Raw genomic sequence first — 115,343 nt, 5'->3', positions numbered from 1 at the left:
GTTGAAAAACCCATATACAGGTATTCTGTCCATCTTCTCCACCATCATCAAAAATGGGAATAACATCAATATCTTTGAGGACGGAAATGAATCAAGGGACTTTGTGTTCATTGATGATGTTGTCGATGCAACCATTTTGGGAATTGAAAAAGACGAGGCAAACTTTGAAAGCTTCAATGTCGGAACAGGTGTCTGCACAGATGTTCTAACCGTTGCCAATACATTAAAGGAAAAATACGGGTCCGATACTGAGATTGTCATCAGCGGCAACTACCGCTTAGGCGATATTCGCCATAACTACGCAGATCTGACAAAAATCCATGACAAGCTTGGATTTACTCCAAAGGTCAGCTTTGAAGAAGGAATCAGCAAGTTTGTCGATTGGGTGAATCAGCAGGAGGTTGTCGAGGATCAGTATCAAAAATCCATCGAAGAAATGAAGAAAAAGGGATTATATAAATAATGGAAGATAAGTTAAAACACAAGAAAATTTTGTTTTTATGTCCTTTATTTTTTAATTACCATAAAAAAATAATAAGAGCGATGGAATCAATGGGTGCGGAAGTCGACTTTTTCGATGAGCGCCCATCCAACACAGTAATGTCTAAAGCACTGTTACGAATTAATCGTAATTTTGTGAAAGGGCAAGTTAAAAAGTATTATGAAGAAATTACGCAAAAAATAAGCACTAAGACATACGATTGTATTTTTATTTGCCAAGCAGAAGCAACGCCGATTTGGTTTCTAAAGGAACTTAGAAGACTCAATCCCGCTGCGCGTATGGTGTTGATGCTTTGGGACTCTGTTGCCAATAAGGTCAACACTCTCGAAAAGCTGGAATTCTTTGATGAAGTTTTTTCGTTTGATAAAAAGGATTGTGACAGGTTGGGTCTAACGTTTAGACCTTTGTTCTACGATGTTGAATATGAACAGATTGCAAAGGAAACCACACCCCTTATTTACGATTTGTTCTTTGTCGGAACAGTTCACAGTGACCGCTATCGGATTTTAAAAGAAGTAAAAAAACAGTTTGAACAGAATGGGCATAAGGTTTTTTACTTCATGTATTTGCCCAGTAAGTTGATGTACTACCAACGCAAGCTTATGACTAATGATTTTGCCGGCAGTGATATTAGTGAATTTTCTTTTATTGGGATGCCGAGCGAAAAGCTGACCGAGAAGTTGAAGCAGTCAAGAGCTGTCGTTGATATTCAACATCCAAATCAAACAGGTCTGACGATGAGAACTATTGAAATGCTTGGGGCAAATAAAAAGCTGATTACAACTAATAAAGATATCCGACATTATGATTTTTACCATCCAAACAATATTGTTATTGTCGACAGAGAACATATTGAGGTCCCGCCTGAATTTATGTCGACGCCTTATGTACCGGTTGATAAAACAATCCGAAACCGTTATTCAATTGCCTACTTTGTTCTAGAGGTACTGGGTGTAACCGGCGAAAAAAAACATCATTATTATGTAGGAACAAATAGTGAGGGAAAACAATGAAGGTTTCAGTAGCAATGGCCACTTATAACGGAGAGAAATATCTGAAACAGCAAATCGACAGCATCCTTTCACAATTGGATAAAGATGATGAGCTGATTATTTCAGATGATCATTCAAAGGATCAAACCATCTCTATTATCGAGAATTATATGAATGAAGATCCGCGGGTCAAGCTGTATATGAACAATGAATCAGGAGTGACCTCCAATTTTGAGAATGCCATCAAGCACACAAAAAATGATATTATATTTTTAAGTGACCAGGACGATGTATGGAAGCCGGAAAAAGTTGATACGGTTAAATCCTACTATGAGAAAAATCCTAAGGTCCAAATGATTATGTCCGATATTACTGTTGTTGACAATCAGCTTAACCCGACCATCGAGTCCTTCTATGAATTTAGAGGAAGCCGTGCAGGTGTCATTAAAAATATTATTAAAAACAGCTATATTGGCTGCGCCATGTCATTTCGGAAAGAATTAAAGCCGAGAATCCTGCCGATTCCAAGGAATGTCCCGATGCATGATATGTGGATTGGGTTGGTGGCGGATATGAATCACGTTGCTCTTCTTATCCCCGAAAAATTGATTTATTACCGAAGGCATGATGCAACTGTAACAACTGTCGAAAATAATTCTACTCTGAAGCAAAAGCTTCTCTGGAGATTCACCATTTCGAACTTGCTCATAAAGTCCTTTTTAAAACATAAATAGTCATTAAAAAAGTGTGTTTGCTAATTAGATAAACACACTTTTTTTTGAGTTAGTAGATACAATTAGATTATTGTCAGATTTTGTACTTTTTTAGTCGAATATTGTTATTTCCAGTTGAACTTATAAAACTAGAATATTATAATTTGGTTTATGATTGCTATTGAAATTTACTACCTGTAAAGAGGGGATCTATATAAATGGAGAGATCGGTTAGGAAAAAAGATAAGAAGAAAAAGAAATGGCTTCGATATACGTTATATTCGCTCTTGATTCTATTAATTGGCGGAAGTGTATATTTCTACAACGTTTATACTGATGTTGCCCGTGCGGTTAATAAGATGAATAAACCAATTTCTAGAGAGATTTCCAAAAAACGTGTTGAACAAGTTGAATTTCACAAAAAGGATCCCATTTCAATTTTAATGGTCGGAGTCGATGAGCGTAAAGGAGATAGTGGCAGGACAGATTCTATGGTAGTTTTAACGGTTAACCCTGAAAATAAAACTACTAAAATTTTAAGTATTTCACGTGACACTCGTACTAAAATTATGGACCCTGAAAAGACAGGTAGGGTTGTTCGTGTCGATAAAATTAACCATGCATACGCCTATGGTGGAATTGAAATGAGTATTGAAACGGTAGAACACTTTTTAAACATTCCAATTGATTATTATGTTCAAGTAAACATGGAGAGTTTTAAGGATATAGTTGATGCCGTTGGCGGGATTGATGTAGATAACAAATATGCTTTCGAACTTGATGGAGTATATCTTAAAAAAGGTCCACAGCACTTAAACGGTGAAAAGGCGTTGCAATATGCCCGAATGCGTAAAGCTGACCCGCGTGGTGACTTAGGACGTCAAGAAAGACAGCGCGAAGTTATTTCAAAAATTATTGATAAAGGAAAATCAATTTCAACTTTAACAAATTACGATGATATCCTAGGTGCTCTGGAAAACAATATTAAAACTAATTTAACTCTAAACGATATTATTGGAATACAATCTGCGTATAAACCGGCGGCAGAAACCATTGAAAAGCTTGAAATTCCTGGTGAAGGTAAAATGATAAACGGCGGCTGGTATTTCCTTGTAAGCGATGGAAATAGACAAGGTCTTTCGGACCAATTACGTGAACAACTGGGACTTACTCCCGAACCTGTTGAAAAGTATAATATGCTTCCGGATACAAATACAAATAATACTAAAAGTGGCCAAAATTTGGAAAGCAAACAGTAAAAGATACTATATTTGCCTTTACTAGCCTTACTGGTAAAGGCTTTTTTGTGAGTAACATAGTTATATAAATATCATTATAGGAAAATATAAGATACAAAATTCAACAAGATAATGCTATAATTTTCTTTGTGTGTAAAAAAGCTTTATTGCTGGGATTTAGAGTATAAGAAAAAAATACTTAGCAATGGAAAAGGTGGATGCTTAGTGTTTTTAAAAGGAAAAAACATAGAACAATACATCACAACTAGAAAAAACAATTTAGATTTTATCCGTTTTATAGCAGCAACCTTAGTTTTATTCTCGCATTCATATCCTTTAACGTTAGGGAACAATGGTTCTGAACCATTTGCAATTCTTACCAAGGGACAAATGACATTTGGAGAATTTGCTGTCAGTATTTTTTTTGTTATCAGTGGATTTCTCATTACACAAAGCTTTGAACGTTCAAAGAGCCCAATTTCGTACTTTAAAGCAAGATTTTTGAGGATTTTCCCCGGACTCATTTTTGTTGTGTTTTTATCCATTTTTTTATTGGGTCCCATTTTTACAGATTTAAGCTTTAAGGACTACTTTACAGCACGTGATACTTATGAATATATAAGCACTATTAGTTTGTATTGGATTCAGTATGATCTGCCAGGTGTTTTTCAAACAAATATATGGCCTACAGCTATAAATGGTTCGTTATGGACCCTATGGTATGAATTTTTCTTTTACATTGTTGTCGCTATTCTTGGAGTAACCAGGCTTCTTAATAAAAGGATTGTATTATTTGTATTTATTCTTAACGCCGGCCTTCATTTCTTTAATAAAGACGATTTATATTATGATTTATTTCGTTATTTTAGTTCGGGGATGCTTTTTTATCTATTCAGAAAACAGATTAAGTTAAACGGAACTATAGCTATTTTGTCGTTTATAATACTACTATTGGCACCTAGCTTCGGTTATTTTGAATCCGCATTTTCCATTTTTGGTGCTTATCTTATTTTCTATTTAGGCTATGAAGCAAAGCTAGGGATGCACAATTTTAGTAAATATGGCGATTTTTCATATGGTATTTATATTTATGCATTTCCAATTCAACAAATAATGGTTCATCTTTTTAATAATAAGCTATCACCTTTGCAGGACTTCTTTCTATCTCTTCCGTTTACATTGATATTTGCATTTATTTCATGGCATCTAATTGAGAAAAATGCGCTTAAATTGAAGAACTTCTCACTAAACACAGAAAAAAAGTCTTTGATTAAAATCAGATATCATTCAAATAATAAAAACATATAAATTCGGTTGGTGGAATTGATATTTAAGAAAAGGATATTACTCCGAGTAAGTTATAGGAGAGGGTTACTTTCATGAACAAGTTTGAAAAAATATTATTAACTGTTTTTTTTGTTGAACTATTCGTAGGCGGTGGGGGCAGGTTAATTGACTTTGGGGTTATATCTATCCGCCAGCTTTTATTTATACTTCTCATAGGGACGTATATGGTCCGGGTTATAAAGGATAAAGCCATTTTTAATAAAAAAAAGAATACATTTTTCAGGTTAAATCCTGTTACCATTGGGGTTTATGTTTTAATTTTCTGGTTTTTAGTTAGTTCAGTAATTGGTTTTATTAATGGGCATTCGCTTGGAGTAATTGTAACTGACTTTTTTAGGGTTTCGTTTTTTGCTGTTTATTTTCCTTTGGCATACTATATTTCAAAAGAGAGATTTACTATACAGCGAATCATTAAAATTCTAAAATACAGTGCAATAGTTGTTGCTATTTTTACTATTACGGTTTCGTTGTTAGGAAAAACTGTATTTAGTAATAATTTTGCTCCATTTTATAATTTCATGAACACTATCATGAACGATGATTTATTTTTTAGACCTAGCAACAGTGTATTTTATAAAAGTCACTTCTTTGTTTTGATTGGTTTAATTGTATCTTTAAATGATCTTTTAAGTAAAAAATACGGCAAATTGGAAATAGCTGTTGTTATAATTGGATCAGTTTCTATTCTCTGGTCTGAAACTAGAGGTTTTTTGTTGGCTTTTATGGTAAGCTTGTTGACAATTATAGTTTTGGACGTAAAGGTTATAGTAGATCCATTCAAAGGGATATCGAGTAAATTTAAAAAATTAATCCAATCCAAACAATTTATGAAGAAATTCACTATTTCTTTACTGGTAATAATCGCGGTTCCGTTCCTTTATAAATATATGACGCTTGAACGTTTTGAACAAACTGCTGCAGTTGAAGAAGTGCATCCATCCACTGAATTAAATAAAAAACCTAAGGCTAAAAAAGTTCAAACTGAAGTTAATGATGTAAGTGTCAATATGCGTATGGACATTCTTAATAGCTCAAAGGAGATATTAAAAGATCCAAAAAACCTCATTATTGGAGCTGGTTATGGAACTGAAATTGCTGGGAGAATCGCTATTGAAATAAGTTTTATTGATATACTTGTTGAACAAGGCTTAATTGGATTAGCCATATGGGGGTTTTTATTCCTAATCGTTTACTACAACTATTATTGGGCCTATAAGAACGGACAAAAATTGTCAACTTTAGACATTTCTTTATTGGCTGCATTTATGGGGGTTTTACTTCTAACGAATATCAATCCATTTATCAATAACCCTATCGGTATTAGCTTTTTCATAGTACTGCTCGTGGTTTCTCAAAACAAGAAGGAATTAAAACAAAATGAGGAATTAGTATGAAGTTTACGATTGTTCTTGTCTTGTATAAGAAAACACCGGAAGAAAGTAAAACTTTCCTTACATTGAAACAAACCTTATTTTCCAACAAAAATGGATTCAATCAATTTGAGCTAATTTTGTATGACAACAGTCCGGAAAAACAAGAATTTAATCCCCTCAAGTATGAAGGGGTACATATGTCATATGTTCATGACTCACGAAATTTAGGAATTGTACCTGCTTATAATCATGCTTGGAAAATTGCGAACGAAAATGGAAGCAAGTGGATTCTCCTCCTGGATCATGATACGGAGTTAAGCCAAGAGTATATGAATGAGGTAATGAACCTGGCGGATTTTTCAGAGGAGATTGTAGCAGTTGTACCAAAGATTATGAATGAAAATACAATGATCTCTCCTGTATATAGTAATTCGCTTCGTCCTTTGCTAGGGGATCGCCCAGAGAGAGGGATTCAAGAAAATCCAGTAATGGCCATTAATTCTGGTGCTCTAATTCGAATCGATTTTTTAAATGAAATCGGCGGATTTAATGAGGAATTTCCTTTAGACTACCTAGATCATTGGCTTTTCTTTGAGATTTATGCAAAAGGAAAAAAGGTGTGGGTTCTCGATTCAGTTCTCGAACATGAATTATCTGTAATGGACTATAGTAGGGTCTCACTGAAACGTTACCAAAGTATTTTGCAATCCGAACTGAATTTCTACAGAAATTACAAAACTGCATTATTACCTTCTTTTCGGATTCAGCTCCTTAAAAGATTCTTAAAGCAGGCTTTGACTGTAAAAAATAAGCAGATTGCTTTGCATACATTACGACAGTTCTTTTCAATGTCAAAATCGTAAAAAGATTAGAATTGGAGATATCTTTGGCATAGGAAGATATCCTTTTTCTATGTAAAGATTTATATGAGACAGGAGTAACATAAACAAAGGAATTTTTGGGAATATTTTAAGAAAACATATACGGTAAAATATAATTATTTTATTTTTTCTATAACCTTCATTATAATGGGGTAGGTAGATTTGTCGAAAAATCAGGTTCTTAACAAGTAAAAAGAGGAGTTGTCTTTAATGAAAGGAATTATTCTGGCCGGTGGCAGCGGCACTAGGTTATATCCGTTAACAAAGGTTGTTTCTAAACAACTATTACCGGTCTATGATAAACCAATGGTATATTATCCACTATCTGTTTTAATGTTAGCAGGTATTAAAGATATTTTAATTATCTCCACCCCTGAAGATACAGGGAGATTTGAACAAATCTTAGGTGATGGATCAGATTTAGGATTAAACCTTACATATAAAATCCAGCCTCATCCAGGCGGATTAGCCCAAGCGTTTATTTTAGGAGATGAATTTATTGGCGATGATAACGTGGCGTTAGTGCTTGGCGATAACATTTTTTATGGCCACGGCCTAACGAATTTATTACGTAAAGCCGCTGAAAGAGAAACCGGTGCAACTGTGTTTGGCTATTATGTAAATGATCCGGAGCGCTTTGGAGTCGTTGAATTTGATGACCATGGCAAAGCTGTTTCCATCGAAGAAAAGCCCGAAGTGCCAAAATCCAATTATGCAGTAACAGGGCTTTATTTTTATGATAATCGTGTTGTACAAATTGCAAAAAGTATCCAGCCATCTCCTCGAGGCGAGTTGGAAATCACTGATATCAATAAAGCATATCTAGAAATGGGAGAATTAAATGTTGAACTGTTAGGTCGCGGATATGCGTGGTTAGATACAGGTACACATGCATCTTTGTTAGAAGCATCACAATTTATTGAAACAGTCGAAAAGAGACAGTCCTTAAAAATTGCTTGTCTTGAAGAGATTGCTTATAAAATGGGTTACATTTCAAGGGAAAAGCTTTTGGAGCTTGCGGAGCCATTAAAGAAAAACCAGTATGGCCAATATTTAATAAAAATAGCTAACCAAAGAATTTAAAAGCTAATGAGTGAGGTAAAAAAAATGAATATTATTGAGACAAAATTGCCTGACGTTAAAATTTTGGAACCTAAGGTTTTTGGAGACCATCGCGGTTATTTTATGGAGAGTTATAATAAAGAAATTTTTGAGAAATTGGGCCTTTATTACGACTTTGTTCAGGATAACCAATCTTTATCTGCACCGGTTGGAACATTAAGAGGATTACATTTCCAGCTCAACCCGAAGGCCCAAACGAAAGTTGTTCGTTGTATAACAGGTGCAATTTATGACGTAGCAGTAGATATTCGCAAAGGCTCCCCGACATTTGGACAATGGGTCGGTGTAATCCTAAGCGAGCATAATAAGCGGCAACTTGTAGTACCAAAAGGCTTTGCCCACGGTTTTTGCACTTTGGTACCTGACACCACAGTTGCATATAAGGTGGATGAAAATTATTCACCAGAGCACGACGGGGGGATTCTTTGGAATGATCCGGAATTAGGAATTGACTGGCCGACAAACAATCCAATTCTTTCAGAAAAAGATACAAAACACCCAAGATTGAGTGAAGCGACACATCTTAATTTCGTTTATGAAAAATAGGAGGTAAAACATGAAACTATTAGTAACAGGCGGCGCCGGTTTTATAGGAAGCAACTTTGTCCGCTATATGGTCAATAAATATCCAGAGTACACTATTGTGAACTTAGATGTATTAACTTATGCAGGTAACCTAGAGAACTTAAAAGACATTGAGAACAAGCCAAATTATAAGTTTGTCCGCGGAGATATCGCAGACCGCGACTTTATTCAAGGACTATTCCAAGAAGAAAAGTTCGATTATGTCCTGAACTTTGCAGCTGAATCCCATGTTGACAGAAGCATTACTGACCCTGGAATTTTTGTCCAAACAAATATCCAAGGAACTCTAGCTTTACTCGATGCTTCGAAAACCTTTGGTGTAAAGAAATATCTTCAAGTTTCTACAGACGAAGTATATGGTACTCTAGGAGAGACAGGATACTTTACAGAAGAAACACCTTTAGCAGCCAATAGTCCATATAGTGCAAGTAAAGCTGGTGCAGACTTGCTTGTTCGTGCGTACAATGAGACCTTTGGTCTTCCGACAAATATTACACGCTGTTCTAATAACTATGGGCCTTACCATTTCCCTGAGAAACTGATTCCTTTAATGATAATTAATGCTTTGAATGATAAGGAACTGCCAGTTTATGGAGATGGATTAAATGTTCGCGACTGGCTGCATGTGGAGGACCATTGCCAAGCCATTGATTTAGTACTGCATAAGGGCCGTGTGGGCGAAGTATACAATGTTGGCGGCAATAATGAACGCACAAACATTGATATTGTAAAAACAATCCTTAAGCATTTAGGAAAGCCTGAATCATTAATCAAATTTGTAAAAGACCGACCAGGCCACGATCGCCGCTATGCGATTGACGCGACGAAGTTGCGCACGGAACTCGGCTGGTCTCCAAAATACAATTTTGACACAGGAATTGAACAAACTATTAATTGGTATCTAAATAATAAGGAATGGTGGGAAAACATCATTTCTGGCGAATATCAGGAATATTTCAAATCCCAATATGGCGACAGACTGGGAGTAGAATAATGAAGGTTGTTGTAACAGGTGCAGCTGGTCAATTAGGCCAAGATGTTATTTTGGAATTGGAACGAAACAACCATCAACCTATTGGCGCTGACCGCCAAACGTTAGATATAAGCAATGAAGCAGCAGTGCAAGCATTTATTCAGGAAGTGAGCCCTGATGTCATTCTCCATTGTGCAGCCTATACAAATGTGGATGCCGCAGAACAGGATGAAGAGACTGCCTATAAGGTTAATGGCTTGGGAGCTAAATATCTTGCTCAGGCAGCTAAGCAAATTGGCGCGAAGATGATGTATATCAGTACGGACTATGTATTCGATGGAACAGCTGAGGAGCCATATGAGGTTGGCCATCCTACAAAACCACTAGGGGCATATGGGCGTACAAAATTAGCTGGTGAAGTTTTTGTTCAAGAAAATCTAGAGGAATTCTTCATAGTTCGAACAGCATGGGTTTTTGGTAAACATGGCAACAATTTTGTCAAAACAATGATTCGACTAGGGAAGGAACGCGGCGAAGTGGGCGTTGTTTCAGATCAAGTGGGTTCCCCAACCTATACAGTCGACCTTGCCAAGTTCATGGTCGAGCTTATGGAAACGGACAAATACGGAATTTACCATGCTACGAACAGTGGAATTTGTTCATGGTACGAATTTGCTATTGAAATTTTTAATCAAGCGGAGATGGATGTAACAGTTCTCCCGTTAACGACTGAGCAGTTCCCGCGGCCAGCCGCAAGGCCGAAGTATTCAGTGCTTAGTAAGAAGAGGATTGAAGAGGAAGGGCTGACGCCGCTCCAAAGCTGGAAGGATGCTTTGGCAGCTTATCTAGAGGAACTAAAAGATTAATCATATAGAGAAAGGGATACGTTAATTGGTCATCTTTGACTTTAATGTATCCCTTTTTTATGTTATTTTATTAAAGGTTAGGTTTTTTCAAAAATAATTGAAACCTTATTCACAAAGTATCGTCTGAAATATTGGATACGATATTTACATAAGAATTTTTTCCTTTTGTGTAAATCTTGTACATATAGCAAATTAATAGTTTCATTGAGAGTAAGTCTATGCTATAATCCATTAGGAGTATTTTATCGAAATTTGGCTTTTTTATACATTTTATATCTATAAAACTCAAATCTGGTTATAAAATAAGCACGGAGGGTCTTTATGTTATATGTAACTTTATTTATATGTTTTTGTGCTTCGATCTTCCTTACACCATTAGTAAAAAAATTAGCCTTTAAAATTGGTGCAACCGATAAGCCAAATCAAAGGAAAGTTCATCAGAAAATCATGCCGCGTTTAGGTGGGCTGGCTATATATATTAGTTTCTTAATAGGAATATTCGTTATTCAACCAAATGAAAGTTTCAATTTACATCTCATAAATCCAAATGGACATGTCCATTTGGCGTTAATACTTGGAAGTTTAATTATTATCCTTACCGGTGCAATTGATGATGTGAAAGAAATCTCACCAAAGGTAAAGCTGTTAGGACAAATCCTTGCGTCTCTCGTTATCATAATTTATGGAAACATAAAAGTTGAATTCATTAACTTACCATTTGGCGGAGGACAGTTGGATTTTGGAATATTTAGTATTCCATTTACAATGGTTTGGATTGTAGGTATTACTAATGCAATAAATTTAATCGACGGGTTAGATGGTTTGGCAGGAGGGGTATCTTCAATTGCCTTATTTTCCATCGCAGGAATAGCCTATATTACTGGGAACCCTTATGTTACAATTGTGGCATTAATAGCGGCTGTATCTACACTTGGTTTCCTTGTATATAATTTTCATCCAGCTAAGATTTTTATGGGTGACACCGGCGCATTGTTTTTAGGATTTTTAATTAGTGTTCTTTCGTTATTAGGATTAAAAAGTATTACGGTTATGTCCCTCGTTATTCCGGTCATAATATTGGGTGTTCCAGTTTCTGATACATTCTTTGCCATTATCCGCAGGCTTGTGAACAAGCAGCCATTATCGGCACCGGATAAGTCACACCTGCATCATTGCTTGTTAAAAGCAGGTTATTCACATCGGCAAACGGTTTTAATGATATATGCAATGAGTGCGGTTTTTGGACTAGCAGGGTTTATCTTTTCCCAAGCAACAATCCGTGGGTCAGTCATTATTCTTCTCACAATATTGATTATAATCGAAATATTTGTTGAGAAAATAGGACTTATCAGAGAAGACTACAAACCATTGTTAAACCTGATTCGAGGTTTTAGACAAGTAAATTTGCGAAATAAGTAAAGAATGCGCGGGCTTTCAAAATTTGTAAGCCCGCTTTTTTGCTGTTTGAATTTTGCACGATTTTCCTTTTTTTTGCAAAACCTTTAGTGTTTCGAATCCTCTTTAATGGACAAACTTATTCTTAAGGAGGATTTAATATGCTTCTTCTCACTATGATATTATGTTTTGTAGCTTCTGTTGTAATTACACCACTTGTAAAAAAACTAGCCATTCTAATTGGGGCAACTGACAGGCCAAATCAACGCAAGGTTCATCAATCAATCATGCCGAGGCTTGGTGGCTTAGCAATCTTTATCAGTTTTATGTTGGGTATTTTTCTTTTGCGTCCTGACAATCCATCCTTGTTTCCAATATTGATTGGTTGTCTTATCATAATCGTGACCGGCCTTTTGGATGACCTTCTGGAGCTTTCGGCAAAATACAAACTTTTGGGTCAATTGGCTGCTGCGGTTGTTGTTGTTTTTTGGGGAAACCTGCAGGTCGTCTTTATTAATTTGCCGTTCGGGGCTCAGCTTCAATTTGGTTTATTAAGTATCCCCTTTACAATTATTTGGATTGTAGGAATTACTAATTCGATTAATTTAATTGACGGGCTGGACGGTCTTGCTGCAGGGGTATCTTCCATAGCGTTAATTACAATTTCCGGGATGGCTGTTATACAAGGACATATATTTGTTGCAATAGTTGGTTTAATTGTCCTTGCCAGTACATTAGGTTTTTTGATATACAACTTCCATCCTGCCAGTATTTTTATGGGAGACACTGGGGCACTATTTTTAGGATATATTATTTCGGTGCTTTCGCTAATGGGTTTTAAAAATGTAACCTTCATTTCATTTATAATTCCAGTCATTGTTCTAGCCGTACCAATTTCAGATACTTTTTTTGCAATTTTGCGTAGAATTATTCATAAAAAACCTTTAGGTGCACCTGACAAACAGCACCTACACCATTGTATGCTGCGCATAGGTTACTCTCATCGTCAGGCGGTATTACTTATTTACGCGATGTCAGCATTTTTTGGTTTGATGGCTGTTATTTATTCACAGGCTAGGATTGGTGGAGCTTTGTTTTTAATTTTGTTAATAATTTTGTTTATTGAGATAACTGCGGAAAAAATCGGTTTAGTTGGAAGAGATTATCGTCCTATTTTGAAAATTTTACAAACACTGAGGGCGGGATCAGCCAAAGGAAGATCATGATTCCTTTTAGTAAATAGTATATGGTTTTTTAGGGAGAATTTTTATAGTTCTCTCTTTTTAATTTATTTTTGACCTCAATAACAGGGCATTTCAAATTAACAAGGAGTTTTTTGGAAAAAAATCACTTTGAAAAATATTTGATTATTAACTAAAATAATATTTAATGCGTTTTCCGGAGGAGTTTATTCGGTATAATTTTATGTTTATTATTTGGGGGGGTACCAATGACTTTTAATGAAGTAATGGCATTAATTATGCCTTCAATAATAGGATTACTATTCTATTCCAAACTTACATTAAAAAAAGTAACTTTTTTTGACGGGTTGTGTAATACTGTTTTATTTATCCTAATCACAAACTGTATATGTTATGCATTCTTAATATACTTGAGAAAAACAGTGTCTTTTATTTACACAGACAGTTTTACAGTGAAATATAGTATCATGGCTACCTTTATAGCAATAGTAATTGCAATAATTTATCGGTTTTTAGAATTAAATTTCAGTATCGGTCTTAGAGTGGTGACATTAAAAGATGAAGAAGAATAAGACTATTATTAATATCTTTTCAATATTGTTATTGCTTATAACCTCAATAATTATTTCAGCATCTATACATATAAAGTTAAATTTTGCGAATCAAAATGCGGACGAAATGGTTTATTATCTTTTTAATGGACTAAATGGTACATCCACCGATGTTATTATACACGCCATAGTATTAAGTTTTGTGCCATTTTTATTATTATTTCTCTTTTTACTAATTCCCTTTATCCGCTTAAAAAAAAGGAAATATATTATTGATGTTAAAATTAAAAATAAGAAGTACTGTTTTACAATTTTGCCAAACAAGTTTTTATATAAATACAGAATCATCTATTCTTCCGCAGTGCTATTGGCTTCATTAGTTCTTAGTTATAATATGTTAGGTTTGAACGAATACATCAAAAGTATAACAAATTACTCATCAATAATTGATGATAATTATGTTAATCCCGCCGACGTTTCTATTACATTTCCTAATGAGAAAAGAAACTTAATTATTTTATATTTGGAATCAACTGAAAACACATTTATTGATAAGGAAAATGGTGGAGGTTGGGGATATTCTGTTATTCCAGAGCTAGCAAGTATTGCAAAGGAAAATATTAATTTCTCTAATTCTGATAAAATCGGTGGTGCCCTGTTTGCTCCTGGCACCCAATGGACTGTAGCAGGACTTGTTTCAACTACCTCAGGTATTCCGCTGAAAATTCCTATTGATGGAAATGAGTATACTTCTTCTAATAACTTTTTAGGGGGAGCTTATACATTGGGGGATCTATTGCATAAAGAAGGATATAATCTAGAGGCTATGTTTGGTTCGGAAGCTACTTTTGGAGGACGTAGTAATTATTATTTAAGACATGGAAATTACAAGATATTTGACCTTAAGACTGCAATCAATGAGGGGAAAATGTCCGAAGATGAAAAAGTTTGGTGGGGGTTTGATGATACCCATCTATTTGATTGGGCTAAGGAGGAAATAACCAATTTAGCGAATTCGGATAAACCTTTTAGCTTTTCCTTCCTAACTGCTAATACACATTTTACAGATGGGTATATGGAGAGTGCAGCTGAGGATTTATACAAAAGTCAATATGAAAATGTCTTTGCGTATTCTTCTAAACAAGTAAATGATTTTGTAGAGTGGTTAAAACAACAGGATTTTTATGAAAATTCAACTCTAGTAATAATGGGAGACCATCACAGTATGCAAGATCCTAAATACTTCGAATCCCATATGTATAAGGGCTATGAAAGAACCATTTATAATGCAATTATAAATTCCGCTATTGAGCCAATAAATTCGAAAAACAGATTATTTTCATCCATGGATATGTATCCAACAATTTTAGCGAGTATTGGTGTTAAAATCGAAGGAGACCGGTTAGGAATCGGAACAAATCTATTTTCAAATAGGAAAACATTAGCGGAAGAACAAGGAATATTAAACTTAAATGATGAGTTAGCTAAAAACTCAAAATTCTATAATGACAAAATCTTGAAGGATGATTACTTGGAATTATTAAAGGCTAAAAAGTAAAAACAGTCATTCTGTAAGTACCTTTTCTTTTATTTAATCATAAATAAATTAATCCTGGATAAAAATACTGTAAATTTTAGGTTAAAATAAAAAAATTAAAGGGGTCTCGAATGGGACCCCTTTAATTTTTCTATTCTGTTTTTTGGCCTAAAGGCCAAACCAAATATTTTTTTCCCAATTGCCTCCCGCCAAATGTCCTACTATAATTCAAAGAAAGAACATCCTGAATTACCTAATAAAATCTTGTTCCAAATAGACCGTTTCGCCCTTGCCCAGCATACATTGTCCATTGGTCAGTTCCACCATCCAGTCCATAAAGATTTGAACCTTATCTTCCTCGACATAGACATCAATTTGGACGTTATCTAAATAGAGAATATCTTTAATTTTGTGCTCGGAAGAACGCAGTTCTCTTTCAATTTTCCCAAGCCAGGTGTAGTCGATTTTCACCTGCATAATTTGAACTAGCCGTCTTTCGACAACACCGACTGCATCTAGACCATCAGAAGTAGCTTTTCCGTATGCGCGAATCAGGCCGCCTGCACCGAGCTTGATCCCGCCAAAATAGCGGGTAACTACGACAACCGTGTCCTTCAGCTGTCTCTTTTTCAAAACTTCAAGGATAGGGACGCCGGCCGTGCCGCTTGGCTCGCCGTCATCGTTCGCTTTTTGGATTTGGTCATGCTCGCCAATTAGGTAAGCTGAGCAGTTATGAGTGGCGTTCCAATGTTTTTTCTTGATCCCCTGTATAAAGTCTTGGGCATCTTGTTCGGATTCCACTCTTTTCAGTTGGGCAATAAAACGGGACTTTTGGATATTTATTTCATGTTCTCCATACTCTTTTACAGTTAAGTAACGAGGCAGCATGTTAAACTCCTTTCTTTAGCAAAAACGTCACACTAATGTAATATAATATTTTTTAAAAAAATTAATGTAATATACCTATAATATGGGTGTAAAGTTCGAATGATATAATAAATACAGCTTTATAGTACCTTGTAATAGGCTAAAGGTAGTAGTCTAATATAGTAATTATACTACTTTTTTACAAAAGTCACGTAAGCAATAATTATAGCTTAGCAAAGTATTTCAAAAAATGGTAAAGTATGTTAAAGGCCTAAGGGAAAAAAAGCCCCGGAGGAATCTGAAATGAATTTAAAGCAATTAGATTTGAAATCGATTGATGACATTCGTGAAGCGATGATTGAAGCTGTTACCTGCAGCAAAAGTGATATCTTCCGCATCAGCGAGCAATGCCGTACTGATTTTGACAGCATCACCAATGAGCTGGCGAACATTAAGGAAGTGATGGCTAAGCTTATTGAGGAAGGAAATCAGCTGGAGGCGCAGGTTACTGCCGCGAGGCACAGACTTTCAGAAGTAAGCATGAACATGAAAACCTTCTCGGAGGAGGAGGTACGTGACGCCTACGAAAAGGCGCATCAGCTGCAAATGGATCTCTCCATCAATTGGCAATACCGAAAGCAGCTTCTTGAAAAAAGAGAAGAACTCGAACACAGGCTTGTTGGTATAAATGATACGATTGAACGTGCAGAGCAGCTGATTTCGCAAATCTGCGTGGTCATGAATTACCTGCAGAGCGACTTAAAACAGTTTGGCGAAGCGTTTGAAAATGCCAAAGCGAAGCAGGATTTGGGCTTGAAAATTATTGAGGCCCAGGAGGAAGAGCGCAAGCGTCTTTCAAGAGAAATTCACGACGGTCCGGCGCAAATGCTGGCAAATGTCATCATGCGTTCTGATATTGTGGATCGTGTTTTTCGTGAGAAAGGTCCTGATGATGCATTCGCAGAGATTCAGAGCTTTAAGAAAATGGTTCGCTCAGCACTTTATGAGGTCCGCCGGATTATTTACGACCTGCGTCCGATGGCATTGGATGATTTGGGGCTCGTTCCGACCCTCAGAAAGTATTTGCAGACCATTGAAGAATATCATAATCATTCAAAAATTGAATTTGTGAAAATAGGAAATGAGAAGAGACTTCCGACGAAATATGAGGTTGCCCTCTTCCGGCTTATTCAGGAATCGGTGCAAAACGCGCTCAAGCATGCCAATGCCTGCTCCATAAAAGTTCAATTGGAAATGACGGACACCAGTGTGAAAGTGTTAATAAAGGACAACGGCGTCGGTTTCGATACGAACCAAAAGAAGCCGGGTTCCTTCGGCATGATGGGCATGAGAGAAAGGGTCGACCTGCTTGAAGGCGATTTGACGGTTGATTCGAAAATCGGCAAGGGCACCGCTGTTTCCATCCATGTGCCGTTAATGAACTAAGCTTAGATTATAAAACGAAAGTAACATTCTCTGATGGGGAATTTTTGAAAACTAGGAGGCGTTACACATGAATACAAAAATTATTATTATTGACGATCACCAGCTTTTTAGAGAAGGTGTTAAAAGAATACTAGAATTTGAGAAATCGTTCCAGGTTGTGGCAGAAGGCGATGACGGCACCGAGGCATTAACGCTTGTTGAAGAGCACCGTCCTGATGTTGTCATTATGGACATCAATATGCCACAAATGAATGGTGTCGAGGCAACTCGCGAGCTAGTCGCTAAATATCCGGATACAAAGATCATCATCCTTTCTATTCATGATGATGAGAATTATGTCACTCACGCACTGCAGACAGGTGCCTGTGGCTATCTGTTAAAAGAAATGGATGCCGATGCGTTGATTGAAGCAGTCCGTGTCGTGGCAGACGGAGGTTCTTACCTGCATCCAAAGGTGACTCATAATTTAGTCAATGAATATCGCAAACTAGCAGCAGGTGTGACCCGTGGAGGTTCTTACGTGCAGACGATTGAAATCCGCCGTCCGCTTCATTTATTGACACGCCGTGAGTGCGAGGTACTGCAAATGCTGGCCGATGGAAAAAGCAACCGCGGTATCGGCGAAGCGCTTTACATCAGTGAAAAGACCGTTAAGAACCATGTATCTAATATCTTGCAAAAAATGAATGTTAATGACCGTACTCAGGCTGTTGTTGTGGCGATTAAGAATGGCTGGGTAGAAGTTAGGTAGTTATTTTTCTGAAAAACTAATTTTATGTTATGATGGGAGAGCACGCGTAATGCGTGTTCTTTTTCTTCTTTGGAGAAAGTTGTTTTGATAAAATAATGAGCAGTATTATTGTAAAAAAATAAGGATGGTAAACATACATATGAAAACGGCAATTGTCACAGACAGTACGGCATACATTCCAAAGAAATTACTAGATAAATGGAATATACATATGATCCCGTTGAATGTCATTTTCGGCAATGAAGTCTACCGGGAAGAAGTCGATATTCACTGTCAACAGTTTTTCGAAGAGGTAAAGACAAAGGACCTGCCGACGACATCCCAACCGCCGATCGGCCAATTTGTGGAGTTGTTTGAACGGTTTGCGGCGGAGGGTTACGATGCGGTTATCAGTATCCATTTATCGAGCGGCATCAGTGGCACATATCAGGGCTCGGTAACGGCTGGAACGATGGTCGAGGGTATCAAAGTATTTTCCTTTGATTCGGAAATTAGCTGCATGGTTCAAGGGTTTTATGCATTAGAAGCTGCGGAATGGGCATCTAGGGGAATGGATCCCGAGCGGATTATGGCGCGATTAGAAGAACTGAAGCGCACAGCACGCGCTTATTTCATGGTTGACGACCTGTCGCATCTCCAGCGTGGCGGCCGGTTATCAGGAGCAGCTGCTTTAATCGGCAGCTTGCTGCAGGTTAAACCTCTATTGCATTTTGTGGACAAGGTAATCGTCCCTTTTGAAAAAATTCGCACCCGCAAAAAAGCGATGAAACGAATTGCAGATTTGCTTGGTGAGGATGCAATGGGCGGCGGCCGCTACCAGGCTGTAGTGATCCATGCCAATCGCGAGGAGGAAGCACTAGAGTGGAAGAAGGAGCTTGAGTCTCTCTATCCGAACGTCGACTTTACCATCGGCTACTTCGGGGCTGTTATTGGTACCCATCTTGGGGAAGGTGCTATGGGTATGGGGTGGATGAAGAAATAGGTTTTTGAAGGTACTGGCCATTCCGGGTTGCTGGGATGGTTTTTTTTATTTGCTGGGGGTTACTATGTAGTAAATAGGTTTGGCGAATAAGTTATATAAATTGGCGAATAGTCACCTAATTTCAGCGAATAACTAACCTTGTCGGCGAAATAACCTTCTAAGTTTGGCGAATATCTGTTCAAAACGGGCGAATAACGTAATGGCCAGCTAAAAATAGCTAGCAAACCGGAGACTGGGCCAGCGTGTCGAGAAAAAAGGTAATCAAAGGGATTGGCGAATAAGTCAACGGAACCAGTGAATAACTTAAAAGAATCGGTTAAAACCAATATAGTTGGGCGAATATTGCCTAATAAATGGCGAAAAACTAACCTATTTCGGCGAATACCCCAGCTTAGGAGGTCGCACCTTATAAATCTATCAAACCGTCATTAGCTAAAATTCGACAACTTTAAACAGTAGTTGTAAAATGTAGTTGTATTTTTTAATAAAGGAGCGATGATTCCATTGTTAATGAGAGACTTGCCCGTCCCCCTGAGACTGGTTTTAACCCAAGTCCTGGTTTACCGTATTTTAATCGGCCATCCTAAACAACCGGAAATCGAAAAAGACCTCGCGAAAAGAAAAGCTGGCTTTCGAGGTGAACTAGCCTTAAGAAATTTTGTAAAACAACTCCCCCAAGAAAAATATGTTATCTTCCACGACCTTCAACTCGAATACAACGGATTTCATTTCCAAATTGACACACTTCTCATCTCAAGAAACGGCATTCTCATTATTGAAGCGAAAAATATAGCTGGAACATTGATATTCGACAATCAATTTAACCAATTAATTCGGGTTAAACCGGATGGTACTGAAGAGATTTTTGAAGATCCTCGTGTTCAGGCTGAAAGGCTGCGTATATTATTAGGAAGATTGTTGGCGAAATACGGAATGAATTTTCTGCCTATCGACCAGCTTGTTTTTTTCAGCAGCACAAAGACCTTTTTAAAAAGCAACAGCAATGATCCAAACGCATTTAAAAAGGTATGCAAATCAAGGGATATATTTAAAAAAATTGAAACCTTTGAAAATACATATAACCAGCCAAGAGTGGATGAAGAGACTATCTATAAAATTGCAAATTTCTTATTAAGTCATCACACTCCGCAAAAAATCAATATCTTAAAAGAATATGGTTTGACGAGAAATGACATCCGGTCAGGAGTCCGATGCCCCGATTGCCTTCATATCCCGATGGTGTACGAACGTAGAAGCTGGATTTGCCCAATCTGCCTTTACACCTCAAAAGATGCCTTTATTGATGCCATCAGAGACTACTTTCTTCTAATAAATTCATCAATTACCAATGCAGAGTGCCGCAGCTTTCTTCATCTGCCGACAGTCCATACAGCCCAAAAAAAGCTTCGTCTTTTGAAATTACCCTATGAAGGAGAGAAGAGGGGGCGTATTTATTTCCCACTTCTGGAATGGGAGCCTCAAAATATTATGGCTACTTTAGAAAATGAACAAAAATATGCGAATTTTTTGATAAAAAGTTAAAAGAAGGTGCCCCCCATGCGTTTTCAAATAAAGGATGAAAAACTCATCCCGCAAAAATTTCCCGCAGAAGATTCCTATCGAATCACACAAATCCCAGAAATCCCGCAGCCGTCATTAAACCCTGACTTTCCATACAGCTGCGAACTTCAACAGCTTCTCACCGGCAAGCAGCTCCTCCTTGAAGATATCCCACTCCCACTAAACGAAATTCAATCGCACTATGAAAATGGCTATGTTACATATCGTAAAGGAATTGACTATATCGGGAAAAAGCCAGTGTGTATGCGATGCGGTAACAAGGATCAACGGATGTTCGCCGGCTTCTCTTGCTCTCGGTGCGGTGAAAACTGCCTTTATTGCCGCCACTGTATCATGATGGGAAGAATCAGTGAATGCACTCCATTAATTGGCTGGAATGGTCTAGTGCCTGAAACCGACCTTCCACAAAAAATTATGACCTGGAATGGTATTCTTTCAGAAGGGCAGCGGCTGGCTTCTGACAAGGTAGTAGAGGCTATCCGGCAAAAAAAGGAGTGGCTTGTTTGGGCCGTTTGCGGGGCCGGGAAAACCGAGGTGTTGTTTGCAGGAATTGAAGCTGCGCTCTCTGTCCAAAAAAGAATCTGCATCGCCACACCGAGAACAGACGTAGTTCTTGAACTGACGCCAAGGCTAGAGGCAGCATTTCCCGATATCAAAGTTGCTTCCCTTTACGGCGGCAGCAAAGACCGCCATCTTTATGCCCCTTTAACCATCGCCACTACACACCAGCTTCTCCGCTTTTATCAAGCGTTTGATGCGCTGATATTGGACGAGGTTGACGCCTTCCCTTACACGGTCGAGGAATCGCTCCAGCATGCAGCGGTTCAGGCCCGGAAACCGTCTTCCGCGATGATTTACCTAACTGCTACCCCTAATCAAAAATGGCAAAGAGAATGCCGCACTGGCAAACGGTCGTTTATTACCATTCCGGCCCGGTTCCATCGCAATCCTCTGCCTGTTCCTGAATTTGCATGGTGCGGCAACTGGCAAAAGCAGCTCCAAAAAGGCAGGCTTCCTGCCAATGTTCTTCGGTGGAGCAAAGACAGGCTCGAGAGCGGCAAACAGGCACTTGTTTTCTTCCCTCATATAAAATTAATGGAAAAAGCACTCCCATTACTGCGCAAGCTCGATTCCAGAATCGAGGCCGTTCAAGCGGAAGACCCTGAACGTAAGGAAAAGGTGCAAAGGATGCGGGCCAAAGAAATCCCACTGCTGCTAACGACCACCATCCTTGAGCGGGGCGTTACTTTTCCCAATATTGATGTTGCTGTTGTGGGTGCCGAGGATTTGATTTTTACCGAAAGTGCACTTGTGCAAATCGCCGGCAGAGCAGGACGAAGCAAGGATTACCCGGATGGAGTGGTGACTTTTTTTCATTATGGAAAAACAGAGGAGATGCTGAAGGCTAGAAAGCAGATTGTCACGATGAACCGAGAGGGGGTGAAGCGGGGGCTGATTGACGTGTAATCGAACTTTCAAAGAAAGGGATAGAACAAATGAATTTTCTCAGTCAAAATCGATGTCTTATCTGCCAGGAAATAATATATCCGGATATACGATGGGGAGCTATTTTTTCAAAAGAAAAAGAGCACCGTGTATGCACAGATTGTGATGCGAAGTTTGAAAAAATAGAAGGAGATATCTGCCGGATGTGCAGCAGACCGTTCCGGCTGTTGGACGAGCAATTTCGCGACGGCGAATTATGCCATGATTGTACACGCTGGGAAGAGGATCCTGACTGGCAAGGATTCCTTCAAAAGAATACTTCAATTTTTCTTTATAATGACTTTTTAAAGGAAGTTATGGCCAAATATAAATTTCGCGGGGACTATGTACTAGCAAAAGTGTTTGCAGATTACTTCAAGGAGGTTATAAAAGGGTGGGAAGCTGATTTATTTGTGCCGATCCCGTTAAGCGAAGAAAGGCTTTACGAACGGGGCTTCAATCAGGCAGCCTCAATTTTGGAAGAATCAGGAATAATGCCAACTGATATACTTTCGCGGATCCACACCGAAAAGCAGTCTAAAAAATCCAGGTCGGAGCGAATCCATCTCCCCCAAGTATTTCAAATCGACGCCCAAACCAACCTCTATGGAAAAAAGGTCATCCTTATCGACGACATCTACACCACCGGCTCTACCCTAAGGCACGCTGCAAAACTCCTTAAACAAGCAGGCGCTGACGCAGTCTGGTCAATAACAATAGCTAGATAGGAGTAATGGTGTCAGGCACCGCTCGTGAACACTGTCCACCTCAGCCAGACAACTAGGGCAATCCTCTATCGTTTCAAATCAATTTCCCATATTCCCTAAACATATTAGTGGCAAATTGTCCCAATGAATATTAAAATAAAGATGAACAACCATTCATAATAGTAAATTTCCCCACATAAGTCAAAGGCTGTTTAAAACATTGTCACTATTTTCCCATTGTTTTTGTCAATAAATCGACAAACAATTTATATTGATTCAGCAGGATAATCATAGGGTAAAATAGAAATGTAATACATAGCCTTAAAATAAAGGAGGACTCCACACATGAACTATAACGTACGTGGTGAAAACATTGAGGTAACTCCAGCAATCAGAGAGTATGTAGAAAAGAAAATCTCAAAATTGGAGCGTTATTTTACAGAAGCACCTGATGCAAAAGTTAACGTGAATCTTAGATTCAATCCAGATAAAACTTCCAAGGTCGAGGTAACAATTCCACTTCCAAATTTAGTACTGCGTGCCGAAGAAACAAACCAGGATATGTATGCTGGGATTGACCTGATCACTGACAAGCTAGAGCGTCAAATCAGAAAGCACAAAACAAAGGTGAACCGCAAGTTCCGTGAAAAAGGAAATGTTGATTTCCAATTCACAACTACGAATACTTCAGATGTCCATGACGATGAGGAGCTGGAATTAGTTCGTACGAAACGCTTCGACCTTAAGCCAATGGACAGCGAAGAAGCAATCCTGCAGATGAATATGTTAGGCCATAACTTCTACGTGTTCACAAATTCCGACACTAACCGTACAAACGTTGTATACAAGCGTAAAGATGGCCGTTACGGTTTAATCGAAGCACATTAATAAACTATCAAAACGCTGCTGGGGCGCCTATCCCCTGGCAGCGTTTTTTAATGGGTGATGCACGGGGATGATGCACGGGGACGGTTCTTTTGCATCACTATGAAAATATTACGGTACCCTAAATTCAGAATCTTCTTTATAATGGAAGTAATATACAAATGAAAGAGGGGTTCTCAAATGAATTTTGATTATCAGTACAATCCGTATCCATCCCACCGAACGACCGTTTTTGCACAGCGAGGAATGGTGGCCACCTCCCAGCCGCTCGCCGCTCAAGCAGGTCTTGATATCCTAAAAAAAGGCGGTAACGCCATCGATGCCGCGATTGCAACGGCAGCGGCATTAACGGTCCTTGAACCAACCTCTAACGGCATCGGCAGTGACGCCTTTGCACTCGTTTGGACGAAGGGCAAGCTTCATGGACTGAATGCCAGCGGCCCGGCCCCAAAATCGCTGACTATTGATGCAGTTAAGGCGCGCGGCTATGATAAAATGCCGGAACATGGTCTTATCCCGGTAACAGTTCCAGGCGCACCTTCAGCATGGGCAGAGCTCTCCCAAAAATTTGGCCGCCTCCCGCTAAAAGAGGTACTCCAGCCTGCCATTGACTATGCCGAAAACGGCTATCCATTGACGCCTGTTCTTGCGAAAAACTGGGGACGCGCCTACCAGCATTACAAACAAACGCTCACCAGCGAAGAATTCCAGCCTTGGTTTGAAACATTTGCCCCTAATGGGTGCGCGCCAAAGGCAGGCGAAATCTGGCGTTCTCCGGACCACGCAGAAACGTTGCGCTCCATCGCGAATACGAATGCTGAAAGCTTTTATCGTGGGCAAATCGCCGACCAAATAGCAGCCTTTTCCGAGCGCTACAATGGATTTATTTCAAAAAAGGACTTGGAATCGTACAGGGCCGAGTGGGTTGAGCCGATTAAGCTGAACTACCGCGGCTACGATGTGTGGGAGATTCCGCCGAACGGACAGGGGCTAGTGGCGCTGCTCGCATTGAATATCGTCAAGAGCTTTGAACTTACTGAAAAGGAAACCATCGATACATATCACAAGCAAATCGAGGCTATGAAGCTTGCCTACACCGACGGCAAGGCCTATATCACTGATCCAACTTTTATGAAAATGAAGATAGCTGATGTTCTTTGCGACGAGTATGGTGATACGAGACGCCGGGAAATCACTGACGAAGCGCTCCAGCCGCTTCCGTATGAGCTGCCGCGTGGAGGAACAGTCTACCTCGCTGCCGCCGATGGTGAAGGGAACATGGTGTCATACATTCAGAGCAACTATATGGGCTTCGGCTCAGGTATTGTGGTGCCAGGCACCGGGGTATCGCTGCAGAACCGTGGTCACGATTTCTCATTGGACCCTTCGCATGCCAATGCACTAAGACCGGGCTCCAAAACGTACCACACCATAATCCCAGGTTTCTTGACAAAAGGAGATCTGCCAGTTGGGCCATTCGGCGTAATGGGCGGATATATGCAGCCACAAGGCCATATGCAGGTCATCATGAATACGGTTGACTTTGGTTTGAACCCGCAGGCTGCGCTGGACGCTCCTAGGTGGCAGTGGATTGAAGGGAAGAAAATTCAAGTCGAGCCGCATTTTCCGAACCACATTGCTCAGGCCTTGGCCCGGAAAGGACATCAGATTGAGGTTGCCCTTGACACAGGCTCGTTTGGTCGTGGGCAGATCATCTGGCGTGACCCGGATACTGGCGTTTTGATCGGCGGCACTGAACCACGGACAGACGGGGGCGTTGCGGCTTGGTGATTCAAGGACTGCGGAAGCTCGGACATGGTCTTAAAAAACTCCGTTCGGCGGATAAACCTTAAAATTCGGCGGATAACAATTCTAATTAGGCGGATATTTCCGAGATTCGGCGGATAAAACAGCATACTCGGCGGATATCCGCTCTAAATCAGCGGATTACTTCAAAAGGAGAGGCAAATCAAATGACATTTTCAATCGTCGGTTATGACCCAGTGGAAAAAGAATGGGGTATTGCCGTTCAATCCAAATTTTTAGGCGTAGGAGCGGTAGTTCCGTGGGCCAAAGCGGGAATCGGGGCGGTTGCAACCCAATCCTATGCCAATACGGCTTACGGTCCAAGGGCTCTTGAACTGATGGCACAAGGAAAGTCAGCACAAGAAACACTTGAAGTCATCCTTGCCGATGATCCTGACAAAGAAATGCGCCAGGTGGGACTCATTGATGCAAATGGCAATGCCGCAACATTTACCGGAAGCGCCTGCTATAACTGGGCCGGTGGCGTCACAGGACCACACTTTGCTGCGCAGGGAAACATTTTAGTGGATGAAAAAACAGTCCAGGCGATGACTGAAATTTTTCAAAAAGCGGAGGGAACATTGGCTGAAAGGCTTCTTGCTTCCTTAGATGCCGGGCAGGAAGCGGGCGGTGACAGCCGCGGCAAACAATCTGCCGCCCTTTATGTCGTGAAAGAAAAAGGCGGCTACGGCGGCTATAACGACCGGTACATCGACCTTCGCGTGGACGACCATCCTGACCCAATCAAGGAGTTAATCAGAATATATCAGCTTCAGCAGCTCTATTTTTCGCCATCTAAGCCTGAAAAAATAGCATCAGTTGAAGGAGAAGTTAAAACAGAGGTAACACAACATTTAAAACGTTTAGGGTACCTTCCGGGCGCTGACAGCAGTGATGATAAAATCTATCAGGCGCTCACCACTTTTATTCATACGGAAAACTTCGAAATGAGAGAACAAAAGAGGGGCTGGATTGACCTAGAAGTCCTTGAATTTATGAAGAATAACAAGAAATAAACATTGCCCTCCACTTACTGGAGGGTTCTTTTATTGGGGGTATTTTCCATTTGCTCAAATCATCTAGTTAATTTTCACTATCATCATAGTGTTTTTTCTCAAAATCTATTGAAAATATGGTAAAAATCTATTAAATTGGAAAAGTATACAATATAGGTCTTTTGGAGGAAGAGGATGGGCAAAGCATTTTTAAAGGTTGCATCTATTTATTTTACAATTGGGGTTTTAGCAGGAATCACGATGGGAATTATCCATGACTTCCGTCTGGCATCAGTACATGCTCACATTAACCTGCTTGGATGGGTGTCGATGGCGATATTCGGACTTATTTATCATTTTTATCCGCAAGCAGCCAACACGAAGCTGGCAAAAACACATTTTTGGTTCCATAATATCGGTTTGCCGGTGATGATGGTCGGAATTGCAACACAGGTTTTAACTGGAAGTATGGCGGCCCTGCCGGTAGCGGTTATCGGCTCCATTGTTGTGGTTGTAGGCGTTATTTGTTTCACAATAAACCTTTTCAAACATGTTGGAAAAGGTACAAACGTACAATCTGGTAATAAATTTTCAGTTTAATAGGACTTTCTTAGACGGCTATCTTATATTTTGATGGTCGTCTTTTTGTAATGAGTAGGTAAATATAACCTTTTACAAAAAACTTTTAATAACACCTACAAAAAAGAAAAAGACCTGACGTAAAGTTTAGTAGAACTTCACAAGGAGGCAATAAAAGACATGAAAAACAAGAAACTGACAAACATAGTAACTAGCGGTGTACTGGCATCTTCACTTATTTTTTCAGTAGGAGCAGGGGCGGCCTTTGCTACTGGTAATGACACAGCGGAGGATTCTGCAGTAACAGGTACGACTACAGAACAGGTTACAGATCAAACAGCAACGACTACTGAAAACGCAACTGAGGAAACCACTACTGAACAAGAAAGTAATGCAACAGAAACAACAACTTCCGAAGAAGCTGAAACTCCATCAGACGAAGCAACAGTAGAAGACACTGATGCTGACGAAACTGTGGCGGCCGATGATGAAGCAACTACAGAGGACCAAGCAAAAACAGAAGATGTTGAAAAAGCTGAAGCGCCATCATTGGTACCTGGAGATTTCTTTTATTTTGTAAAAACCATCACTGAAAAAATCCGCCTTGCATTTACTTTTGACGATTATAAAGAAGCACAGCTATTGGCTCAATTTGCTGCAGAACGTATTGCTGAAGCAAACGCGTTGATTGCAGATGGTAAAACGGACGAAGCGGAGCAGCTACTTAAGGACGCTCTTGCAACACAAGAGAAGGCAGCGGAGCAGCTTACAGCTTCTGAAGAAGGCACTGACACAGATGCCGCTGATGTGGAAAAGGCAGACGACACTCAAACTGCTGATGTTGAAAAAACTGACGATACACAAACCACTGCTGAAGGTACTGTTGAAGGCAAGTTAGCTAACAACATCGATGCGCTACTGGGTGCCCTTAGCCATGTGAAAAATCCGACTGCCCAACAGGCTTTAATGAAAAACATTCAAAAATCATTTGCAAAACTTGACAAGAAGTTTGCCAAGCTTGAAGAGAAAGATGCTGATTTTGCTGAACAAGTGAAGCAGATTGAAGAAAAAGTTTCCGACGATCAAACAGCAACCGTGAAAAAACATGGTAAAGCGCTAGGAAAGCAAAAGAAACAAGAGACCGAAACAGCAGTTGAAGAAACTACGCAAACTACAGACGAAGCAGCAACTGTAACAGAAGAAAGCAGCCAAGGCGAGGATACTGCAGTTCAAACTGAATCTGCTAATAAAGGGGCAGAGCACCAAGCTGCAGCTCAAGCAAAAGCTGCTGAAAAGCAAGCTCAAGCCGCTGCAAAAGCTGCTGAAAAACAAGCTGCAGCAGCACAAAGAGCTCAAGAAAAACAAGCCCAAGCAGCCCAAAAGCATGGTGAGGCCGCTAATAAAGCTGAACAAGCACATGGGAACGGAAATCATTAATTCTAATAAATTTTAAAATTTGGAATGGCCTCGGTTAAACCGGGATCATAGACACTGAGTCAGGGTGGTACGCTCTGGCTCTTTTTTGTCATGATATTATGTTGTGAGATCCGCAGATTTTGTAGGAGGAAGATAGGAAAAAGAACATGGATCCGAATTATACCAATTAATGTGGTGAGACCTCTGGTTTGTGTCATGAATGTTTAAAACGATGTTGTGAACCTTCGAAACTTTGTCGTAAACCCCCTAATTTATGTAGTGAGGATTAATTCGAATGCTACAAAACCAAAAAAAGAGCCAGCAATCCAATTGCCGACTCCATCTCATATCCAAATATTATATCCCTGCCCCATGGCAATTCTTATACTTCTTCCCGCTTCCGCAAGGACATGGGTCATTCCGTCCAACATTCTCTTTATTTACCTTCGGCTTCTTCTTCACAGCCTCGCCGTCTTCCTTTGGGTTTACGGCATGGCCCTGGGCGACCTCTTGGCGCTCAAGGTTATTGCGAATTTCCGCTTTCATGATGTACATGGCCGCTTCATCCTCAATTGACTCCACCATTGCCTCGAACATTGCAAGGCCTTCATGCTGGTATTCGCGTAAAGGATCCGTTTGTCCGTAAGCCCGCAGGTGAATCCCTTGGCGAAGCTGGTCCATCGCATCGATGTGGTCAATCCATTTTGAATCGACAGCACGCAATGTAACAACCTTTTCAAACTCGCGCATTTGCTCAGGTGACAGAAGCTCTTCTTTTTCCTCGTAGTGCTCTTTACACTTAGAAAAAATAAACTCGGTCATCTCTTCCTGGTCCTTGCCGCGCAAGTCTTCAACCGTCACAGCGCCTTCCCCAAGCAAGTTTGCATGGGCAAAGTCGACAATCCCTTTAAGATTCCATTCTTCTTCATCCATATGTCCAGGCGCATTGACCTCAACATGGCGCTGAATGGAGCGCAAAATCATATTCTGGACAATTTCACGTAAATTCTCGGATTCGAGTACCTCATCACGCTGCGTATAAATAATCTCGCGCTGCTGACGAAGCACATCATCATATTGCAATAGCTGTTTCCGGGCATCAAAGTTGTTGCCCTCTACGCGTTTCTGCGCACTTTCCACAGCCCGAGATACCATTTTACTTTGAATTGGCTGGGTATCATCCATGCCAAGTTTTTGCATCATTGCTTTCATGTTGTCAGAACCGAAGCGGCGCATCAATTCATCTTCCATGGATAAGTAGAACTGAGTGATACCAGGGTCCCCTTGACGTCCGGAACGACCGCGCAGCTGGTTATCAATACGTCGGCTCTCGTGACGCTCGGTACCAATTACTGCAAGTCCGCCCAGCTCTTTAACACCTTCGCCAAGTTTAATATCGGTACCACGTCCGGCCATGTTCGTCGCAATCGTGACCGCTCCTGCCTGACCCGCTTCTAAGATAATTTCCGCTTCACGTGCATGGTTTTTCGCGTTCAAGACATTATGGCGAACACCCTTTTTCAAAAGCAACCGGGAAATCAGTTCAGATGTTTCAATTGCGACCGTACCCACAAGTACAGGCTGTCCTTTTTGATGGCGCTCGGCGATATCCTCGACAACAGCATTGAACTTGCCTGCCATTGATGCGTAGATTAAATCGGCACGGTCATCTCGGGCAATTGGACGATTCGTCGGAATGACGATAACGTTCATATTGTAAATGTTGCGGAATTCTTCTTCTTCTGTTTTCGCTGTACCAGTCATCCCAGATAGTTTTTCATACATGCGGAAGTAGTTCTGGAACGTAATGGTTGCCATCGTCATGCTTTCGTTTTGGATCTCGACGCCTTCCTTTGCTTCGATTGCCTGGTGTAAGCCTTCGCTATAGCGGCGGCCTTTCATCAAACGGCCGGTAAACTGGTCAACGATGACAATTTCGCCGTCCTGAACGACATAATCAACATCGAGGTGCATCGTCACAATCGCTTTCAGCGCCTGGTTGATATGGTGGTTCAAGGTCACATGTGACATATCAAACAGGTTGTCAATGCCAAAAGCCTTCTCTGCCTTGCTAATGCCTTCTTCCGTCAGCATAACCGCTTTAGTTTTTTCATCGTACGTATAATCATGGTCTCTTCTCAGCGTACGGACAAACGCATTTGCCTGCATATAGAGAACCGTGGACTTCTGGGCAGACCCAGAAATAATTAATGGTGTCCGCGCTTCGTCAATTAAAATTGAGTCAACCTCGTCGATTACTGCAAAAAAGAGTGGTCGCTGTACCTTTTGTTCCTTATAAAGGACCATATTATCACGCAGGTAGTCGAAACCGAACTCGTTATTCGTACCATACGTAATATCGCAGGAATAGGCAGCTTGTTTTTCATCCTTATCCATGCTGTTTAAGTTCAAACCGACGGTCAGCCCCAAAAATTCATACAGCTGTCCCATTTCGGTGGCGTCACGGCTTGCCAGGTATTCGTTGACCGTGACAACATGAACGCCTTTTCCGGACAAAGCATTCAAGTAAACGGGCATTGTCGCCGTTAATGTTTTACCTTCACCGGTCTTCATCTCGGAAATATTACCCTCGTGGAGAGAAATACCACCCATCAGCTGAACATGGTATGGATAAAGGCCAAGCACGCGGCGGGCACCCTCACGGACAACCGCAAACGCCTCAACCAATAGGTCATCAAGCGTTTCGCCCTTTTGGTAGCGGGCCTTGAACTCTTCCGTTTTTTCACGCAGCTGCTCATCGGTCAATCGTTCGGTTTCCGAGGCAAGCGCATCAACTTTTACAGCCAGCTTGTCCAGCCGTTTCAACTCACGTTTATTTAGGTCAAACACTTTATTTAAAATCCCCATATTTGATGAAACGCTCCTTTTATCTGAGACTCAAAAGCATTTTTAGAAAAAATGAATCCAATAAAAATCTCTAATTTTCCTATTTAATCTTACCATTTCCACTATGCAGGTGACAACAATGGAAGAAACACAGCAAAAATTCCCGGATATACGTCCCATTATCCACTTCAATTATGGCAAATCTGTGAAAAATGTATAGAACTTATCGGTTGCCTTTAAGAGTCTATGATTGTTTGTATATTTTTAAATATTAATGTATAAAAATAAGTTCTAATGCAGTTTTTCACTCTGTGTATATTGTTAACTAAACCTCTATATTACAACGTTTATATGTTGTTTATTGAGCTAATTGTATCAATTCTGTGAATGTAAAAATATTCACAAATTGTACATTGGATTCTCCTTTTTAATGTAAGATACTACCTTTAGAGAGGTAGCAATGGAAAATAAATAGAGAACCAATCAAATATGGGAAGGGTGAGGAAAATGGCCTTTTGGGGGAAAAAGAAAAAAGAAACCGATCCCGATGCAAGAGAAGATAGAAAAAAGGTGGGCCTATTTCGCAGACTTTGGCAAAAAGTCAGAAACATAGATTGGAAGGATCCGGTCACAAGATGGAAAGTCATGTTCATTTCACTAATAGGGTTGATTGTAATTGGAGGCGGTAGCTATGGTGCACTGGCCATCACCAACTCGCCGGCGTTCTGCTCAAGCTGTCACGAAATGGCACCAGAATACTCAACCTTTACGGCCAGTGCTCACAATAATATCACGTGTGTCCAGTGCCATATCAAGCCGGGCACCATCAACATGCTGACTCACAAGGTTAAGTCGTTGAAAGAAGTTTACTATCACGTTACCGGGGTGCCGGAACAAATTGTCCAAACAGAAGATGAGGTTGTTTCGAACGAGAATTGTATGCAATGTCACTCCAAGAACCGCCTTGTCACCGCTTCAGGTGACCTAAAGGTTAATCACAAAGGGCATATTGAAGAAGGCATTCCATGTATCTCCTGCCATGCCGGTGTCGTTCACGCCAAGATGGCAGCCCGCGGCATCAATACGGACGAGGTTCGTGGCAATTTTACGAAAGAAACCGCTGAAAAGATTATGGAAAAGAAATATCTGCGCCCGAATATGGGTACTTGTATCGACTGCCATGACAAAGTAAACAACGGAGAAAAGCCTTGGAAAGATGTAGCCTACCTTGTTCCGCCAAATCCGGAGGAAGTAGAGAAGAAGATTGATGAAACTAAAAAAGAATCAGTCGGTGAAACTGCGAAGGAAACAACAGCAAAACCTGCAGAAGGAACTTCCGGAAGCGGAACGGCTGAAGAATTAGCAAAGGCCCATGAAGAAAAAACGCAGGAGCTAATTTTACAAGCAATCGGTAAGCAGCAAAAGGACGTTAAAATCTCAATGTCCTGTGAAACCTGTCATAAAAAATTAAACATTCCTAAAACGCATAAAGCAGTTGATTGGAATCAGAACCACGGTACGACAGCCATTCAAAAGCTGGATCAATGTATGAACTGCCACCAGGATTCCAAGTGGATAAGAGAAATTCCGAAGGAAGACATCATTTCCTTGCTCAAAATGGGCAATGAAAAGGTTAAATACACACCAAACGTAACACTTGCAAAAGATCAGGCCCGGACCAATAAATTCTGCGCCGCTTGTCACGCCGACCGTCCTGAAGGTCACGGTGAAAGCGATCAGTGGCTGACCGCTCACGCTGACAAAGCAAAAGCAGCAGATCAAAAAGCAGAATGCTTTGTCTGTCATGATCGTGAAAAACCGGCAGCCGACTCAACTAGTGCTAAGGCACCGACAGATGTTTATTGTCAATACTGCCACAGAACAGGGTTTAAAGATGAAGTTAAAAATTAATCAATCAAAAATGGAGGGACGCATTATGGATGATGAAGAAAAAGAAACACGAACGGCCCCTCCCCGTTTTCGCTATAGAGGATTTAAATTTCTGACGCTGGCATTGTTCTTCCTGGCCCTGTTCGTCTTTCTCGGATTTTCAGGGCTGGAGGCGTCCTCTGGCTCAAAGTTTTGCGCTTCCTGTCATGAGATGAAACCAGAATATTATACCTGGAAAGCCTCCACGCACAGCGAAGTGGAATGTGCCAATTGCCATATTGGGTCAGGGGTCGAAAATGTAGCGAAGGATAAAGCCGAGGGGCTATTAAAGGTTTATAAGAAAGAAGCAAATACGTATACTGCGCCAATTCAGATGCCAAAAGAGATTCCAAATTCAGCCTGCGAGTCATGCCATAATATGAAAACCCGTGAGGTAACCAGCTCAGGGGATATCATAATCCCGCACGATAAACACCTTGCGAAGGATATCAAGTGTACCCAGTGTCACAGCGGAGTGGCTCACGGAAAAATTGCGGAACGGAATGTGACGTTTAAATCTGATTACTCAAAGTGGGATACAGCACTAGGCAAACAGATGATGAGTGATGTGAAGTTTACCAGGACGAAGATGGAAACGTGTATGGAATGTCATGAGCTTCGTAACGTCTCCAATGCATGTGAGACATGCCATAATACTGGAATGGAGCCTAAATCGCACAAGAAGGCTGATTTCAAAACAAAAAATCATGGCACTTTAGCAAAAGAGGATATTAAAAGCTGCAATAAATGCCATGGACTTATGTCCGAAACAGAAGTAGAAGGCATAAAAGAGGAGCCGGCTTCACAGCAATTTTTAAGTAATGGAGCGACCAAATCAAAACAAGTGTCGGCTCAGGACTATGCAAAAGAAAACACATTTTGCCAAAACTGCCATACGACGAAACCAGAAACTCACGTAAAAGGATTCGTCAATATACATGGTGCAACAGCAAAAGATAGCAAGGAAAAATGTCTTGCCTGCCACGATTACCAAAAAACAGGTTTCAATGCTAGTAAGACTATTGCATGCAGCAGCTGTCATCCGGCCATGCATGATGGGAAAAACTATAAGGAACGCCATCCAATTGACATTACAGGGGTTACAGCACCGACTGAACAGTGCTATACCTGTCACAACAAGCCGAAATGTACATCTTGCCATAAAGAATAATAGTAATTAACCAGATTAGGAGGGCGAACATGGAAGCGAAATTACAGCCTAATGCCCAGGAACCTACGAGGAGTACCCAAAAAGAAAAAAAAATAAAAACCGACCGTTTTAAATGGTGGCAATCCCTTATTCTCCTTGTGGGAACCTTGGCAATATGTTTATCTGCAGGCTATTACATTAGTGAAAGATATTTGTGGAACCAGAAGGATGACGAAATTGCCAAACAATTGACCTATAATAAAACGCTTGTAGAGCAAAAACCAAATGATCCGAGCCTAAGGGTTCAGCTTGGCTATACCTACTTCTTAAAGGGTGAAAATGACAACGCCATTAAGGAATATAAAACAGCAAAAAACCTAGACAAAAATTTTTATGCGGCTTACCTAAACTTAGCCATTGTATATGACCAAGAGAATAGAACCGATGACGCATTGCAAATGGCCACCAAAGCTGCGAAGCTGGCACCGCAGGACTATAAAAGTCTTTTACTAAAAGCTAGAAGCTATAGAAAGCTAAAAATGTATAAAGAAGCAACAGCTGCATTGGAACAAGCAAATCGTTTCAAACCGGGCAATACAGATGTTATTTATGAGACTGGCTTAGTAGCGGAAGACCAAGGAAAGCTAAAAGAGGCAGAGGACATCTACAAAGAATCACTTTCTTACGACCCTACCTTTAAACCGGCAATCAAAGCATTGGATCGCATAAAGTCTAAAAACAAATAATGAAGGAGATGGAAATGCCATGAAAAAGAAGACCACCTATATATGGATGGGATCCATAGTGGCACTTAGCATCGTGCTGTTTGCAGTCATCTACTTTTTCCATCTTCAGGATGACGCAATAAAAGTAGCAGATAATTTGAAGACTGGCGGGGAACCAACCTTAAGTTACTATATTCAAGGAGATTTGAATGATCCTCTTGAGAAACCGATGGATGTAACAAAAGTTGGAGAATTCGTTTATGTGACCGACACAAATCACAAACAGGTTCAAGTTTTTGATAGGTCTGGCACACCAGTTTTTAAATTCGGCAAAGAGGGCACTGATAAAGGACAATTTGAATTTCCTTACGGCATTGCCGGGGATAAGGATGGAAACATCTATGTAGCAGACCTATACAATGCCAACATATCCATCTTTAATGAAAAGGGAAAATTCATCAAATACTTTGAAGTGGCCGATAAAGCAGATCAATTAAAAGGTCCAGGAGGTTTACGGATATATAACAATCAGCTTTATGTAACTGATATTCCAAATAATAGAGTGGTAGTTTTTGATTTACAAGGCAAAAAAACGCTTGAGATCACTACTGCAACAGGAAAAGAAGACCTTCTCAATGCGCCGAATGCAGTGACCGTTGACGATGACAAGAATATCTATGTCTCCGATACAGGAAAGCAACGACTGGTTGTCTATGATAAAACAGGAAAATATAAGCGCACTATCAATGGCTCAGCAGACAATAAAGGCAACTCCAAGTTTGTTAATCCACGAGGAATTGGGGTAGCATCAAACGGTACGCTGTTAATGGTTGACAACATGACCCATTATGTTTATGGCTTTGACAAGGATGGAAAGCAAATTTTCCAATTTGGCGGAATCGGAAGTGACAAAAACCAATTTTACCTTCCTAACGGATTATTCGTTGATGACAAAGGTGAAGTGTTAATTACGGATACAGTAAACGCTAGGGTAGGCTTTTATTACTAATATACTTATTGCATTTAAGGAGGTGATGCCTTAATAGAAGAAAAGATGAGGTTTTCAGATTAATAGAGAGAGAAAAGAGAAAAGAGCAAGAAAACAGGGAGGTTTTCTGGAATGAGTAAGTTTAAACTCAGCTTCTCACTAGTCTTAACGATTATTCTAGTGGGAATACTTAGCACTTCTGTATTTGCTAGAGGCGCCTTTTGGGGCAGCTTATCTGGCGATAACAGCGGATGGTCATTTAAATTTATCAACACTAGCGATGAAGCTAAAGATTTCACTGTAAAAGTTTATTCAAACGAAGATGGTTATACCGATACGTTGTATACATCTCCTGAAAAAACAGCAGTAGCTCCTCACCCAGAACCAACTGGGGCTGCGAGCGAATATGTAACAATTACTGTTACACCGGATAATGTTAATTTCCAACTTGGTGTCATATACAAATTTGTCCTTGTTGATGTAACAGGTGACACTGAACTAGCAACTGAAACAAAATACGGTGTTACAACTGTAAATGATACTAATAAGAAATTGTATAACGTAGCTGATGACCCTGGAATGGTAGACGTTGACGGTTCGGGACTTGTAAACGCCAACCATACCGGCGTACCTGGAGCTGCCAGCAAAGGCGGCAATAAGCACGGTTTCTACCAAAACAACACAAACTCTTGCGCGGCCTGTCACCAAACTCACACTGCTGCTCAAGGAGAAGCTTTATTGTTTAAAGATGGCGTATACAGCACATGTTCAGCTTGTCATGATGGTACAACAGGTGCATATAATGCATTTGCAACATCGACAGCAGAAACTACAAAAGAAATCGCAGGTACTTTTAACATTAAAACCGATTCCGCACACAACGGTTCACTTCACCAATCTGACGGCTCAATTACTGTAAGTGCTGCTCCTGGTGGAGGCAAATCACAAGCAGTATGGGGTGGAGAATTTAACTGTGCAAGCTGCCACGCACCGCACGGAGCAGGTTCGACAATGGAAAACAACTTAAACATGGACCCACTAGGCTGGGGCGGAGTTGAATACAAAGCATTACCAACTGATGTAACACTTGACAATGCAACTGATGCTCAAAAAGATTCTTTAAACGGTAAATTATTCAAGGATCTTACTATCATCGATTTAGATTCCAATCCAGCTGGATTAGCTTCATTCATTAAGCCATATGTTGTTGCTAAGAAAACTATAACAGCTGCTGACCTTTCTACAGATAAAACAAAAGAAGGTTACATGTATTCTCGTGCAGGTGTTCAGGTAGGTCAAAAGGTTATCCAAACATACAGATGGAGTGGCAAAGCTTATGTTAAAGACTTCTCTCTATGGTTAAGAGGTTCCAGCCGCGAAGCTGCTAATACAGTCTTAACTGGTGCTCCTGCTACTGGTCTTACAATTGTTTGGAGAGATGGTTTTGCATTTGGTGCTACCACATCTGTTGATACAGTTACTAAGGCACAAATCTCTTTAGGTATTGATGTTGAAACTACTACTAATATTAGATCATTATTTGATAGTGGTTTTGCAAATTACATTTATGACAGTGGTACAGAAATGAGCAAATACTGTGCATCTTGTCACACTGACTATTTGTCTAACGTACGTACTAACTTAACTGGTACTTATACTCAAGCACATCGCCATACAACTGGTAAGGACAATTTAACTTGCGTACGCTGTCACTACGGTCACGGTACTGATGCTACAATCATGAAAGATTCCAACGATGAATCTTACTTTGAAGGCGATCATGAAGGACAGTTGGATTATTATGTAGATCCGAACCCATCTTCTGCATTAAAACGTTATACTGGTATGTCAGTATGTTACGCTTGTCACGGTTCTGGCGGTCAGTTCATCAACAACCCTGCCAACGAAGCAATTGATGGACCTACTAATGCTGTTTATGGTAGCCATGCAGTTGTTGATGTAAACGGAGTTCAATATGACGATGGTGAAGCTCCATTAAAACCAGGCCAACCAGGTACTAGAGAATAAAAAAAGCCAACAAATAGCGCCACTACTTGTTAGCTTTTGACAAAGTATATTTTAATTCTCACAAAGAGCAGGGCAGCAATTTCTGTTGCCTTGCTTTAATTTTATTATCCTATATCGGACACAAAATTGTCAAACTTTTCGACAAAATATCGTCAATAAATTGCTTCATTTCTGCCCCAATTTCCACCTATCTTCACTGCTATAATAGATGTGTAATCCCTGTAATAACTCTACACCCTACATAAAATACATAAATCCATAATAAGCGAGATGATATCTGGTGAAAGTCTTCCCCTTGTATAATAAATCCTATATTTATATTTTCATGATAGTTCTGCTTTTGGGAACTACGATTCTATCGTTTCCGTCGATTGATGCATACTCTGCCAGTGATCCTGCCATAACAATTGAATCCCCTGTCTCGAATGAGGAACTTTCTACTCAAAATGTTGTGATTTTAGGCTCATATACTTCTGAGTTTCCAAAGTCCGAATTGTCATTTACGGCTTCCGAGGATGGAGTCGAAATTGCAGATTCCAATTGGCAGATTGATGAAACAAATCACAAATGGATTTTTTCAACATCCGCCTTATCAGAAGGAGCTCATGCTATTACTATTAAATTGGAAGAATCATCATCAACATCCAATCCTGCAACGGCATCTATCGCTTTTACAATAAAAATACCAACCGTAATTGTAAAACCTGCTATTTCCATAACAACACCATCAACATCTGAAATTTTTGATTCAACAAATATTCTAATCTCAGGAACCTACACTGCTGATGAACCAAAAACAAACTTGATGTTTACTCTGTTAGAAAACGGAAATAAGATTTCCGATTCGTCCGCCAATGCAGGCGATTGGACGATTGATGAATCCAGTTCGCCGAAACAGTGGACTTTTTCTACAAAGACATTGCTGGAAGGTAATCATACCGTATCGGTGGAAATTACCGATAAAGTAACAGGTGAAATTGCTAGTGCAACAACGTCCTTTATCCTGGCTTTAACTAGACCATACATTGGCGATGCAAAAATTATCTTCCCAGACAATTCGGAAAAAAAGTCCGAAGATTTAACCAGCGTTCCGCTTAATGCGAAAATCAAGATAACTGTTGTTGACGACCAAAGAATGGATCAGCTTAAAAGCAAAATTGACACTGGCAGCTATAACCCTATCAAAATAATATGGGGATCGGGTTCTATTAAAGGAACGACTCAAATCGGTGAGCCAGTTTTAAAAAATAATAAATATTATTACGATATCACCTTTACTCCTGCTGCTGGTGAATTAAAAATAAACAGGACATATCTAGTGTACCTAGATTCCGAACTTGTTGATGATTTGGAAAATCCGGTATTTACGAAGTTTTTTAAAATTACAACCAAGACAAATGCCGATTGGGATGATATTGACAAGCAGAATCACACATCGTCCAATCCTCATGGACATTACAAGTTGAATACAAATATGTGTGCATCTTGTCACAGTACACATACGGATTCACCATATGATAAGTTGGATGGTAAAAGTGAAATGGCTCCTTCCCGAGAAGGTGGTTCCTATCTTATTGATTTTAATGAAAATTCAAATGGAAAAGATTCACAAAACTACTGTATGGCCTGTCATGACGGTACTACGAATGCACCGCTAATTGACGGAATAACAAGTAAGTACCATCATGATAATCCGGTTGAGTATTCATCAACTGGAAAGGACAATTTAAAGGAAGCAACATCATGCACCAGCTGTCATAACCCTCATGCGGAATGGTCAGAGGAAAACCCGAATTTGCTAAAAGACCATTATGTCTATAAACATAATTCGGAAGATCAAGAGAAAATGGGAGCCACCCCATTAACGGTGGACAGTTTGGATACATCTTGTGAAACTTGTCATGATAATACGATAAATTTTGCTGGAATACCTGCGGATAAAGGAATGTATGAGCTATTAAAATATAACAAGTCTTTAACTGCATTAGGCACTGAAACAACTAAATTTAATCAACCTACAGATCTTGATGTTCCTAACAAAACGATTTCAGATTATTCCTTATGCCTAAGGTGCCATAATCTTGATAAGAAAAAACAAAATAAGGTTAGTTCAGATATTGAATCCTTTTATCTTGATGCCAATTCTGGCCATAATTTTAGCCTTCCGGTGAATGCAACTACTCAAAGAGATGGCAGCCAATTAAATGGCCCAATCCCATGTGCGGAATGCCATGTAACACATGGATCGAACAATCTGTATAATTTGCGGGAAATATTGGGTAATAATCCAACGGTAACTGATAAATATGAAACTTCAGGGACGAAATGGAATACGGTAGATGAACGGGAGTTCTGTACCAAATGCCATAATGGGTCAACTGAAATTTACGGTATAAAGGGCAATGCGATTTATGATGATGCAGGTCAGGCCATCAATTCAATCGTTGGCCATAATAAAAATGATATTGATCAGGCATGTTCTAAATGCCATAGCACCAATAATTCATTTATCGAGGCCGCCCATGCACCTAAGAAGAAGCCGTAAAAAAACGAGAGGGAAAATTCCTCTCGTTTTTGTGCGTTTGGGAAAGAAAATAATATTAGCATCTTTAAAATGGGTATAAATACCCATAAAAGATAATTACATAAGTAAAAAGGCTCAATATCGATATTTTGGCAGGATTATATTTACATTGAGACTCCTCATTACCGTGTGTTTTTCTGTTTTTAAATTCTTTGTATTATCCAAAATTAGTGAATTAGATCTACTAATTTTAGATCTTTTTTAATCAATAAAACAAAAGGGGGGATAGGATGGAAAATGCCATTTGTTTTAAAGAAAAGTAAATAGAGAAGAGAGACAAAACATGTCTCACAAAATGGGGGAGTTTTAAGATGAGTCGTAAATCGGTTGGTATCAGCGTGGTGTTTATTGCTGCTATATTGATGCTAAGCACATTTTATGTTTCCGCTTTAAGTAACAATTTTTCGAATTACAAGCCTTCCAGTAATGGTACGACTACCGTTTCAAATCCGGATATATCTACCTATGTAAAAAGTGCAAATGATTTGGATGATCAAAGCTTGAGCATGAAAATAAACGGCACTCAGGTAAATGCCCAATTTTCGTACAAAGTCGAACGCAAGGAAGGGACCATCTTCTATAAAGCATCCGATTTAAAGGATGGAACCAACACGGTAGAAGTCAGCATTAATGACAATGCAGGGAACACTCTTAATGATTCCTGGTCCTTTATCGTAAAGGAAGCGCCTAAGTTCAGTAATATCAGTCCTGCAGATAAAAGTGAACAGGCTAGTTTGAGTCAATTATCTGCAACAATAAAGGACAATACAGCAGTTGATTGGAGTTCTGTAAAGCTCAAATTAAATAATAGTTATGTGAGCACTGCTTCCATAAATATTAACCCCGAAACTGGTACTGTAACATATAATAGAAATTTTGCCAGTGGCAGTTACACTGCGGCTCTGGAAGCAAAAGATATTAACGGTAATTTAAGCACGAAAACATGGAGTTTTATTGTTGATAACACAGCACCAGTTCTTGATTATTTTAGCGGCTTAACCAATGGGGCCACCCTTACTAACAGCACCTTGAATATATCAGCGAGATTAAAGGATTTAACGGAAATTAAGGATAATGTGAGTTTAACGTTGGATGGAATGCCGGTAAGTTTTGACTTTAAATATGAAGGATATCAGGATTATCGTGATTATGTTGTTACATCCAAGAAAACAGCTTATATTACGTATACCGGAACAATCCGTAATGGTGAACATACTCTGTCATTATATACTGAAGATAAATGGGGCAACAGCATGACCCGAAACTGGAAGTTTACCGTTGCAGTCAAACCTGTAGTTTCAGATGCAACACCTTTTAAATACGGAGTAGATAATTTAAAGCCTGCTATTTCTGCGGTAGTAACATCACCAAACGGGTCTGTTAATGCCGATTCAATCGTAGTGAAATTGGACGGACAACCTCTGGACTTCCAATATGATGCAGTTTCTGGCTTAGTAAGTTACACTCCTTCCGAAAACTTGGAGAATGAAGCATATCATACTGTTTACGTTTCAGCGACTGACCTTTCCGGTATATCTATCACAAAAGAGTGGAAATTCTATACCAATACCTACCCAGATATGAAGGATTCAAATATTTCCAACTGTACTACCTGTCATCCGGCGAATAGCTTTGCGGGAAGCAACGGAGACTTGGAAAATGTTCATATCAAAAAGCTATATTTTAATGGAACACATTCAAACAATCGTTGTGATAACTGTCACAATTATATATCCGTCCCGTCTAACTGCAGTCAGTGCCATGAAGACCCTGATGGGACATTTGCTTACGCGCCACACGGATCTTCACCATCGATCAAATATCAGCCAACCAATGTTGATCCTACAATGCCGTTAAGGGTAACGGAGAATCGTGAAATGAATGACTGTATCCTTTGCCACCAGCCAGGATCACAGGTCAAAGGCTATACAGGGTATCAGTCTACACCAACTAGACTTTTGAACAATCACGATATTCCGGAACTTCATAAGGCAAATAATGAACCAGATTGTACAGGATGTCACGCTAAATCACTAACACATGAACATGCCCGTGATGGCAGACAAGATGCAAATGGCAACCCAATCACTTGCAATACTTGTCACCAAAGTACGAATCCAGCAGTTGTGCAAGCGATTAAAGATAAAAATACATCTTGTACATCCTGCCACTCTAGGGATACTGTCCATAAGGACATCCATTCGAAGTGTGCAAACTGTCACTCGAAGGGCAGCTATGAAGATTCACATGCGAATTAATTCACAATCGCAAAAATAGATAAAGGAGCTTCCCAGAAAGTCATATTATTTGGCTTTCTGGTAGCCCCTTTTTAGAATTCCTTTGATTTTGACTTCTTTATCATATCTTTTTCAACCAACCCTTCAGTCCATCAACCTTCCCCCACAAATGCGAATGCATCGCAGCATATACAATCGCTTCGTTCTCATCCCCGAAACCGTAATATTCAGGAATTTGATTTGGCAGCTTCTTTTTGTCAGATAGGTAATATAAAACAAACCTATTACTGTTTTTTGCCTGCTTCACCAACGCTTTTGCCTTGATGGTAAAGCCATTCACGAGCAGTTCAAGTAAAAGCTTATTGTAGGCGGTTTCTGTTGTTTCCTCATCAAATTTTCCCAACAATTCCTCGGCTTTTTCAAATACTTCTTTTTCCATGTAAGCCAAAAACAAGGAAGTGCGAACACCCTGATTATCCATTGGGTTCAACCTGAGCAGTTCCTCATAATGCTCAATTGCCTCTTCGATTTTCCCTAACAAAAAGATTGTCTCCGCATAATTAAACTTTGCCCGCATGTACGGTCTTGTTTCAATCAGCCCCCAAAAGTAACCTTCGTTTTCTTTAAAAAACTCTTTGCCGAGATGTTTTTCGCCAACCTGTATGCCATGCCAATACAATCCCGCGGATTCTTCCGGTTCTTGTGCGATATCACCAAGTAAAACAAAAGCATCAACACAATAAGGATTGATATTGATTGCTTCTTGAATGAGGTGGAGAACTTTAACCCCATCTGCACGCAAGGCCTCAAAAACTAATTCCTGAGCACGGTCTTCATTTCGTCTTGAAACCTTCTTGGGCAATTTATCAGGAATATTTATCGTAAAGGTGGAAGCTTTACTTGGGTTTCCTCTACGCCCCTTTTCATCTTTTCCTTTCGGAAACTCAATGACCTCCGCCTCTTCAAACTTTGGTTCCTCGTCACCCCCGTACACAATATTCATCATTTCGCTTATTTCTTGGCTTAGGACATTTTCCATGTCCGATAAGATGGTGGAAATGGACCTCGCGGACACACTGTATATCTGCCCAAGATCCTTTTGTGTGAATACTTTTTCCAACATCGGCATCATTTTTTGCATTAAATAATGCAGCCCGGCGGCATATAGATTCGGGTTCTGAATCCGCTTTTTTCGCTTCTGGCAATAACTAAACCAAAGCACAATCCCTGCGTCCACAACTGGCGCAGGCGTGTCGAAAGCTTCTGCTTGTGCTTTGAAAAGGTCGGCAACTTCCTTGTAAACCGGGGCGGGCCATTCGATGTCATCCGTTTCGATAAGGCCGCCAACCATCGGCAGTTCACTCAAAACTTCAATAAAAAAATCATCCAAATACTGTTGTGGGGACGGATAGTCGGCGGCGATACTGCTATCCTCAATATAAGAAAAAGCAACCTCAGGTTTTAAATCCGGCAAATCAAATGGCGCTGGGAAAAACGTAAAGTTTTGTCCAAATGGTACCAACATACCCAAAAAGAGAGTGCCTTCCTCAAAGTCAGCCGGCGTACCTGTAATAATTGTCTCAAGCTCTTCCCCCGTAAAGCCATCCTCCACTGTCAGCTTGTTGTTTTCAACTTTTAAGACTTTCCCGGCAATCGTTCGACCATTCGTCCATGTTTGAAAAATTTGCTTCAGCTTCGGCCGTTTAATTTTTCCAGCCTCGGCCGCAATAAATTTCTCAATAACTTTTTTTCCGTCATCCAATTCTTCAAAAAGGGAAAACCAGATGGCATGAACCACTTCATAGAATTCCCGTTCTTCTTCATCCTCTAGCTCGAGGCTGCTATACTCCATGAACATTTCAAAATCATCTTCGATTTCCGCGCCAAAATAATTGAACGCAAAATGAATCATTTGCTTCTGCAGCTCGTCGGCTTCACTTTCAAGTAAATGGGTGATGGACACAGCTTCACTTGCCCCGCAGCACTTTTTATACTTTTTTCCGCTCCCGCAAGGACATGGTTCATTCCGGCTTGGTTTCTCCATCTCGCTTTACACCTCTTTTTTCTCTATAAATTCTATATTAACCTGTGCTGCAAATAGCTCCATTAGCCGAAATGCTTGAAAAGATTCGATACTTGGAATCTCTACATAACGGTCTATATTTTCCTCATCATCCCAGTCTATTCCTTCTTCGCCGGTTATGAGTGGGTCTCCGTCATAGGCAACTTGTTTCGTCTCTAAATCCAGGTAAGACTGTCGGATATTGTTCGTTAAATATGTATCAATTAGTTCATCCAATAAATTCATATTTTACACCTGCTCATATTTAATAGTACCATTTTCGACAGATTCATATAGGAAAATACGAAGGTTTTAGGGGATAATTTCTTGATTATCGCTAAAAATGACCAAAAAAACAAATCACACCTTTTTTTGAACTTTTCCCACTTCTCAAGTTATAATGAACAAGGACTTACAAGCATTTAAGGAATACACTATAATAAGCGTTATAACTTTTTAGAGGTGACGAAAATGGAATTAGCGGAAATTCGCAATGAACTTGAAATTACGGCTAAGAAATTAGCGGACTTTAGGGGGTCTCTTTGACCTTGAAAACAAGGAAGCCAGGATTGCAGAGCTAGAGGACGAAATGCTCCACCCCGATTTCTGGAATGATCAAGAAAAGGCCCAGAAAGTAATCAGCGAGGCCAATGGATTGAAGGACCAGGTTCATGAGTTTTATGAACTGCACGAATCATTTGAGAACCTGGAAGTGACCTATGAGCTGGTGAAAGAAGAAAGCGATGTCGAGTTGCAGACCGAACTGGAAGAAGAGCTTCAGCAGTTGACAGACCGGTTAGGTCAATTTGAATTGCAGCTTCTTTTAAGTGAAGAGTACGATAAAAATAATGCCATCCTTGAGCTTCACCCGGGTGCCGGTGGAACAGAGTCACAGGACTGGGGCTCCATGCTGCTAAGAATGTACACAAGGTGGGCCGAGAAAAAGGGCTTTAAGGTAGAAACCCTTGATTATCTTCCGGGTGATGAAGCAGGCATCAAAAGCGTGACCCTCGCTATTAAAGGGCACAATGCCTATGGTTACCTGAAGGCAGAAAAAGGAGTTCACCGCTTGGTAAGGATTTCGCCGTTTGATTCATCAGGCCGGCGGCATACATCTTTTGCATCCTGTGAAGTAATGCCGGAACTAAACAATGATATCGAGGTTGAAATTAGGACGGAGGATTTACGGGTAGATACGTACCGTTCCAGTGGCGCCGGCGGACAGCACGTTAACAAAACAGAATCAGCCATCCGAATTACCCATCTCCCGACCGGCATTGTGGTAAGCTGCCAAACCGAGCGGTCGCAGATTCAAAACCGTGAGCATGCCATGAACATGTTAAGATCTAAACTTTACCAGCGAGAAATTGAAGAGAAGGAAAAGGCGTTGTTGGAAATTCGCGGCGAGCAAAAGGAAATCGGCTGGGGAAGCCAAATTCGCTCTTACGTCTTCCATCCGTATTCCATGGTAAAGGACCATCGTACTAATGCCGAAACTGGTAACGTTCAGGCTGTCATGGATGGAGAATTGGATCAATTTATTAATGCTTACTTACGTTCACGTATTTCATAATAGGAAATAATAATTTTTAAAGCCTTTGTCGACTTAGTTGGCAAAGGCTTTAATTTTGGAAAAATATTTGCGGATCATGGTGGATATAATGAAGATTAATGAGCGGTCTGATTGATTTATGATTATTTCGTAGAGGTTATTTTTTAGAGCCAGAAATTAATTCAAACATTTTATCATGGCTTTCCAGTTTATCTTCGATACGTCGGAAATGGCTTCTAAATTCCGAAGCGTTGTTTTTTACTGTTTCTTCTAGAGATTGAATCCGATCTTCAATTCTGTCAAAACGAGAGTTCATGAGGCTGAATTGCTGGTTTACTTGATCAAATTGCTGGTCTATTTTGGCAAACCGCTGGTCTATTTTGGCAAATTGCTGATTCATCTGGTCCATCATTTGTTTTATTAATTGTTCCATCGTGTTCACCTCCTCATTTAAAAATGATAACATAATTTGCCCCCAGCATTCGACAAGTACTTAACTCATTTGGGAAATTAGACTCAAAAATTCTTATCTCTAATGAATTCGACGTAAGAAGCAAATGCTAAATAAAAATTTATCCCTTTATCGCGTTAACCTAATGCCATTTACACCATATTTTTCCCATGCTATACTCTCAATCGGAATTTAATAAGAGAGGTATCATTTCATGAATATATTGAGCAATTTAACAAACACTTATCCAAAAACTAGAATCGCCGCCGACTACCTTTTTGTTCTGGTCGGTGCAGCCATTATTGCGATTACGTTCAACGTTTTTCTCTTGCCAAACCAAATTGCCTCGGGCGGGGTCAGCGGCATCAGCACTATTTTAAAATCTGTGCTCGGCCTTGAGCCCGCCTACGTCCAATGGGCTTTCAATATTCCATTGTTTATCGCTGGAGTTATGTTGCTTGGAAAACAATTTGGCGTCAAAACACTAGCTGGAACTGTTTTTCTACCATTTGTAGTTTTTTTAACAAAAGGTTGGGAACCGTGGACTCATGATGCATTGCTTGGTGCCTTGTTCGGCGGGATTGGCGTTGGTTTTGGTCTTGGGATTGTCTTTAGAGGAAATGCATCGACTGGCGGAACAGACCTTGCCGCACAGATCATTAATAAATACACGGGTTTTACTCTAGGTAGATGTGTCGTTATGATTGACGGCCTCATCGTTCTCACAGCGGCCATCGTTTTTGATATTGAAAAAGCCTTATATGCCTTAATCGGACTGTATGTAACCAGCAAAACCATTGATTTGGTTCAGGTCGGTTTTGGCCGGTCAAAGATGGCGATGATAATTACAAATAAGCAAGAAGAAGTTCGTACAGGAATTTTGCATAAAATAGACCGTGGTGTGACAAAACTATCAGCATACGGTGGTTTCACCGAGCATGAACGCCCAGTTTTGATGTGTGTGGTGGATCAAACGGAGTTCACAAAATTGAAACAATTGGTCAAAACCCTTGACCCGTCTGCATTTATCGTGGTTATGGATGCTTCAGAGGTGTTAGGGGAGGGTTTCAAACGCCCATAACATTGGTATAATTAATCAGTGATGGGATTATTTACATTAGGGGGAGTAACAATGAAGAAAAAGTTGCTAACGTTGTTATTAGGAACATCATTAGTAATGGGACTCGCTGCTTGTGGCGGCGGCGGGGACAAGGACACTGGCGGCGGTGGTAAAGACACTGCAACCGGTGATGAAGCTGCTAAAATCTTTGATCAAAAATGCTCTAGCTGCCATGGGGGAGACCTTAAAGGCGGAGTAGGACCTAACCTAACAAAGGTTGGCTCTAAGTACTCCAAGGATGAAATCCTAGATATCATTCATAATGGCCGCGGCGGAATGCCTGCAGGCGTCATTACTGGTGATGATGCTGACAAAGTGGCTGAATGGCTATCTGCGAAAAAGTAAATAAACCTATGAAACGCTCTGTTCCTTAACAGGGCGTTTTAATTTTTTTACCCCTGGAAATTTTCTAAATATAACCACCTTTTCCAGATTCCCCTTCCCCCTAATGCTTGGACATTCAAATTATGTATGTTATCCTAATATGGTCCGTAAAGGAAATTCGACAAAAGAACATGTATTTACTAAAAATATTGTTATATGAAAAAAACATGTCTCTTTTTGTTGTTTTGAAAAGAAACTGTAATATAAATACTACTTTTTTTGACAAATTATGATGTTATAATATTATCATGCAGAAATATGCATATAGTTGTAGTTATTTTGGCCGTATTGTCGAAATTTGTAAAACAAACTTAAAACAATAGGTGATTTTATATGATAGAAATGCAGGAAGTATACAAAAAATATCCGAATGGTGTTTCTGCTATCAATGGGATTGACGTCCGGATTAATCAAGGTGAATTTGTTTATGTCGTCGGGCCAAGTGGTGCCGGCAAATCTACATTTATTAAAATGATGTACCGCGAAGAAATTCCAACCTCTGGAACAATCACGATCAATGGAGCGAATCTTGCGAAGTTAAAGATGAGCAAAGTTCCGTTATTCCGTCGTAACCTTGGCGTCGTCTTCCAGGACTTTAAACTACTCCCAAGTCTAACAGTCTATGAAAATGTGGCATTCGCTTTAGAGGTTATTGAGGCGCAGCCAAAGGTAATCAAGAAGCGTGTCATGGAAGTTATGGACCTTGTTGGCTTGAAGCATAAAATTAAAATGCTTCCTTCCGAGCTTTCCGGCGGTGAGCAGCAACGTATTTCGATTGCCCGCTCCATTGTTAACTCACCAAGACTCGTTATTGCCGATGAGCCGACAGGGAACCTTGACCCTGATACATCATGGGAGATCATGAAGATTTTTGAAGAAATCAATAATCGCGGCACAACTGTCGTGATGGCAACCCACAACAAAGAGATTGTTAATACTTTAAAGCATCGCGTCATCGCCATTGAAGGCGGAAGAATTGCGCGTGATGAACAAAGAGGTGAATACGGTTATGAAAATTAGAACAATTGGCCGTCACGCCCGGGAAAGCTTAAAAAGTATTAAAAGAAACGGCTGGATGACATTTGCGTCAGTGGGTGCCGTTACCGTTACCCTTATCTTAGTCGGTGTCTTTTTTGTGATTATGATGAATTTAAATAAAGTGGCCGATACGATTGAAGAGGACGTGCAAATCCGCGTTCATATCGATGTTGCTGCTAACAAACAGGATCAGGATGCCTTGAAGGCACAGATTCAGGCCATTCCTGAGGTGAAAAGTGTCAAATTTTCTCCTAAGGAACAAGAATTGAAAGATTTAGTTCAGAGCATGGGTGAAGAAGGGAAAGCCTTTAAGCTTTTTGAACAGGATAACCCTTTAAATGACGTGTTTATTGTAAAAACAAAAAATCCAACCGACACGATGAAGGCGGCGAAAAAAGTGGAAAAGCTCCATTATGTCGCCAAGGTCAAATACGGTCAGGACAAGGTTGAAAAACTATTTAAGTTCATTAAAGCCAGCCGAAATGTCGGAGTTGTGTTAATCCTAGGCTTGTTCTTTACGGCGATCTTCCTTATTTCCAATACGATCAAAATTACGATTATTGCGAGAAGAAGAGAAATTAAGATTATGAGGCTGGTAGGAGCAACAAACTCCTTTATTCGCTGGCCGTTCTTCCTCGAAGGGTTATGGCTTGGAATTATCGGTTCAATCTTGCCGATCATCTTAATCGGCATCGCTTATTACCGAGCCTACGATTATATTAGCCCTAAGCTGGTTGGGACATTTATCAAAATCCTTCCGTTTGATCCATTCTTCTACCAAGTTGCCGGTATCCTCCTATTAATGGGTGCTTTTATCGGAGTTTGGGGCAGTGTCATGTCGGTAAGGAAATTTTTAAAAGTTTAATAAGATCAGGAGGGAACCGTATATTGTTCCTTCCTGATTTTGTGTGTTTAATAGAATCATTTGAAAAATAGGGACGATTAACCGATGAGCGAGAGAAACGAGGGAGAAATCGGAATGAAGAAGACGATAATTACGCTGACCGCTGCTGCCACCGTCGGACTTGGGACTGTCCTTGGAGGCTTGCCGCTGACAACAGAAGCAGCCTCTATTTCCAGTCTGAAGGGTGAGCAGAATAAGATCCACAGCCAGCGGTCCGAACTTAAATCAGGAATTAACGATGCGAATGCAAAAATTAATGATCTGCAAAATCAAGAAAACAATGTTCACAATGAAATTAGCCGTCTTGAAGCTGCTATGAACGACACAACGAGTAAAATCAATCAAAAAAATGCAAAGATTGACGAAACAAAGGCTGAAGTCGCCAAGTTTCAGGAAGATATAAAGGCCTTGCAGGAACGGATTGAAAAACGTAATGTCCTTTTGAAGGACCGGGTCCGCAGTTATCAGGCAAATGGAACTGTCATAAATTATCTGGATGTTTTGCTGGGGTCGCAGAGTTTTAGTGACTTTATCGACCGGGCAAGCGCGGTAGCCACATTCATGCAGGCAGACCAGGATATTTTAAAGCAACACGAGGCTGACAAAGCTGAAGTGGAAGAAAAGCAGAAAAAAGTAGAATCTGATCTTGCTAGTTTAGAAACGATGGTCGCTGATTTGAAAAAGATGAACGAGCAATTAAGCGCACAACGTGCTGAAAAAGATAATTTATTGGCTGCAATAGCTGACGAAAAAGCAGAAGCACAGGAATATGTAGTGGACATGCAGGAGCAGGAGCAAATTCTTGCTGCTCAGGAGGCTGCAATTCAAAGATCCATTAAATCCCAGGAAGCTGCCGCCGCCGCTGCAGCAGCAGCTGCGGCAGCGGCTAAGACGTCCGGCAATGGCAGTAGTACTACTGCAGCACCACCAGTTTCAGGAGGCAGCTTTACAAGGCCGGCTGCGGGTGTCATTACTTCGGGATTCGGCGGAAGGGGCGGCAGCTTCCACTACGGCGTCGACATTGCCAAGGCGGGCTCTGTGCCGATTGTAGCCGCTGCCGATGGGGAAGTGTATGTATCCCATTTCTCAAGCAGTTATGGTAACGTCGTTTACATTTTGCATAATATCAATGGTCAGTATTATACAACCGTTTATGCGCATATGAGCACGAGAATGGTTGGCGAAGGCACTACCGTGACGAAGGGCCAGCAAATCGGACTTATGGGTAATACCGGCGACTCCCACGGCCAGCACTTGCACTTCGAGCTATACAGAGGCAAATGGCAATATCACGCGGCCATCAATCCGGTGGGAATTGTGCCGTTGTAAACATAATAACTTAAACAGGCGGGGCAGAGGCTCCGCCTGTTTTTTTCCTAATGGGACGTATAAATTCAACTTTGCCTCGTGAACCATCCTAACGGACTCGCCAAACGGCGAGTTTTCATTTATCCTCTCTGCCACTCATAACTCGTCCATTCCTTACATATATCTTAATAATCGGGCAGGAATTCGGAGCCTTTTTAGAAAATAGATTATTAGGCGTACTATATGAGGAGGACCTTTGAATGAATCGAAAATGGATAGCCTTGATGATGGCAGGGTCGCTGATAACAGGGGCAGGTGGCACATATGCGAGTATGCAGTTTTTAGAGAAAAAGGATGCATCCTCCCAGCTAGAACAGGCATTGATCCCGCAAAACAAGCCTAAAGCTGCCGATGTCCAGACGGCGGCATCCGAAACGGAAGCCAAGGATTTGAAAAAGGTGGAGAAGGCTTATGAACTAATCCTAGACAACTATGTCGAAAAAGTAGACCAAGATAAGCTGGTCGAGGGCGCCATCCAAGGGATGCTTTCGGTATTAAAGGATCCATATTCTGTTTATATGGATAAGGATACAGCCAAGCAATTTACACAAACCTTGGAATCCTCCTTCGAAGGAATTGGTGCCGAAGTGGGAATGGTCGACGGCAAAATTGTCATTGTCTCGCCTTTTAAAAATTCACCTGCTGAAAAAGCAGGAATCAAGCCGAATGATCAAATTTTAAAGGTGGACGGGGACTCTGTTGAAGGACTCGACCTGAATAAAGCGACGCTCAAAATTCGCGGCAAAAAGGGGACAACCGTCACTTTGGAGATTGGCAGAAAAGGCCTCAAGGAACCATTGACAGTAAAAGTAAAGCGCGATGAAATTCCGCTTGAGACTGTCCATTCTTCCGTCAAAAAGCAGGACGGCAAAAAAGTCGGCTACATCGAGATTACTTCTTTTTCCGATCAAACAGATGAAGATTTTAAAAAGAGCTTAAAAGAGTTAGAAGATGACAAAATTAAAGGACTCGTGCTAGATGTGCGCGGCAACCCAGGCGGACTCCTCGAGAGTGTTGACGAGATTTTAAAAGAGTTTATTCCAAACGATAAGCCGTACGTTCAAATTCAGGAGAGAAACGGCGATAAGAGGCGCTTTTTTTCATCGATAACCGAGAAAAAGCCGTATCCGGTAGTCGTTCTTACAAACAAAGGCAGTGCTTCAGCCTCGGAAATTTTAGCTGGAGCGTTAAAGGAAGCGGCCGGCTACCCGATTGTCGGCGAGAAAACATTCGGCAAGGGAACTGTTCAGCAGGCGATGCCGATGGAGGACGGCAGCAACATCAAGCTGACATTATATAAATGGCTGACTCCGGATGGAAATTGGATTCATAAGAAGGGAATCAAGCCAGATGTGGCCGTTAAGCAGCCGGTTATCTTCTCTACTCATCCGCTTCAGATTGAAAAGCCGCTTGTTAAGGACATGAACAATGAACAGGTGAAGAACGCTCAGGAAATTCTTGACGGATTGGGGCTTGCTCCAGGGCGGACTGATGGTTATTTCAGTGAGGAAACTGCAGCAGCCGTGAAAGGCTTCCAGCAAAATCACGACCTTCCTGCAACTGGGAAAATTGATGCGAAAACGGCCTCCAAACTAGAGGAAGCCGCGATGAAAGAAATGAAAAAAGAGAAAAACGACCTGCAGCTGCAAGCGGCGTTGAGACTGGCGGCGAAATAGGGTATCTTTTTAGAGCAGAGCAGCGGCCCTTGATCTTGATCGGGGGCTGCTGCTTTTTTGTGCTCCTGAATCTGGTGTTTGGCGGATAACATTCGTATTTTGGCGGATAGCTCTATCAGGTTGGCGGATATATGGTCAGATTCGGCGGATAATAACTTCACAAGATTGGCTGATATCCAGTCAGATTCGGCGGATAACCGCAATCAGACAAAAAACCTGACCGCTCCAAAATAACTATTTTAAAAGTTTCTATAATCTAGCAATATGTTTTATGGTTTTAATTTGGTAAAATAAAACTTAGAGACTTTTAAATTCCATTACTAGAAACTTTGATAGAGGCAGGTGACAGGATTTGGTACAAATATGGCTTGTGGAACTTCTCAAAGGGACAGGCAAGTTATTTCTTCATCCTGTTTTATACTATCTCGTTTTCCTTGCAGGAATCTTGGGTGTGATGAGGGTAAAACGTGAACGGAAAAATTTCCATGTTCGGGCGGAGGATGCCTATTTTGAGCTGCGGCAGCTGTTTCCTCTCGGGCTTATCATCGGTCTTATTCTGTCGGTCATTGTAGTCGCCGTGGGAATCACTGTGCCCTTTGCGGCAATCCTGCTAATCGCGGGGACGACCCTTTTGTGGTCATTGACCACCAATGTCCGCTGGATGTCACCGGCTTACACGGTCGGGGCTGCATTCTTTGCGGTTATCCTGTTTGCACAAAACAATTGGTCGATTCCGTTTTTTTCAAAAGCCTTTAACCAGATTAGTGACAGGATTTATCCATCCATCGTGGTCATTTTGGGTTTCCTCATAATCGCTGAAGGGATCCTTATTTTAAAAAATGGTACCAAGGGGACTTCACCAAAGCTGGTTAAGAGCAAACGCGGCCAAAGCATTGGTGCCCATGAGGTGAAGCGCCTCTGGATGCTTCCCATGCTTATGCTGGTACCAGGAAATGCGTTAAAACTGCCATTCGATTGGTGGCCGGTATTCCATTTGGGTGTTACAGACTATTCTCTTATTCTAGTACCCTTCGCCATCAGCTTTCATCAGCAAATCAAAGGGATGCTTCCAAGCGAAGCCGTTAAAAAGCATGGCCGTCAAGTCATTACGCTTGGTGTGTTGATTACCTTGCTTTCAGTCGCGGGCTATTGGTATCCGCTCAGCTCGATTGTGACGGTCGGACTTGCCGTCATCGGCCGGGAAGCTATATCATTATTCGCTTACTTAAAGGATGACAACAAACCAGTTTATTTTTCGAAAAAAAATAACGGCTTGATGATCATTGGCATCATTCCGCAATCGCCGGCAGATAAAATGGGTCTCAAGGTCGGGGAAACCATTGCGAAAGTGAACGGAATGCAAATTCGTGATGAGTCAACATTTTATGAGGCGCTCCAAAAGAATCGTGCCCATTGCAAGCTTGACGTTCTCGATACAAACGGCGAGATCCGCTTCGTCCAGCGCGCCCTTTTCGAGGGTGAACACCATGAACTCGGAATCCTTTTTGTACAGGAACAACGGAAATATGGGAAAAAGACAGGGTAATGCTATAAAAATGGAGAAAGCCGAGGGAAACTGAATCCCTCGGCTTTCCTTTTTCTACAAGGTACGGTACTTTTTCAACGCAAAGATATTTAGCACGATAAAGATGGCGGCAAAGATGACAAGTGCTGTGAGGTCTCCCGAAATATCACCGAGTCCGGCGCCTTTATACATAACACTTTTCAAGGCATCGCCGGCATAATACATTGGCATGACTTTGGCGATGGCCTGCAGCCAATTGGCCATTCCCTCAAGCGGGAAAATTCCGGCAAAAAACACTTGTGGGACGACGGCGATCGGGATAAATTGCATCATTTGAAACTCAGAAGAGGCAAAGGATGATAATAAAATCCCTAAGGAAAGTGCCACCAGCGCTAACAGTAAATTAATCAAAATCACATGAAAGATGGAACCGACCAGGACGATATCGAGAACATTTATAGAGTATAGGACAACAATAATGGTTTGAATGACGGCAAAAATCCCATAGCCAACCAGGTAGGCCGTAACTATTTCTGCACGGCGGATCGGTGTCGACATCAGCCGCTCCAGCGTTCCTGTTGTACGTTCGCGCAGCAAGCCGATCCCGGAAATAATAAAAACAAAAAAGAATACAAAGAAGCCAACCAGAATCGGACTCAGGACATCAAAAAAGACTGTGTCCGTATCTCCATAGACATATTTAGTTTCCATCTTTTGTCCCACTATACCCGCCAATGCCGGGTTCTGCTGAATGAGTTTTGCCTGAACAAGCGATGCGGCTGCTTGGTTGACCTTCATTTGCAAGGCCTTTGCCTTGGATGGGTCATCGTTCTGCAGTGTTAATTTCATTTTTCCATTTTCCTGTTCGAGCAGACCGTCAAGGTTATCGTCCGTAATGGTGTTTTTGGCGGCTTTATCATATTCCTTTACGGTAATGTCCGCCTTTTTGAGGACTGTAACAAGACTCTCATCAATGTTGACCACACCTAATTTCGGATCAACCGTATTGCCGTTAAATAAAAAGAACATTAGGGTCAGTATTAGTAACGGGGCGACAAACATTAACCCCAGCGTCCGTTTATCACGGAGCAGCTGCTGGGCAATTCTTTTAATCAGGGCTGTAATCCTCATGACTGCTTCACCCCCGCTTTTAAAAATACTTCATCAAACCGTTCTACTTGGTATTTCTCCTTTAATTCTGCCGGCGTGCCACTTGTTAAAATTCGACCATCGCGAACCATCGCAACATAATCGCATCTTTCCGCTTCATCCATCACATGGGTGGTCACGATAATGGTTTTTCCCTCAGCGTTTTTCAACCGCAGCAGCTCATTCCAGATTGATAGTTTTAACTCTGGGTCAATCCCAACAGTCGGCTCGTCGAGGATTAAAATTTTCGGATCCTGAATCAAGGCAATCGCGAGCGACAATCGCCGCTTCATTCCCCCGGAATAAGCGGACACCCGTTTTTTTAGGTCGTCCGTCAAGTTGACCAACCCGGAAGCGTAAGCAATCCGATTTTTCTGTTCATCTTTTTTTAATTTGTAGAGCGATGCGAAAAATTTCAAATTCTCTTCTCCAGTAAGCTCGGCATATAGGGCATCAGATTGGGCCATGTAGCCAATTTCCTGGAGGATGTCGAGATTCGGCATTTTTGTGTTCAAAACCTGGATTTCACCGTTATCGGCTTTTTCCATCCCGACAATCATTTTGACAAGTGTGGTTTTCCCTGCTCCCGATGGCCCGATGAGTCCGTATAATTGCCCTTTTTCAATTGAAAGGTCTACATTCTGGAGAACTGCTTTTTTGCTAAAGCTTTTACTGACGTTTTCAACTTTTATGGCTGGATTCATCTTAATGATCCCCCCTTAATCAACACATTGTTGAGTTTCTATATATCCATATTAAAATGCCGACAGGGCAATTACAATGAACAATATGAGGCAAAGTGTTGATTGTTATAGAAATAGCCCGTAAAACCACGCGGGCTTGCCCCGTGGAGTGAGTCAGTTTTTGATTCCGGCCACATGCCCTGGACCTAATAAAATCATTTTAGCGGCAATTAAGGCCATTTCCTCCGGGGGCTTTTTCATCCCCGTTTCCAGCCAGTGCTGAATCAGCCCTAGTTGGGCGGAACTGACAAAGGCGATGAAGTATTCCGCAGGAACAAGCATATCTTCCGAATTAAGTTTTGAAGCGATATTTTGAAAAAATTGCTGTTTGATTAATTCCTTCAGTTTAACTTGAAAAGAGGCATCCCCTTTTGGACCCAAAACTACCCTCATAAATTGGGCATTCTCCTGAAAATATTCAAATAACTTCAGAATGACAGGAAATGGCTCATCCTGGCTCGTAGAGTGAAGTGCATCTTTTGGATTGATTCCGCTTGCGTTATCTTCTATTTCTTTTAGAATTTCTTCTTCACTTTGCTCCAGCAAGTCGTATTTATCCCGGTAATGCAGGTAAAAAGTACCGCGGTTGATTTGTGCCTTTTCAGTTAAATCCCTGACTGTGACGCCTTCGAACCCTTTTTCCTCCATTAACTCTGTCAAGGCACCACGAATTAGCATTTTCGTTCGGGCAGCTCGTTTATCATGTGTTTGGTTAGCCATTTTAAGTGCCTCCAAAAAATATTTATTATCTAAATTAAATATATATAATGGTGTGGATATTAATCAACACAATGTTGATTAATTGAAAAATGGTTAAAAGATTTTTGTGTTAGAAAGTAAAGTATCAAAATTGGAAAGTAATTTGTCAAACCAGGAAAGTAAACATGCAGTTTGGGAAAGTAAAACTTCTTTTCTGGAAAGTAATCGACAAAATGATGAAAGTATTTCCAAAAAACAGGGAATAAAATTGAATTTCCGAATATTTAGGCGGGATTCTGCTAACCCTAAACGATGGATTTTCTAATTTAAAGAGGTGATTGCGATGCTAATTAGCATATTAAATGGTATCAATGCGCAAAATGTCCTTTTTGAAGAAGCTGCCTCCATCGTTTTTTATTTTACGATCTACTCCTTTTTCGGCTGGGTGCTTGAAAACAGCTATAACTTCTTTACAAAAGGGACTTTTATTAAAGCCAATTTTTTGTACGGGCCGTTTAAACCGATGTATGGCTTTACGCCTGTACTGCTAGTTTTGCTAACTAAACCGGAATCCCATTGGGTGCTCGTGCTGCTGCTATGTTTCACGATTCCCACCGTGGTGGAATATATAAGCGGTACCCTGCTGCAGAAATTTTTCAGACAGCAGTGGTGGGATTATTCCGGCACGCCCATGCAGCTGCACGGTCATATTTGTCTACCATTTTCCCTTTGCTGGGGCGTGCTCTCGCTCGTGTGTCTAAAATGGATTCATCCTGCTGTTATCAAAATGTATGAGTCTTCAGAAACGCTATGGAACTGGACATGGCCTGCCCTCATGTTATACTTCATTGCTGATTTAGCACTGACAGTACGGAAGTACATACGGGGGCCTGAAACTATTAGCAATCTTGACACTGTGGAATAGCGGGTACCGTTCCCTGACATCCTTAACAGTATTGAATAACTCCAGTCGGTAGCCGGACTTCATAAGTCACACTTGCATCGTGCGCTGCAGAAATTTTTCAGACAGCAGTGGTGGGATTATTCCGGCACGCCCATGCAGCTGCACGGTCATATTTGTCTACCATTTTCCCTTTGCTGGGGCGTGCTCTCGCTCGTGTGTCTAAAATGGATTCATCCTGCTGTTATCAAAATGTATGAGTCTTCAGAAACGCTATGGAACTGGACATGGCCTGCCCTCATGTTATACTTCATTGCTGATTTAGCACTGACAGTACGGAAGTACATACGGGGGCCTGAAACTATTAGCAATCTTGACACTGTGGAATAGCGGGTACCGTTCCCTGACATCCTTAACAGTATTGAATAACTCCAGTCGGTAGCCGGACTTCATAAGTCACACTTGCATCGTGCAAATGCTCCTTTTTTCGCAGGAAGAAGGAGTTTTTTTCATGAGTGTATAATTTTGTTTATATAGATTTTTATGATGGCTGGTGCATATGTTAAGAAATAGAAGCGGGATCGGAGAGTGGAAAAATTATGAGACTGGAAGGAAAGGAGATTTATCTTCGCTTTTTGGAGGAAAAGGATGCGAAAGCGATGACGCAGCTTACGATTAAAAACCGCGAGTTTTTTCAAGAAACTTCACCTAAGCGAAGTGAGCACTTTTACTCCTTTGAGCACCAATTGAGGTCGATACGGTTTGTCATCCAGTGCCGGGAACTAGAAACGCAGTATTCGTTTGGGATCTTCTTAAAAAAAACGAATGAGTTAATTGGCGATATCGAATTATTCGATATCGTTAAAGATTCATTTCAAAGCTGTTATGTCGGTTACAGCCTTGACCGTCAATACAACGGTAAAGGATATATGACGGAAGCAGTGAAGCTGGTAGTAAATTATGCTTTCAAGGAACTCGGACTCCATCGGATTGCCGCAGGCGTCATGCCTTCCAATATTGGCTCCATCCGCGTTCTTGAAAAAGCAGGTTTTGAAAAGGAAGGCATTGCGCGGAAAAATATTAAGATTAATGGGAATTGGGAAGACCATCTTCAGATGTCGATTTTAAATGAAATAGAGTAGAAGAGAAGAATCAGACGCTTCTCTTCTTCTGTTTTTATATAAAAAACCATTTTGGAGTAAATTAACAATAATTATTGGACAATGGGAGAGTGATTCCTATTTATAAAAAACAGGAACGGATGCTAGTTTGGCTCGCCTTTACGGTAGCAGCCATTATGGCACTATCCATCATCGGACGGATTTTTTCAGGATAATGAAAACCGGATGGAATGGAGAACATAAGGACGTTTCGAAAAAATTCCATACCACCAAAGGATGAAACATACATAACATTTTCTTAGAAAGGTGGTCCAGTGAGGAAAATGGTTAACCAAGAAGCGGTTTTTTTCAGCCGGGTTCTAACCGAGCTGACTCTATCCTTCCATATCATATACGCAACGATTGGCGTCGGGGTACCACTGATGATTATGATTGCCAAATGGGTGGGAATCAAGAAACAGGATGAACACTACATTTTATTAGCAAGAAGGTGGACAAGGGGCTTTGTTATCACGGTGGCGGTGGGTGTCGTGACCGGAACAGCGATTGGTCTGCAGCTGTCGCTTCTCTGGCCGAATTTCATGGAGTTGGCCGGAAATGTCATAGCCCTGCCGCTGTTCATGGAAACGTTCGCCTTTTTCTTTGAAGCCATTTTTCTGGGAATCTACATTTACACCTGGGACCGCTTCAAAAATCAGAAGAAGCACCTTCTTCTATTAATTCCTGTAGCATTGGGTGCCTCCTTTTCAGCCATATTTATTACCATCGTCAACGCCTTTATGAACGCGCCGCAAGGCTTTGACATTGTAAAAGGGCAGCTGGTGAATGTTAGCCCTCTGGTTGCGATGTTCAATCCGGCAATGCCGACAAAGGTGGCCCATGTCTTGTCGACGGCCTATATGACCTCCGCGTTTGTCCTGGCCTCAATCGGGGCTTACCGCCTTCTCATAAAGGGCTCCAAGCATGTGTATCACAAAAAGGCTCTTTTCTTAACGATGAAGCTAGGCTTGATCTTTTCCGTGGCCACCGCAGTAATCGGCGATTTTTCCGGAAAATACTTGGCTGAATACCAGCCGGAAAAATTAGCGGCGGCGGAGTGGCATTTTGAAACAGAAAAAGGCGCACCGCTTTATCTGTACGGTGTTCTTGATAATGGGGAAGTGAAATATGCTTTAAAAATTCCATTTGGTCTTAGTATTTTGGCACACAGCAATCCAAAAGCAGAAGTAATCGGGCTCGACCGTTTCCCTGATAATGAAGAACCTCCTCTCTATATTCATTATTTATTCGACCTAATGGTCACGCTAGGAATGGGCTTGACGTTCCTTGCCTTTGTTTATGTCCTTGGCGTACATCGGAAATGGCCGCTTATTTTTAAAAAATGGTTTGGCTGGCTTCTGGTGCTTAGCGGACCATTGGCGGTAATTGCTATTGAAGCAGGCTGGTGGATGACCGAAGTAGGCCGGCAACCCTGGATTCTTCTCGGAATCATGCGAACAAGTGAGGCAGCCACGGGCAGCGGTCAGGTCGACACAATGTTAATGCTGTTTTCGCTGCTTTATCTGATCCTTGGGATTGGCAGCATATTAGTCTTGATTCGGATGTTCCGCAAAAATCCAGTTGAACAGGAACTGGCGGACCGTGACGCAGAAAAGGCAGGTGACCTAAAATGACGCTCGAAATACTTGGAATAACGGTTCTAGGCGTATTTTTGTTTGGCTATATCATCGTTGCCTCCATTGATTTTGGCGCCGGGTTCTTCAATGCCTTTAGTGTCGTCACGGGAAAAGAACACATTTTAACCAGAGTAATTCAACGTTACCTTTCTCCTGTATGGGAAGTGACCAATGTGTTTTTAGTGTTTTTCTTTGTTGGGATGGTCGGCTTTTTTCCAAAAACAGCTTATTACTACGGGTCGACGCTGCTTGTTCCGGCGAGCATTGCGACGATACTCCTGGCGATACGTGGCGCCTATTATGCTTTTACAATCTATGGAGGCCTGAAGTACAGACGATACACCATCCTGTACGGATTGACTGGATTATTTATTCCTGCTTCCTTGTCCATCGTGCTGGTTATTTCCGAGGGCGGTTTTGTCACAATAAGAAACGGCGGACCAGAGCTCGACTACTGGGTGTTATTTACCAGCCCATTATCGTGGAGCATTGTCGTGTTAAGTTTGACGTCGGTTTTATATATATCTGCCGTCTTTTTGACCTGGTATGCTCAAAAGGCGAAGGATTATAATGCAGCAAATCTGCTTCGAAAATATGCCCTTGCTTGGGCGGGACCGGCGATTATTACCGCATCCGGTATCATTGTGGAGATGAGGACGCATAATCCCGAACACTATGAGCGTCTCCTTAATTTATGGTGGCTGTTCGGGTTATCAGTTTTGTTTTTTGCTGGGACCGTGTATTTGCTTTGGAGAAGGATTGCCTACGGTTTCGCCTTTGTGCTATTGGCTGGGCAGTTTACGGCCGCCTTCCTCGCATACGGAATATCGCACTATCCTTACCTGTTGTACCCGTACCTTACGATTTATGACGGCTTTACAAATAAAGCAATGGCCACTGCGTTGGTGACAGCCTTTATTGCCGGGCTCTGTTTGCTTATTCCATCCCTTTACCTGCTGCTCAAGCTGTTTTTGTTCAACAAGGATTATGTGCAAGGGAACCGCAATGATCATGTATAGTGGGGGGGCTTCTATTTGGAAAAATTCTTAATGTTTTACGCGCCGTTTATTGTAATATTTCTTTCTGTGGCTGCCGCGTTCTGGGCTGCCGGTAAAGATGACGCGGTTAAAAAATAAATTTCATTGCCTGTGAATTATGATAAAATGAACAAAAACATCCATTTATAGGGAATGAGATTAGATGAAAATAGATGAAGTGGATCGAAAAATTCTTGCCATCCTGGCTGAGAACGGCCGAGCGTCCTATGCTGATATTGGCAAGGAACTGAATTTGTCGCGGGTGGCGGTCCGCGAACGGGTTAATCGCATGGAAGAGTCTGGCATTATTGAAAAATTCAGCGTGGTTATTAATTCTGAAGCGGTCGGGAAAAAAGTATCTGCTTTTTTTGAGGTTGACTGCGAGCCGGCGTATCTCGTTTCGGTGGCGGAAAACCTCGCCAACAACCCGAATGTGGCAAGCTGCTATCAGATGACAGGCCCGAGTACGCTGCATATGCACGTTCTCGTTGAGGATTTTGCTTCGCTTGAAAAATTTATCAACCAAGAGCTTTACGCGGTGGAAGGCATCACCCGGGTCGAAAGCCAGATTATGCTGCGCCGCTTCAAAAGCCGTACCGGATTAAAGCTATAATCCTTGGAGGTCATCCTTCATGGATTATTTTTTTGGGGAAAATAATAGACAGTATTATAAATGTGCGTTAAAATGATGAAAAATCTAAATTATTACAATTGTTAATAATATTCATCTTTTTGGTTAACAAACGAAATGATATGGCATATATCTTTTAACATGTAGTTTCGAGTGAAAAGGAATTGATGAGAATGAAACAATATCTAGATTTGTTTGTGGCTTTTTTTAGGTCAGGAATGCTTGGGTTTGGCGGCGGCCCCTCTGCGATTCCGCTTGTCCATAAAGAAGTCGTGGGAACTTTTAAATGGATGAATGATGAAGAGTTTGGTGACACTTTGGCCCTTGCGAACGCCCTTCCCGGTCCGATCAACACGAAAATGGCAGGATATATCGGTTATCGAGTGGCAGGAATCCTTGGGCTTTTCACAGCGATCCTTTCCTCGATTCTTCCGACCATCGCCTTAATGATTATCTTGCTGACGTCGTTGTCTGCCTTTAAAGACCAGCCGTGGGTACAGGGAATGACGAAAGCGGTCGTTCCGGTTGTGGGTGTTATGCTCGCTGTCCTGACCTGGCAATTTTTCCAAAACGGCCAGAAGGGGATGGGCTGGAAAGGGAATTTGGCAATGGTAGCAGTGAGTTTTGTTATTATGGAAATTCTCGGGATTCACCCGGGAGTCCTTATTGCCGGCCTGCTGGCTTGTGCGTTATTTGGCCGCGAGAAAAAGGCGGAAACCGAAGCTGTTGAAAAAGAGAGGAAAACGATATGATGCTTCAGTGGAAAATCTTTTTGGCGTTCTTTATCCCGGGCATTCTTGGCTATGGCGGCGGCCCTTCATCCATTCCGCTGATTGAAAACGAAGTGGTGGACCATTACGGCTGGCTGACGGTGCAGGAATTCAGCGAAGTGCTGGCGCTCGGAAACTCGCTGCCCGGCCCAATTGCGACAAAGATGGCGGGGTACATCGGCTACCAGCAAGGCGGTATTCTTGGAGCAATCGTTGCCGTGTTCGCCACAGTTGCACCATCACTGATCCTGATGATTTCGCTGCTAGGTTTGTTGTATAAATTTAAAGATTCCCCGAAAGTGAAGAAAATGACTCTATACGTAAGGCCAGCAATCGCCGTTATGCTTGGGGTCATGGCTTATAACTTCTTTTCAGGCTCTTATTTTAATATCGGCATTTGGCAAACCTTGTTTCTGGTCATTGCCAGCTATGTACTGATGGAAAAATTAAAAATCCACCCCGCATTTGTGATTATGGGGGCACTTGGTTATGGAGCGGTGTTTTTGAGTTGAATATACCTATTTAAGGAGAGTCCTTTTTGGGCTCTTTTTTTGTTTTAGTGATTGGTGTTGCGGTTATCCGCCAAACTTCGCAGGTTATCCGCCGAACTCAGGATAGAATCCGCCAAATTTGGGTGAAAATCCGCCGAACTCTTGAAAGTATCCGCGGAAATCCGAAAGTAATCCGCCAAACATCTTTTAAGAGCAATAATTTCATCGGAAAAGGTCATTAATTTGCTAAAATAAAGGTATCTAAGACTAGCTTGCAGAAATTTAAGTTTAATAAAAAATAGGAGAAATAACGTGATCAAGACATTAATCGAAATTTTACTTGTTTCAACAAGGTTGGGATTAACTTCATTCGGTGGTCCAATCGCGCATTTGGGGTATTTTCATGAAGAATATGTCCGGCGCCGGAAATGGCTTGATGAAAAGAGTTATGCAGATCTGGTAGCATTGTGCCAATTTCTGCCCGGTCCCGCCAGCAGCCAGGTGGGGATTGGTGTTGGCGTCATGCGAGGCGGCGTATTAGGTGGAATCTTGGCTTTCATCGGATTTACCGCTCCATCGGCTGTTGCCCTAATTCTTTTGGCTCTTTTTCTAAAAGGAATGGAAATAAATGATGCCGGCTGGATCCATGGGTTAAAAATTGTGGCTGTTGCAGTCGTTGCCCAAGCCATACTAGGAATGGCACAAAAACTGACGCCGAATAAACCGACAAAGGCCATCGCGCTTGCGGCAATTGTAACAGTATTACTGTGGCAAACTGCTTATTCGCAGATAGCTATTATATTGCTATCTGCGGTAGTAGGGCTGTTGATTTTTAAAAATCATGAAAATGACCTGGAAGCAGCGAATGCCCAGTTTCCTATATCACGGAGTTTTGCGATGATCTGTCTAGCTATTTTTTTCGGCTTGTTGATTGTTCTTCCGCTGCTAAGGGGAGTAGTCTCTTCCAGTGGGCTTGCTTTGTTCGACAGCTTTTATCGTTCAGGGGCGCTTGTATTTGGCGGCGGTCATGTCGTTCTGCCATTGCTGGAACGCGAATTCGTTCCGACCGAGTGGCTGTCAAAAGAGGAATTTCTGGCAGGTTACGGAGCAGCACAAGCGGTACCGGGCCCACTGTTCACCTTTGCAGCTTATATTGGTGCGGTTATCAATGGATGGAAGGGAGGAGTCGTTGCAACAATAGCGATTTTCTTGCCGGCTTTTCTGCTCGTTTTCGGAACGCTGCCGTTTTGGAACAGCCTAAGGCGGAGCCCGCGTATCAAAGGAGCGTTAACTGGAGTTAATGCCGCAGTCGTCGGAATACTGATTGCCGCCTTTTATACTCCGATCTGGACAAGTTCGATTCATGCCCCTCAGGATTTTGCCTTTGCTGCCGTGTTATTTTCGATGTTGGCTTATTGGAAACTACCGCCTTGGATTGTGGTGGTGGCGGGAATAGTAGTCGGTTCTATCATATAAGAAGTCGTTCTGCGGGCAGAGCGGCTTTTTTATTATTTTTTAAGGCTCTTTTCCAAAAAATTCTTTACTTTGCATATTTCAGAAAATAGCGAGGGAGAAGCATCTTCATCTAGGATGGGAATCGCAAATAAAACAGGGGATTTCGCAAATAAAGGGGGCAGGACCGCAAATAAATTTATTAAATCTACAAATAAAAAATAGGGGTCAATCCATCTTATTTAGAATCGCAAATAAAACAGAGGATTTCGCAAATAAAAGGGGGGGGGACCGCAAATAAATTTATTAAATTCGCAAATAAAAAATGGGGGTCGTCACTTCCTTTTTAGAATCGCAAATAAAAGAGAGGATTTCGCAAATAAAGGGGGCGGGACCGCAAATAAATTTATTAAATCCACAAATAAAAAATGGGGGTCGTCACTTCTTTTTTAGAATCGCAAATAAAAACAGGGGATTCCGCAAATAAAAGGCCGGTATTCACAAATAATTCCTTTAAATCTGCAAATAAAACTCGAAGACTCAACGCTTTTTATTTAGAAACATAATGAAAAAGCTTCAAAAAGCAGAAAACTAACATTCAAATTACCATTTGAATAAAAATGTTTGACATTCAAACCTGTATTTGAATATGATATATTCAAACGAATATTTGAATGAAGAAGGTGTTACTATGAAGGAACGCGATGTTTGCGAGATTAATTGTGTGGATAGTGAAAAAACGGCACGAGTTCAGCAGCAGCTTGAGAACAGCTCGCATATCCTAGAAGTCACCAAGCTTTTTAAGGCATTGTCGGATGAAACACGGATGAAAATTGCCTATGCGCTTACGCTCGAAGACGAGCTTTGTGTTTGTGATGTCGCCCATATCGTCGGAGCGACGACGGCAACGGCATCGCACCATTTGCGTCATTTAAAAAGCCTTGGCCTCGCCAAATACCGCAAAGAGGGCAAGTTAGTTTATTATTCCCTTGATGATGATCATGTAAAACAATTAATTCATATTGCCTTTGAGCACCAGGTAGAGGTGATGGACCGTGGGTGAAGCGCTTGAAAAACAAGTTTACCGCGTTCAGGGTTTTTCCTGAACGAGCTGTGCCGCCAAGTTCGAAAAGAACGTGAAACACCTGGAGGGTGTTGTTGATGCACAGGTCAATTTCGGAGCTGCGAAGCTCACTGTCTATGGAAATGCCAGTTTGGAAGAACTACATGAAGCTGGCGAGTTTGAAAAATTAACCATCTACCCGGAAAAAGAAAAGCGGGCACCTGCACCAAAGGAACCGTTTTGGAAGCGGTATTCGCTGCTGGGCCTGTCCTTATTGTTCCTGATTGCCGGGTACCTTTTTACAACTAACCTTTTGTTTGCCGCAGCCATTCTACTGGGAGGGTTCCCTCTTTTTAAAACAGGCTTGAAAAACCTAACCCGCCTCGAGTTTGATATGAAAACGCTGATGACGATTGCGATTATCGGGGCTGCCATCATCGGCGAATGGAGTGAAGGGGCTGTCGTCGTCATTCTGTTTGCCATCAGCGAGGTGCTCGAGGGATACTCTATGGATAAAGCGCGGGCTTCGATTCGTTCGCTGATGGAGATAGCGCCGGCAGAAGCTGTGGTTGTCCGAAACGGCCGGGAATTGACGTTAAAAGCCGAGGACATTGAAATCGGCGACATCATGCTCGTCAAGCCCGGGCAAAGGATTGCCATGGATGGAGTAATTGTTGAAGGGGCGTCCTCCGTAAATCAAGCAGCTATTACAGGAGAGTCGGTCCCAGTTGAAAAGTCCGTCAATGACGAAGTGTTCGCAGGAACGCTTAATGAAGAAGGCTTTTTAAAAATAAAGGTCACCAAACTGAGCGAGGACACGACCATAGCAAAAATTATTCATTTAGTGGAGGAAGCGCAGGCGGAAAAGGCGCCGTCTCAAGCATTTGTCGACCGTTTTGCGAAATACTACACGCCGGTCATTATGGCGGTTGCAGCACTGGTTGCGGTGATGCCGCCGCTAATATTCGGAGCCAGCTGGCAGGAGTGGATTTACCAAGGGCTCGCCGTACTGGTAGTCGGCTGCCCGTGTGCGCTGGTGATTTCTACTCCAGTTGCAATCGTAACGGCCATCGGAAATGCCGCCCGAAACGGGGTCCTTATCAAAGGTGGCAGCTTTTTAGAAGAGACAGGTGCCTTAAGGGCAATTGCCTTTGATAAAACAGGTACATTGACAAGAGGGGTTCCGGTAGTAACCGATTTTATTAATTTTAGCGGGGACGATAACCTCCTTGAAAAAGTCGCTGCACTTGAGAGCAAGTCCCAGCACCCGCTCGCAGGAGCGATTATAAAAAAAGCGGTACACACCGAATACGTGGTCGAAAACTTCTACTCGATTACTGGAAAGGGTATTAAGGGTTTAGTGGGCGGCACGGAATATCTGGTCGGAAACGCAAAGCTTTTTACGGAAATTCCCGCGGAGATTCAAAGCCACATTACCTTTTTGCAAAACCAGGGTAAGACAGTAATGATCGTCGGTGCGGAAAAAGGTATTCTTGCTTTGATTGCCGTTGCTGACGAGGTCCGCGACCGCAGCCGCGGTGTCATTGAGCGTCTTCATCAGCTGGGGATTAATAAGACTGTTATGCTAACCGGTGATAACCGAGCGACGGCCGAGTCGATTGGCCAGCATGCTGGGGTTAGCAGCATTGAAGCTGAACTTTTGCCAGAGGATAAATTAGCTTTTATAAAAAAATTGAAATCGCAATTTGGAAGAGTGGCGATGGTTGGTGATGGTATCAACGACGCCCCAGCCCTAGCTGCTGCGACCGTTGGAATCGCGATGGGCGGAGTCGGAACGGACACGGCGCTGGAAACAGCCGACATCGCTCTAATGAATGATGATTTGAACAAGCTGCCGTTTACGATAAAGCTTAGCCGGAAAACATTGCGGATTATTAAACAAAATATTACTCTGTCTATAGTGGTAAAGTTTTTGGCTCTGCTGCTTGTCGTACCCGGCTGGTTGACCCTCTGGATTGCCATCTTCGCCGACATGGGCATGACCTTGATTGTCACATTAAATGGATTGCGTCTCTTGCGGGTTAAAGATTAAACAAGAGGGGGCCTGTGGGATACGATGATATATTCTAGTATGTATCGAAAAATCAAGATCAGAAAAAACTAACCGTAATCGTAATATTTTCGTTTTAGAAAAAGAGAAATCGCAGGCCCGTATCAAAAAGGCTAATGGGGGGATAAACATGGGTCACCATCATCATCACCATCATGGACACGGTCATGGCCACTCACATGGTCATTCACATACAAGCAATAAAAAAGCGTTATTAAGCTCATTTATTTTAATAGCGGCCTTCATGGTCGTGGAAGTTATCGGCGGGCTTTTAACCAACAGCCTGGCACTGCTTTCTGACGCGGGGCATATGCTCAGCGACGCCGCTGCACTAGGGTTGAGCTTTTATGCAATTAAGCTTGGGGAAAAGGCAGTTTCTCAGGAAAAAACGTATGGCTATAAACGATTTGAAATTATTGCGGCTGCGTTAAATGGCTTAACATTGATTCTAATTTCGATTTATATTTTTTATGAAGCCTTCCATCGTTTTTTCAATCCGCCGGAGATTCAAAGCACAGGGATGCTGATCATTTCCGTTACAGGTCTAATCGTGAACATTATTGCTGCCTGGATTTTAATGAAAGGTGACAAGGATGAAAATTTGAACGTCCGCAGCGCCTTCCTCCACGTTCTTGGTGATATGCTAGGATCTGTTGGGGCCATTATCGCGGCATTGCTCATCATGTTCCTCGGCTGGGGAATCGCCGACCCGATTGCCAGCGTTATTGTTGCTGTACTGATTCTAATCAGCGGGTTTCGGGTCACGAAGGATTCTTTTCATATTTTAATGGAAGGGGCGCCAACACAAATTGATATTAATCAGGTGAAGGAGGCGCTAGGGAAAATTCCGCGTGTTAAAGAAGTCCATGACCTTCATATTTGGACCATTACCTCCGGGTACCCGGTGTTGAGCTGCCATGTCACCATTTATGATGACGGGGTTCATGATGAAATTCTTGCCCAATCGCAGAAAATTCTCCATGATGATTTTCATATTGAACACAGCACAATCCAAGTCGAAAAAGAAGCAATCGGCTGTCCGAGTCCGCATGGTACGTGTAATTAAATGAAAACTCGCCGATTGGCGAGTCTGTAAGGACGAAGACAGAGGCGTAGTTTAATTTACTATTAGCTAAAAAAGGAGCCGCCACGGCTCCTTTTAAAGTGCAAACATTATTTCATCGCATTAAAGCTTACAGCGATTTTTGCCCCAACAACAGCATTGTTTTTCACTAAAGCAATGTTGGCGTCCAAGCTTTTTCCTTCTGTCAGTTCTTTCACTTTTCCGAGCATGAACGGTGTCACATCTTTACCAGTGATGTGGCGTTCTGCCGCCTCTTTCAATGCTGTTTCGATAACGCCATTAATAAATTCCTCTTCCATGGCATGTTCTTCAGGAATAGGGTTGGCAATCACCGCTCCACCTTTTAGGTTTAAATCCCATTTTACTTTTAAGGTAGAGGCGATTTCAGCTACATCATCCGCACGCAGGTTTAATGAAAATTCACTCGTGCGTGTGTAGAAAGCAGGAAGGACATCAGTTTGATAACCGATAACTGGTACGCCTTTTGTTTCTAAATATTCCATCGTTAATCCTAAATCGAGAATTGATTTGGCACCTGCACAAATGACAGCCACGTTCGTTTGTCCAAGTTCCTCTAAGTCTGCTGAAATATCCATGGTAGTTTCGGCACCGCGGTGAACCCCGCCAATACCGCCGGTCACGAAGATATGAATATCGGCCAATTCAGCACAAATCATCGTTGCTGCTACTGTAGTTGCACCAAGTTTTTTAGTCGCAAGCAAATAAGCTAGGTCGCGTCTTGATGCTTTTGCTACTCCGGAACTTTTCCCGAACATTTCTAACTCTTCATCCGATAATCCGATTTTAATTTTTCCATCAATGATAGCAATTGTAGCTGGAACGGCTCCATTGTCACGGATGATTTGCTCCACTTCACGGGCGGTTTGCACGTTCTGCGGATAGGGCATGCCATGAGAAATGATCGTAGATTCTAGGGCAACGATTGGTTTTCCTTGTTCCTTTGCGGTACGTACTTCTTCAGATAATGTAATATATTCTTTCATGACTTATTCCCCCATGTCTTTTATTAGTTGTTCTGCAGATAAATCCTGTCGAACCGTATATGGTGATTGTAAGGTTTTCGATGCATTGATACTTCCGGCCTTAGCAATTTCCAATAATGTCCTACCTTCTAGCCAAGAGTAAATAACAGCCGAAGAAAAAGCATCTCCTGCCCCGGTTACATCGACGATTTCCTTCGCTTCAATAGGGGGTACATGGAAAATGCCTTCCTCTTTATTCCCAATCATGGAGCCTTCTTTTCCATTAGTTATGACCACATTGGAAATCCCCAAAGACAGCCATTTTTCCACGGCGTTTTCCCAATCTGAATCATTTTTGATTTCATGCTGAAAATAGGTTTCCGATTCATCCCGATTCGTAATAAGCCATGTTACACCATCAAGTTCATCTGGCAAACGGTTCATCTTTGGTGATGAAACAGGTATTAAGACGATCGGTAGGTTATGGCTTTTGGCAAAATGACACAAATATTGGACCGTTTCTTTTGGGCAATTTAAATCGACGATGATACATTTTGATTGTGTGAAAAATCCCTCATGCTTCCGCAGTAATTCAGGTGTAATGGCTTCATATACATCCATATCCGCAAGCGCAATGACTAATTCACCGTTGGAGTCCAAAACTGCTGTGTAGGAGCCGGTTGCTTTTTCTGGGAATTTGGAGACAGTCTCTAAATTCATGTATGATGCTGATGAATCCTCAATAATGGTCCAGTCCTTATCAGCGCCGGCAGCAGATATAAGTGAAACCTCCAGCCCTAAGCGACCCAAGTTTTCAGCGATATTCCGGGCAACCCCGCCGGCATTCTGGGTGACATAGCTGGGATTGGAAGTACCCAGCTGTGCCTGCCCTTTAATATGAAATTTACGGTCAATATTCGCTCCGCCAATGCAAATGACACGCTGTGATTCACTTAGAATATAGGCCCTACCCAAAATATGGCCTTTTTTAATCAGCCCAGAAATCATGTTAGCAATCGAAGGCCGAGACAATTCTAAATTTTGCGCAAGCTCTTGCTGCGAAATATAGGGGTTTTTCCGGATTAAATCGAGAATCAATTGTTCTTTCTCAGTCAGTTTTTCAGGCATAAACTCACCCCATAAATTACACTAATCTAAAATTCCCCTAATCAGTGCTATTATTGTTTTGGATTAAATGTCTTTAATTCATCTCGTGTTTCAGGAACCTTTACAGCACCTGATTTGATTTTCTCAATCCAGTCTTTAACGGTTGCATCAATATCGGCTTTGTTTGTTGCCTTTTGATTGATTGGTGCTAGGCCGACACCATCTTCGGCTAAACCGTATAGCGCAACTTTACCACCAGGGAAATTACCGTCTTTTGTTTTAGTGGCAAGGTCTTTAACTGCTACATCCACACGTTTTAGAGCAGAGGTAAGGACCACATCCTGACCCATGTCAGATTGGTCACGGTCAACACCAATAGCCCAAATTGCTTTGTCCGGATTTTTTGCCTTTCTGTCATTAGCTTCCTTGAATAGTCCAACCCCTGTTGCACCTGCAGCGTGGAAGATGACGTCCGCTCCTGAAGAATACATTTTAGAAGCGATTGCTTGTCCAACCTCAGCTTTATCAAATGCACCTGCATATTGAACATCGACTTGTACCTCCGGTTTAACAGCTTTAACTCCAGCTATGAAACCAGATTCGAAGCGTTCGATAACGGGAATTTCCATTCCGCCAATAAATCCGATATGGTTAGATGCTGTTGTTTTTGCCGCTGCTATTCCCGCAAGAAATCCTGCTTCCTGCTCTTTAAAAAGAATGCTCGCCACGTTTGGAAGCTTTACTTCAGCATCGACGATGGCAAATTTAGAATCTTTTTGTTGCTTTGCAATTTCTTCAACTGCAGACGGCATTAAGAAGCCAATCGCATAAACTAAGTCAAATTTTTCACGAACAAGTCTGTTTAAGTTTGTCGTATAATCGGCATCCGATTTGGAAGCAAGGTAATCATACCCGCCTCTGCCCTTTTTCAAGCCATTTTCCTTACCGAATGCTTGCAGGCCTTCCCAAGAAGATTGGTTAAAGGATTTATCATCGACACCTCCGATGTCAGTCACCATACCAACAGAAAATGTGTCCTTTTTGCCGCCGCCAGTGTTCTCGTTATCGTTACTTTTTCCACATGCACCCAAGAGCGTGCCTGCTGCAAGAACAAGTGATAGTGCCATACCAATTTTACGTTTTTTCATTTTGTGTGCCTCCCTAAGTTGTATTTAAGTATTTTGAACTTTTGTTTATCATATAAACTTTCGTTTGTATTATACGACTTAAAAAATTCTAGGTCAACCTTTTTAAACAAATACTAATTCTTAGTATTTCCAAAAAAACATTTCATGTACTGATTAAACGAAATCGATATGGATAATCTATTGGAGGTGGTTAATTTTTACAAAAATGACAACTATTAAAGGAGGCTGGGCAGTGTTACTAGTACCGCGCGAGTTAGACAAGCTGATGATTGTGGTAGCCGCTGATCTTGCTAGAAGAAGACGGGAAAGAGGCTTGAAGTTAAACTATCCCGAAGCAGTGGCTTTAATAACCTATGAAGTGTTAGAAGGGGCAAGAGACGGAAAGACGGTAGCGGAATTAATGAAATATGGGGCTACCATCTTAACGCGTGATGATGTCATGGAAGGAATTCCGGAAATGATTGACGACATTCAGGTAGAAGCTACTTTCCCTGACGGAACAAAACTTGTGACTGTTCATGATCCAATTCGATAAGAAGCAGCAGGAGGGATAATCCAAATGGAATGGGAACCAGGTCAGTTATTTTTAAAAGAGGAACCAATCATCTGCAATGAGGGCCGTGAAATACACAGGGTCAGAGTAACTAATACAGGAGACCGGCCGGTCCAAATAGGTTCGCACTATCATTTCTTTGAAGTAAATGAAGCCCTGAAGTTTAATAGAGAGGACGCTTTTGGAAAACGGCTAAATATTCCTGCCGGGGCAGCAGTTCGTTTCGAACCAGGTGATGAAAAAGAAGTAGAATTGGTTTGCTTTGGAGGGGAACAAAAGGTTTATGGATTTAATAATAAAACCGATGGGTCTGTTGAAAGTGGGTGTGGAAAATGAGTTTTGAAATGCCGCGCAAGCAATATGCCCAGATGTTTGGGCCAACTACTGGAGATTCGATTCGTCTAGCGGATACCAATTTAATCATCCAAATTGAAAAGGATTATACCACCTATGGTGAAGAGGTTGTCTTTGGGGGCGGAAAGGTCATCCGCGATGGAATGGGACAGCATCCGCTTGTCACCCGCGGCGATGGGATACCTGATGTCGTGATAACTAATGCAGTTATATTAGATTACACCGGAATTTTTAAAGCAGATTTAGCGATTCGTGACGGGAAAATTTCCGGAATCGGAAAAGCGGGGAATCCGCTGGTGATGGATGGGGTAGATATCGTCATCGGGGCTTCCACTGAAATCATTGCCGGAGAAGGAATGATTGTGACAGCAGGCGGCATTGATACACACGTCCATTTTATTAATCCGGAACAGGTCCCTGTTGCCCTTTCAGCGGGGCTAACTACTTTAATTGGCGGTGGCACAGGTCCATCTGCAGGTTCAAGGGCGACAACGGTTACACCAGGGGAATGGAATATCCATCGCATGCTTGAGGCAGTCGAGGGCCTGCCGATCAATGTTGGTTTGACCGGAAAAGGCCAAGCGGCAACCGAAGAACCGCTGGCTGAACAAGTACGGGCCGGTGTGATTGGACTTAAGGTTCACGAAGACTGGGGGGCTACACCTTCAGCCCTTGATCATGCTTTGCAGGTAGCGGATCAATATGATGTGCAAGTGGCACTTCACGCAGACACCTTAAATGAAGCAGGTTTTGTTGAAAATACGATGGCGGCGATTAAAGACCGTGTGATTCACATGTATCATACGGAAGGCGCCGGTGGCGGGCATGCACCTGATTTGATTAAATCAGCAAGCTTTATGAATGTCCTGCCGTCCTCAACAAATCCGACGCTTCCATATACCATCAATACTATTGATGAGCATCTTGACATGCTGATGGTTTGCCACCATTTGAATCCTTCCGTACCGGAAGATATTGCCTTTGCCGATTCCAGGATAAGAAAGGAAACGATTGCTGCTGAAGATATCCTGCAGGATATGGGGGTTTTTAGCATGACCAGTTCCGATGCCCAGGCAATGGGCCGGGTTGGCGAGGTGGTCACCCGAACCTGGCAGGTGGCCGACAAGATGAAACTGCAAAGAGGCTCTTTGCAAGGTGACAACAAACTATCTGATAATAACCGGGCCAAGCGTTATATTGCAAAATATACGATTAACCCAGCGATTACCCATGGGATTGCAGATTATGTCGGATCGATTGAAGTAGGGAAAATCGCTGACCTTGTCATTTGGTCACCCGCATTCTTCGGGGTGAAACCGGAATTGGTAATAAAATGCGGCTTCATTGTCATGGGGATGATGGGGGATGCCAATGCTTCTATTCCAACACCGCAGCCGGTCGTTTGCCGGCCGATGTATGCAGCCACTGGAAAAGCCATGGCGAAGAGCTCGATTACGTTTGTGTCTCAGGCAGCTTATGAAGGTAAAGTTCACGAAAGACTTGGCTTGGAAAAAGTCATTCTGCCTGTCCACGGAATCCGCAAGCTAACCAAAAAAGACATGAAGCTTAATTCAGAAACACCTGAGCTTTCCGTAGATCCGCAAACATATGAGGTAAGAGTGAACGGGGAGCATATCACATGTGAGCCAGCTGAAAAATTACCGATGGCCCAAAGATATTTCCTATTTTGAGGTGAAAAGGCATGTTAATTGAACGAATTGAAACCAATATTGAAAATATGGAAAAGGAAGAAATATTCAGACGCCATATTGAAAAAGTATACCTCGAAAGTGATCATCTCGTGAAACGTGTTCAGCGAGTTAAAACTGACCACGGCCGGGAAATCGGCATTCGTCTGAAGGATCCACGTGACCTTGTGGCCGGAGATGTGTTGTTTTTGGATGAAAAAAATATGATTGTCGTTGACGTAATCGCTGATGATTTAATCGTCATTAGTCCCCGCAATTTGAAAGAAATGGGGACCATCGCGCATCAATTGGGTAATAGGCACCTTCCAGCCCAATTTGAGGGTGATGAGATGATGGTGCAATACGATTACCTTGTAGAAGACCTGCTAAAGGAGCTGGAGATTCCCTATAAACGGGAAAATCGAAAAGTGAAGCAGGCGTTTCGCCATATTGGTCATAGTCATGGAGAGTAAATTATTAGCACTGTTTCAGCTTTGTGATTCCAATTTTCCAACAGGAGCCTTTAGTCATTCCTTCGGTTTGGAAAGCTATATCCAAGAGAATACGGTTCATAATTCTGAAACCTTTTCACAATGGCTGCAGGTTTATATTGACGAGCAGCTCATCTATTCAGATGGGCTTGCAAGTCTCCTTGTATATCAGGCATTGGAAGAGGATGATTTCGCCAAAGTCTGGAAGCTGGATCGATTATTGACTGTCCAAAATTTGCCGCGGGAAACGCGGGAGGGCAGCCAAAGAATGGGTGAGCGGATGTTAGAGCTTGTTCAGTCTTTATATGATGCACCTGTTCTAGCAATTTATAGAAAAAGGATTAGCGCAAAGCAATCATTTGGTCATCCTGCGATTGTCTTTACGATGGCAGCCCATTATCTTGGTGTACCAAAACCAACAACTGTTATATTTTACCTCTATTCAGTTGTATCCAGCATTGTTCAAAATGCCGTACGAGGGATTCCATTAGGGCAGACGGCAGGTCAGAGAATCCTTCATGATATTCAGGCTGTTTTAATAGCAGCTGTTGAAAAAATAGGTCAGATGGATGAAGAGGACTTTGGAATTGTCTCACCTGGTATCGAATTATCCCAAATGAGGCATGAACGTGTGAATATACGAATTTTTATGTCATAAAAAAAGAAAGGATGTTTTCAATATGGATCCAATTAAAATCGGTGTAGGCGGCCCTGTTGGGGCAGGAAAAACGATGTTAGTGGAAAAATTAACACGTAAATTGAATGATGAAATTAGCATGGCAGTTGTGACAAACGATATCTATACAAAGGAAGATGCTAAATTTTTAATGCAAAACGGCGTACTTCCTTCCGACCGGATTATTGGCGTGGAGACCGGCGGCTGCCCGCATACGGCCATTCGTGAAGATGCATCAATGAATTTTGCGGCAATCAACGAACTAAAAGAAAAACACCCGGATGTCGAGTTGATTTTTGTGGAAAGCGGCGGGGATAACCTAGCAGCAACCTTCAGCCCGGAATTGGTTGATTTCTCAATCTATATCATTGATGTGGCTCAAGGAGAAAAAATTCCGCGCAAGGGCGGGCAAGGAATGATTAAATCGGATTTATTTATTATTAACAAAACCGATTTAGCCCCGCATGTCGGAGCCAGGCTTGACGTCATGGAGTCAGATACAAAGGTTTTCCGCGGTGACAAACCATTTGTCTTTACCAATCTAAAAGATGATTCAGGGCTGGATCATGTGATTGATTGGTTAAAGGAAAATGCATTATTAAAAGGATTGGCCTAACCATGAAGGACTGGACAGGTGTTCTACATCTCGAAGCAGAGGAACGGAAAGGAAAGACTGTCGCGAAAAATGTGTATTTTCAGGGCGCATTTAAAGTAATGCGCCCTATTTACCATGATAATTCCGGTCAGGCCTGCTATTATTTATTAAATCCTGGCGGCGGCTATTTGGATGGTGACCGCTATCAAATGAAGGTTTCCCTCGGTGAGAATGCCAGGATGACGTTAACCACACAAGGAGCCACAAAGATTTATAAAACACCGAATAGGCATGCCTACCAGGAATCAGAGATTACTCTTCAGGCAGGCAGCTACCTTGAGTTTATTCCTGATCCGTTAATTGCTTACCAGAATGCGAAATATAAACAAAAAAATGTGATTCGGATGGACAAAACTGCCACTTTTCTTTACTCGGACATCATTACCCCTGGCTGGTCACCGGAAGGAGAACATTTTAGCTATGAAACAATCCAATTGTTGAATGAGATTTACATTGATGATGAACTAGTAGTTTACGACCATATAAAATTAAAACCATCTCAGCAAAATTTACGTGGTCTCGGTTTTATGGAGGGGTATTCCCACTTGGGCTCGATGCTTGTGGTTGGGACGCAGTCCGGCAGTTCCTTGCTTGACCAGTTATATTTGGCAATTGAAATGAATACAAATGATTATAAAGTTGGACTGTCCTCACTGCCGGTCCCAGGATTTACGTTACGCGTGTTTGCGAATTCCACTCAAGTGATTGAAAAAATTTTTTCGGACATTCATCGGATGATTAGCCAGGAATGGTTTAGCAGGAAACCAAGCTTTCTTAGAAAATATTGATTGTTAACCCGGTAAACCAAAATGGCTGCCGGGTTTTTAATAGATAGATAAAAGTAAGTTGGGGAGGAAAGAAAATGGATGTTACCTTTTTTTCGGTATTGACGTTAGGGTTTATTTTGGGCATCAGGCATGCGATTGAACCGGATCATGTTATTGCAGTTTCGACGATTGCAAGCCAGAGCAAAAAGCTTTGGCATGCATCGCTTGCCGGCGTTTTTTGGGGAATTGGGCATACAGCCACACTATTTATTATTGGGATTTTTTTAATTTTAATGAAAAATGATATTCCGGAAAAATGGGCCATGACGTTGGAATTTTTGGTCGGAATTATGCTGGTATACTTAGGTGTCGCAGCGATGTTATCGATTCGAAAAAACCGCACGCCTCACCGGGAACATGGTCACGTACATAATCCTGCGATTGTAAATCGGGGCAGATATTATAAATCCTTATTCATCGGGTTTGTTCACGGGCTTGCCGGCAGTGCGGCGATGGTGCTGCTGACGATGAGCACGGTTCATTCGGTGTGGCAGGGAGCATTATATATTATCGTGTTTGGCATAGGTACGGTCATTGGCATGTTAATTTTTACAACAATTATTGGCATTCCGTTCATTATGAGTATGAAACAAATGGTCACAAGCAGGGCCTTGATTTTAACTACAGGCGCTGTAAGTACTGTGTTTGGGTTTTACTATATGTATAATCTAGGCGTAAATGATGGTTTATTTAACCTTTGGATGTAACCTCCGCATACGTCTTTAAGTTTATGGAAAAACTCTAATTGAAAAAAGGAGGTTAAGGGGCATGTTTGAAAATTTTGAAGTTAATCATTTATTTGATGATTCGGTCCGGAAACACCCGCATTTCTCACTAAGTATTGATGGCCATGAGTATAAGGGAATGGTTAAAGATGATAAAATCCATTGGTACCAGCCGCATCCTAAACAAAAGATTGAGGAAGAGCATTTAAGTGCTGTTGAAAGTCAGGTCTATGGTATGATGCAAGAGCATTTGGAATAATTAAAAATAAGGATGTGCCAATAATAATGGGCATCCTTATTTTTTTATATTCTTGGCATAATCTTTCTTGCAGCAAGAAACACCCATGTGCATAATACGAAAGGCATTGTTAATGCCGGTAGTCCATAAGGTAAAAGCCAGGTCACGACACTACCGGTAATGGGAACAGTTAAACAGGCGGCGATAATACCAGTTAATAGCGGATACCGGGCAGTTTCCTTAAAAACAATGGCTACAGCAATCATTGTTAAAATAGCATTATATCCATAAAGCCCCATAAAAATCAGATGATGCTCTCCCCCAAGGCCGTACGATGTTAATAATGCTGCTGCATTTCCAACTATAGCGTAAACTCCCAATCTCCATTCGGCCCAGAATACAGCGATAAAAAGTAATACTCCAGAAAAACTGTTATCAAGGAAAAAAATTTGTCCAATTCCATTTACTGCACCATCAAGCCAATCTGTCTCCCCTTTGATATTTAACGTCCAATTGGATAAAGATTGCGGGGTGAGATTTGGGCTTATCTTAAATGAAACCAGGCGGTAAGTAGTCAGCAGCAAGAACCAGGTTAGGACAATAAATGGAAATGTAAGAACTGGTATCCCCGTTTGCCGCATGAAATGGACCATCGCTGCTGTAAAAACGGATGCAATGGCAGCGCCAACCAATGCAATGAGAAATCGGTCATCACCGCTTAGAAATAAGGAAAGGGCCATCCCAGTGAGTACTGAGTTATATCCATATAACCCCTGATTGACGCTTTCTGCACTAGCCCCGCCAATTTTTCCGATTAAAGTTCCGATAACAGCGGATAAAAGTGTGATCACCCCTAGAGAAACGGAGGCGATGGTGATCGCAGCCAGAATAATAAACCCAGAGATGGCATTTTCAATTAAAATTACTTGAGAGATTCCTTTTAAGGTAGACACCAGCAGCCATTTCAATGAGTCCCTGTTCATACTATTACCTGTATTGTCATGAATGACAACCACTCCTTTGCAGAGAATGAAAGCAGCAATTTGATTTTATAAAGAAACCCTTAATAAATTTCCCCGAGAATGAAGAAAGTATGAGGATAAAGAAGGTAATCTTGTTAACTTAAACTTTAATTCGTCCAAATTAATCTTGAAAGGTCTTTTGCAAAGTTCAAATTAACCAAGTCCAAAAGTCAATAAATAAAGATATTTCAGTAAAATCTAAATTGAAGAAAATATTCTATTGGAATATTTTCTTCAATTAATTTATAATTTTTTTATCACCTTGTTATATAACATCTTTGAGGAAAAAATATGTAGTACATAACAAAGGGGCGATTTTATGTTTGAGAAACTGGTCACAAGCATTACAGGTTATTTATGGAGCCCGCCACTCATCGTCTTCATCGTTGCGGTAGGGCTGTACTTTAGTGTCCGCACCGGATTTTTGCAAATTCGTCATTTTAAAGAAATGATTCGTTTAATCTCTTCCGGTAAGAGTTCCAATGAGGGTGTATCTTCCTTTCAAGCATTGGCAATGTCATTATCAGGCCGTATAGGTGTCGGTAACATTGCTGGAACGGCAACGGGAATTGCCTTTGGAGGACCAGGTTCTGTGTTTTGGATGTGGGTGATTACCTTTATTGGTGCAGCATCCGCTTTTGTGGAATCCACCCTTGCGCAAATTTACAAGGAAAAGCAGGACGGAGAGTATCGCGGCGGTCCGGCCTTCTATATTGAAAAAGGGCTTGGATGGAAATGGTTTGCGGTTATTTTTGCGATTGCCACTCTCCTTGCTATGGCTGTATTGATGCCGGGTATTCAGGCAAACTCCATCGCAGAGGGCATCAGCAATGCATTTGGCATTGACAGGACGGTTACTGGTTTAGTAGTTGTGGTCCTAATGGGTCTAATTATTTTCGGCGGAGTTAAGCGGATTGCTAGAGTGGCAGAATTTGTCGTGCCGTTTATGGCCGGTGCATATTTATTGATTGCTATTGCCATTATTGCGGTTAATTTTGATAGAATTCCAGAAGTATTTTCCCTAATATTTAAGAGTGCTTTTGGAGCAGAAGAAATGTTTGGCGGAATTCTCGGTTCGACCATCATGTGGGGTGTAAAACGCGGTCTATATGCGAATGAAGCAGGACAAGGTACAGGCGCTCACCCTGCAGCAGCAGCAGAAGTATCACACCCGGCAAAACAAGGACTTGTACAAGCATTTTCGATTTATCTTGATGTATTCCTAGTCGTTACATCGACTGCACTTATGATTTTATTTACAAATTCGTATAATACCATTAATGAAAAAACTGGCAAAATCCTAGTTGAGCACCTCAAGGGAGTGGAGAGTGGTCCTGCTTTCACGCAAGCGGCAGTTGATACCATCCTGCCTGGATTAGGTTCAGGATTCATTGCTATCGCTTTATTCTTCTTTGCTTTTACAACCATATTTGCCTACTACTATATTGCGGAAACTAATCTAGCATATTTAGTAAAGGGTAAAAATAGGAAGTTGTCTATGACAGTTTTAAAGATTGTCCTTTTAGGTGCTACTTTCTATGGGTCTGTAAAAACAGCAGCAACCGCGTGGGCCATGGGGGATATCGGACTTGGAATCATGGTATGGTTGAACTTGCTGGCCATTCTTTTATTATTCAAACCAGCACATATTGCTTTAAAGGATTATGAAGCACAGCTGAAGCAAGGGCTGGATCCAGAGTTCAATTCAACTAAACTGGGTATCAAGAATGCAGATTTCTGGGCTGAAGGTTATAAAAAGTCTGAAAAAGATGAACAGAAACGTATAGCAAATTAAGAAAAAAATGTATAAAGCAGGACAAGGCAGCAGGGAGGAGTACCAATTTCCTGCTGCCTTTATTTATTTCCTTAATGTTATGATAAAACAAGAGCCCTGCCCCACTTTACTTTCAACCATAATTTCTCCTCCATGTGCTTCCACCAATTGCTTGACAATCGAAAGTCCCAAGCCAAAGCCGCCGGTTGCCCTTGATCGGGATTTATCCACTCTATATAAACGGTCAAAAATATAAGGGAGGTCCTCTTGAGGTATGCCAACTCCCTGATCCTGAATGTTAAGCCGGATGGTTTCGTTCTCTTCCAGCACTGTGATAAAGGTTGTCGTACCCTCTTTCGAGTATTTAAGACTGTTATCGAGCAGGTTTAAGATTACTTGTTCAAACCGAACTGGGTCTATTTCTACAGACAAACTTTTCGGACAATCTACGAATAAGCGAATTCCCTTATTATTAAAGGCAGGCAGCACTTTTTCATAGACCGACTTTAAAAAAATACATAATTCCACTTTTTCCTTAATAATAGAAAATGCGTTTTGGTCTAACTTCGCCAGGTCGAATAACTCCTTTAATAATTCGCTGACACGCTGGGATTCTTCCTGGATGATATTCAGGTATTGGGCCCTGTCCTTTTCATCCAGCCCCTGTCTGCTAGCAATATCAGCGTATCCGCTAATATAAGTCAGCGGCGTCCGCAGTTCGTGTGAGATACTGGCCAAAAATTCATTTCGTTCTTTTTTTAGGTGATTTAGGTCATTTGCTAAAGTCTGAATCGATAGGGCCAGTTCCCCTAATTCATCCTTTGAAGGTGTTGGAAGAGTAACGGAAAAATCCCCTTTGCTCAATTTCTTAGTTGCTTTTGTCATCGATATTAGCGGCTTCGTTAAAACCTTTGATAAAAAGAAAATCGTAATCAAAATAAAGAAGAGAATTAATAAAGAGGCCAAAAGAAAATGCTTATTCAACTGTGTGATAAGTTTTTGAACCTCAGCTGTGTTTTTGAACATGTAAACATATCCGGCTTTATTTCCATTGCTTTTAAAAGCTGTCACAGTTGCAATATAAGGCTCCTTTTGCCAATCATCTTCTATGATACTTCCATTTCGCGGAAGGTTAGGGATTGACTTTTTTAGTACTGCTTGAATATTGCTATCCATATTTCCAGAAGAAACCAGAACATTTCCCTTTGTATCTGTAATCACGACCTCTGTATCCGTGTGGGATTCCATTAAACCAATATGATGCAGCGTGGAGGGGTCTGCACTAATTTCTAAGACAGCACGGTGACTGTTTCCTCTGGCCTGCAGTGCATGTAATTCCCGGTCGACTTGTGAATGAACTAAATTGTTGTGTAGAAACCCCATCGAAAAAACTTCGATGACTAATATGCAGAAAAAGAACCATAAACCAAATTTAACCGAAATTTTCATGATTTACTCCGTTGCGATTCCGATCCCTCATTAACCCATTTATAGCCGACTCCCCATACAGTGAAAAGATGCTGATTAATCGGAAACCCGGCATGACGTAATTTATCCCGTAGGTTACGAATATGGGAATCAATGGTGCGATCGTCAATATTGGATTCTAGGCCCCAAATCGTTGAAAGTAAATGCTCACGGGAGAATACCTTTTGTGGATTTTTTAAAAATAAACCAATCAGAGCAAATTCTTTAGGAGTGACCGAAACAGGCTGGTTTTGATATTTTAATTCAACTGAATCTTCTTTCCATTCCAGTCCTTTAAACATTAAATGATGGTCGTTGTCTTGAACGGTTCTTCTTAAAAGTGCTTCCACTCTAGCTAAAAGTTCTGCCTCGTGAAATGGTTTGGTTATATAATCATCTGCGCCTTTTTTTAGCCCTTTCACTACGTCTGCCGTTTCACTTCGGGCCGTCAGCATGATGATTGGGACATCTGAAAACTCCCGGATTTTTTGGCAGGTCACCCAACCGTCCATTTCCGGCATCATCACATCCAAAATAACTAGGTCGGATTTTTCTTTTTGTAGAAAATTTAACGCCTGTTTACCGGATTCGGCTTTGATACATCGGTAGCCGTTTGGTGTGAGGTAAAGGCCCAAAAGGTCAAGCATTCGAGTTTCATCATCGACAAGAAGTATAGTTTTCATATTTCCACCACCTATACCATGTTTATACCATAATGATAGAAGAATAGTTCCCTGATTTTTTACAAAAAAAGCAATTTAAATTGTTCTTGTATCAAGAATATGTACTGACGGCCTTTAAAAGGTTTGGATTTCGCCATTTTTTCTCCATAAAACCTGCACGATTGTGTGTTAGACTAATTCTATTAAAATGGTATTTAAGGTGATATCATGTACAATTTATTTAGCAAGATCAGTGCAGTGTTAAGCCAACCGTTTTTTGATATGGCAAATAGTTTAGAATCATGGCCGATTATTTTCGCGTTAATTCTTGGATTAGTAGGAGCGCTTGCGCCCTGCCAGTTGACAGGGAATATTAGTGCCATCACCCTTTATGGCAACCGTTCGATTCAACAGAAAATTGCCTGGAAGGATGTTTTCTTTTTTACCTTGGGAAAAATAATCGCTTTTTCTCTATTAGGTGTTTTGGTATGGCTGCTTGGAAAAGAAATAGAACAAAACCTTACCTTTGTTTTTCCATGGCTTCGAAAGCTTATGGGCCCCTTACTAATCTTTGTGGGACTATTTATGATAGGGATCATAAAATTGAAAGGAACATTCAATCTCTTTAAAGGAATGAAAGAGTACAAACATGAAAATCCTTTTGGATCCTTTATGCTTGGGTTTAGTTTTTCACTAGCCTTTTGTCCGACCATGTTTATTTTGTTTTTTGTTACCTTAATGCCAGTTGTGCTCTCAAGTCCGTATGGATTTATTCTTCCTCCAGTATTTGCCTTAGGGACGGCCATTCCATTATTGATTATCATGTTAATCATTTGGTACCTTGGCGGAAGCGGTATGATTATGAAAAAGGGCAGAAAGTTCGGGGCATTCATTCAAAAGGCAGCGGGAATTGTCATGCTGTTGCTAGGAACTTTTGATACATTGACTTATTGGTCTTTATAAAAATAAAAGCCGACCATAAGGTTTCGGCTTTTACTTTTATCTGAATTATTTCAAACTGCGGTTCAAGAAAGCCTTCGTACGTTCATGCTGCGGTTTTTCAAAAAGCTCAGCTGGATGGCCAGATTCTACAATCTCCCCGTTATCCATAAAAATAACACGGTTGGCTACCTCTTTTGCAAAGCCCATTTCATGGGTTACCACAATCATCGTCATGTGCTCTTTGGCTAGTTCCTTCATTACCTGAAGAACCTCTCCTGTTAACTCCGGGTCCAAAGCAGAAGTCGGTTCATCAAACAGCAGTATATCAGGATTCATCATCAGCGCACGGGCGATGGCTACCCTTTGTTTTTGTCCGCCTGATAAGTTAGCTGGGTAGGCATTCGAGTGACCGGTAAGGCCAATTTTTTGCAGTATTTCTGCGCTCTGCAGTTGGATAGCGGCGGAAGACTCCTTTTTTACTAATCTAGGGGCAAGCTCCAGATTTTCCTTAACCGTTAAGTGTGGAAAAAGGTTAAAGTGCTGGAAGACCATACCCATTTTGGCGGTAATATTCTTGATTTCGGCGGGTCTAGAATAGACGCCATCCTTCACCAAATAATCTTCTGAAACACGTATGCTGCCGCCGTCAATTGTTTCAAGATGCACTAGGCTGCGAAGCATGGTACTTTTCCCTGAACCGGATGGGCCGATCACCGCCACTACATCATTTTTATTGACATCAAAGGTAATTTGTTTTAGTACATCTAAATTGCCATAGGACTTTTTTAGATTCGACACTTCGATTATTGCCATATCTGTTCAGCCCCTTTCTTATGCAAATTTGAAACGCTTCTCAAACCATTTAAAGAACATCGTTAAGATTAACGTCATGATTAGATAAATAATACCGGCCACAAGGAAAGGCGTAATCGTAAAATCACGGTTTACCGCTGTTTCGGCAAAGTGGAGCAATTCCGGAACAGCAACGGCATAAAGCAGGGCGGTATCTTTAACCAGAGTTACTGATTCGTTTGCCACTGCCGGAAGAGCAATGCGGAACATTTGCGGCAAAATAACGCGTGTCATCGTTTGAAATTTATTTAAACCTAGAACCTGTGCTGCTTCATATTGGCCTTTATCAATGGCTAGAAGCCCACCGCGAAAAATTTCCGCAAAATAGGCGGCATAGTTCAGGATAAACCCTAAACAAGCTGCAACAAAGCGATCCAAAACCAAATATTCACCAATAACTGGAATCATCGGCAGTCCGAAACAAATGAATAATAGCTGCAGCAAAAGCGGCGTGCCGCGCATTACATAAATATAGGTTTGGGCGATCCAGGATAGCGTCTTAAAACGGCTTCTGACTGCCAATGTTAATAAAAAGCCAAGCGGTATCGATACGACAATAGCTATTAAAAACAACAGGATGGTCATCTGTGCCCCTTCGAGCATGGGCCCAAGAATGGAGACGATATAATCAAATGACATAGAAGGATTCCTCCAAAAACAAAACAGGGTTTCCAAGGGAAATCCTGTTCCGTATAATCTTCATTATTATTATTTTAAAACTTTATCTTCGCCAAACCACTTTTCTGAAATTTTCGCGGCAGTGCCGTCTTCGTTCATTTCATCTAAGGCTTTTTGCAGTTTATCTAGAAGTTTTTCATTTCCTTTTTTTACACCGATTCCGTACTCTTCTGGAGCAAGGGATTCATCGAGAATTTTAAAGGATTCTTTTTCTTTGGACATGTAATACTTAATAACAACCTCATCAATGACAACAGCATCCAAACGGCCACTCTTTAGGTCGTTCAACGCAAGGACGTTGTCTTTGAATTCTGTCACTGTTTTGATTTTGTCTTTAATTGGATTAGCATCTAAGGCATCCGATGCAGAAGAAAGAGATTGCAAGCCAACCACTTTGCCTTCTAAATCAGCTAATTTTTTAATGTTAGAATCAGAGCGAGTAACAACTACTTGGGCATTTTTTAAATAAGGCTTTGTAAAAAGTACTTTCTTTTTACGTTCATCTGTAATAGTGTAACCGTTCCAGATGAGGTCGATTCGGCCAGAGCTTAATTCGGATTCTTTTGTTTTCCAATCGATAGGCTGGAATTTAACCTTTTGACCCATTTTTTCAGCCGCTGCTTTTGCATAATCAATATCAAAACCAACAATTTCGTTCTTTTCATCGCGGAATCCCATAGGGGCGAATTTATCGTCGATACCAATGACTAGCGTGTCGTCGGCCTTAGCTGCTTTTTCAGCGGAATTGGAAGAGCATCCTGTTACGATGGAAAATACGGCAGCTATTGATAGAATCATAGTTGCTAAACGTTTCATTGTTATATAAACCACCTTTATATTTAATTTTTACTTTAATCCTTTATCACACTACCATATTATAATACTAAAATAACATCTAGTACAATAGCAGTATAATAAAAATAATATTAAGAAAATTAAATACATACTGTACTTTGGAGTATTAACCAAAAGTTGTTTATTTATTTTTTTGTGGGAAATAAAAATAATGAAAGAACAGGCATTATTATTTTTCAAGACTTCTTTGAGGCTCGAAATATAGTTTCCTAAATTCCTACTATGGATATATATAAATCCATAATTTCTGCACATTTATTTAGTAATATTCAATTTAAATTAACTTGTAAGGAGGAAACCATGAAAAGTAAAAGAGCGTTAATAGGTTTTATTTCTTTAGCAATCATGTTGATGTTATCTGCTTGTGCAAGCAATGGTAATCAAAAGGGTTCGGAACAAACTAAAGATATGGGACATAAAGGTATGGATATGGAGCATTCTAGTTCAGGAGAAGTTCCTAAAGGATTAAAAGTAAAAGAGAATCCAACCTATAAAGTAGGGGATAAAGCAATTATTCACATAGAACATATGGAGGGGATGGACGGTGCTGAAGCAACGATCGTAGGTGCGTATGATACGATAGCATATGCTGTTACCTATACCCCAACTACAGGAGGAGAAAAAGTAAAGAACCACAAATGGGTTATTCAAGAGGAGTTTAAAAATGCTGGTAGTGAACCTTTAAAACCAGGGTCGGAAGTAACGATTGAAGCAGACCACATGAAAGGGATGAACGGCGCAACAGGTACCATTGATTCAGCAGAACAAACAACCGTATACATGGTTGATTACGCACCAACTACAGGTGGAGAAAAAGTGACAAACCATAAATGGGTAACAGAAAGTGAACTTTCATCTAAATAGCGTTCACTTATTGAAGATATAAAAGGCTTGGCAGTAATGCCAAGCCTTTCAAACAATTTAGTTCATTTTTTGATTTCGTAATGCTAATTTAACTGCAAAATAAACAACTCCGCCTATAACAGCCAGACCTATCAGCCACATCAGGATACACATTACCACTCCCATGGTTCCGCCCATCATTCCATAAGAGCCCATCATGTCAAATCACCTCATCGTTAAAATTGGTTCATCATATTTTCACTTTTGGTTTCTGATGTTCCTCCCATCATTCCCCCGTTTTCATGGCAGGCCTTGTACATGTCCTCTAACTCTTGTTTAGAGGAATCCGGGTGCATTTTTTGCATGAAAGGAAGCATCTTATCAAAGCTTAGGCCATCTCCAGTGTTATTATTTCCACCAGCAAATACCGCCGTGCCTGCTCCCAGGATTAATGCAGCAGAAAATAATCCAAACGCTAACTTCTTCACTTTTAGCATCTCCTTCCTTTGTTTATACCTTCATCATAAAGCAAAAATATGCAGAAAAAATGGATATCTCGTGTCAATGTTATGAAGATTTAGCCCTTTCAGTGAAGTTTTGACAAAAAAATGAACAATCCTAATAGATATATATGCTGCCATATTATCTCCATCAAAAATGCATAGAAACTGCAAACTTAACCACTAAATTATAGGCATAAAGCAAACAGATAAAAGTTACTAAAATCAATGGAGGTGCAAATCGTGAAAAAAATATTTCTTGTTTTATTTTCTTTAGCATTTATTTTCTCATTTGATTTAAAAGCTCTAGCAGATGAGGGGCACTCTCATGAAGAAAGTGTCAAGAAAGCGGCCGAAAGCTTCAAAAATGGTTTAAAGGCAAGCAGTGAAGATCACGCCAACATGGAGGGCATGGACCATAATAGCGGAAGCGATGATCATGCAAACTTGGAGGGAATGGACCATGATGGCGGAAGCGATGATCATGCAAACATGGAGGGAATGGACCATAATAGCGGAAGCAATGATCAAGCTACTCATGAAGAGGGCGGCGGACACAGTCACGGCACAGTTGTTGAAATCCCGCCAAACTATAAAGTGTTAGGGACATATGGAGCTGTGAATCTATCATTTGTCTTGATTGGTATTTGGAACAAATGGTTTAAAAGGAAGGAGAAATAACTATGGCAATGCCTGAGGGAAAACTAAAACCTAAAAAAGAAGCAAAACCCGAGAAAGAACCTTTTGACCTTCTCTCCATTCCAATTGTAAAAAAGTTTGTCAAAAGCAGATGGTATCCTGGAATTTTTCAATGGCTTGTTATCACCGTGTTTTCAATCATTGTATATGAATTAGTTATGGGAACGGTCAATCCAAGTAAAAACTTTGGAACAACGATGACCTGGGTGCTATGGTGGCCGATTATACCGATTATATTCTTAGTAGCTGGCCGCTTCTGGTGTGCTATTTGTCCATTTGGTAAATTGAGTGATATTGTTCGAAAAACGATCGGTGCCAATAAGCCGATGCCGAAGTTTTTAAGAAAGTACGGAATCTGGCTGATAGATTTATTCTTTATTGCGATTACGTATAGTGACCACGTATGGGGCATTGTAGAATCCCCAAGGGGTTCCGGATATTTATTGCTGCTGCTCGTAACAATGGTGGTAGCGACCTCTGTTTTTTATGAAAGAAGAACTTTCTGTAAAACACTTTGCTTCCTGGGCGGATTGGCCGGAAACTATTCTAGATCCGGGGCAGTTAAGTTAACCTCTACACCTGATATTTGCAAAACGTGTAAAGTGCAATCCTGCTATCGGGGAACCGAGAAGGTCGAAGGGTGTCCAATGTTCCAATTTCCAAGAACAATGGAATCCAGTGCGGAGTGTAATCTTTGTGCCAACTGTGTGAAAAACTGTCCTAACGACTCTATTAAAATTGAGACGAGAATTCCAACAAAAGAACTGTGGGGCTTAAAAAATCCGAAGATAGAGCATGCATCTCTTGCTGCTGTTATCATGGGAATCGTGTTCGTCCAAAATATTACGATGCTTGAACCATGGCAGGATATTCTAAACACCATTGGAACTGTCACAAGAACTGCTAATTACACGGTTAACTTTACAGTAGCCTTTATCATCGCGATGGCTATTCCAATTTTATTATTGTTAGGAACTGCAAAGATTGCGTCTTTATTTGGCATGGAAGGTACTGTGAAAAAAAACTTTACCCGTTTTGGTTATGCGATTATTCCATTGGACCTTGCCGGCCACTTAGGTCATAACCTTTTCCACATTTTTACCGAAGGAAAAGCAATCTGGTATAACTCAATTGGTTTATTTGGAGTACAGTCTAATCCAACAAGCTTAAGCTTGGCTTCGACACCTACGGTTCAAATGATTCAGTATGCGATTATTATTATCGGATGGATAGGCACCACTTATGTTGTATACAGAATGGCTAAGAAATCAAGCTTTAAAGCAGTGTTGCCATATTATGTGCTGATGCTTGCCTTAGCAATTGTGAATATTTATTTGTTCTCATTACCTATGATGCATAGGGTTTAATGAAGTGAAAATTAAACCAGTATTACATCTTTATTAACAGCCAACAAAGCATCAAACATGTAATTTATCTAGTTTGATGCTTTGTTGGCTTAATTCATCAAATGTAACTTATTCATAACGTAAAGCATCAATCGGACTGAGCTTTGATGCTTTATTAGCAGGGAGGATGCCGAAAATAATCCCGATAAAGGCAGAAAAACTAATTCCAATGAGCACAATTAATGGGCTCATCGTGGCAGTAATTGGTGATACTTTTGAAACAATTATCGTCCCGATTGTGGCTAACCCCATTCCAATCATTCCTCCCAAAGAAGTTAACGTAATCGCTTCAATTAGAAATTGCAGGAGTATTTTTCTGCGTGTTGCGCCGATTGCTTTCCGAAGTCCGATTTCTCTTGTTCGTTCTGTAACCGAAACTAGCATAATATTCATGACGCCAATCCCGCCAACTAACAGGGAAATACCTGCAATACTTCCAATCAGCAGTGTCAGCAACGAAATCATCTTATTTAATTCCTTTTCATAATCTTCGAAGCTATTTGTTGTATACTTTCCATCTTCCAGTCCTTTTTTTTCTGTCAAGGTTTCTGCAGCCAATCTGCCAGTCTCTGAAACTTTCTCAGGATCACTTGCAATCACAGATAATTGTTCAATTTCCCTATTGCCAAACATCATTGAAATGACAGCCCGCGGCATCATCATTTCACCGTTATCCTTGTTCCTGTATTGCTCTGGAATAGATGATTTATAGACACCAACGACTTTATAAGGATTGCCGTTTAAATCAATGATTTCACCAATAGGATTTTCAGATTCCTTGAAGAATTTCTTCCGGGCGACAGAGTCAATCATGACGACCCGATTCAGCCCATCATTATCTGCAGCATAAAAGGACCGGCCTTCCATTACCTTAATTTTTCTGGCAGAGAAGTATTCAGCACCGACTCCGGTGATTTGCATGTCTCCCTGCACATCGTTGCGTACCATCATCCCAAAGCCTTGATTGGTCGCAATAACCGCTTTAACGCCAGGAACCTCAGCAAGTGCTTGGACATCATCGGTGGTCAGTTCAGGTTCCATCCAAAACATCGGCTCTTCACCCTCGGGAGGCATGTATTCATAGAAAATATTAATTGCATTTTTATCGGTTCCGAAAAATTCATTCGTCATTTTAGTTCTGGTACCTTGTCCGATTGCCACTATAATGATAACAGCGGCAACACCGATAATAATTCCAAGCATCGTTAAGATGGACCGGACCTTATGATTCCAAATCGAGGAAAGGGCGATTTTAAAGCTTTCCCAAATATTCATGAGGCTACCACACTCCGGTCATCTGTAATCATGCCATCTTTTATTGTAATAATACGCTTCGCGTAGGCTGCGATCTCTTCTTCGTGGGTAACGATAATCACCGTTTTTCCTTCCTCGTTCAGCTGGGTAAATAACTTCATGATTTGGGAGCTTGTTTTTGAGTCAAGAGCCCCAGTTGGCTCATCTGCTAGAATAATTGTAGGATTGTTGACAAGAGCTCTGGCAATGGCGACCCGCTGTTTTTGACCTCCGGATAATTCGCTGGGGAGATGCTTCATGCGTTCTTCCAAGCCCACCTTGGTGAGCATTTGTTTCGCCCTTTCGGTTCGTTCCCGTTTTGATACCCCTGCATATATGAGCGGAGAGGCAACATTTTTCAAAGCATTGTCTCGTGGGAGCATAAAAAACTGCTGGAAAACAAAGCCGATATGCTCATTTCTTAATTTTGCCAAGGCGCTCTCTTTTGCGGAGTTGATGATTTCGCCGTTTAATTCATAGGTTCCCGATGTCGGGTAATCCAAAAACCCAATGATATTCATTAACGTGGACTTGCCTGACCCTGATGGCCCCATAATCGCAATAAATTCTCCATCTTCAATGGCTAAATCAATTCCATGGAGGACCGGAACCTCAAGTGAACCCTTTCCATAAACCTTTGTAATTTTATTTAACTTCATCAAAAGAGGTCACTTCCATTCCATCATGGATTTGTTCATTTGGAGTGATCATGACAAGTTCACCAAGCTTTACTCCATCTTTAATTTCAATAAATTCATCATTCATTGCGCCTGTTTTCACTTCGCGTCTTTCCAGCTTTTTATCTACTAAAACATAGACCACCTTGACTCCACCTTCATCAACGAGCGCCGGGTGTGGAACTGCGAGTGGTTTTTCAGCACCGCCGACTTTAATTTCTAATGAGACATGGAAGCCTTGCCGCAGCTCTGAAGTATCATCAGTTATCGCGACCTTAAACGGATACATTGTTACATTGCCTCCGCCTGGAGGGCCGCCGAATTCTCCGCCGCCTCCGCCGTCTTCCGTAGGGAATTGGGAAACAGATTCGATCGTTCCCTTCCATTCCCGGTCTTTAAATACCTTTGGGCGAATGATGACTGGCTGCCCGTGCTGAATCTTGACGGCATCAAACTCACTCATGGACCCAATCACTTTATATGGCTGACTTGAAATAATATGGATGATAGGTTCTGCTGACCCGGTTTCGGTTTTGGCAACGTTAGGATCCACCTTTACGATTATGCCATCCATTTTGCTTACAACCGTCATGTCATTTTTCTGAGCAGTTAGCTCTTTAATCTGATCTTCGGCAGTGGCAATTTCGGATTTTGTGTTTTCATATTGCATCTCCAGCTGGATTTTTTCATTCGACAGCTGATTTACACTTTCTTGGGTAACAGGAGCCTCTTCCGTACTTTCCGAACTGGAAGCCTGTATCTGCACTTTCTTTTTTGCATCATTAAGTCGTTTAGCTATGTCGGCAATTTGATTTTGCTCCGTTTTGGCTCTGCTAGTAAGCAAATCCTTACTGCGAACAGCTCTAGTAAGTTCGCTTTCTATTTTGGCAGAATCGTAAACCAGCAGCGCATCACCGGCTTTGACAGCCTGGTTTTCTGCCACCTTAATTTCTTTGATTGCTCCTTTTGGGGGCTCGATAAAGATCTTTTGCTCACTTTCAGGCACAATTTTCCCGGTTACGAGAATCGATTGGGTCAGTTCTTTCTGACTTGCTTTTTGTACGGTTATTCCCATTGGTTTTGGTTCCGCGCCCGCCATTTGACTCTGTGGCTTAATAAAAAAATAAGCGGCCGTTCCCCCGATGATTAATACTGCAGCAATTGATACAATCCAAATCCATACCTTTTTCTTCACAATGAACCCCCGTCTAGTAATTTATTTTTCTCTCATATTAACTATAGAATATTTTACAGATAATTCAAAAATAATATAAATATGGGAGATTTGATAGATAATTGGAAAATTATCTATTATAATGACGAGATTTTGAACTTATTGGATTCACTAATTTTAGAAAAAATAGGCAGGAGAGAATTAGGAGTGTCTGAAAAGTCATATTTCTACCAATGCTGTAAAGGAATAACCGGTCCTCTAAGATAAGAGTAGATAGTGGTAAGTAAGGATGTTAGACATATATCGAAAGAGGAACCTTTAGGCTTGTCCCAAAGGTCCCTCTAAGCTTTTAGATGTTTAATCGCATAGGAAGCCAGCTGGACACGGTTTTCCAGTCCCAGTTTTTCCAATAAGTTTTTGATATGATTTTTTACCGTGTTTTCAGCAATAAATAATTGCTCAGCGATTTGTTTATTGGTAATCCCTTCTGTAAGCAATAACAGAATCTCTTTTTCACGGGGAGTAAGTGCTTTTGCCAAAGGGGAGTCCTGCAGGTCCTTCTCCCTGAACTGATAAAGAAGCTTTCCAGCCATTCCCCTTGTTGCTTCACTCGACCCTTCAACGATGGAGTAAAGATATTGCAGCCAATCATCGGGGTCCATATTCTTTAGGAGGTACCCTTGAGCACCATATTGTATTGCCGTGAACAAATCAGCCACATTATCTGAAACACTCAAAATGATGACCTTTATATAAGGGAAGTTCTCTTTAATCACTTTTGTGGCTTCCAACCCATTTATTACAGGCATTTCAATATCGATTAGGACGATATCGGGGATAAGTTCCCTGCTTAGTTCAATCGCTTCGGCCCCGTTTGTAGCCTGTCCAATTACTTGGAAAATTGAGTCATCCTCAAGCATGGTGATAATGGCTTCACGAGCATGGGGGTGATCATCTGCAATTAACACACGATATAGATGGTCCATTATTTCTTACCTCGCAGCAAAATTTTTGTTCCGATCCCTATTTTCGAATCGATTTCATATAAGGCACCGAGCTTTTCTGCTCTGCTCTTTAACATCGAAATCCCGTATTGTTGGAGACCGATACTAGTCACTTCAAATCCCACTCCGTTATCGATAATCTCCAATATCCAATGGCTATCATAGGCCTGAAAATTAAAGGATACATTGGAAGCTTCCGAATGTTTTCGAATGTTTGTATAAGCCTCCTGAATAATGCCAAAAAGCTGTACCTCTTCAGCCGGGGTGAAATATTCATACTTTAAATGGATGCTGGAATCTATATCAATCCCCGAGACAGTACTCCAGTCCTCCAGCCAATTTTCGATTCTTTTAGAAAAAGAAACATTTTCGGCCGGGTTCATTCTTAAGTTAAAAATAGCCTGCCGCAGCTGGGTGTCAATGGAATTTACGAGAGAGCCAGCTTCATCCAGCTTTCCTTTTTTTAGATGGACTTTTAATAAAAACAGAGTTTGGGCAATACTGTCATGTAATTCCTTTGCTAATCTTTCTCTTTCTTCATAGATTGCCCGCATTTCCCTCTCGTCGGCAATTCTTTGGTTCTTGATTTCAATGATATGGAACATCCAGATGGCAAAGGCATATGAAATGAGGAAGGTCAGGATCGTAATTAAATAGTTCCCTGTCTGCATCGATACTTCATGTAGAAGCGTACTGTGACGAAAAAATTCAAACCCGCCAATTAATATGGTAGGGATTAAGGCAGTAAAAAACATCAGTATTCGGTTAGACATCAGTAATGGTTCTCCTTTAACATCAAGAAACTTCATCTTAAACTATTTTAACGATACCTCACTGTGACAAATTTATGAACAGTTGTGGTCTATTTTATTAAAAAATAGCCCGTAAGAGTCATATAAAAAAGGGATGAAAAGTCATAACTTTAATTTAGGTGCTTCTTGTAGACAAAGAGAGGTGATAGTTATAAAACAGCTTAGATATATCATTTTATTTTTTCTTTTATTATCACTAGCATTTCCTCGAGCTGCTTTCGCCCATGCCGTATTAGAAGAGGCAACGCCGGCTCAGGATAGTCACCTGCAGTCTTCCCCAAAGGAAATTACTCTAACGTTTAATGAAAGGTTGGAAAATGAATTCTTTATTCTCAAGGTTTTCGATGAGAACGGAGAGGAGATTGGGGGACCAAAGGCCAAGCTAAGCGTTAATCATAAGCAATTAAGCTTGGACTTACCTAAACTTTCAGATGGGAATTATGCAGTATCCTATCAGGTGGTTTCCGCGGACGGGCATCCTGTAAAGGGTTCTTATATTTTTTCGATTGGGGCAGGGTTTACTGAAAAAAGTAATACTGCACAGATTCAACAAGAAAATGAGTCACCTTTAACATCAGTAGTACGGATTTTCTATTATCTTGTGTTGCTTCTTACCACAGGCTGGATTTTGTGGGGAGCATGGCTGCGAAAAGAATTGGCGGAATCTACGGACATTAAACATAGCTATGAAAATTGGGCACGACTTTTGCTAGTTGTCCTTTTGCTAGCCAATATTGGGTTGGGTGCCGTATTGGCAGGAGGGTATCTCGAACAATGGAGTCTGAGTAATATAATTGCCATGATTACCGATACAACAGCGGGGATATCTTGGATGTTTACAATGATTTTATTGCTTATTGGTGTTGGCATTTTACTCCGCAATCCTTTGGTAGATAGTGTCTGGGTATTGCTGGTTCTTGGGGCAAAAAGCGTAAATGGTCATGCATTTGCCTTCGAGCCAAGGATCATGACCGTTTCATTGGATTTGCTTCACTTGCTGGCAGCAGCCATTTGGGCGGGCGGTTTACTCTATATTTTGCTTTATTTTAAAAAGTTTCAAGAACATGTACAAAGGTTTTTGGGAATATTTTCTACAGCAGCCCTAATCAGTATGGTGGTGTTGATTGGAACCGGATTGCTATCTACCTTTATTTATTTGCCAAAAATCCAATACGTTTTGGACACCCGGTGGGGAACCTTGCTATTGATTAAAACTGTCCTCGTACTAGTAGTGATCGTTGTTGCCGGAATTTTGCGCTTTTATTTAAAAAAACAGTCGAAGGGAAATATTGCTAAACTGGTAAAGCTTGATTTTATCCTGATGATTAGCATTGTGGGGATCGTGGGCGTGTTCACCTACCTTAGCCCGATTCCGGCAAATAAACCAATGCACTGGTATGAAAAGGTGGAAGGAATAGATTTTACAACAACCATTTCACCTAAGGTCCCAGGCACCAACTCATTTATGGTGGAGGCGAATTCCCATGAGCAAGGTCTGGGAATCAAACGAATTGAACTTAATTTAATATTTAAGGACAATTCTGATGTCGCTCCGATTCATGTTCCACTAGAGGTTTACGATCAAGGGAAGTATGCCCATTTTATGACCGATGGCAGCTATCTGCCGTTTGCCGGGAATTGGACTGCAGAAGTCCGGATTCTGGATTCTGAAGATAATGAAAAGGTGTATCATAAGGATTTTGTTGTCTATTAACAAAAAAAGAGGAGATTTTCATGATGAAAAAGCTTTTAACATTTATGTTCTCGATGATTGGGGCATTATCCCTTTTTGCTGGCGCGGCCAGTGCCCATGTTACCGTACAGCCGAGCGAAACTTCTCAAGGAAAATATGAAGTATTCACGGTTAAAGTTCCCTCCGAAAATGAGCAGGTACCAACCACTAAGATTGAGGTGAAAATTCCTGAGGATGTTGATGTAACCCGTTTTGAACCAAAGCCAGGCTGGAAATATGACGTTCAAAAGGATGCACCAGGAAAAATCACAAGCGTTATCTGGACGGCAGAAGGCGATGGATTGTCATCAACTGAATTTGCGATGTTTAACATGTCCGGAAAAGTCGGTGACAAAGCAGAGAGAATTGTCTGGAAAGCCTACCAAACGTATCAGGATGGAAGTGTCGTAGAATGGGTCGGGGCAGAGGATGCGGACAAGCCTGCTTCAGTCACCGTTGTCCATCCGGCGGTTGCAGGAGATAACGGGCATGGTCATGGTGCTGCCCAAACAGATAAAAAGACCGATACTGCTGCAGATCAAAATCAAAAAATGGAAGATGTAGCTTCGTCGAACGTACCGCTCTTCCTATCTATTGCAGCATTGCTTGTAGGGTTAATTGCTTTAGTGGTTTCCTTAAAAAAGAAATCCTAGGTTTATAAGAACCCTTTGTTCGGGTATTTCTACTGTATTTTATCCGATTTTGTCCGTAGGCCCTAGTCCTACGGACACTTCCTTCTGTTTTCGTGGTGGTTTTGTCCGAAGTGACGAAAGAAATAAAGGCTGTCGAAGTTTTTCGACAGCCTGAGGTACATGGCTTTTATGAGCCTGTACCTTTTTTTCTTAAACAAATGAATTATTTCGCCACGATAATCTTATAGAATCTGATTTAAAAACCTTTGTGTCCGCTCGTGCTTTGGATTTGAGAAGATTTCACTTGGATGTCCTTCTTCTATTATATTGCCGTCGGCAAGCATAACGATTCGGCTTGCTACTTCTTTTGCAAAGCCCATCTCGTGTGTCACGATGACCATTGTCATTCCTTCACGGGCTAAATCCTTCATTACTTGAAGTACCTCGCCCACAAGCTCAGGGTCCAATGCCGAAGTTGGTTCGTCGAATAGCATGGCTTTTGGCTCCATTGCCAATGCTCTGGCGATGGCCACACGCTGCTTTTGCCCGCCAGATAATTGGTCTGGGTAGAAGTTGGCTTTATCCTGGAGGCCTACTTTTTTCAGGAGGTCCATTGCTTTAGAACGGGCCTGATCTTTAGATACACTCTTTACATGAACAGGGGCCTCAATGATATTTTCCAGCACGGTCATGTGCGGGAATAGGTTGAAATGCTGAAATACCATTCCCACTTTTTCTCTTATCTTATTAAGATTCGTTTTTGCGGGATTGATTTTTTCCGTATCGATGATAATGTCTCCGGCTTCTGCTGTCTCTAAAAAGTTTAAACAGCGGAGAAGGGTACTTTTCCCTGAACCACTCGCACCGATTAGGACAACAACCTCTTTTTCTTTTACGTGTAAATCAATATTTTTTAAAACTTGTAGTTCCCCGAAAGATTTTGATAGATTTTTAATTTCAATCATGCGGCTGCTGCCTCCTTCGGTCTACTGACATCCAACCTTTTCTCCAATCGGTTTGTGAACCACGTGAAAATTAACACGATAATCAAATAATAAAGTCCGACAACAAAGTAGGTTTCAAATGGCATATAGTTTTCCCCTTGGACGGTAAGGGCAGTGTTAAATAAGTCTGTTACAGAAATATAGGCAACCAGGGAAGAATCTTTTAAGCTGATAATGAACTGATTCCCTAGCGGCGGGATGGCTCGTTTGAAGGCCTGTGGAAAAATAATTCTGCGCATTGCAAGCGGGTAGGACATCCCTAGCGATCTTGCAGCTTCCATTTGCCCGCGGTCAATCGATTGGACAGCCCCCCTGAAAATTTCCGCTATATACGCACCGGTATGAATGCTTAACGCAAGCGCCCCGGCAGTAAAGCTGTCAAGGGTTAGAAAATTCGCGATTCCATAATATAGGAACATAATTTGAACGATTAACGGAGTCCCGCGGATAAGCCCAATATAAATATCAGAAATCCAATTAAGAAATTTGATAGAAGAGATTTTAAAACTGGCAAAGATGATTCCAATGATTAATGCAAATAGCAGAGAAATAATTGTAATGGAAATCGTCATCCATGAGGCTTTCAAGAAGGCCATACCATGCTCATTCAGGATGCCGATAATGTTTTGCCAAAAAGTCATGATTTCATTTCAACCTCCTTTGAAAAAACGTAAGCCCCAAGCATGGAGCTTACGTTATCCAATTTTCCTATTTTGCGTCTTAAAGATGTGCGGGTGCTTACTTTTCAAGTAAGTTTTCGTTGAACCATTTTTTGCTGATTTTTTCGTAAGTGCCATCCTTCTGCATGTCGTCAATGGCTTTGTTGATTTTATCAGCAAGCTCTTTGTTACCTTCTGCAACCGCAACACTAACGCGGTCCTCATTTAGCAGGTTGCCAATCGGCTTTATTTTTAAACCTTTTTCGTTTTTCGCATTCAAACCGACGATTTTATCAGTAATAACGGCATCTAAACGGCCAATTGCTAAGTCTTGAAGAGCGTTAACATCAGATGGATATCCTTTTACTTGATCGGATAGTTCCAGGGCCATATCTTTCCAAGTGCTAGCCTGGATTACACCGATTGTTTTTCCCTTTAAATCATCTTTTGAAGTAATATTACTGTTGTTCTCAGCCACAAAGATTTGGGCGCCGGATAAATAATATGGGTTTGTGAAGTCTACTTGCTTATCACGTTCAGGTGTTGCTGTCATACTTCCGATAATCGCATCGTATTTTTTAGCTTTTAAACCTTGGATGATCGTTTCCCATTGATTAGTCACAGGATTTGCTTTTACACCAATTCTTTTAGCAATCTCATTTCCAATCTCTACGTCAAAACCAGTTAATTTGTCATCTTTCTTAAAGTTTAATGGCGGATATTGCCCGCTCATCGCAAACGACAGTGTACCCTGTTTAATTAGACCTAAATCTTCACCCTTTGCCTGGTTTGTTTTAGCTGTGTCTTTCGAACCGCATGCTGCTAAAATCACCAGTAATGCAGAAACTACTAATATCATAAGTTTTCTCATGATGCTTCCCCCTTTTTAATATAAAAAGCACCGTCCATGTGACGGTGCCTGACACCCTCATTAAAAGCTTTGAATTAGATAGTTCTCCACAATTCTTAAAGGAATTGTGACAGTTCTGCCCCATTTCGAGTGCAGCCCCAGCCCTCTGAAAACAGTGATTTCAGATGCTTCGGCGATTTATCCTTTTTCCTATTTTCATAGATTTCACTGAATCTCCAATAGGATACTTATATAAACCGCGACCTCTACCTCATCTCAAAAGCTTAAAGATGAGGAATTAATATTCTTTTCGCAATAATTAGTATAAGTAAATATTTATACATAATCAAGTATAAATTCACTAGAATATTTCCCCATTTGAAAAGACTTGACGAAAATTTGTTAATTGGTATACATTTTTCTACAATACTAATCTTATAAAAAAGGGGTCAGAATGATGCTGCAATGCCGTGAGGATGTATTGGCATTCACGAACCAGCTCGTGAATATCGAAAGTATTGTGAATACAAAGGGTGAAAAAACAATTGCCCAATATTTATATAAATTTATTTCTGCTTTTCCTTATTTTTCAAAAAATCCTTCTCACATGACGATGTCTCAAACCATACAAGATGAACATGAAAGATATAATGTATTGGCATTTGTCAAAGGTACAAAAGGGAATAGCCGCCGTACAGTCATTTTGATGGGACATATGGACACGGTTGGAATTGATGATTTTAATCATCTAAAAGAACATGCGTGTTTTCCGGATCAACTAATGGCTGCGTTAAAGAGGGAGGAACTGCCGGCTTCAGCGAAAGAACATTTAGAATCGGGTGACTGGCTGTTTGGGAGAGGCGTACTTGATATGAAAAGCGGAGTGGCCAGCCATCTCTATCTATTAAAATACTATTCTGACCATCCGGAAGAGCTTGATGGAAATATCGTCTTTTTGGCAGAATGTGATGAAGAGGACAGCTCTCACGGAGTTTTATCTGCCTTAAAGGTTCTGAAAAGCTGGAAGCAGGAGCATGGTTTTGACTATGCTGCGGCGATCAATTCCGATTTCGTCTCCCCGCGCTTTGCAGGAGATGAAAATCGCTATATCTATATGGGGACAGTAGGCAAGCTTCTGCCATCCTTTTTTATTACTGGTGCAGAAACGCATGTTGGCTCTTGCTTTGAAGGGCTTGATCCTAACTTTATCGCGGCGGAGCTGACGAAGCAGATTGATTACAATCCCGAGCTTTGCAATGAGGCCTTAGGTGAAATCACGGTTCCCCCTGTTTCTTTAAAACAAACAGACCTGAAACCGTCTTATACCGTTCAGACCGCGTTGTCTGCCTATGTATACTACAATTTCTTCATCCATTCCTGGTCTCCAAAGGATGTACTGGTAAAATTAAAAGAGCAGGCTCGGATTGCATTTGAAAATGCCTTGAATGCTTTTAATGAAAGATATAAGCAGTTTAGCAGCTTAAGCGGCGAACCATATTTCAAACATCCTTGGCAGCCAAGAGTGTTCACATATGAAGAAATGGAACAACAGTTGGTTATGGAGCACGGTGATACCTTTATCACGCATATGAATCAATTTAAAGAGAATTTAATGGAACATAAGGAATTGGATACACGCATGTTTGCGGCAAGGGTCGTAGAAGAGGCATGGAATTGGATGAAGGACAAAAACCCTGCCATTATCCTGTTCTATTCATCACTATATTCACCAAGAATTGAGTTGTCCGGCAAGACAGGACAGGAACAGGCCCTGATTGATGCTTTAAATCAGGCAGTAGAATCGATTCAGCCAGCCTATCCACATCCAATCGTAACGCGGAATTTCTTCCCGTATATCTCAGATATGAGCTTTGTAGCTCTAAGTGATGACGAAGAAGGAATAGAGGCTGTTTCCAATAATAATCCTGGCTGGGGAACAAAGCATTACGTGGAGTACCAAGACATCCGCGACTTAAATGTGCCGGTCATCAATATTGGCCCTTATGGACTAGATGCCCATAAAAAGCTTGAAAGAATGGAGATGTCCTATTCCCTTGAAGTGGTGCCGAATCTGACCAATCTTGTCATCCGAAATTTATTAAAATAATGAAACTGGGTGTCCTAAAAGGGGCGCCCTATATTTTTTTGCCGGTAAATTATAAAATGGAAGAATGTTATAAGGAACGATATGATTGGAGGAACAGATGGAGGCGCACATATTAGCTTGGTTTGAAAACAGCGGCACATTTGCAATATGGCTAAGTATCTTGTTGAATATCATCATTAGTTTCCTAGGGGTTGTTCCGAGCGTTTTTCTAACTGCGGCCAACATCACTTTCTTCGGATTTGACCAAGGTCTATTAATTTCGATTCTTGGTGAGGCCTTTGGAGCCATAATTAGTTTTTATTTATATAGAAAAGGTATCAATAGGGTAAAAAACAAGATTGCGATAAAAAATAAATTTTTAGATAGATTGCAAAATACGCAAGATATGGAAGCATTTTGTCTGATATTCGCACTTAGGATTTTTCCGTTCATCCCTTCTGGAATGGTGACGCTTGTTAGCGCTGGAAGCAAGGTTGGGATTATTAATTTTTCCATCGCTAGCACGTCGGGGAAAATTCCTGCCCTATTAATAGAGGCGTACTCCGTGAAGCAGGTTTTGGATTGGAGTTTGCAAGGGAAAATTATTTTAGGGTTATGTTCAATTTTCATGGTAGTTATTTTAATAAAAAGGTTTCAAAAATAAGAACAAGGGTCCCTGCGAATAAAGTGCAGGATACCCTTGTTTGTTTTCTTATTTAAAGATTAATACCTTTCCAACTGTGCCATCAGCGCTTTCCCCAACTACACGGAATTTTAATCCGTAGTTTGGAACATTACGGCCGGCATCGACGAGGCCAGGGTTGCTGTAGTCAGCCTTGTCATCAAAAAGTGGGTTGCGCTGGGTGAAGTTGTCAGTTAACGTAAATTGCCCTGGGTAATTCAAGAACATTTTTTCTGTTTTGCTTAGACCAAATGCGGCGTCATGTAATTGGTAACGAGAGGAGCTGATAGTTTTATCACTCCAAGACAAAGCGTGTTGGTCAGCATCTATGACACCAAGGAAGCCATCTCCAGGGTGTACGCCAGTCCAGTTGTTATCCTGAGATTCGTCGACATACCAGACAACCAAACCAGTGTCATAGCTCATTAAGCTTGCACCGCGGCGAAGGTGGGCTAATCCAGCATCGACGCCGTTATGGGAGCGCCACTCCAATAAATAATAGTGATTGGAAGTAAATTTTCCATCATGTTTCGCGAAGCCATCCAATGTAAACTGCAGGTCACCTTCAGCACCATCAGCAAATACTTCCTGGCCGTCAGCCGTCACTTTTACATTATCAACGAAGAAGCCGTCTAAATTAGTGGCCCAGTCAGTCATTGAGCGGAATTGCAGTTTAATTTCCTGTCCAGCATATTCGCTCAAATCAATAGTTTCATGCACCCAGCCATTACTTGAGCCGGTATAGCCCGGAAGGTTTTCTTTAATTGCTGGATAGCCGTTAGGGTCAAGGGTTGTGCTAGTTCGATCGGAAGATAGTGACTTCCACGTATTTCCACCGTCGGTTGATACCTGAACCATCGCGTAATCCCAATCTTTTTCAATATTGTACCAGGCATCGAAATCCAGGGTAGCTTTCGTAGTGCCCTTTAAATCAACTGAAGTTACCATCTTATGGTCAACTTCATCACCTTTGCCGCCATAATATTCATAATTTCCTTCTTTTGGCGAGTTTAGGGCAGTTACCTTATTAGGTAAATCAATTCTAACAGCGTCATTATTGGTACCTTTTGTTACACCTTCATCAAGGAGAACCGAAGTACCTTCTTTTGTGATGGAATCAGCCTTAAGTGTGGTTCCGGTTAACCAGTTACCACCGTGTAAGTTCTGAAGCATTTCTTTAGCGAACGGACTAAAGCCAGAAGGTTCAGTACCCGGAATGTCTCCTGCCCAGCTGCCGCTCGCCATGATTGACCAGTAAGCAATAGCTTCCCCTGCACCACTATATACCGTGTCGTACTCATCTGGAAGACCTAAGTCATGGCCGAATTCATGGGCGAATACTCCGGCAGCGCCGTCTTCAGGCTCGATGGTATAATCGTAAGCACCAAGGAGACCGTCAAAACGATCGCTATTTGATGTTCCGCCCGGAACCGCAACTAGGCCTCCTAGATTCGAACGGTGAGACCAAATTGCATCGCCGCCTAAAGAACCTCCGCCAGCCTCTTCACCGACACCAGCATGAAGGACCATTAAATGGTCAATAATTCCGTCCGGCTCGTTATAGACGCCATCGCCATCATAATCATCGCGGTCCCACACATCATACTCGCTTAAATCAACATTTGGATCGGCACCAGCTTTTTTCAGTGCCTCATATACAAGTGTTCTTGGCCGAGCGTCACTGCCATCAGGTGCAGGATAGTTGCCGCCATAATATGCAGCAGGATGATCCGCTGTATACCAGCCAGCCACTGTACCATCAACCGTATAGCTGCCACCTGATTGCTGCTCATAGTACTGCTTCATCGAAACAAGGTTTTCCCCATTCGGTCCTTCATAGCCATTTTTGCCAAAAATCATATCTTGGAAATGATCGTGGGTATAGTTCTCATACCACATATCAGTTTCATCTTTTGTGATGGAGCTTTTTGCATAATCCGGGAAATCGATTGCCAAAACAAGAACCTTGTCGTGGCGGACATTCCCGTCGTAACTCTCTTTTTGGACTGGGTCTACGGTATTTTTGTTTGCTTGTCCGAGTTTATTTCCCTTGCCATTTTGAAGCCCGTTTGAATTAGGCTTCACTCCTTCTTTAATAGTACCAAGTCCGGCAGGCAGCTGGTCTTTAGTCTTTAATGCTTTGCCTTTTGCTTTTAGATATTGTTGTAATGCCTTTTCCGCCTCTGCAGGGCTTGCATTTTTAGCAATTTTCCCTTGGCGCTTCAGCATTTCTATCAATCTCTCATCATTAGCAATTCCCAGGTCAATCGGTGAACCTTGAGACGATATTTTGGCTGCCGGCCCAGCGGCTTTTCCAACAGGTGCTACCGCCACATTCAGCATTCCCAGCCCTAAAGATAGAGCCAGTGCCGTTGAAAATAGTTTTCTCTTCTTCATAAAGCCCCTCCTAGACAAATATTCGAAACCGCTTTCATTACTAGTGTCTATTAAAATACCAAGTTATGTACCATTCCCCCCTTTAGGGTTACCTTAAAAACTTAGCCTCCCTAAGAAAATAGAATCTATTTTAATAATAAAATTGGTACAGAAAATTGTAAATATTTAAAATATTAAATGACAAAAATAGTTAAATTATCCTAAAAATCGGAAACGTGCTTTATTGTTTGATAAGCATTCTCTGGCATAAAGTGAGAATTTTCTCCTATTTTTTCAAGTGATTAGGTTTGGTAAAATATTCATTATTCGTTAAAATAGGAAATTGGAATTATATCCCGTATCAAAGGGAAGAATTAACGCTTTAAAGCATTGGAGGTCAGGCACCGCTTGGCAATGCATTAAAGTGATGATTAGGAGGGGTTTTGTGAAGAAGCGAGATAACCCACTGGACAAGCGGTTTAAGATTGCCCACCGGGAAGCGTTAATCGGGGTGGTTCTGGTTGTGATCAATTTTGTATGGTGGTACGGGTTTGCTTACGGTTTGGGGTCCAAAAAGGTAGAAGATTACTCATACATATTCGGCTTGCCGACCTGGTTTTTCTATAGCTGCATCGCCGGATTTATCGTAATGGTCATTCTTGTCAGTCTGACCGTGAAATTTCTATTTAAAGATGTACCGTTTGAAGAGGAAGAGAGGAATGCCGAGTGAACTGGGCAGTCATTACGCCATTAATTATTTTTTTATTCATCATTTTTGCTGTCGGCTTCTGGTCGAATAAATTTGTCCTCAAATCCAACTCGTTTTTGGAGGAATATTTTTTAGGTGAACGTCAAATGGGCGGCTTCATTCTTGCGATGACGATGGTAGCCACCTATGGCAGCGCTTCAAGCTTTATCGGCGGACCGGGTGTTGCCTATACACAAGGTCTGGGCTGGGTCCTGCTGGCGATGGCTCAGCTGGCGACTGGATATTTCACTTTAATGGTGCTGGGAAAGAAATTTGCGATTATTTCCCGCCAGTATAAGGCCATTACCCTGATTGACTTCTTGAAAAATCGTTATCATAGCAAGACGGTCGTTCTTTTATCAGCGGCCAGTATTATTATTTTTCTATTCTCATCGATGACGGCTCAATGGATTGGCGGGGCTAGGTTGGTGGAGTCGTTAACTGGACTGCCGTATACGGTCGCATTATTAATCTTTGCATTCTCAGTCCTTGTTTTTGTTATTGTGGGCGGTTTCCGGGCTGTTGCTCTGACGGATACGATTCAAGGTGTCGTCATGTTCATGGGAACTTTAATTCTTCTTATTGCCACCATTAAGGCAGGCGGGGGAATCCCAAGGATAATCTCCGATTTGGCGGCAGAAAATCCTAACTTAATCAGCCCATTTGGTGCCGAACGCACTTTAACTCCGGCGTATGTTTCCTCGTTTTGGATTTTAGTCGGGATTGGCGTCGTCGGCCTGCCGCAGATTGCGGTTCGGGCCATGTCCTATAAAAACTCAAAGGCAATGCACAATGCCATTATCATTGGAACCGTTGTGGTCGGCTTTATCATGCTTGGCATGCACCTCATCGGCGTTTTCGCAAGACCAGTGCTCCCAGGTGTTAAAATCGGCGATACCGTTATGCCGCTGCTTTCTATGAAAGTGCTCCCGCCGTTTGTTGCGGGTATCGTGCTGGCGGCTCCGATGGCGGCCATCATGTCAACAGTTGATGCCCTGTTGATTTTGGTCAGCTCTGCATTAGTGAAGGATGTCTATCTAAATTATATTAAACCGACCGCCAGCGACCAGCAAATTAAAAAGGTAAGTTTCAGCGTAACGGCGATAATTGGTGTCCTGGTCATTTTGCTCGCGTTGAGTCCGCCTGATTTAATCATTTGGCTCAATCTATTTTCGTTTGGCGGCTTGGAGTCCGTGTTTATTTGGCCGGTTATTTTAGGTTTGTATTGGAGCAAGGGGAATAAATATGGGGCGATCACATCAATGATTTTGGGGATGAGTTCGTACATTATCTTTGACCGATTTTATCCTAATCCCCTCGGAGTGCATACGGTGGTGCTGCCAATCCTGATTTCCCTGGCCGGATTTGTCGTCGTAAGTATTTTTACTAATTCTAAATCTAACAGTTTTGTACTGGAAAAATAAGAAGCACTTCAGGGTGCCCCGCTTCGGGACTATTTTTGTTGCAATTTTCTATATGAATTTTTAAAATGAATTAACAGAATGAAGAGGTGGGGGATCCCATTGGTAGAGGTTATTCGCCATTTATCGGCGCTTATCATGCCAGGTTTATTAGTGTTATTTTTTACAAGAGTTACATACAATCGGGTGATTGGCCTTGTCCTGACGGTGGCGCTTATCGCAGCTTCTGTCTACAAGGGGTATACCAATACGTTTGTCCTGATTGTCATTGACGCCTTTTCGCTGACCGCCGGTTTCTGGCTCGCCGCGAAAATGAAGCCCAAAACCGTTAGAAAAATTGATGGATAATAGTCTGCCTTAATTGGCAGGCTTTTTTTGTTTTATTAAATAAAAAATCGAATATTAGTTCGCATATTAATGGTTTGATTTTGGCTAATTGTGTTAAAATGTTAATATGAAATTTAGAGGAAAACGGCAGATATTTTTAAAAAGGGAGGGAAACCGTGTGAAGGACCAATTTGAGTTAGTTTCAAAGTATTCCCCACAAGGCGACCAGCCGGGTGCCATTAAAGAACTAGTCGAAGGCATCCGAAACAATAAGAAGTACCAGACGCTTCTTGGTGCAACAGGTACGGGGAAGACTTTTACCATTTCAAATGTGATAAAGGAAATTAATAAACCAACCCTTGTCATCGCCCACAATAAAACATTAGCCGGCCAGCTTTACAGCGAGTTCAAGGAGTTTTTTCCAAACAACGCAGTAGAGTATTTTGTCAGCTATTACGATTACTATCAGCCGGAAGCGTACGTTCCGCAGACAGATACGTTTATTGAAAAAGATGCTAGCATCAACGATGAGATTGATAAACTGCGGCACTCCGCGACTTCTTCTTTGTTCGAACGCAAGGACGTCATCATCATCGCCAGCGTATCCTGTATTTATGGCCTCGGTTCGCCGGAGGAATACCGGGAGATGGTGGTTTCCCTCCGCACTGGCATGGAAATTGAGCGCAATCAGCTGCTTCATCGTCTGGTTGATATCCAATATGAACGAAATGATATCGATTTTAAGCGCGGGACGTTCCGGGTACGCGGCGATGTGGTCGAGATATTCCCGGTTTCCCGCGATGAACACTGTATGCGGGTTGAATTTTTCGGGGATGAAATTGACAGGATCCGCGAGGTTGACGCCCTGACCGGTGAAATCATCGGTGAACGCGATCATGTGGCAATTTTCCCGGCATCCCACTTCGTTACCAGGGAAGAGAAGATGCGAATAGCCATCGAGAATATTGAAAAAGAGCTTGAAGAACGGCTTGCCATAATGCGTGAAAACAATAAGCTTCTAGAGGCACAGCGGCTGGAACAGCGCACCCGCTATGACCTTGAAATGATGCGCGAAATGGGCTTTTGTTCCGGAATTGAGAACTACTCGCGCCATCTGACCCTCAGACCGGCAGGCTCGACACCATATACATTATTAGATTATTTTCCAGAAGACTTCCTTATAGTAATTGACGAGTCGCACGTAACCCTGCCGCAAATCAGGGGAATGTTCAATGGCGACAAGGCGCGGAAGGAAGTTCTGGTTGAACATGGTTTCCGCCTTCCATCTGCGTTGGATAACCGGCCGCTCACGTTTGACGAGTTTGAAAAGCATATCCACAACATCGTCTTCGTTTCAGCGACACCGGGACCTTATGAGCAAGAGCATACACCAGAAATGATAGAGCAAATCATTCGCCCAACTGGACTACTAGATCCAACTATCGATGTCCGTCCAATCCAAGGACAAATTGATGACCTGATTGGCGAAATTCAGGATCGCGTTAAACGAAACGAACGCGTCCTGGTCACGACTTTAACGAAAAAAATGTCCGAAGACTTAACGGATTATCTGAAGGAAATTGGTATCAAGGTCCAGTATTTGCACTCTGAGATCAAAACGCTTGAGCGGATTGAAATTATCCGTGAGCTTCGTCTTGGTAAATACGATGTTCTAGTCGGAATCAACCTGCTCCGGGAAGGTCTCGATATTCCGGAAGTTTCTTTGGTTACCATTCTTGATGCCGACAAGGAAGGCTTCCTCCGTTCGGAACGTTCCTTGATTCAGACGATCGGCCGGGCAGCCCGGAATGCAAACGGTCATGTCATCATGTATGCGGACCGAATGACCAATTCAATGGAATTGGCCATCAGCGAGACGAAGCGCCGCCGTGCTATACAAGAGGAGTACAATGAAAAGCATGGCATTACGCCTAAGACTATTCAGAAGGATATACGTGATGTCATCCGCGCTACCCATGCGGCGGAAGAACAGGAAGATTACAAACCGACTGCAGCATTTGGCAAGATGACGAAGAAGGAACGAGACAAACTGATTGGCGATATGGAAAAAGAAATGAAGGCTGCCGCCAAAGCGCTTGATTTTGAGCGTGCCGCAGAGCTTCGTGATTTAATTTTGGAATTAAAGGCGGAAGGGTAACAAAACACCGCTTTTATAAACGGAAGGATGACGTAATGCATGGCAATGGAAAAATTAATTGTGAAAGGTGCCAGAACCCACAATTTAAAAAATGTCGATGTCACCATTCCGAGAGATAAGCTTGTTGTATTGACAGGACTTTCCGGGTCAGGAAAGTCCTCGCTCGCTTTTGATACGATTTATGCAGAAGGTCAGCGCCGCTATGTGGAATCACTCTCGGCCTACGCAAGGCAGTTTCTCGGACAAATGGATAAGCCCGATGTGGACATGATTGAAGGCTTGTCTCCGGCAATTTCAATCGATCAAAAAACAACTAGCCGGAATCCGCGCTCAACGGTCGGAACGGTGACCGAAATCTACGATTATTTAAGATTGTTATTTGCTAGAGTCGGACATCCAACCTGTCCGATTCACCATATTGAAATCTCCTCACAAACCATTGAGCAGATGGTCGACCGTGTTCTCGAATATCCAGAACGGACGAAAATGCAAATCCTCGCTCCAGTGATTTCAGGGCGTAAAGGACAGCATGTTAAGGTATTTGAAGACATTAAGAAGCAAGGCTTTGTCCGTGTCCGAGTTGACGGGGAAATGCTAGACCTGAGCGACGACATTGAGCTTGATAAAAATAAAAAGCATTCGATTGAAGTGGTTGTTGACCGGATTGTCATTAAAGAAGGTATCGCCGCTCGTGCCGCCGACTCCATTGAAACAGCCTTGGGTCTTGGCGAAGGAAAGGTAATCGTTGATGTCATTGGCGAGGAAGAGCTTCTGTTCAGTGAAAACCACTCATGCCCTCAATGCGGTTTTTCGATTGGGGAACTGGAGCCGCGGATGTTCTCATTTAACAGTCCATTCGGAGCCTGCCCGCAATGTGATGGCTTGGGCTCAAAGCTTGAGGTTGATCTCGATTTGGTGATTCCAAATAAAGATTTGACCTTGAAACAGCATGCGATTGCTCCATGGGAACCAACAAGCTCACAATATTACCCGCAGCTGCTGGAAGCAGTCTGCAATCATTATGGTATTGAAATGGATATTCCTGTAAAGGACCTTCCGGAACATCAGCTTGAAAAAATTCTCTATGGCTCAGGTTCGGAAAAAATTTACTTCCGCTACGAGAACGATTTTGGGCAGCTCCGCGAGGGCTATATCCAATTTGAAGGTGTCATTAGCAATGTCGAGCGCCGCTATAAGGAGACAAGCTCTGATTTCATCCGTGAGCAAATGGAAAAATACATGGGCCATCAGCCATGCCCAACCTGTAAAGGCTACCGTTTGAAGAAAGAAGCACTGGCTGTTTTAATCAACGGCCGTCATATCTCACAAATAACGGAACTTGCAATTGATGAAGCGAAGGCCTTTTTCTCGAGCCTTCAGCTTTCCGAAAAAGAAGAGCAGATTTCTAGATTGATTTTACGAGAAATAGACGAGCGCATAGGCTTTCTGATTAATGTTGGTCTCGATTATCTGAATTTAAGCAGGCAGGCAGGAACCCTTTCAGGTGGAGAGGCTCAGCGGATTCGCTTAGCGACGCAAATTGGTTCCCGGCTGACAGGTGTGCTTTATATCTTGGATGAACCGTCTATCGGGCTCCACCAGCGGGACAATGACCGGTTAATTGGGACGCTGCAAAATATGCGTGATATCGGCAACACGCTGATTGTCGTTGAGCATGATGAGGATACGATGATGGCCGCGGATTATTTGATTGATATTGGTCCGGGTGCCGGGGTGCACGGGGGTGAAGTCGTTTCCGCTGGAACACCGGAAGAGGTGATGGCTGATCCGAACTCGCTAACAGGCCAGTATTTGTCAGGGAAAAAATTTATTCCGCTGCCGCTTGAACGCCGCAAGCCGGATGGCCGTTATGTCGAAATCAAAGGAGCGGCTGAAAATAACTTAAAAAATGTCAACGTGAAGATTCCATTAGGCCAGTTTATAGCCGTAACGGGCGTATCCGGTTCCGGAAAAAGTACGCTTGTGAATGAAATCCTTCATAAGGCGCTGGCTCAGAAGCTTAATCGCGCAAAGACGAAGCCAGGCCAACATAAGAGTATTAAGGGTATAGAACATTTAGAAAAAGTCATTGATATCGACCAGTCACCAATCGGTCGGACGCCTCGCTCCAATCCGGCAACTTACACCGGTGTGTTTGATGACATTCGTGATGTGTATGCTGCCACAAACGAATCCAAAGTCCGTGGTTACAAAAAGGGCCGCTTCAGCTTTAACGTAAAAGGCGGTCGCTGTGAAGCCTGCCGGGGTGACGGGATTATTAAAATCGAAATGCACTTTTTACCTGATGTTTATGTTCCTTGCGAGGTTTGTCACGGTAAACGCTACAACCGTGAAACGCTCGAGGTAAAATATAAAGGGAAAAATATTTCCGAAGTTCTCGATATGACCGTTGAGGACGCAGTGAAATTTTTCGAAAACATTCCAAAAATCAGCCGCAAGCTCCAGACGATTTATGATGTGGGACTAGGATACATGACTCTTGGTCAGCCGGCAACGACGATGTCGGGAGGGGAAGCACAGCGCGTCAAGCTTGCCTCCGAGCTGCACCGCCGCTCCAACGGCCGTTCGTTTTATATCTTGGATGAGCCGACAACCGGTCTCCATGTAGACGACATTTCACGTTTGCTTGTGGTGCTGCAGCGGTTAGTCGAGAATGGCGATACCGTATTGGTCATTGAGCATAACCTGGATGTTATCAAAACTGCCGATTACCTGATCGACCTCGGACCAGAAGGCGGCGACAAAGGTGGTACGATTATTGCTACAGGAACTCCAGAAAAGGTTGCTGAAGTTCCAGAATCGTACACCGGAAAATATCTCAAGCCAATTCTTGAACGCGACCGATTAAGAATGAAACAGGAAATTGAAGATAAAAGTGCCATAAATGCATAGATAAGTTCTAGGAAGAGCCGGAACCGCTTAAGAAGTGGGGTCGGCTCTTTTTTTGTTTGGAAATCACTATTTAATGGGTGTTGTTAGCCTCGGAATTGGTGTTCGGGGGATAATGGCAGGAAATAGGCGGATTTGCTGCACAGTTCGGCGGATATACCCAAAGTTTTGGCGGATATAATCGGGAATTCAGCGGATAACTCCCAATATCTGGCGGATAATCCCGAGACCCCTATCCCATACTACCTTGAGTGGATTTATAAAAAGCACCGACTTCAAAATTTCGAAACCTTTCCCGGCCCAATCCGTAAATAAAGGATAAGGGGTGGTGGAGAAAATGGAATCGAGAAAAGTCCTTTCGAGTCTGTGTTATTTCAGCATTTTTTTTGCGGGATTTCTTTTCCCGTTGGTTGTTTATTTTGCATCAGGGGATGAAGTTACCAAAGGGCATGCCAAAAAATCATTGCTGTCGCATGTGCTGCCGGCCGTTTTAACGCCTTTGGCTGTTGTGGCTTTTATTTTTGATTTTGCCAACTTCGAAAATCAATTCCCTTTTGTTTTTATTATTAGTCTGATTGTCCTTGCGATCATATGGGTCGTTGTGATCATATGGAACATTATAAAAGGCGTAAAGGTCTTAGTGGCTGAATAATATTTTATGAAGAAAAATATTAAACCTTAGAGGGTGGAAACCATGAAAGAGGAGCGTACGCGAATTTTAAAAATGGTCGAAGAGGGTAAGCTGTCAGTTGAGGAAGCCTTAACCCTGCTCGAAGAATTGGAGAAGGCTCAAGCTGCGATGGAGCAAAAGCAGGCGAAAATCCTAAATGAGCTGTCATCGGCCGTTCACTTTGAGGAGGCGAAAAAGGAAGATCCTGTTTTTGCTAAGTATCAATCGACTAAGGAAAAGATTTTTGAATTTGTCGATACTGCCTTAAAAAAAATAAAAGAGATTGATTTGGACCTGAATTTTGGCCATTCCTATGAAATTTCGCATATATTTCACCATGGCAATGTAGAACTTAAGGACATGGATATTGACCTTGCAAATGGCTCCGTGAAACTCGTTGCTTGGGATCAGCCGGATGTTCGGGTGGAGTGCCAGGCAAAGGTTTATCGCGTTGACAATCAGGATCAAGCCCGCCAAAACTTTTTACGGGATGTTGCGTTTACAGTGGAGTCCGAAAAGCTGAGCTTTTTAACTCAGCAAAAATGGATGAAGGTGGAAGCCGTGATGTTCGTGCCCAAAACGCAGTATGATAAGGTACGGGTGCGGATCTTTAATGGCTCCATTTCCGGCGGTGATATTAATGTAAATGATCTCCGTGTGAAAACAGCAAATGGGAAAATTAAGCTGGAACAGCTCTTAGGCACGAAAGCAGAGATAGAAACAGCGAACGGGAAAATCAAGGTCAAGAAC

General features: G+C 41.6%; 108 protein-coding genes and 1 riboswitch (2 of these 109 running past the window's edge). Of the genes, 80 read left to right on the top strand and 28 right to left on the bottom strand.

Annotated elements, in window-relative coordinates:
* The 15 genes from ACZ5B7_RS26710 to ACZ5B7_RS26640 all read left to right on the top strand — a co-directional run.
* Nucleotides 1-463, top strand: the 3' end of a protein-coding gene (locus ACZ5B7_RS26710) for an SDR family NAD(P)-dependent oxidoreductase (RefSeq protein WP_464491602.1). The gene continues 674 nt to the left of window position 1, outside the view; 463 of the gene's 1,137 nt are visible here — the last part of the coding sequence; the start codon falls outside the window, past its left edge; the stop codon is at nt 461-463.
* Nucleotides 463-1,515, top strand: coding sequence for a WaaS/CpsH family glycosyltransferase (locus ACZ5B7_RS26705; protein ID WP_464491601.1), 1,053 nt, complete (start codon nt 463-465; stop codon nt 1,513-1,515). Before ACZ5B7_RS26710 ends, ACZ5B7_RS26705 begins: the two co-directional genes overlap by 1 nt.
* Nucleotides 1,512-2,228, top strand: a complete 717-nt coding sequence (locus ACZ5B7_RS26700; protein ID WP_464491600.1) for a glycosyltransferase family 2 protein — start codon at nt 1,512-1,514, stop codon at nt 2,226-2,228. Before ACZ5B7_RS26705 ends, ACZ5B7_RS26700 begins: the two co-directional genes overlap by 4 nt.
* A gap of 197 nt (nt 2,229-2,425) precedes the next feature.
* Complete coding sequence (locus ACZ5B7_RS26695) at nt 2,426-3,466, top strand: LCP family glycopolymer transferase (RefSeq protein ID WP_464491599.1); 1,041 nt, start codon at nt 2,426-2,428, stop codon at nt 3,464-3,466.
* A gap of 204 nt (nt 3,467-3,670) precedes the next feature.
* A complete protein-coding gene (locus ACZ5B7_RS26690; protein ID WP_464491598.1) occupies nt 3,671-4,753 on the top strand; it encodes an acyltransferase family protein in 1,083 nt (360 codons plus the stop codon).
* A 71-nt stretch (nt 4,754-4,824) separates the two neighbouring features.
* Nucleotides 4,825-6,186 (top strand): O-antigen ligase family protein, encoded by a 1,362-nt coding sequence (locus ACZ5B7_RS26685; protein ID WP_464491597.1) that lies wholly within the window; start codon nt 4,825-4,827, stop codon nt 6,184-6,186.
* A complete protein-coding gene (locus ACZ5B7_RS26680) occupies nt 6,183-7,028 on the top strand; it encodes a glycosyltransferase (protein WP_464491596.1) in 846 nt (281 codons plus the stop codon). The genes ACZ5B7_RS26685 and ACZ5B7_RS26680 overlap by 4 nt, the downstream gene beginning before the upstream one ends.
* A 228-nt stretch (nt 7,029-7,256) precedes the next feature.
* Complete coding sequence (gene rfbA / locus ACZ5B7_RS26675) at nt 7,257-8,129, top strand: glucose-1-phosphate thymidylyltransferase RfbA (protein WP_464491595.1); 873 nt, start codon at nt 7,257-7,259, stop codon at nt 8,127-8,129.
* A 24-nt stretch (nt 8,130-8,153) separates the two neighbouring features.
* On the top strand, nt 8,154-8,714 hold the full coding sequence (gene rfbC / locus ACZ5B7_RS26670) for a dTDP-4-dehydrorhamnose 3,5-epimerase (RefSeq protein ID WP_213117630.1): 561 nt from the start codon (nt 8,154-8,156) through the stop codon (nt 8,712-8,714).
* A 10-nt stretch (nt 8,715-8,724) separates the two neighbouring features.
* Nucleotides 8,725-9,747: a dTDP-glucose 4,6-dehydratase gene (gene rfbB, locus ACZ5B7_RS26665; protein WP_464491594.1), complete on the top strand. Its 1,023-nt coding sequence runs from the start codon at nt 8,725-8,727 to the stop codon at nt 9,745-9,747.
* A complete protein-coding gene (rfbD, locus tag ACZ5B7_RS26660) occupies nt 9,747-10,592 on the top strand; it encodes a dTDP-4-dehydrorhamnose reductase (protein ID WP_464491593.1) in 846 nt (281 codons plus the stop codon). Before rfbB ends, rfbD begins: the two co-directional genes overlap by 1 nt.
* A gap of 321 nt (nt 10,593-10,913) precedes the next feature.
* On the top strand, nt 10,914-12,011 hold the full coding sequence (locus ACZ5B7_RS26655) for a glycosyltransferase family 4 protein (protein WP_464491592.1): 1,098 nt from the start codon (nt 10,914-10,916) through the stop codon (nt 12,009-12,011).
* Nucleotides 12,012-12,148: 137 nt separating this feature from the next.
* Nucleotides 12,149-13,213 carry a glycosyltransferase family 4 protein gene (locus ACZ5B7_RS26650; protein ID WP_464491591.1) on the top strand — a complete coding sequence of 355 codons (1,065 nt, stop codon included), beginning with the start codon at nt 12,149-12,151 and terminating at the stop codon, nt 13,211-13,213.
* A 224-nt stretch (nt 13,214-13,437) separates the two neighbouring features.
* Nucleotides 13,438-13,761: a hypothetical protein gene (locus ACZ5B7_RS26645; protein WP_464491590.1), complete on the top strand. Its 324-nt coding sequence runs from the start codon at nt 13,438-13,440 to the stop codon at nt 13,759-13,761.
* A complete protein-coding gene (locus ACZ5B7_RS26640; RefSeq protein WP_464491589.1) occupies nt 13,748-15,298 on the top strand; it encodes an LTA synthase family protein in 1,551 nt (516 codons plus the stop codon). Before ACZ5B7_RS26645 ends, ACZ5B7_RS26640 begins: the two co-directional genes overlap by 14 nt.
* A gap of 228 nt (nt 15,299-15,526) precedes the next feature.
* Here ACZ5B7_RS26640 and ACZ5B7_RS26635 read toward each other — a convergent pair whose 3' ends face one another.
* Nucleotides 15,527-16,165 (bottom strand): YigZ family protein, encoded by a 639-nt coding sequence (locus tag ACZ5B7_RS26635; RefSeq protein ID WP_464491588.1) that lies wholly within the window; start codon nt 16,163-16,165, stop codon nt 15,527-15,529.
* A 282-nt stretch (nt 16,166-16,447) separates the two neighbouring features.
* Here ACZ5B7_RS26635 and ACZ5B7_RS26630 point away from each other — a divergent pair, with 282 nt between their 5' ends.
* From ACZ5B7_RS26630 to ACZ5B7_RS26580, 11 genes are all read left to right on the top strand, one after another.
* Complete coding sequence (locus tag ACZ5B7_RS26630; protein WP_423799679.1) at nt 16,448-17,590, top strand: sensor histidine kinase; 1,143 nt, start codon at nt 16,448-16,450, stop codon at nt 17,588-17,590.
* A gap of 67 nt (nt 17,591-17,657) precedes the next feature.
* Complete coding sequence (locus ACZ5B7_RS26625; protein ID WP_464491587.1) at nt 17,658-18,341, top strand: response regulator; 684 nt, start codon at nt 17,658-17,660, stop codon at nt 18,339-18,341.
* A gap of 139 nt (nt 18,342-18,480) precedes the next feature.
* Nucleotides 18,481-19,323 (top strand): DegV family protein, encoded by an 843-nt coding sequence (locus ACZ5B7_RS26620; RefSeq protein WP_464491586.1) that lies wholly within the window; start codon nt 18,481-18,483, stop codon nt 19,321-19,323.
* A 510-nt stretch (nt 19,324-19,833) separates the two neighbouring features.
* On the top strand, nt 19,834-20,865 hold the full coding sequence (locus ACZ5B7_RS26615) for a nuclease-related domain-containing protein (protein ID WP_464494579.1): 1,032 nt from the start codon (nt 19,834-19,836) through the stop codon (nt 20,863-20,865).
* A 15-nt stretch (nt 20,866-20,880) separates the two neighbouring features.
* Nucleotides 20,881-22,371 carry an ATP-dependent helicase ComFA gene (locus ACZ5B7_RS26610; protein WP_464491585.1) on the top strand — a complete coding sequence of 497 codons (1,491 nt, stop codon included), beginning with the start codon at nt 20,881-20,883 and terminating at the stop codon, nt 22,369-22,371.
* A 29-nt stretch (nt 22,372-22,400) separates the two neighbouring features.
* The gene (locus tag ACZ5B7_RS26605) at nt 22,401-23,117 is read left to right on the top strand and encodes a phosphoribosyltransferase family protein (RefSeq protein ID WP_464491584.1); all 717 of its coding nucleotides are present in this window, start codon (nt 22,401-22,403) and stop codon (nt 23,115-23,117) included.
* A gap of 324 nt (nt 23,118-23,441) precedes the next feature.
* Nucleotides 23,442-23,984, top strand: coding sequence for a ribosome hibernation-promoting factor, HPF/YfiA family (gene hpf / locus ACZ5B7_RS26600; RefSeq protein WP_464491583.1), 543 nt, complete (start codon nt 23,442-23,444; stop codon nt 23,982-23,984).
* 177 nt (nt 23,985-24,161) lie between these two features.
* Nucleotides 24,162-25,772, top strand: a complete 1,611-nt coding sequence (locus tag ACZ5B7_RS26595; RefSeq protein WP_464491582.1) for a gamma-glutamyltransferase family protein — start codon at nt 24,162-24,164, stop codon at nt 25,770-25,772.
* A 182-nt stretch (nt 25,773-25,954) separates the two neighbouring features.
* Nucleotides 25,955-26,803: a DUF1028 domain-containing protein gene (locus ACZ5B7_RS26590; protein ID WP_464491581.1), complete on the top strand. Its 849-nt coding sequence runs from the start codon at nt 25,955-25,957 to the stop codon at nt 26,801-26,803.
* A 174-nt stretch (nt 26,804-26,977) separates the two neighbouring features.
* The gene (locus ACZ5B7_RS26585) at nt 26,978-27,382 is read left to right on the top strand and encodes a cytochrome-c oxidase (protein ID WP_464491580.1); all 405 of its coding nucleotides are present in this window, start codon (nt 26,978-26,980) and stop codon (nt 27,380-27,382) included.
* 159 nt (nt 27,383-27,541) lie between these two features.
* The gene (locus tag ACZ5B7_RS26580; protein ID WP_464491579.1) at nt 27,542-28,798 is read left to right on the top strand and encodes a DUF5667 domain-containing protein; all 1,257 of its coding nucleotides are present in this window, start codon (nt 27,542-27,544) and stop codon (nt 28,796-28,798) included.
* A 336-nt stretch (nt 28,799-29,134) separates the two neighbouring features.
* Here the strand turns inward: ACZ5B7_RS26580 and secA are convergent, their stop codons facing one another.
* Complete coding sequence (gene secA / locus ACZ5B7_RS26575; protein WP_464491578.1) at nt 29,135-31,645, bottom strand: preprotein translocase subunit SecA; 2,511 nt, start codon at nt 31,643-31,645, stop codon at nt 29,135-29,137.
* Nucleotides 31,646-32,131: 486 nt separating this feature from the next.
* On the opposite strand from secA, the gene ACZ5B7_RS26570 reads away from it, so the two are divergent.
* From ACZ5B7_RS26570 to ACZ5B7_RS26540, 7 genes are all read left to right on the top strand, one after another.
* Entirely contained in the window at nt 32,132-33,535 is a 1,404-nt protein-coding gene (locus ACZ5B7_RS26570) for a NapC/NirT family cytochrome c (RefSeq protein ID WP_464491577.1), read from the top strand.
* 25 nt (nt 33,536-33,560) lie between these two features.
* Nucleotides 33,561-34,724 carry a cytochrome c3 family protein gene (locus ACZ5B7_RS26565; RefSeq protein ID WP_464491576.1) on the top strand — a complete coding sequence of 388 codons (1,164 nt, stop codon included), beginning with the start codon at nt 33,561-33,563 and terminating at the stop codon, nt 34,722-34,724.
* Between the two features lie 29 nt (nt 34,725-34,753).
* Nucleotides 34,754-35,449 (top strand): tetratricopeptide repeat protein, encoded by a 696-nt coding sequence (locus tag ACZ5B7_RS26560; RefSeq protein WP_464491575.1) that lies wholly within the window; start codon nt 34,754-34,756, stop codon nt 35,447-35,449.
* 19 nt (nt 35,450-35,468) lie between these two features.
* The gene (locus ACZ5B7_RS26555; protein ID WP_464491574.1) at nt 35,469-36,437 is read left to right on the top strand and encodes a 6-bladed beta-propeller; all 969 of its coding nucleotides are present in this window, start codon (nt 35,469-35,471) and stop codon (nt 36,435-36,437) included.
* A gap of 111 nt (nt 36,438-36,548) precedes the next feature.
* Complete coding sequence (locus ACZ5B7_RS26550; RefSeq protein ID WP_464491573.1) at nt 36,549-38,444, top strand: cytochrome c3 family protein; 1,896 nt, start codon at nt 36,549-36,551, stop codon at nt 38,442-38,444.
* A 340-nt stretch (nt 38,445-38,784) separates the two neighbouring features.
* Nucleotides 38,785-40,989: a multiheme c-type cytochrome gene (locus tag ACZ5B7_RS26545; RefSeq protein WP_464491572.1), complete on the top strand. Its 2,205-nt coding sequence runs from the start codon at nt 38,785-38,787 to the stop codon at nt 40,987-40,989.
* A 350-nt stretch (nt 40,990-41,339) separates the two neighbouring features.
* Nucleotides 41,340-43,286 (top strand): hypothetical protein, encoded by a 1,947-nt coding sequence (locus tag ACZ5B7_RS26540; protein WP_464491571.1) that lies wholly within the window; start codon nt 41,340-41,342, stop codon nt 43,284-43,286.
* 100 nt (nt 43,287-43,386) lie between these two features.
* Here the strand turns inward: ACZ5B7_RS26540 and ACZ5B7_RS26535 are convergent, their stop codons facing one another.
* Nucleotides 43,387-45,309 carry a YecA family protein gene (locus ACZ5B7_RS26535; RefSeq protein ID WP_464491570.1) on the bottom strand — a complete coding sequence of 641 codons (1,923 nt, stop codon included), beginning with the start codon at nt 45,307-45,309 and terminating at the stop codon, nt 43,387-43,389.
* 6 nt (nt 45,310-45,315) lie between these two features.
* Nucleotides 45,316-45,573 (bottom strand): hypothetical protein, encoded by a 258-nt coding sequence (locus ACZ5B7_RS26530; RefSeq protein WP_464491569.1) that lies wholly within the window; start codon nt 45,571-45,573, stop codon nt 45,316-45,318.
* 225 nt (nt 45,574-45,798) lie between these two features.
* On the opposite strand from ACZ5B7_RS26530, the gene prfB reads away from it, so the two are divergent.
* Nucleotides 45,799-46,900 (top strand): peptide chain release factor 2 gene (gene prfB, locus ACZ5B7_RS26525; RefSeq protein ID WP_464491568.1). Its coding sequence is split into 2 segments (ribosomal slippage): nt 45,799-45,870 and nt 45,872-46,900, totalling 1,101 coding nucleotides; the frame shifts between segments, so codons are not numbered across the junction.
* 136 nt (nt 46,901-47,036) lie between these two features.
* Here the strand turns inward: prfB and ACZ5B7_RS26520 are convergent.
* Nucleotides 47,037-47,312 (bottom strand): hypothetical protein, encoded by a 276-nt coding sequence (locus ACZ5B7_RS26520; protein ID WP_464491567.1) that lies wholly within the window; start codon nt 47,310-47,312, stop codon nt 47,037-47,039.
* 232 nt (nt 47,313-47,544) lie between these two features.
* On the opposite strand from ACZ5B7_RS26520, the gene ACZ5B7_RS26515 reads away from it, so the two are divergent.
* The 7 genes from ACZ5B7_RS26515 to ACZ5B7_RS26485 all read left to right on the top strand — a co-directional run bounded on the left by ACZ5B7_RS26515 (nt 47,545) and on the right by ACZ5B7_RS26485 (nt 55,366).
* Nucleotides 47,545-48,411 carry a YitT family protein gene (locus ACZ5B7_RS26515; protein WP_464491566.1) on the top strand — a complete coding sequence of 289 codons (867 nt, stop codon included), beginning with the start codon at nt 47,545-47,547 and terminating at the stop codon, nt 48,409-48,411.
* Between the two features lie 51 nt (nt 48,412-48,462).
* The gene (cccB, locus tag ACZ5B7_RS26510) at nt 48,463-48,795 is read left to right on the top strand and encodes a cytochrome c551 (RefSeq protein WP_213144114.1); all 333 of its coding nucleotides are present in this window, start codon (nt 48,463-48,465) and stop codon (nt 48,793-48,795) included.
* Nucleotides 48,796-49,167: 372 nt separating this feature from the next.
* A complete protein-coding gene (gene ftsE / locus ACZ5B7_RS26505; protein ID WP_464491565.1) occupies nt 49,168-49,854 on the top strand; it encodes a cell division ATP-binding protein FtsE in 687 nt (228 codons plus the stop codon).
* Entirely contained in the window at nt 49,844-50,737 is an 894-nt protein-coding gene (ftsX, locus tag ACZ5B7_RS26500) for a permease-like cell division protein FtsX (protein ID WP_423799657.1), read from the top strand. The genes ftsE and ftsX overlap by 11 nt, the downstream gene beginning before the upstream one ends.
* A gap of 114 nt (nt 50,738-50,851) precedes the next feature.
* Nucleotides 50,852-52,105 carry a murein hydrolase activator EnvC family protein gene (locus ACZ5B7_RS26495; protein WP_464491564.1) on the top strand — a complete coding sequence of 418 codons (1,254 nt, stop codon included), beginning with the start codon at nt 50,852-50,854 and terminating at the stop codon, nt 52,103-52,105.
* A gap of 239 nt (nt 52,106-52,344) precedes the next feature.
* Nucleotides 52,345-53,820: a S41 family peptidase gene (locus ACZ5B7_RS26490; protein ID WP_464491563.1), complete on the top strand. Its 1,476-nt coding sequence runs from the start codon at nt 52,345-52,347 to the stop codon at nt 53,818-53,820.
* Between the two features lie 352 nt (nt 53,821-54,172).
* Complete coding sequence (locus tag ACZ5B7_RS26485; protein ID WP_464491562.1) at nt 54,173-55,366, top strand: PDZ domain-containing protein; 1,194 nt, start codon at nt 54,173-54,175, stop codon at nt 55,364-55,366.
* A gap of 54 nt (nt 55,367-55,420) precedes the next feature.
* Here ACZ5B7_RS26485 and ACZ5B7_RS26480 read toward each other — a convergent pair whose 3' ends face one another.
* The 3 genes from ACZ5B7_RS26480 to ACZ5B7_RS26470 all read right to left on the bottom strand — a co-directional run bounded on the left by ACZ5B7_RS26480 (nt 55,421) and on the right by ACZ5B7_RS26470 (nt 57,957).
* Entirely contained in the window at nt 55,421-56,476 is a 1,056-nt protein-coding gene (locus ACZ5B7_RS26480) for an ABC transporter permease (protein ID WP_464491561.1), read from the bottom strand.
* The gene (locus ACZ5B7_RS26475) at nt 56,473-57,198 is read right to left on the bottom strand and encodes an ABC transporter ATP-binding protein (RefSeq protein ID WP_464491560.1); all 726 of its coding nucleotides are present in this window, start codon (nt 57,196-57,198) and stop codon (nt 56,473-56,475) included. Before ACZ5B7_RS26475 ends, ACZ5B7_RS26480 begins: the two co-directional genes overlap by 4 nt.
* Nucleotides 57,199-57,351: 153 nt before the next feature.
* Nucleotides 57,352-57,957 carry a TetR/AcrR family transcriptional regulator gene (locus ACZ5B7_RS26470; protein WP_464491559.1) on the bottom strand — a complete coding sequence of 202 codons (606 nt, stop codon included), beginning with the start codon at nt 57,955-57,957 and terminating at the stop codon, nt 57,352-57,354.
* A 322-nt stretch (nt 57,958-58,279) separates the two neighbouring features.
* Between ACZ5B7_RS26470 and ACZ5B7_RS26465 the strand changes: the two genes are divergently transcribed.
* The 14 genes from ACZ5B7_RS26465 (at nt 58,280) to ACZ5B7_RS26400 (ending at nt 70,215) form a co-directional block, all read left to right on the top strand.
* Nucleotides 58,280-58,861, top strand: a complete 582-nt coding sequence (locus ACZ5B7_RS26465; RefSeq protein WP_464491558.1) for a putative ABC transporter permease — start codon at nt 58,280-58,282, stop codon at nt 58,859-58,861.
* 72 nt (nt 58,862-58,933) lie between these two features.
* A complete protein-coding gene (locus ACZ5B7_RS26460; protein ID WP_464491557.1) occupies nt 58,934-59,227 on the top strand; it encodes a putative ABC transporter permease in 294 nt (97 codons plus the stop codon).
* 209 nt (nt 59,228-59,436) lie between these two features.
* A complete protein-coding gene (locus ACZ5B7_RS26455; protein WP_378583194.1) occupies nt 59,437-59,979 on the top strand; it encodes a GNAT family N-acetyltransferase in 543 nt (180 codons plus the stop codon).
* A gap of 302 nt (nt 59,980-60,281) precedes the next feature.
* Nucleotides 60,282-61,631, top strand: a complete 1,350-nt coding sequence (locus tag ACZ5B7_RS26450; RefSeq protein ID WP_464494578.1) for a cytochrome ubiquinol oxidase subunit I — start codon at nt 60,282-60,284, stop codon at nt 61,629-61,631.
* Entirely contained in the window at nt 61,628-62,653 is a 1,026-nt protein-coding gene (locus ACZ5B7_RS26445; RefSeq protein ID WP_423799646.1) for a cytochrome d ubiquinol oxidase subunit II, read from the top strand. The genes ACZ5B7_RS26450 and ACZ5B7_RS26445 overlap by 4 nt, the downstream gene beginning before the upstream one ends.
* A 15-nt stretch (nt 62,654-62,668) precedes the next feature.
* A complete protein-coding gene (cydS, locus tag ACZ5B7_RS26440; protein ID WP_464491556.1) occupies nt 62,669-62,770 on the top strand; it encodes a cytochrome bd oxidase small subunit CydS family protein in 102 nt (33 codons plus the stop codon).
* A gap of 64 nt (nt 62,771-62,834) precedes the next feature.
* Nucleotides 62,835-63,284, top strand: coding sequence for an Lrp/AsnC family transcriptional regulator (locus ACZ5B7_RS26435; RefSeq protein WP_213117673.1), 450 nt, complete (start codon nt 62,835-62,837; stop codon nt 63,282-63,284).
* A 191-nt stretch (nt 63,285-63,475) separates the two neighbouring features.
* Nucleotides 63,476-64,054, top strand: coding sequence for a chromate transporter (locus ACZ5B7_RS26430; RefSeq protein ID WP_464491555.1), 579 nt, complete (start codon nt 63,476-63,478; stop codon nt 64,052-64,054).
* Entirely contained in the window at nt 64,054-64,584 is a 531-nt protein-coding gene (locus tag ACZ5B7_RS26425; protein WP_464494577.1) for a chromate transporter, read from the top strand. Before ACZ5B7_RS26430 ends, ACZ5B7_RS26425 begins: the two co-directional genes overlap by 1 nt.
* Nucleotides 64,585-64,610: 26 nt before the next feature.
* Entirely contained in the window at nt 64,611-64,805 is a 195-nt protein-coding gene (locus ACZ5B7_RS26420) for a hypothetical protein (protein WP_464491554.1), read from the top strand.
* 73 nt (nt 64,806-64,878) lie between these two features.
* Nucleotides 64,879-66,039 (top strand): chromate transporter, encoded by a 1,161-nt coding sequence (locus ACZ5B7_RS26415; protein WP_464494575.1) that lies wholly within the window; start codon nt 64,879-64,881, stop codon nt 66,037-66,039.
* Between the two features lie 667 nt (nt 66,040-66,706).
* A complete protein-coding gene (locus ACZ5B7_RS26410) occupies nt 66,707-67,078 on the top strand; it encodes an ArsR/SmtB family transcription factor (RefSeq protein WP_213117676.1) in 372 nt (123 codons plus the stop codon).
* Nucleotides 67,071-69,131, top strand: coding sequence for a heavy metal translocating P-type ATPase (locus ACZ5B7_RS26405; RefSeq protein ID WP_464491553.1), 2,061 nt, complete (start codon nt 67,071-67,073; stop codon nt 69,129-69,131). The genes ACZ5B7_RS26410 and ACZ5B7_RS26405 overlap by 8 nt, the downstream gene beginning before the upstream one ends.
* Before the next feature lie 148 nt (nt 69,132-69,279).
* Entirely contained in the window at nt 69,280-70,215 is a 936-nt protein-coding gene (locus ACZ5B7_RS26400) for a cation diffusion facilitator family transporter (RefSeq protein ID WP_464491552.1), read from the top strand.
* Between the two features lie 107 nt (nt 70,216-70,322).
* On the opposite strand, the gene ACZ5B7_RS26395 is transcribed toward ACZ5B7_RS26400, so the two are convergent.
* The 3 genes from ACZ5B7_RS26395 to ACZ5B7_RS26385 are packed head-to-tail and all read right to left on the bottom strand — an operon-like array spanning nt 70,323 to nt 73,471.
* Nucleotides 70,323-71,237 carry a pseudouridine-5'-phosphate glycosidase gene (locus tag ACZ5B7_RS26395; RefSeq protein WP_464491551.1) on the bottom strand — a complete coding sequence of 305 codons (915 nt, stop codon included), beginning with the start codon at nt 71,235-71,237 and terminating at the stop codon, nt 70,323-70,325.
* Between the two features lie 3 nt (nt 71,238-71,240).
* Nucleotides 71,241-72,344 carry a PfkB family carbohydrate kinase gene (locus tag ACZ5B7_RS26390; RefSeq protein WP_464491550.1) on the bottom strand — a complete coding sequence of 368 codons (1,104 nt, stop codon included), beginning with the start codon at nt 72,342-72,344 and terminating at the stop codon, nt 71,241-71,243.
* Nucleotides 72,345-72,394: 50 nt separating this feature from the next.
* Nucleotides 72,395-73,471: a BMP family lipoprotein gene (locus tag ACZ5B7_RS26385; protein ID WP_464491549.1), complete on the bottom strand. Its 1,077-nt coding sequence runs from the start codon at nt 73,469-73,471 to the stop codon at nt 72,395-72,397.
* 232 nt (nt 73,472-73,703) lie between these two features.
* Here ACZ5B7_RS26385 and ACZ5B7_RS26380 point away from each other — a divergent pair, with 232 nt between their 5' ends.
* The 9 genes from ACZ5B7_RS26380 (at nt 73,704) to ACZ5B7_RS26340 (ending at nt 79,699) form a co-directional block, all read left to right on the top strand.
* Nucleotides 73,704-74,006: an urease subunit gamma gene (locus tag ACZ5B7_RS26380; protein ID WP_213144166.1), complete on the top strand. Its 303-nt coding sequence runs from the start codon at nt 73,704-73,706 to the stop codon at nt 74,004-74,006.
* A gap of 24 nt (nt 74,007-74,030) precedes the next feature.
* A complete protein-coding gene (gene ureB, locus ACZ5B7_RS26375; protein WP_378583170.1) occupies nt 74,031-74,360 on the top strand; it encodes an urease subunit beta in 330 nt (109 codons plus the stop codon).
* Nucleotides 74,357-76,069: an urease subunit alpha gene (gene ureC / locus ACZ5B7_RS26370; protein WP_464491548.1), complete on the top strand. Its 1,713-nt coding sequence runs from the start codon at nt 74,357-74,359 to the stop codon at nt 76,067-76,069. The genes ureB and ureC overlap by 4 nt, the downstream gene beginning before the upstream one ends.
* 11 nt (nt 76,070-76,080) lie before the next feature.
* Nucleotides 76,081-76,539 (top strand): urease accessory protein UreE, encoded by a 459-nt coding sequence (gene ureE, locus ACZ5B7_RS26365; RefSeq protein WP_378583165.1) that lies wholly within the window; start codon nt 76,081-76,083, stop codon nt 76,537-76,539.
* On the top strand, nt 76,529-77,215 hold the full coding sequence (locus ACZ5B7_RS26360) for an urease accessory protein UreF (RefSeq protein ID WP_464494574.1): 687 nt from the start codon (nt 76,529-76,531) through the stop codon (nt 77,213-77,215). Before ureE ends, ACZ5B7_RS26360 begins: the two co-directional genes overlap by 11 nt.
* Nucleotides 77,216-77,237: 22 nt before the next feature.
* Entirely contained in the window at nt 77,238-77,849 is a 612-nt protein-coding gene (ureG, locus tag ACZ5B7_RS26355) for an urease accessory protein UreG (RefSeq protein ID WP_423799635.1), read from the top strand.
* Nucleotides 77,850-77,851: 2 nt separating this feature from the next.
* Nucleotides 77,852-78,676, top strand: a complete 825-nt coding sequence (locus ACZ5B7_RS26350; protein WP_423799634.1) for an urease accessory protein UreD — start codon at nt 77,852-77,854, stop codon at nt 78,674-78,676.
* A 74-nt stretch (nt 78,677-78,750) separates the two neighbouring features.
* Nucleotides 78,751-79,422 (top strand): urease accessory protein UreH domain-containing protein, encoded by a 672-nt coding sequence (locus tag ACZ5B7_RS26345; protein ID WP_464491547.1) that lies wholly within the window; start codon nt 78,751-78,753, stop codon nt 79,420-79,422.
* Between the two features lie 61 nt (nt 79,423-79,483).
* The gene (locus ACZ5B7_RS26340; protein ID WP_464491546.1) at nt 79,484-79,699 is read left to right on the top strand and encodes a hypothetical protein; all 216 of its coding nucleotides are present in this window, start codon (nt 79,484-79,486) and stop codon (nt 79,697-79,699) included.
* Nucleotides 79,700-79,743: 44 nt separating this feature from the next.
* Here the strand turns inward: ACZ5B7_RS26340 and ACZ5B7_RS26335 are convergent, their stop codons facing one another.
* Complete coding sequence (locus ACZ5B7_RS26335; RefSeq protein WP_464491545.1) at nt 79,744-80,661, bottom strand: urea transporter; 918 nt, start codon at nt 80,659-80,661, stop codon at nt 79,744-79,746.
* A gap of 358 nt (nt 80,662-81,019) precedes the next feature.
* Here ACZ5B7_RS26335 and ACZ5B7_RS26330 point away from each other — a divergent pair, with 358 nt between their 5' ends.
* Complete coding sequence (locus tag ACZ5B7_RS26330; protein ID WP_464491544.1) at nt 81,020-82,495, top strand: alanine/glycine:cation symporter family protein; 1,476 nt, start codon at nt 81,020-81,022, stop codon at nt 82,493-82,495.
* Nucleotides 82,496-82,558: 63 nt separating this feature from the next.
* Here the strand turns inward: ACZ5B7_RS26330 and ACZ5B7_RS26325 are convergent, their stop codons facing one another.
* Together ACZ5B7_RS26325 and ACZ5B7_RS26320 are read right to left on the bottom strand one after the other, a co-directional pair.
* On the bottom strand, nt 82,559-83,923 hold the full coding sequence (locus tag ACZ5B7_RS26325) for a sensor histidine kinase (RefSeq protein WP_464491543.1): 1,365 nt from the start codon (nt 83,921-83,923) through the stop codon (nt 82,559-82,561).
* Nucleotides 83,920-84,624, bottom strand: a complete 705-nt coding sequence (locus tag ACZ5B7_RS26320; RefSeq protein WP_464491542.1) for a response regulator transcription factor — start codon at nt 84,622-84,624, stop codon at nt 83,920-83,922. The genes ACZ5B7_RS26325 and ACZ5B7_RS26320 overlap by 4 nt, the downstream gene beginning before the upstream one ends.
* Before the next feature lie 207 nt (nt 84,625-84,831).
* Here ACZ5B7_RS26320 and ACZ5B7_RS26315 point away from each other — a divergent pair, with 207 nt between their 5' ends.
* Nucleotides 84,832-85,566: an urease accessory protein UreH domain-containing protein gene (locus tag ACZ5B7_RS26315; protein ID WP_464491541.1), complete on the top strand. Its 735-nt coding sequence runs from the start codon at nt 84,832-84,834 to the stop codon at nt 85,564-85,566.
* A 45-nt stretch (nt 85,567-85,611) separates the two neighbouring features.
* On the opposite strand, the gene ACZ5B7_RS26310 is transcribed toward ACZ5B7_RS26315, so the two are convergent.
* From ACZ5B7_RS26310 to ACZ5B7_RS26300, 3 genes are all read right to left on the bottom strand, one after another.
* Nucleotides 85,612-86,358 carry an amino acid ABC transporter ATP-binding protein gene (locus tag ACZ5B7_RS26310; RefSeq protein WP_464491540.1) on the bottom strand — a complete coding sequence of 249 codons (747 nt, stop codon included), beginning with the start codon at nt 86,356-86,358 and terminating at the stop codon, nt 85,612-85,614.
* Between the two features lie 18 nt (nt 86,359-86,376).
* Entirely contained in the window at nt 86,377-87,036 is a 660-nt protein-coding gene (locus ACZ5B7_RS26305; protein WP_464491539.1) for an amino acid ABC transporter permease, read from the bottom strand.
* Between the two features lie 69 nt (nt 87,037-87,105).
* Entirely contained in the window at nt 87,106-87,891 is a 786-nt protein-coding gene (locus ACZ5B7_RS26300) for an amino acid ABC transporter substrate-binding protein (RefSeq protein WP_464491538.1), read from the bottom strand.
* A gap of 339 nt (nt 87,892-88,230) precedes the next feature.
* On the opposite strand from ACZ5B7_RS26300, the gene ACZ5B7_RS26295 reads away from it, so the two are divergent.
* Nucleotides 88,231-88,794, top strand: a complete 564-nt coding sequence (locus ACZ5B7_RS26295) for a YdhK family protein (RefSeq protein WP_464491537.1) — start codon at nt 88,231-88,233, stop codon at nt 88,792-88,794.
* Nucleotides 88,795-88,851: 57 nt separating this feature from the next.
* On the opposite strand, the gene ACZ5B7_RS26290 is transcribed toward ACZ5B7_RS26295, so the two are convergent.
* Nucleotides 88,852-88,992, bottom strand: a complete 141-nt coding sequence (locus ACZ5B7_RS26290; RefSeq protein ID WP_213144183.1) for a hypothetical protein — start codon at nt 88,990-88,992, stop codon at nt 88,852-88,854.
* Between the two features lie 17 nt (nt 88,993-89,009).
* Nucleotides 89,010-89,261, bottom strand: coding sequence for a hypothetical protein (locus ACZ5B7_RS26285; RefSeq protein ID WP_464491536.1), 252 nt, complete (start codon nt 89,259-89,261; stop codon nt 89,010-89,012).
* A gap of 255 nt (nt 89,262-89,516) precedes the next feature.
* On the opposite strand from ACZ5B7_RS26285, the gene ACZ5B7_RS26280 reads away from it, so the two are divergent.
* Both ACZ5B7_RS26280 and ACZ5B7_RS26275 read left to right on the top strand, forming a co-directional pair.
* On the top strand, nt 89,517-89,954 hold the full coding sequence (locus ACZ5B7_RS26280) for a hypothetical protein (protein WP_464491535.1): 438 nt from the start codon (nt 89,517-89,519) through the stop codon (nt 89,952-89,954).
* Nucleotides 89,955-89,956: 2 nt separating this feature from the next.
* Entirely contained in the window at nt 89,957-91,339 is a 1,383-nt protein-coding gene (locus tag ACZ5B7_RS26275) for a 4Fe-4S binding protein (protein ID WP_464491534.1), read from the top strand.
* Nucleotides 91,340-91,447: 108 nt separating this feature from the next.
* Here the strand turns inward: ACZ5B7_RS26275 and ACZ5B7_RS26270 are convergent, their stop codons facing one another.
* The 5 genes from ACZ5B7_RS26270 to ACZ5B7_RS26250 all read right to left on the bottom strand — a co-directional run bounded on the left by ACZ5B7_RS26270 (nt 91,448) and on the right by ACZ5B7_RS26250 (nt 96,299).
* On the bottom strand, nt 91,448-92,653 hold the full coding sequence (locus ACZ5B7_RS26270; protein ID WP_464491533.1) for an ABC transporter permease: 1,206 nt from the start codon (nt 92,651-92,653) through the stop codon (nt 91,448-91,450).
* A complete protein-coding gene (locus ACZ5B7_RS26265; protein ID WP_464491532.1) occupies nt 92,650-93,333 on the bottom strand; it encodes an ABC transporter ATP-binding protein in 684 nt (227 codons plus the stop codon). Before ACZ5B7_RS26265 ends, ACZ5B7_RS26270 begins: the two co-directional genes overlap by 4 nt.
* The gene (locus ACZ5B7_RS26260; RefSeq protein WP_464491531.1) at nt 93,317-94,543 is read right to left on the bottom strand and encodes an efflux RND transporter periplasmic adaptor subunit; all 1,227 of its coding nucleotides are present in this window, start codon (nt 94,541-94,543) and stop codon (nt 93,317-93,319) included. Before ACZ5B7_RS26260 ends, ACZ5B7_RS26265 begins: the two co-directional genes overlap by 17 nt.
* A gap of 320 nt (nt 94,544-94,863) precedes the next feature.
* Nucleotides 94,864-95,508 (bottom strand): response regulator, encoded by a 645-nt coding sequence (locus tag ACZ5B7_RS26255; protein ID WP_464491530.1) that lies wholly within the window; start codon nt 95,506-95,508, stop codon nt 94,864-94,866.
* Complete coding sequence (locus ACZ5B7_RS26250; RefSeq protein WP_464491529.1) at nt 95,508-96,299, bottom strand: sensor histidine kinase; 792 nt, start codon at nt 96,297-96,299, stop codon at nt 95,508-95,510. The genes ACZ5B7_RS26255 and ACZ5B7_RS26250 overlap by 1 nt, the downstream gene beginning before the upstream one ends.
* Before the next feature lie 181 nt (nt 96,300-96,480).
* Between ACZ5B7_RS26250 and ACZ5B7_RS26245 the strand changes: the two genes are divergently transcribed.
* Together ACZ5B7_RS26245 and ACZ5B7_RS26240 are read left to right on the top strand one after the other, a co-directional pair.
* A complete protein-coding gene (locus ACZ5B7_RS26245; RefSeq protein WP_464491528.1) occupies nt 96,481-98,052 on the top strand; it encodes a copper resistance CopC/CopD family protein in 1,572 nt (523 codons plus the stop codon).
* A gap of 20 nt (nt 98,053-98,072) precedes the next feature.
* Nucleotides 98,073-98,723 carry a YcnI family copper-binding membrane protein gene (locus tag ACZ5B7_RS26240; RefSeq protein ID WP_464491527.1) on the top strand — a complete coding sequence of 217 codons (651 nt, stop codon included), beginning with the start codon at nt 98,073-98,075 and terminating at the stop codon, nt 98,721-98,723.
* A 221-nt stretch (nt 98,724-98,944) separates the two neighbouring features.
* On the opposite strand, the gene ACZ5B7_RS26235 is transcribed toward ACZ5B7_RS26240, so the two are convergent.
* From ACZ5B7_RS26235 to ACZ5B7_RS26225, 3 genes are all read right to left on the bottom strand, one after another.
* Nucleotides 98,945-99,667, bottom strand: coding sequence for an amino acid ABC transporter ATP-binding protein (locus ACZ5B7_RS26235; RefSeq protein ID WP_378583118.1), 723 nt, complete (start codon nt 99,665-99,667; stop codon nt 98,945-98,947).
* Nucleotides 99,664-100,347, bottom strand: a complete 684-nt coding sequence (locus tag ACZ5B7_RS26230) for an amino acid ABC transporter permease (RefSeq protein ID WP_464491526.1) — start codon at nt 100,345-100,347, stop codon at nt 99,664-99,666. The genes ACZ5B7_RS26235 and ACZ5B7_RS26230 overlap by 4 nt, the downstream gene beginning before the upstream one ends.
* 97 nt (nt 100,348-100,444) lie before the next feature.
* Complete coding sequence (locus tag ACZ5B7_RS26225; RefSeq protein ID WP_464494573.1) at nt 100,445-101,239, bottom strand: ABC transporter substrate-binding protein; 795 nt, start codon at nt 101,237-101,239, stop codon at nt 100,445-100,447.
* A 68-nt stretch (nt 101,240-101,307) separates the two neighbouring features.
* A riboswitch (Lysine riboswitch) is annotated at nt 101,308-101,492 on the bottom strand.
* Between the two features lie 180 nt (nt 101,493-101,672).
* Between ACZ5B7_RS26225 and ACZ5B7_RS26220 the strand changes: the two genes are divergently transcribed.
* Nucleotides 101,673-103,322, top strand: coding sequence for a M20/M25/M40 family metallo-hydrolase (locus ACZ5B7_RS26220; RefSeq protein WP_464494572.1), 1,650 nt, complete (start codon nt 101,673-101,675; stop codon nt 103,320-103,322).
* 97 nt (nt 103,323-103,419) lie between these two features.
* Nucleotides 103,420-103,965, top strand: a complete 546-nt coding sequence (locus ACZ5B7_RS26215; RefSeq protein ID WP_464491525.1) for a TVP38/TMEM64 family protein — start codon at nt 103,420-103,422, stop codon at nt 103,963-103,965.
* Between the two features lie 48 nt (nt 103,966-104,013).
* On the opposite strand, the gene ACZ5B7_RS26210 is transcribed toward ACZ5B7_RS26215, so the two are convergent.
* Nucleotides 104,014-106,380, bottom strand: a complete 2,367-nt coding sequence (locus ACZ5B7_RS26210; RefSeq protein ID WP_464491524.1) for an immune inhibitor A domain-containing protein — start codon at nt 106,378-106,380, stop codon at nt 104,014-104,016.
* A 424-nt stretch (nt 106,381-106,804) separates the two neighbouring features.
* Here ACZ5B7_RS26210 and ACZ5B7_RS26205 point away from each other — a divergent pair, with 424 nt between their 5' ends.
* From ACZ5B7_RS26205 to ACZ5B7_RS26175, 7 genes are all read left to right on the top strand, one after another.
* Nucleotides 106,805-107,089, top strand: coding sequence for a YhdT family protein (locus ACZ5B7_RS26205; RefSeq protein ID WP_464491523.1), 285 nt, complete (start codon nt 106,805-106,807; stop codon nt 107,087-107,089).
* Nucleotides 107,086-108,531 carry a sodium/pantothenate symporter gene (gene panF / locus ACZ5B7_RS26200; protein ID WP_423799592.1) on the top strand — a complete coding sequence of 482 codons (1,446 nt, stop codon included), beginning with the start codon at nt 107,086-107,088 and terminating at the stop codon, nt 108,529-108,531. Before ACZ5B7_RS26205 ends, panF begins: the two co-directional genes overlap by 4 nt.
* Nucleotides 108,532-108,630: 99 nt before the next feature.
* Nucleotides 108,631-108,876, top strand: coding sequence for a CsbA family protein (locus ACZ5B7_RS26195; RefSeq protein ID WP_261363790.1), 246 nt, complete (start codon nt 108,631-108,633; stop codon nt 108,874-108,876).
* 157 nt (nt 108,877-109,033) lie between these two features.
* Complete coding sequence (uvrB, locus tag ACZ5B7_RS26190; RefSeq protein WP_464491522.1) at nt 109,034-111,013, top strand: excinuclease ABC subunit UvrB; 1,980 nt, start codon at nt 109,034-109,036, stop codon at nt 111,011-111,013.
* A 39-nt stretch (nt 111,014-111,052) separates the two neighbouring features.
* Complete coding sequence (gene uvrA / locus ACZ5B7_RS26185) at nt 111,053-113,926, top strand: excinuclease ABC subunit UvrA (RefSeq protein ID WP_464491521.1); 2,874 nt, start codon at nt 111,053-111,055, stop codon at nt 113,924-113,926.
* Between the two features lie 334 nt (nt 113,927-114,260).
* Nucleotides 114,261-114,575 (top strand): magnetosome magnetite crystal formation protein family, encoded by a 315-nt coding sequence (locus tag ACZ5B7_RS26180; RefSeq protein WP_464491520.1) that lies wholly within the window; start codon nt 114,261-114,263, stop codon nt 114,573-114,575.
* Between the two features lie 42 nt (nt 114,576-114,617).
* A protein-coding gene (locus ACZ5B7_RS26175) for a DUF4097 family beta strand repeat-containing protein (protein WP_464491519.1) crosses the window boundary here: on the top strand, nt 114,618-115,343 show its 5' portion. 381 nt of this gene lie beyond the right edge of the window; only the first 726 of its 1,107 coding nucleotides appear in the window; it begins with the start codon at nt 114,618-114,620; the stop codon falls past the right edge of the window.

This window comes from Neobacillus sp. S1115, assembly GCF_055385565.1.
This window is presented reverse-complemented; position numbering and strand designations above follow the sequence as displayed.

What these genes read in the sequence shown, in the direction of transcription:
- ACZ5B7_RS26705 (WP_464491601.1), top strand. Translation starts at nt 463, where the DNA reads ATGGAAGATAAGTTAAAACACAAGAAAATTTTGTTTTTATGTCCTTTA.
- ACZ5B7_RS26700 (WP_464491600.1), top strand. Translation starts at nt 1,512, where the DNA reads ATGAAGGTTTCAGTAGCAATGGCCACTTATAACGGAGAGAAATATCTG.
- ACZ5B7_RS26695 (WP_464491599.1), top strand. Translation starts at nt 2,426, where the DNA reads ATGGAGAGATCGGTTAGGAAAAAAGATAAGAAGAAAAAGAAATGGCTT.
- ACZ5B7_RS26685 (WP_464491597.1), top strand. Translation starts at nt 4,825, where the DNA reads ATGAACAAGTTTGAAAAAATATTATTAACTGTTTTTTTTGTTGAACTA.
- ACZ5B7_RS26680 (WP_464491596.1), top strand. Translation starts at nt 6,183, where the DNA reads ATGAAGTTTACGATTGTTCTTGTCTTGTATAAGAAAACACCGGAAGAA.
- rfbA (WP_464491595.1), top strand. Translation starts at nt 7,257, where the DNA reads ATGAAAGGAATTATTCTGGCCGGTGGCAGCGGCACTAGGTTATATCCG.
- rfbC (WP_213117630.1), top strand. Translation starts at nt 8,154, where the DNA reads ATGAATATTATTGAGACAAAATTGCCTGACGTTAAAATTTTGGAACCT.
- rfbB (WP_464491594.1), top strand. Translation starts at nt 8,725, where the DNA reads ATGAAACTATTAGTAACAGGCGGCGCCGGTTTTATAGGAAGCAACTTT.
- rfbD (WP_464491593.1), top strand. Translation starts at nt 9,747, where the DNA reads ATGAAGGTTGTTGTAACAGGTGCAGCTGGTCAATTAGGCCAAGATGTT.
- ACZ5B7_RS26655 (WP_464491592.1), top strand. Translation starts at nt 10,914, where the DNA reads ATGTTATATGTAACTTTATTTATATGTTTTTGTGCTTCGATCTTCCTT.
- ACZ5B7_RS26650 (WP_464491591.1), top strand. Translation starts at nt 12,149, where the DNA reads ATGCTTCTTCTCACTATGATATTATGTTTTGTAGCTTCTGTTGTAATT.
- ACZ5B7_RS26645 (WP_464491590.1), top strand. Translation starts at nt 13,438, where the DNA reads ATGACTTTTAATGAAGTAATGGCATTAATTATGCCTTCAATAATAGGA.
- ACZ5B7_RS26640 (WP_464491589.1), top strand. Translation starts at nt 13,748, where the DNA reads ATGAAGAAGAATAAGACTATTATTAATATCTTTTCAATATTGTTATTG.
- ACZ5B7_RS26635 (WP_464491588.1), bottom strand. Translation starts at nt 16,165, where the DNA reads ATGCTGCCTCGTTACTTAACTGTAAAAGAGTATGGAGAACATGAAATA.
- ACZ5B7_RS26630 (WP_423799679.1), top strand. Translation starts at nt 16,448, where the DNA reads ATGAATTTAAAGCAATTAGATTTGAAATCGATTGATGACATTCGTGAA.
- ACZ5B7_RS26625 (WP_464491587.1), top strand. Translation starts at nt 17,658, where the DNA reads ATGAATACAAAAATTATTATTATTGACGATCACCAGCTTTTTAGAGAA.
- ACZ5B7_RS26620 (WP_464491586.1), top strand. Translation starts at nt 18,481, where the DNA reads ATGAAAACGGCAATTGTCACAGACAGTACGGCATACATTCCAAAGAAA.
- ACZ5B7_RS26615 (WP_464494579.1), top strand. Translation starts at nt 19,834, where the DNA reads ATGAGAGACTTGCCCGTCCCCCTGAGACTGGTTTTAACCCAAGTCCTG.
- ACZ5B7_RS26610 (WP_464491585.1), top strand. Translation starts at nt 20,881, where the DNA reads ATGCGTTTTCAAATAAAGGATGAAAAACTCATCCCGCAAAAATTTCCC.
- ACZ5B7_RS26605 (WP_464491584.1), top strand. Translation starts at nt 22,401, where the DNA reads ATGAATTTTCTCAGTCAAAATCGATGTCTTATCTGCCAGGAAATAATA.
- hpf (WP_464491583.1), top strand. Translation starts at nt 23,442, where the DNA reads ATGAACTATAACGTACGTGGTGAAAACATTGAGGTAACTCCAGCAATC.
- ACZ5B7_RS26595 (WP_464491582.1), top strand. Translation starts at nt 24,162, where the DNA reads ATGAATTTTGATTATCAGTACAATCCGTATCCATCCCACCGAACGACC.
- ACZ5B7_RS26590 (WP_464491581.1), top strand. Translation starts at nt 25,955, where the DNA reads ATGACATTTTCAATCGTCGGTTATGACCCAGTGGAAAAAGAATGGGGT.
- ACZ5B7_RS26585 (WP_464491580.1), top strand. Translation starts at nt 26,978, where the DNA reads ATGGGCAAAGCATTTTTAAAGGTTGCATCTATTTATTTTACAATTGGG.
- ACZ5B7_RS26580 (WP_464491579.1), top strand. Translation starts at nt 27,542, where the DNA reads ATGAAAAACAAGAAACTGACAAACATAGTAACTAGCGGTGTACTGGCA.
- secA (WP_464491578.1), bottom strand. Translation starts at nt 31,645, where the DNA reads ATGGGGATTTTAAATAAAGTGTTTGACCTAAATAAACGTGAGTTGAAA.
- ACZ5B7_RS26570 (WP_464491577.1), top strand. Translation starts at nt 32,132, where the DNA reads ATGGCCTTTTGGGGGAAAAAGAAAAAAGAAACCGATCCCGATGCAAGA.
- ACZ5B7_RS26565 (WP_464491576.1), top strand. Translation starts at nt 33,561, where the DNA reads ATGGATGATGAAGAAAAAGAAACACGAACGGCCCCTCCCCGTTTTCGC.
- ACZ5B7_RS26560 (WP_464491575.1), top strand. Translation starts at nt 34,754, where the DNA reads ATGGAAGCGAAATTACAGCCTAATGCCCAGGAACCTACGAGGAGTACC.
- ACZ5B7_RS26555 (WP_464491574.1), top strand. Translation starts at nt 35,469, where the DNA reads ATGAAAAAGAAGACCACCTATATATGGATGGGATCCATAGTGGCACTT.
- ACZ5B7_RS26550 (WP_464491573.1), top strand. Translation starts at nt 36,549, where the DNA reads ATGAGTAAGTTTAAACTCAGCTTCTCACTAGTCTTAACGATTATTCTA.
- ACZ5B7_RS26540 (WP_464491571.1), top strand. Translation starts at nt 41,340, where the DNA reads ATGAGTCGTAAATCGGTTGGTATCAGCGTGGTGTTTATTGCTGCTATA.
- ACZ5B7_RS26535 (WP_464491570.1), bottom strand. Translation starts at nt 45,309, where the DNA reads ATGGAGAAACCAAGCCGGAATGAACCATGTCCTTGCGGGAGCGGAAAA.
- ACZ5B7_RS26530 (WP_464491569.1), bottom strand. Translation starts at nt 45,573, where the DNA reads ATGAATTTATTGGATGAACTAATTGATACATATTTAACGAACAATATC.
- ACZ5B7_RS26520 (WP_464491567.1), bottom strand. Translation starts at nt 47,312, where the DNA reads ATGGAACAATTAATAAAACAAATGATGGACCAGATGAATCAGCAATTT.
- ACZ5B7_RS26515 (WP_464491566.1), top strand. Translation starts at nt 47,545, where the DNA reads ATGAATATATTGAGCAATTTAACAAACACTTATCCAAAAACTAGAATC.
- cccB (WP_213144114.1), top strand. Translation starts at nt 48,463, where the DNA reads ATGAAGAAAAAGTTGCTAACGTTGTTATTAGGAACATCATTAGTAATG.
- ftsE (WP_464491565.1), top strand. Translation starts at nt 49,168, where the DNA reads ATGATAGAAATGCAGGAAGTATACAAAAAATATCCGAATGGTGTTTCT.
- ftsX (WP_423799657.1), top strand. Translation starts at nt 49,844, where the DNA reads ATGAAAATTAGAACAATTGGCCGTCACGCCCGGGAAAGCTTAAAAAGT.
- ACZ5B7_RS26495 (WP_464491564.1), top strand. Translation starts at nt 50,852, where the DNA reads ATGAAGAAGACGATAATTACGCTGACCGCTGCTGCCACCGTCGGACTT.
- ACZ5B7_RS26490 (WP_464491563.1), top strand. Translation starts at nt 52,345, where the DNA reads ATGAATCGAAAATGGATAGCCTTGATGATGGCAGGGTCGCTGATAACA.
- ACZ5B7_RS26480 (WP_464491561.1), bottom strand. Translation starts at nt 56,476, where the DNA reads ATGAGGATTACAGCCCTGATTAAAAGAATTGCCCAGCAGCTGCTCCGT.
- ACZ5B7_RS26475 (WP_464491560.1), bottom strand. Translation starts at nt 57,198, where the DNA reads ATGAATCCAGCCATAAAAGTTGAAAACGTCAGTAAAAGCTTTAGCAAA.
- ACZ5B7_RS26470 (WP_464491559.1), bottom strand. Translation starts at nt 57,957, where the DNA reads ATGGCTAACCAAACACATGATAAACGAGCTGCCCGAACGAAAATGCTA.
- ACZ5B7_RS26465 (WP_464491558.1), top strand. Translation starts at nt 58,280, where the DNA reads ATGCTAATTAGCATATTAAATGGTATCAATGCGCAAAATGTCCTTTTT.
- ACZ5B7_RS26455 (WP_378583194.1), top strand. Translation starts at nt 59,437, where the DNA reads ATGAGACTGGAAGGAAAGGAGATTTATCTTCGCTTTTTGGAGGAAAAG.
- ACZ5B7_RS26450 (WP_464494578.1), top strand. Translation starts at nt 60,282, where the DNA reads ATGGTTAACCAAGAAGCGGTTTTTTTCAGCCGGGTTCTAACCGAGCTG.
- ACZ5B7_RS26445 (WP_423799646.1), top strand. Translation starts at nt 61,628, where the DNA reads ATGACGCTCGAAATACTTGGAATAACGGTTCTAGGCGTATTTTTGTTT.
- ACZ5B7_RS26435 (WP_213117673.1), top strand. Translation starts at nt 62,835, where the DNA reads ATGAAAATAGATGAAGTGGATCGAAAAATTCTTGCCATCCTGGCTGAG.
- ACZ5B7_RS26430 (WP_464491555.1), top strand. Translation starts at nt 63,476, where the DNA reads ATGAAACAATATCTAGATTTGTTTGTGGCTTTTTTTAGGTCAGGAATG.
- ACZ5B7_RS26425 (WP_464494577.1), top strand. Translation starts at nt 64,054, where the DNA reads ATGCTTCAGTGGAAAATCTTTTTGGCGTTCTTTATCCCGGGCATTCTT.
- ACZ5B7_RS26410 (WP_213117676.1), top strand. Translation starts at nt 66,707, where the DNA reads ATGAAGGAACGCGATGTTTGCGAGATTAATTGTGTGGATAGTGAAAAA.
- ACZ5B7_RS26400 (WP_464491552.1), top strand. Translation starts at nt 69,280, where the DNA reads ATGGGTCACCATCATCATCACCATCATGGACACGGTCATGGCCACTCA.
- ACZ5B7_RS26395 (WP_464491551.1), bottom strand. Translation starts at nt 71,237, where the DNA reads ATGAAAGAATATATTACATTATCTGAAGAAGTACGTACCGCAAAGGAA.
- ACZ5B7_RS26390 (WP_464491550.1), bottom strand. Translation starts at nt 72,344, where the DNA reads ATGCCTGAAAAACTGACTGAGAAAGAACAATTGATTCTCGATTTAATC.
- ACZ5B7_RS26385 (WP_464491549.1), bottom strand. Translation starts at nt 73,471, where the DNA reads ATGAAAAAACGTAAAATTGGTATGGCACTATCACTTGTTCTTGCAGCA.
- ureB (WP_378583170.1), top strand. Translation starts at nt 74,031, where the DNA reads ATGGAATGGGAACCAGGTCAGTTATTTTTAAAAGAGGAACCAATCATC.
- ureC (WP_464491548.1), top strand. Translation starts at nt 74,357, where the DNA reads ATGAGTTTTGAAATGCCGCGCAAGCAATATGCCCAGATGTTTGGGCCA.
- ureE (WP_378583165.1), top strand. Translation starts at nt 76,081, where the DNA reads ATGTTAATTGAACGAATTGAAACCAATATTGAAAATATGGAAAAGGAA.
- ACZ5B7_RS26360 (WP_464494574.1), top strand. Translation starts at nt 76,529, where the DNA reads ATGGAGAGTAAATTATTAGCACTGTTTCAGCTTTGTGATTCCAATTTT.
- ureG (WP_423799635.1), top strand. Translation starts at nt 77,238, where the DNA reads ATGGATCCAATTAAAATCGGTGTAGGCGGCCCTGTTGGGGCAGGAAAA.
- ACZ5B7_RS26350 (WP_423799634.1), top strand. Translation starts at nt 77,852, where the DNA reads ATGAAGGACTGGACAGGTGTTCTACATCTCGAAGCAGAGGAACGGAAA.
- ACZ5B7_RS26345 (WP_464491547.1), top strand. Translation starts at nt 78,751, where the DNA reads ATGGATGTTACCTTTTTTTCGGTATTGACGTTAGGGTTTATTTTGGGC.
- ACZ5B7_RS26340 (WP_464491546.1), top strand. Translation starts at nt 79,484, where the DNA reads ATGTTTGAAAATTTTGAAGTTAATCATTTATTTGATGATTCGGTCCGG.
- ACZ5B7_RS26335 (WP_464491545.1), bottom strand. Translation starts at nt 80,661, where the DNA reads ATGAACAGGGACTCATTGAAATGGCTGCTGGTGTCTACCTTAAAAGGA.
- ACZ5B7_RS26330 (WP_464491544.1), top strand. Translation starts at nt 81,020, where the DNA reads ATGTTTGAGAAACTGGTCACAAGCATTACAGGTTATTTATGGAGCCCG.
- ACZ5B7_RS26325 (WP_464491543.1), bottom strand. Translation starts at nt 83,923, where the DNA reads ATGAAAATTTCGGTTAAATTTGGTTTATGGTTCTTTTTCTGCATATTA.
- ACZ5B7_RS26320 (WP_464491542.1), bottom strand. Translation starts at nt 84,624, where the DNA reads ATGAAAACTATACTTCTTGTCGATGATGAAACTCGAATGCTTGACCTT.
- ACZ5B7_RS26315 (WP_464491541.1), top strand. Translation starts at nt 84,832, where the DNA reads ATGTACAATTTATTTAGCAAGATCAGTGCAGTGTTAAGCCAACCGTTT.
- ACZ5B7_RS26310 (WP_464491540.1), bottom strand. Translation starts at nt 86,358, where the DNA reads ATGGCAATAATCGAAGTGTCGAATCTAAAAAAGTCCTATGGCAATTTA.
- ACZ5B7_RS26305 (WP_464491539.1), bottom strand. Translation starts at nt 87,036, where the DNA reads ATGTCATTTGATTATATCGTCTCCATTCTTGGGCCCATGCTCGAAGGG.
- ACZ5B7_RS26300 (WP_464491538.1), bottom strand. Translation starts at nt 87,891, where the DNA reads ATGAAACGTTTAGCAACTATGATTCTATCAATAGCTGCCGTATTTTCC.
- ACZ5B7_RS26295 (WP_464491537.1), top strand. Translation starts at nt 88,231, where the DNA reads ATGAAAAGTAAAAGAGCGTTAATAGGTTTTATTTCTTTAGCAATCATG.
- ACZ5B7_RS26290 (WP_213144183.1), bottom strand. Translation starts at nt 88,992, where the DNA reads ATGATGGGCTCTTATGGAATGATGGGCGGAACCATGGGAGTGGTAATG.
- ACZ5B7_RS26275 (WP_464491534.1), top strand. Translation starts at nt 89,957, where the DNA reads ATGGCAATGCCTGAGGGAAAACTAAAACCTAAAAAAGAAGCAAAACCC.
- ACZ5B7_RS26270 (WP_464491533.1), bottom strand. Translation starts at nt 92,653, where the DNA reads ATGAATATTTGGGAAAGCTTTAAAATCGCCCTTTCCTCGATTTGGAAT.
- ACZ5B7_RS26255 (WP_464491530.1), bottom strand. Translation starts at nt 95,508, where the DNA reads ATGGACCATCTATATCGTGTGTTAATTGCAGATGATCACCCCCATGCT.
- ACZ5B7_RS26250 (WP_464491529.1), bottom strand. Translation starts at nt 96,299, where the DNA reads ATGTCTAACCGAATACTGATGTTTTTTACTGCCTTAATCCCTACCATA.
- ACZ5B7_RS26240 (WP_464491527.1), top strand. Translation starts at nt 98,073, where the DNA reads ATGATGAAAAAGCTTTTAACATTTATGTTCTCGATGATTGGGGCATTA.
- ACZ5B7_RS26235 (WP_378583118.1), bottom strand. Translation starts at nt 99,667, where the DNA reads ATGATTGAAATTAAAAATCTATCAAAATCTTTCGGGGAACTACAAGTT.
- ACZ5B7_RS26230 (WP_464491526.1), bottom strand. Translation starts at nt 100,347, where the DNA reads ATGACTTTTTGGCAAAACATTATCGGCATCCTGAATGAGCATGGTATG.
- ACZ5B7_RS26220 (WP_464494572.1), top strand. Translation starts at nt 101,673, where the DNA reads ATGCTGCAATGCCGTGAGGATGTATTGGCATTCACGAACCAGCTCGTG.
- ACZ5B7_RS26215 (WP_464491525.1), top strand. Translation starts at nt 103,420, where the DNA reads ATGGAGGCGCACATATTAGCTTGGTTTGAAAACAGCGGCACATTTGCA.
- ACZ5B7_RS26210 (WP_464491524.1), bottom strand. Translation starts at nt 106,380, where the DNA reads ATGAAGAAGAGAAAACTATTTTCAACGGCACTGGCTCTATCTTTAGGG.
- uvrA (WP_464491521.1), top strand. Translation starts at nt 111,053, where the DNA reads ATGGCAATGGAAAAATTAATTGTGAAAGGTGCCAGAACCCACAATTTA.
- ACZ5B7_RS26180 (WP_464491520.1), top strand. Translation starts at nt 114,261, where the DNA reads ATGGAATCGAGAAAAGTCCTTTCGAGTCTGTGTTATTTCAGCATTTTT.